The organism is Leucobacter ruminantium, from assembly GCF_017565705.1.
GTDB lineage: Bacteria > Actinomycetota > Actinomycetes > Actinomycetales > Microbacteriaceae > Leucobacter > Leucobacter ruminantium.
In genome coordinates this window covers 1-114,902 of record NZ_JAGDYL010000009.1, presented here as the reverse complement: position 1 = coordinate 114,902, position 114,902 = coordinate 1, and the positions used below count along the sequence as shown (strand labels likewise).

The following is a 114,902-nucleotide window of genomic DNA, read 5'->3' as shown; positions in this document are numbered from 1 at the left end:
GGGATCCGCGACCCAGGAGAGCGTCGCCTCGGGATCGGCGGCGATGCTTGCGGCGTGCACCTGGCCGATGCGGCCGGTGCCGATGAGACCGAAACGGATCGGGTTCTGCGTCATTGCGGGGGTCCTCTGGGTCGGGATCGGAGCGGGAGGCGTCGGGCCGCCGAGCTCCGGTCGGTGCGCGTCTTCAGCGCACTCAGTATAGGACTTGGACCGGTCCGAAACTGGCCGTGGACTGGACGTGCGGAGGTCCGTTTTGCGCTAGAGGAGCGGTTCGGCCCGGCTCGCGCGTGCACGGGGTTCGTCCGGCGTGTTCGCCCCCCTCAGCTGGTCAGTAGACGTTCCGTTCTTGCGATTCTCGAACATCTACTGACCAGCGCCGGGAGGGGAACGCAGTCAGCGCCCGCCGGCTAACGCCCGCTGACGAGCATGTCGGCGAAGCCCGCGGCCTTCAGCCGCAGCGTCTCGATGCGCCGCTCGCGCGCCGCCGCGACATCGAAGCCCTCATAGGCGGGCGGCGGGTCGTTGCGCACGTTGCGCGAGCACTGGAAGTCTTCGCAGAGGAGCACGCCCACGGTGGCCCCGCGACGCCCGGCGTCGCCCACCCGGCGAGCGCTGTAGAAGACCACGTCGTTCGGCAACCGTACATCCTGGCACCAGCCGCACATGGCCCGCGATCGGGGCGCCGCCTCCGCCCGTTTGAGCAGCACACCGGCGAGATCGCCGCCCGGCAGCGGCAGGATCGCGTAGGCGCGGCGGGCGAACTTCGGGTCGCGCCAACCGAAGTAGTCGAGCGCTTCCCAGTCGGTCGACTCGAGGCCGTCGGGGAGCACCATCTCCTTCACCTCCCTGCGGGAGGCGTTGACGAATGACGAGCGGATGAGGGAGTCGGTCAGGGGACGCATGATGAACCGTGCTTTCGGTCGATGCCCCGGCGGCCGCTGAGCGGCCAGAGCGCCGGAGGCGGGGTGATGATCGGCATGACTGAGTCGCCGCACTCACCTGGAGTGCGGCGGGGGCGGGGTCATCGCTCATCGGCGGCAGCGCCGCCGGGAACCTCCCAGCGCCCGGAACGGGCTGAGTCTCGATCGATCACGCCGACACTCTAGCACCGCGGCCTGTTCGGTACGGGCGAGGATCCGCGAACGCAGCGCCCGGCGGGGCGTCGTCGGCGCTCCGGTGCGCGCCGCTCAGCGGCCGGCGCGGGGGGGCGTTCAGCGGCCAGCGCGGGGCGCCGCGGTGGACCGGCGCACGACGAGGCGCGGTGCGAGGAGCTGGGCGGGCGAGGGATCCCTCTCCCCCTCGAGCAGCGCGAGCAGCGTGCGGCCGGCGGCCTCGCCGAGCTCGGCCGTGTCGCCGCTCACCGAGGTCAGCGAGACGAGCTCGTAGGCGGCGAGCGGAGAGTCGTCGTAGCCGACCACCGACACGTCGCGCGGTACCTCGAGGCCGCGCTCGCGCAGCGCGCCGATCACGCCCACGGCCATGGGGTCGTTCACGGCGAACACCGCGGTGAACGGGGGCTCTGCCGAGGCGAGGGATCCCTCGCGAACATCTCGGCCCGCGCCACCGAGTGCGCCGGCGAGCGCGCGCCGCGCCGCCGCCTCGCTCGTCTGATCGGCTCGGAGCACCACGGGCTCCAGCCCGCGGTCGGCCATCTCGGCACGGTAGCCCGCCTCGCGGGCGGCGGCGCTCGGGCCGGGCGCCGACACGCAGGCGATGCTGCGGTGCCCGAGCTCGGCGAGATGCGCCGCAGCCAGCCGCCCGCCCGCCGTCTCGTCGCTCGCGATGACGGGCACCGCGGGTTCCAGGGCGGAGCGGGTGCCGAGCACCACGGCGGGGACGGCGAGGCGCTGCGCGGCATCCGCCGAGGCCTCGCCGGCGAGCACGATGCCGTCGACGCGCAGCGAGCGGAAGACGTCGATCGGGTCGAGGCTGAGGTGGGAGTTGAGCGCGGTGTCAGCGACGCTCAGGCTGTAGCCGTCGTCGCCGAGCGCGCTGCGGAGGCCCGCGAGCGCCGTCGCGAACCAGAGGTTCTCGAACTCGTCGATGACCACCCCGACGCTGCGGGTGCGCGTGCCCGCGAGCCCGGCGGCGAGACGACTCGGTGTGTAGTCGAGCTCGGCGACGGCCGCGAGCACGGCCTCGCGCTTCTCGTCGCTCACCCTCGGCGAGCCGCGCAGCACGAGCGAGACGAGCGACTTGGAGACGCCGGCGCGCTCGGCCACGTCGTAGATGGTCGGCGTCTTGCGCATCGGAACCCTCCTCACGCTCGGAAACCCGCCGGTGTTTCGCGTTGACAACCGGTCGAAGTCAAGGTTAGCGTAATCGCATTGGAGCGCTCCAACATAGTGCTGAGGCGATGCTTCCGGCGCGCTCCAGCCCCGCTGCGACCCGCCAGCACTACCCCGACGAAAGGACCCCCAATGACCGCATCACTCGGTGTCGCCGTCATCGGCGCAGGCATGGCCGGCAAGGCCCACGCCGCCGCGTACCGCGCAGCCTCGACCCTCTACAAGCCGACGCTCCCCGAGATCCGTCTCATCTCCATCGCAGACATCAACGAGGAGCTCGGCAGCGAGGTCGCCGCGCGCTACGGGTTCGAACGCCACGACGCCGACTGGCGCGCCATCGCCGCGGATCCCTCGATCGACGTCGTGAGCGTGGTCGTCGCGAACTTCCTGCACCGCGAGATCGTCGAGACCCTGCTCACCGCGGGCAAGCACGTGCTCTGCGAGAAGCCGCTCAGCGACACGATCGACGACGCGCGGGCCATGGCCGACGCCGCCCGCGAGGCCGAGGACCGCGGCGTGATCGCGCGCATCGGCTACAGCTACCTGCGCGCGCCCGGTATCGCGTTCCTCCGATCCCTCATCGAAGACGGTCGCCTCGGCGAGGTCCTGCACTTCTCCGGCCGCTACTGGACCGACTACGGCTGCCGCCCCGACGCCCCCATGAGCTGGCGCTACCAGGGACCGGCCGGCTCCGGCGCGCTCGGCGACGTGGGAAGCCACCTCAGCTACATTGCCGAATACCTCTGCGGGGAAGTGCGCGAGGTCTCGGGCGGACGCTTCTCGACCGCGATCTCCGAGCGGCCCAAGCCGCTCGGCGCGGTTGTGGGCCACACCCGCGGCAACGTCAGCGACGAGCTCGTGCCCGTCGAGAACGACGACTACGCCACCTTCAACGCGCGCTTCGAGCGCTGCGTGGGCACCCTCGAGGTGTCGCGCGTCGCGGCCGGCCATCCCAACGACCTCGCCATCGAGGTCTTCGGTTCGAAGGGCGGCGCGCGCTGGTCGCAGACGAACCCGGGCCAGGTCGAGGTGATCCTGCACGACGAGCAGGACGACCTCGCCGGCTACCGCATCGTGCCCCTCGGCCCAGCGCACCCCGGCTACGCCGGCGGCTGGGCGATGGACGCGCCCGGCATCGGCATCGGGCAGAACGACCTCTTCGTGCACCAGGCCCGCGCGTTCCTCGAGGAGGTCACCGGCACCCCCGAGGCGGAGTCGCTGCCGCGCTGCAAGACCTTCGGCGACGGGGTGCACAACATGGAGTTCCTCGCGGCCGTGGCGGAGTCGGCGGCGCAGGGCGGATCCACTGTCGTCGTGAAGGAGCACTGACCATGAAACTCGGCGTCTACAACGCGATCCTGCACGACCGCAGCCTCCCCGAGGCCATCGAGGTCGTGGCGAGTCTCGGCCTCACCGGCATCGAGATCAACTCGGGCGGCTTCCTGCCCCCGGTGCACATCCCGAACCGCGAGGCGATCCTCGAGTCCGACACCGCCCGCGACGAGTTCCTCGGGCAGTTCGAGGGCACGGGCGTCTCGATCGCCGGCCTCAACTGCAACGGCAACCCGCTGCACCCGAAGCCGCTCATCGGCGACGTGCACGCCGCCGACGTGCGCCGCTCGATCGAGCTCGCCCAGCGCCTCGGCCTGGACCGCGTCGTCACCATGTCTGGCCTGCCCGGCGGGGAGCCCGGCTCGACGGTCGTCAACTGGGTCGTCAACGCCTGGAACTCGGCCGCGCTCGACGTGCTCGACTACCAGTGGGACATCGCCGCGAAGTTCTGGCGCGAGATCGACCGCTTCGCCGCCGACCGCGGCGTCAAGGTCGCGCTCGAGCTGCACCCGCAGAACCTCGTGTTCAACTCGGCCGACGTGCACAAGCTCGTCGAGCTCACCGGGGCGACCCACGTGGGCGTCGAGCTCGACGCCTCGCACCTGTTCTGGCAGCAGATGGACCCCGTGGCGGTCGTCCGGCACCTCGGCGAGCTCGTCTTCCACGCGGCGGCCAAGGATGTGCGCGTGAACCCCGAGTGGGCGTCGCTCAACGGCGTGCTCGATAACTCCTTCCGCCGTCTCTCGCCCGAGGAGCCGCGCACCAACCTCGGCGGCGAAGAGTGGGCCAACGAATGGCCGAAGCAGTCGGCGTGGGATTTCGTGGCACTCGGCAGGGGGCACGACACCGCGTTCTGGACCGAGTTCCTGCGCGCGCTGCGCGACGTCGACCCCGGGATGTGGGTCAACATCGAGCACGAGGACGTCTCGCTCGGCCGCATCGAGGGCCTCGAGGTCGCAGCGCAGGTGCTGCGCGAGGCCGACGCCGCGCGGTAGGCCGCCGTCCGTGAGAGAACACTCAGGGGGTGAGGGCATACGCGGGGAGTGGTCCCCCGCGTGTGCCCTCACCCCCTGAGTGTTCTCTCGGCGCCCCGTGCGCCCGAGCGGCCCCGCACTCGGAGTGGAGCGCGGGGCCGCTCGGGCGTACGAGGGCTGCTACTTGCCCGCGGGCACGCGGATGGCGCCCGTCGTGACGGCCTCGTCGAGCTCCTCGAGCGTGCGCCCTCGGGTCTCCGGGACGAACTTCCAGAAGAACAGGAAGGAGACGATGTTGACCACCGCGAAGACCGCGAACAGGCCCATGCTCACCGCGCCGACGATCGCCGGAACCGAGAGCGCGAGCACGCCGTTGGCCATCCACAGCACGAAGATCGCGACGCCGGTGCCGATCCCTCGCATGCGCAGCGGGAAGATCTCCGAGAGGTACACCCAGGTGCAGATGTTGAGGAAGGTCTGCATCGAGCCCACCATGACGATGACGAGTGCGAGGAACACCCAGCCGCGCGTGAGGCTCGGGTCCGGGAACACCCAGATCATGAAGATCGCGATGAGGATGTGGGAGATCGAGACGAGCCCGTAGCCGAGCAGGAAGTTGGTGCGGCGGTTGATGCGGTCCATCAGGCTGACGGCGATGACGCCTCCGACCACGGCGATGACACCGGGGGCGATGTTGACCCAGGCGATCATGTCCTCGGTGAAGCCCGACTCGAGCAGCATGCGCTGGCCGTAGTACATGATCGCGTTGATGCCGGTGAACTGCTGCGCGATGCCGATGCCGCAGGCGATGAGCAGGATGACGAGCAGGTGCTTGTTGGTCAGCACGGCCTTCAAGCCGACCTCGCGCTCGCCGATGGCGCGCTCCTCCTCGGCTACGCGCTCGATGTCCTCGAGCTCGGCGTCGGCGCGCTCCTTCGAGCGGATGGTGCGGAGCACGGCGCGCGCGTCACCCTCGCGGCCCTTCTCGAGCAGCCAGCGCGGCGACTCGGGCATGCGCAGCATGCCGAAGAACAGCACGATCGCGGGCAGGGCGCAGACCGCGAACATGTAGCGCCACACACCGTCATGGTGGCCGAACATGGCGGCGAGGATGGCGTTGACGACGAAGGCGGCGAGCTGGCCGACGACGATCATCAGCTCGTTGCGGCCCGCGAGCGAGCCGCGGATCTCGAAGGGAGCCATCTCGGCCAGGTAGACCGGCACGACCGACGAGGCGCCTCCGACCGCGAGGCCGAGCATGATGCGACCCGCGATCAGCACACCGTAGCCGAGCGGCGAGAACTCGCCGTACACGCCGCTGCCGGGCGAGAAGATGACGAACATCGTGCCGGTGAAGAACATCACGGCGAGGATGATGATCGTGGGGCGGCGGCCGATGCGGTCGGCGAGCCAGCCGCCGATCATGGCACCGAAGGCCGCGGCGAAGACGAGCGAGCTGATCACGAAGCCCAGCTGCAGGTCGTCGAGGCCGAGCTCGGCCTGCATGGGCCGCTCGGCGCCGTTGGCCACACCGGTGTCGTAGCCGAAGAGCAATCCGCCGAAAGTGGCGATGACTGCGACCAGCCCGAGCCGCTTCTTATGCGGGCCGTCGGTCAGTGGAGGGAGGGTCGATTTACTCGGGTCGATGGTTCCTGAACTCATGTGCGGACTCCTTCGTCTTATAGCGCATCCCCCGCCCTCTGCGGGAAACACTCAGGTGAGCTTAACAATGTTGTTACGTAAGGACAAACTTCCCGGCACCGAAGATCTGATGTTTACTCGGCACGGCAACCAGAACGCCAAAATGTCATTACATTTGAACAAGTGCGCCGGCGGGCGTAGGGTTGCCGAGTGACCGCAGCCCTGCCCGATCTCGCCCCGCTCGCCTGGGCGCTCCTCGCGATCGCAGCGCTCATCGTGGGCTTCTCGAAGACCGCGATCCCGGGCAGCAACACCTTCTCGATCGCGATCTTCGCGGCGGTGCTCCCCGCCCGCGCATCGACGGGAGCCCTCCTCCTGCTGCTCATCATCGGCGACGTCTTCGCGCTCATCTCCTACCGCCGCCACGCCGACTGGAAGACGCTGCTGAAACTCATCCCCGCTGTAGTCGTCGGCGTGGCGCTGGGAGCGGTCTTCCTCGCATTCGCGAACGACGCCTGGGTGCGCAGACTCATCGGTGCGATCCTGCTGCTCGTCATCGCCTTCACCCTGTGGCAGCGACGCAAACCCCCGGCGGAGGGCGGCCCCGGCTCGGCGCGCATCGCCCGCGCCGGCTACGGCTCGCTCGGCGGCTTCACGACGATGGTCGCGAACGCGGGCGGCCCCGTGATGTCGATGTACTTCCTCGCGGCCCGCTTCCCCGTGAAGGCCTTCCTCGGCACCGCGGCCTGGTTCTTCGCCGTCATCAATCTCGCGAAGGTCCCGGTGTCGGTCGGACTCGGCCTCATCACGCTCCAAAGCCTGCTCCTCGATCTGCTGCTCGTGCCGGGTGTCATCATCGGCGCCCTGCTCGGCCGCTGGGCGGCCTCCCGGATCCCTCAGCGAAGCTTCGACTGGGCCGTCATCGTCTTCACCACGATCGGTGCGGTGTATCTGCTCCTCTGACCCCGGTTGCGCCTGCGGCGGCGAGGGATCCCTCGCGGCAGCGCACAGACCCGGTGAGGGATACCTCGCAGCAGCACGCAGACCCGCCCCGAGCATCCGATGAAGCGGATTCTCGCGCCGCTCTGGCCGATCGGCCGAGTTCGCGGTTATATTTGACAGGACAATTCAACGGGCCCTCGGCCCGGCACCCCTGGAGGTATACGTGACCGCAGCCGACTCCTCGCCCACCACGGCTCCCCTGGCACGCGCAGCGGCAGAGACGCCCACCGCGCTGTGGAACGACTCCGCAGACCCGAACGAGCTGAAGGCTTCGATCGGTTTCGGCGCGGTCGGCGCCACCTGCAACCCCGTCATCGCATTCACCGCGATCAACAAGTACCCCGAGATCTGGGGCCCGCGCCTGCGCGAACTCGCCGCGGAGCACCCCACCTGGGGCGAGTCCGAGCTCGGCTGGGAGGCCGTGCGCGAGCTCTCGATCGACGCCGCGAAGCTGCTGCTGCCGATCTTCGAGGAGAGCGGCGGGCGCAACGGCCGCATCTCCATCCAGACCGACCCCCGTCTCTACCGCAGCACCGACGCGCTCGTGGAGCAGGCGGTCGAGTTCTCGCAGCTCGCGCCGAACATCATCGTGAAGATCCCCGCGACCGCGACCGGCATCGCCGCGATGGAGGAGGCGGCCTACCGCGGCGTCAGCATCAACGCGACCTGCAGCTTCACCGTGCCGCAGGCCATCGCCGTCGGCGAGGCGCTCGAGCGGGCCCTCGACCGTCGCGCGGCCGATGGCCTGCCCGAGCAGGAGTTCGGCCACGTCGTCACCATCATGGGCGGCCGCCTCGACGACTGGCTCAAGAAGTGGGCCGAGCAGGAGCGCATCCTCGTCACCCCGGGCGCGCTCGACTGGGCCGGCGTCGCCGCGCTCAAGCGCGCGCACGCGATCTTCACGGAGCGCGGCTTCCGCAGCCGCATCCTCTCGGCCGCCTTCCGCAGCTTCCTGCAGTGGTCCGAGCTCGTCGGCGGCGACCTCGTCGTGTCGCCGCCGTTCGACTGGCAGGCCCGCATCAACGAGAACGGCATTCCCGCCGAGAACCGCATCGACGTGCCCGTCGCACCCGAGGTCCTCGACGAGCTCATGCAGCTCAGCGAGTTCCGCCGCGCCTACGAGCCCGACGGCATGAGCGTAGACGAGTTCCTCGACTTCGGCGCGACCCGCAACACGCTGCGCCAGTTCCTCGACGCAGACGCGAAGCTCGACGCGCTCGTGCGCGACGCGATCCTGCCCGGCGCGTAGGCGCGAGCGCGGGCTCGTCCCCTGCCGCCCTCCCCCGTGGAAATCGGGGCGCTTGCGGCCGCTTTCCGAGTTTGGAAGCGACCGCAAGCGCCCCGATTCGCATGTGCGCGAGGTGCCCGCGGCCCGCGGGGCCGGCCAGGGATCAGGCCCCGGCGTTCTCGATCAGCTCCCGCAGCTTCGCGAGCTGGAACTTCGAGACCTCGTCGGCGCGCTCATCCTCGGCGAAGACGTTCGACACGATCAGTGCCTCGGGGTCGTCGAGGAAGCCGCTGCTCCGCAGGGTGCTGAAGAGCTCGCTCCAGTCCACGTCGCCGTCGCCGATCGCGAGGTGCTGGTGCACGCGCACGGCGTTGCCGGGAGGGTTGGTGATGTAGCGCAGCCCGTTCGATCGGTTGTGGTCGAAGGTGTCGGCCGTGTAGACGGCGCCGAGACGATCCCCGATCTCGGGGATGAGCGAGGTCGCGCGGTCGCCGTAGTGGAAGGTGTGCGAGGCGACGTACACGAAGCCGACCCGATCGCTGTTGAGGCCGCGGATGATGCGCCAGCCCTCGAGCCCGTCCTCGACGAAGTCGTCGGGGTGCGGGTCGATGTTCATCGTGACGCCCTCGCGCTCGAGCACGGGGATCAGCGCCTCCATCGCGTCGTAGAAGCAGTTCTCCGACTCCTCCTCGCGCTCGGGGCGGCCCGAGAACTCCGTGTTGAGGATCGGCGCCTCGAGCTCGGCCGCGATCTCGATGTAGCGCGTCGTGTTGCGGATCGCGGCCCGCACCTGGTGCGGCTCGGGGCCGCCGAGGCGCTGCACGGGCAACACCGAGGTGATCGTGACGCCCGCATCCTTCGCCCGCTTCTTCAGCTTCGCGATCATCTCGCTGTCCACCTTCGGGTGGTGGAAGTGACGGCCGAAGTCGGGGTTCGGCGTCAGCTGCAGGTACTCGTAGCCGAGCCGTGCGACGGTGTCGGGGAAGTCGAGCAGGTGGACCGTGCCGTTGTAGGGCGTGGGATCGAGTGCGATGCGTGCCATGGTGCTCCTTTGCTGGGTGGGGCGCTCGGTGCGGGTGAGGGATCCTGCCGCGCGTTTCGCCGCGGCGGGATCCCTCACCCGAGAGAATGATCAGGCGTAGAACGCGGGGCGCTCGGGCGCCTCGACGGGCACGATGCCGCCCTCGTTGAGGGCCTTCACGCCGGCCTCGCAGGACAGTGCGACGAGGTAGCCGTCCCAGGCGTTGGGGCCGTCGATGAGGTCGCCGCGCCGCACCGCGTCGACCCAGCGCTGGATCTGCGCGTCGTAGGCGGCCGCGAAGCGCGTCACGAAGCTCTCGTGATCCTTCACACGGAAGAAGCCGGCGTCCCAGCGCTGCAGGCCGGACGGCTGGCCGATGCGGGCGATGCCCTTCTCGAACACGGCCTCGGTCGCGACCTGGTAGCCGAACTGCACGCTGACGTTCATCTCCACGTCGACGAGCACGCCGTTCTCGAGCTCCATGATCACGAGGATCGGCTCCTTCAGGCGCTCGGGCGCGAGCGAGTTGCGGCGCGGATGCTTCACCTCGACGCTCTTCACGGGCGAACCGGCGAGCCACGGCACGACGTCGAACTCGTGCACCACCGAATCGGTGATGAGCATGTCGTTCGTGTAGCTCTCGGGCACCGAGGGGTTGCGGTGCAGGGCGCGCACCATGAGCAGCTCGCCGCTCTCGCCCGAGACGACGAGGTCGCGCAGCGCCTGGTACTCGGTGTCGAAGCGGCGCATGAAGCCGAGCTGGATGTGCGGGCGGTCCAGCTGCTGCTCGAGCTCGAGGATCTCGAGCGAGCTCTCCGAGTCCTGCGTGAGCGGCTTCTCGCACAGGATCGGCAGTCGGGCGTCGAGCGCGGGCTTCAGCACGGGCGCGTGGAACTGGCCGGGGGTGGCGATGAGCACGGCGTCCATGGCGCCTGCGGCGATCGCGTCCTCGATGCTCGTGAAGGCGAGGGATCCCGGGGCGTCGGCCGCCGCAGCCTCCGCACGGCCGGCATCCGGCTCGACGATCGCCGAGACACGGGCACCCGCGATGCGATGGGTGATGCGCTTGACGTGGTCGGCGCCCATCATGCCTGCGCCGACGACGGCGACGCGGAGTTCTTCGGTCATTGTCATGTCCTTCAGTTTCGTTTCAGATCCTGGGTTTCGACTCGCATCGCACCCGCTGATTGAGCGAGCGAAGCGAGTCGAAATCAAGGGACGGTCGGATTCAGCTGATTCTCGCCAGGTGCGTGCAGCCGAAGATGTGCTCGCGGGTGCGCTTGGCGATCGGGAAGGGCCGGTCGACGTCGCAGCCGTACATGTCCTGCTCGACGATCGCGAAGATGTCGGGGTCGATCTTCGCGACGGCCTCGATGACGGGCCCGAGCTCGGGGATGCCGTTCGGCGGCTCGATCATGATGCCGTCGGCGACCGCGTCGACGAACGAGGTGTCGTTCTTCAGCACGTCGAAGAGCAGCGTCGGGTCGACCTGCTTGAGGTGCAGGTAGCCGATGCGCTCGGGGCGATCCTCGATGAGCTTCACGTTGTCGCCGCCGTAGTAGGCGAAGTGGCCGGTGTCGAGGCAGAGGTTGGTGTAGCGGGGGTCGGTCTCGTCGAGGAAGCGCAGCACCTCGCGGGTGGTGCCGACGTGGCTGTCGGCGTGCGAGTGGAACTGCTGCTTCATGCCGAACTCCTCGAGCAAAGCCTTGCCGAGGCGGTCGTGGCCGGCAGCGAGCTTCGTCCACTGCTCGTCGGTGAGGGTGCGCGGTTCGAGGTTCTCGCCGGTCACGTCGCTGCGCCACAGATCGGGGATGACGACGAGGTGCTCGGCGCCGAGCTTCGAGGCGAGACCTGCGACGGCGAGGGCCTGGTCCCAGGCGCGCTGCCACTGCTCCTCGCCCTTGTGGAAGCCGGTGAACACCGTGCCGGCCGAGAGCTTGAGCCCGCGCTTGCCGAGTTCGTCCTCGAGCCGATGCGGGTCGGTGGGCAGGTAGCCGTAGGGACCGAGTTCGATCCACTCGTAACCGGCCTCCACCACCTCGTCGAGGAACCGCTCCCACGGCACCTGGACCGGGTCGTCGGCATGCCATACGCCCCACGAATCGGGGGCCGTGCCGATGCGGAGGCCGGGGTTGTCGATTGCTTCGTCGCTCATCTGCTCACGCACTTTCTCGCGATGACTCGGTACCTGATCATCCTACCCCCGAAACCCGAGTTTGATAGGACAATAAGCCAATCTGCGGACACGGATCGGAGCGCAAGGGTGCCCCTCCATACATATGGGATCTGCAGAAGATATGGCCGATCCCGAACGAAATCGCATATCTTCGGCAGATCCCATACGAATGGCAAGCGCCGCTCGGCCCGCGAAGGACCGGGATCGCTGATCAGCCGAGCAGCGGCTTCTGCGCCGCCTGCTGCTCCTCGTACTCGGCGCGGGCGCGCTGCGTCGACTCGAGCGTCGACACCTGCGGCACGGGCACGTCCCACCAACCGGCGCCGTCGGGGGCGTAGATCAGCGGATCGCTGTTGATGTGGATGAAGGTCGACCGATCCGAGGCCTTCGCTGCGGCGATCGCAGCGCCGAGGTCGTCGATCGCCGAGGCGCCGGGCTCGATCTCGATGACGTCCATGCCGTAGCTGCGGGCGTTCATCGCGAGGTCGACCGGCAGCACCTGGTCGCCCTGGAAGTTCTTCGCGTCCGCGTCGTACTCGCGGTACCAGGTGCCGAAGCGCTCCGAGCCGACCGTCTCGGAGAGGTGACCGATCGAGGCGTAGCCGTGATTCTGGATGAGGATCACGATGAGCTTGATGCCCTCGGCGACGGCGGTGACGAGCTCGGTGTTGAGCATGAGGTACGAGCCGTCGCCCACCATCACGATGACGTCGCGGTCGTCGCCCGCGGCGACGAGGCCGCGCTTGGCGCCGAGACCGCCGGCGATCTCGTAGCCCATGCACGAGTAGGCGTACTCGACGTGGTAGCCGAGGGCGTCTCGCACCCGCCACAGCTTGTGGAGATCCCCGGGAAGGGATCCCGCGGCCTGCACGATGACGTCTTCGGGCGCCGAGGCGCGCTGCACGGCTCCGATGATCTCGGGCTGTCCGGGCAGCGCGAGACCCGAGGGCGCGAAGGCCTCGTCCACCGTCGCGTCCCACTCCGCCTTCTCAGCGGCGATGCGCTTCGCGTAGTCGGCGTCGACTCGCAGCTCGGAGAGCGCATCGTGCAGTTCGAGGATCGCCTCGCGGGCGTCGGCGATCACGGGGATCTGCGTGCCGTGCTTGTAGGCGTCGAACGACGCGACGTTGATGTTCACGAACTTCACGTCGGGGTTCTGGAACGCCGTGCGCGAGGCGGTGGTGAAATCGCTGTAGCGCGTGCCGATGCCGATGATCACGTCGGCCTCGGCTGCGAGACGGTTCGCCGCGAGGGTGCCCGTGGCGCCGACGCCGCCGAGGTTCTGGGGGTGATCCCAGGCGAGCACTCCACCGCCGGCCTGCGAGGTGCCGACAGGGATCCCCGTCTCCTCGACGAGCTCGCGCAGCTGCTCCTCAGCGTCGGAGTAGAGCACGCCACCGCCTGCGACGATGAAGGGGCGCTTCGCGGCGCGGATCGCCTCGATCGCGAGGGAGATCGCGTCGCGATCGGGCCGCGGGCGTCGGATGCGCCACTCGCGCGGCTGCAGGAACTCGACCGGCACGTCCATGGCCTCGGCCTGCACGTCCTCGGGAAGCGCGATCGTGACGGCGCCGGTCTCGGCGGGGTCGGTGAGCACGCGCATCGCGGCGAGGGCGATCGAGAACAGCTGCTCGGGCCGCTGCACGCGGTCGAAGAACTTCGAGACGGGACGGAAGGCGTCGTTGACGGTGAGCCCGATGTCGTGCGGCTGCTCGAGCTGCTGCAGCACCGGATCCGCTACGCGCGTCGCGAAGGTGTCGCTCGGCAGCAGCAGCGCGGGCAGACGGTTGGTCGTGGCGAGCGCCGCGCCGGTGAGCATGTTGCTCGCGCCCGGGCCGACCGACGCGGCGGATGCGTAGCAGCCGCGTCGGCGATGCATGCGGGCGTAACCGACGGCCTGATGCACCATGGCCTGCTCGTTGCGCGCCTGGTAGTAGGGCATGAGGTCGGGGTTCTCGACGTTGAACTGCTTCAGCGCCTGGCCCACGCCCGCGACGTTGCCGTGCCCGAAGATGCCGAACATGCCCGGGATGGTGCGCTCGCGAATCTCAGTGCCGTCGGCGGCGCGGTCGACGGTCCACTGGTTCGCCAGGAACTCGACGAGCGCCTGGCTAACGGTCATGCGGCGTGTGGTCATCGGTATCTCCGTTCAAGATGTTGCAGTTCGTCGGTTCTTCCCTCGCTGAGCGAGGAGCTTGCGACGAGTCGGAACGCGGGGTCTCTCGGTTTCGACTCGCTCCGCTCGCTCAACCAGCGGAGGGACGTCCGCTCGCTCGGCCGACGGAGGCGAGCGGACGTCCCCGCCTACTCCGCGGTGAAGGGGAGGCGGGAGTCGAGCTGCTGCCCCTCCCAGGTATCGCGCACCCAGCCGTGAGCGGGGTCGTCGCTGATGAGCCAGGTACGCTCGGGGTCGGGGCCGGCCATCACATTGAGGTAGTACATGTCGTAACCGGGGGCCGCGACCGCGGGGCCGTGGTATCCGTAGGGCACGAGGGCGACGTCGCCGGTCTTGACCTGCGAGTCGATCTCGATCTGCCCCGCAGGCGACGAATAGGTGCTGAACATGCCGAAGGCGTGCTCCTCGCTGACGCCCTCGGGCGCGCCCTTCGTCGGGGCGACCTCGAAGTAGTAGATCTCCTCGAGCTCAGACTCGTGGCCCGGCAGGTTCTCGTCGTGCTTGTGCGGCGGATACGACGACCAGTTCTCTGCCGGCGTGATGACCTCGACCACGATGAAGCGGGCTGCGTCGAGCGCCTCCTTGCGGCCGAAGTTGTGCACCTGACGGCTCGAGGCGCCGGCACCGCGAAGCTCCACGGGCACCTCCTCGACCGGCATGTATCGGGTCGGGCGCACGACGTCGGTCGGCGAGGTCGCGACGAGGAAGCGGGTCTCGCCGGGCGAGACCGCCGTGACGGTGCCGGTGGCCGCAGCCGAGAGGTAGAGCACGTCGGTGGGGCCGTCGAAGACCGATGCGCGGCCGCGCAGCTCGGTCACCGTCTCGGATCCCTCCTCGACGTGCGAGACGGAGAACGCGCCGGAGAGGGGAACGACGAGTCGCTCGACTCCCGTGCCTTCGAGAGCGATCGACTCGCCCTGCTTCAGACGCGCCACACGGATTCCCGTGTGCTCCCAGCCCGGGGTGCGCTCGTCGACGACGCTCTCCCAGCCGCCCTCGGCGAGTTCACCGCGGCGATGGAACCAGCGTTCGGCCTGCTCGGTCATTTCTTGCCCTTCCACCGGTGCCACCGGTCGAGTCGGAGTGTGTCCGCCGGTCGAGCGGAGCTCGGCGAGTCGAGGGTTTCGATTCGCTTCGCCCGCTCGACCGGCGGATGTTCTCAGTCGTTCTGGGGGAAGCCCAGGTTGATACCGCCGTGCGTGGCGGGATCGAGCCAGCGGCTGGTGATCGCCTTCTCACGGGTGAAGAAGTCGAAGCCGTGCACGCCGTAGGCCTTGGCGTCGCCGAACAGCGAGGCCTTCCAGCCGCCGAAGGAGTGGTAGGCGACAGGCACCGGGATCGGCACGTTGATGCCGATCATGCCGACCTGGATCTCGTGCTGGAAGCGGCGCGCGGCCCCGCCGTCGTTCGTGAAGATCGCGGTGCCGTTGCCGAAGGCACCCGAGTTGATGAGGCGCACGCCCTCCTCGAAGGTCTTCACGCGCACGATCGAGAGCACCGGGCCGAAGATCTCCTCGGTGTAGGCGCGCGAGTCGAGCGGAATGTTGTCGATGAGCGTCGGGCCGAAGAAGAAGCCGTCCTCGTGGCCGTCGACCTTGAAGTTGCGGCCGTCGACGAGGATGTCGGCGCCGTCGGCCTCGGCGATGTCGACGTAGCCCGAGATCTTGTCGCGGTGCACACCCGAGATGACCGGACCCATGTCGGGCTCGGGGCTCAGCGCGCCGTTGCCGATGTTGAGCTTCGCGATGCGCTCCTTGATCTTCTCGATCAGTTCGTCGGCGACGGGCTCGACCGCGAGCACGACCGAGATGGCCATGCAGCGCTCGCCCGCGGCGCCGTAACCGGCGTTGATCGCCTGGTCGGCGACGAGGTCGAGATCGGCATCGGGCAGCACCAGCATGTGGTTCTTCGCACCGCCGAGCGCCTGCACGCGCTTGCCGTTCTTCGAGGCGGTCTCGTAGATGTACTGGGCGATCGGGGTCGAGCCCACGAACGAGATCGACTGCACCTCGGGGGCGTTCAGCAGGCCGTCGACGGCGAGCTTGTCGCCGTTGAGCACGGTGAAGACGCCGTCGGGCAGGCCCGCCTCCTTCCAGAGCTGCGCCATCCAGATCGAGGCCGAGGGATCCTTCTCGCTCGGCTTCACGATGACCGAGTTGCCCGCGGCGATGGCGATGGGGAAGAACCACATCGGCACCATGGCGGGGAAGTTGAAGGGCGAGATGATGCCGACCACGCCGAGGGGCTGCTTGATCGAATAGACGTCGATGCCGGTCGACGCGTTCTCGGAGAAGGCGCCCTTGATGAGATGCGGGAAGCCGGTCGCGAGCTCGACGACCTCCTGGCCGCGGAGGATCTCGCCCATCGCGTCGGAGAGCACCTTGCCGTGCTCGGAGGTGATGATCTTCGCGAGTTCGGGCTTGCGCTCGTTGAGCAGCTCGCGGAACTTGAAGATGACCGTCTGGCGCTTCGCCATGGAGAACTCGCTCCACACCTCGAAGCCCCGCTGCGCCGAGGCGATGGCCTCGTCGATCTCGGCCTGGTCGGCGAGCGCGACATTGGCCTGCACCTGGCCGGTGGCCGGGTTGTAGACGGGGGCGGTGCTGCCGCTCTTCGACTCGCGGATCGCGCCGTCGATCCAGTGGTTGATCACGGGGAGTTCAGTGCTCATGTGTGCTGCTTCCTTGACTGGCTGGGGTGGATTCTTCGATAGTGGGCGGGGCCACTGACATTCTCCAGGGGCCCGCGGGTTTCCGCTACCGGGCTTCGGCGCCCGGGGGGGTCCGCTACGCTGCGAGGTCCGTGTGGACGAGGCGCGCCGCGATGTCGACGGCCGCGGCGACGTCGCCGTCGTGCGGGTAGAGCAGGGTGCGCCCGACGGTCAGGCCGCGCACGCCGGGCAGCGCGAGCGCGCGCTCCCAGGAGGCGAAGGTCTCATCGGGATCTCCGCCGTTGTCGCCGCCGAGCAGCAGCGTGGGCATCGTCGTGGCCTCCATGACGCGCTCCATCCCGTCGACCACGGGCAGCTTCATCCAGGTGTAGGCGCTGGAATTGCCGAGCCCGGAGGCGATGGCTGTGGAGAGGATGACGGCTTCGGCGGTGAGATCGTTGACGACCTTCCCGTTCACGCGGCTGCTCATGAAGGGCTCGAGCATGATCGGCAGCTCGGCCGCCGCCGCCGCGTCCACGGCGCGCGCCGTCGCCTCGAGCGTCGGCAGCGTGCCCGCATCATCGAGATCCACGCGGATGAGGGTCTTCGCGAAATCGAGGCCCTGGCGCTTCATCGCCGCGATGTCGTAGGCGGTGTAGCGGTCGTCCATCTCGAAGGAGGCGCCGCGCAGACCGCCGCGGTTCATGGATCCCACGACGATCTTGTCGTCGAGCAGACCGAGCGCCGCGAGGTCGTCGATGATGTCGGGGGTGCCGAGCACGCCGTCGACACCGGGACGCGAGAGGGCGAGCGCCATGCGCTCGAGCAGCTCGTAGCGGTTGGCCATCGCGGTCGGGTTGTCGCCGACCGCGATCGCGCCGCGCGCGGGGTGGTCCGCGGCGACGATGAAGAGTCGGCCATCACCGGCGATGACGTCGCGGCGCCTGCGCTCGGCGAGCGCCCTGCCGATGGCGGCGGGGTTCGCGGCGCGCGTCTCGCGCAGCCGCTCGAAATCCAGTGCCATGTTCAGGCTCCCTTCGCGAGGATGGCTTCGACCTCTGCCGCGTCGGGCATGGCCGTCGAGCACTCGAGCCGGGTGGCGACGAGCGCACCCGCGACGTTGGCGAAGCGGAAGATGCGCTCCAGCCCCCACCCCTCGAGCAGGCCGTGGCAGAGGGCGCCGCCGAAGGCGTCGCCCGATCCGAGGCCGTTGACGACGTCGACGAAGTGGGGCGCGACCTCGACGCGCTCGTCGCGCGTCTTGGCGAGCACGCCCTTGGGCCCCTGCTTCACGATCGCGAGCTCGATCCCTCGCTCGAGCAGGGCGTCTGCCGCGCGGTCCGGCTCGACCTCTCCCACGGCCACCTCGCACTCCTCGCGGTTGCCGACGGCGACGGTGGAGTGCTCGAGACCGAACGCGGCCTGCGCGGTCGCCTCGGCCGGGTCGGCCCAGAACATGGGCCGGTAGTCGAGGTCGAAGACCGTATGCTGCTTGCGCGCGCGAGCCTCCAGCGCCGTGTGGTGGGTCGCGCGGCTCGGCTCCTCGCTGAGGCCGGTGAGCGTGAACCAGAAGATCCGGGCGTCGCGCACGGCGTCGAGGTCGAGGTCGGAGCTCTCGATCTGCAGGTCGGGCGCCTTCGGCTCTCGGTAGAAGTAGAGCGGGAAGTCGTCGGGCGGGAAGATCTCGCAGAAGGTGACCGGTGTCGGGTACCGCGGGTCGACCCTCACCTCGCGGGGGTCGACGCCGAGGCGGGCGAGCTCGCGCAGCAGATAGCGGCCGAAGGGATCGTCGCCGACCCGCGAGACGAGCGCGGTCGCGTGACCGTATCGCGCCGCGGCCACCGAGACGTTCGCCGCGCTGCCGCCGAGGAACTTGCCGAAGCTCGTGACGTCTTCGAGCGAGCCCATCTGGTGGGGATAGATATCGACCCCGAGCCGCCCCATCGCCAGCACGTCATCAGGACGCCGTTGCTCCGACATTCTCTCCGCCTTTCACTGCGATGCGGTCCGGCACCCCACGCGCCGATGCATTTGTCCTAACAATAGCACGAACTCCTCGAAATGAACCGGACCGTCTCACGAACATGTAACGTTGTTCTCACAAATGCGATCGGTGTCTGCGCGCATGGACATCGCCTCGAGGGAGAGCCCATGACCACCACACCCGTCTGGCCCGACGAGCTGTTCGCCAATCTCGACCGCACCGGCCCGGTGCCGCTCTATTTTCAGATCTCGACGCGCCTCGAGCGCGCGATCCGCGAGGGCGACCTCCCCGCGGGCACGCGCCTCGCCAACGAGATCTCGATCGCCGAGCGCCTCGGCCTGTCGCGTCCCACGGTGCGCCGCGCGATCCAGGAACTCGTCGACAAGGGCCTGCTCGTCAGGAGGCGAGGGATCGGCACCCAGGTCGTGCAGGCCCGCGTCAGCAGGCCCGTCGAGCTCACGAGCCTCCACGAGGACCTGAGCCGCACGGGCCACCACCCGACCACGCGCGTGCTGTCGGTGGAGCGGATCCCCGCAGACGAGGCGATCGCCGAGCAGCTGAGCGTCGAACCCGGCACCGAGGTGGCGCGCATCCGGCGGCTCCGGAGCGCCGATGGCACGCCGATGTCGATCCTCGTGAACTTCCTGCCCCCGCAGTTCCTCGACATCACCGAGGAGGATCTGGAGCACTACGGCCTCTACGAGCTGCTGCGGGGCCGCGGCGTGACGATCAAGATCGCGAACCAGACGATCGGCGCCCGCCGCGCGCACGGAGACGAGGGCGATCTGCTCGACGTGCCGAAGGGCAGCCCCCTGCTCACGATGGACCGCGTCGCGTTCGACCAGTCGGGTCGCGTCATCGAGGCGGGGCACCACTGCTACCGCCCCGACCTCTATTCGTTCGAGACGACGCTCGTCGCGCGGTAGGCCGCGCTACCCGGCGTCCTCGCCGTGGAGCGAGGTGCGGAGCAGCGCAGTCACCTCCTGGATGTGGGCGCCCATCATCTTCGACGCCGACTCGGCGTCGCCGTCGCGCAGGGCGTCGCGCACGCGGCGGTGCTGCTCCACGAGGCTCTCGTTGCCGCTGACGCGCTCGACCACGCGCACAACCCAGACGTTGAGCAACGATTCGATGCTCTTGAGGATCGAGGAGAGGGCCGGATTACGCGCGGCGCGAGCCACCACGAGGTGGAAGGCGGTATCGGCGTCCGCGAACGCCTGCGGGGTCCTCGCGCGCTCCATGCGGGAGATGAGTTCGTCGAGTTCGTCGATGTCGCCGTCGTCGCAGCGCCTCGCGGCCAGCTCGGCGAGTGCCACCTCGACGTAGTAGCGGGCCTCGATGAGTTCGGAGGCCTGTCGGGAGCCGAGCAACACGCCCCAGGAGATGACCTGGGGCAGGATGCTGTTCGGGGTGGCGGAGAGATACGTCCCGTCACCCGGTCTGATATCGATGAAACCGATGATGTCGAGGCATTTGAGCGCCTCGCGCAGCGGCGAGCGTCCTACGCCGAGCAGCTCGACGAGACGGCGCTCGGGCGGCAGTTTGTCCCCCGGCTGCATGCCGAGGCTGACCGTGCTCTGTACGACGTGCTGGACGATGTCGGCGACCGAGACCCTGCGCGTATCCTGCACCGCCGGGAAGTTCGGTTCAGACAGAGCGATCACCTTCTCTCGAGCCGCCGGGGCGGCTCGTCCCGCGGCGAAATGGCCTGTTCCAGCGATACTACAGGCCGCGACCCGGTCCGGTCGCGGCCTGCAGGGTCTCTCAGAACCAGCGGTGACCGACCGTGTCCTTACCCAGCGCCGATGCCATCGACTTCACCTGACGGATCATCAGCCCGATGTCGGAACCCAGGGAGACCATGCCGAAGCCCTGGTCGCGACGCTGGATCGCCTCGTCGGTGCTGCGGGCGACGATCCCGGAGGAGATCCCCCGCTCCTTCGCCCGCCGCAGGATATCGAGGTTGATCTCGGCGACGCCCGGTCCCTCCCACTCGCCCACCGCACCGCGGCTGGCCGACATGTCGCCGGGGCCGAGGAAGACGGCCTCGATGCCGCTGACGCCGAGAATCTCGTCGAGATTGTCGTACGACTTCTGGGTCTCGATCATCGGGATGAAGAGGAGCTCCTCATTGGCGGTCCGCACGTAGCTCTCGAGTTCCAGACCCCACCTCACCGAGCGCTCTCCGCCGATGCCGCGGCGTCCGATCGGCGGGTAGTAGAAATGCTCGTACGCCGCCAGCACCTCATCGGCGCTGTCTACGAGCGGCAGTACGATGCCGTGTGCGCCGACGTCGAGCGCCCGCTTGATCGGCTCGAGGTCCTGCGACGGCGGACGCACGAGTACCGTCATGTCGGTCCCTCGAGCCGCCTGGAGGTGGCCCTGGATGTCCTTGTAGTCCAGGTAGCCGTGCTCCATGTCGATGCAGATCCAGTCGATGCCGAGCATTCCGGCCACCTCGGTAACCGCCGACGCCTCCGAAGTGACCCAGAGGCCGAAGGCGGTCTCGCCTGCGGCGAACTTCTCGCGGAGCTTCTCGTTCAACTCAGTACCTTTCGTTCTGCGGGCGCGTCTGCCGCGTCCCGGCTGCTCCCGTCGTCCGCGTGACGACGGAGATTCCATGCGTCCTCGCCCTCGGGCGATGTACCTCGCCGGAGCTGCCAACGCGAGACCCAGGCGACGAGGAAGGGGACGAGAATGGCCGTGGTGATGACGGCGGCCGCGATCTGGGATGTGGCGACCGCCTGCACCGACTCGTAGCTCGGGTCGACGAGGGCGACCGCGGCGGGCGTGGCGATCGCGTTGCCAGCCGTCGTGGACTCGGCCGCCCCTGCGATGACGTTCCGTGCGGGCCTCGGACGTCCGCGGAGCACATGCACGAGGTAGAGCAGCCCCATGCTCGCGGCCGCGACGATCGTGAGGGAGAACAGCCCGAGCAGGACTCCCTGGAGCCCCGACTGCGGCAGCTCACCGAAGTCGATGCCCCGCCCCACGATGAATCCGAGGAACGGGATGAGCAGCGCCTCGCCGGGTCTCAGGAACTCGCGAGCGGTCGGGCTCACATTGCCCACGAGGAAGCCGATGACGAGCGGGAGGAGGATCCCCACGAGCATTTCAGCTGGGAAGGAGGCGAGTCCGGCTGCGCCGAGAGCGATGAGTGTGATGAAGGGCCCATCGTTGATGGACAGCACCGACACCGCCCCACGGTCGCTGAGGTTGCCGAACTGCTTCGTGAGCGCGACATAGAGGGTCGAGTTCGAGTTCGTGATCGCGGCGATGAGCGCGAGCGGGGTCAGACCCCAGAGCACGCCGCCGGGGACGAGGAAGGCGACGCCCAGACCGATCGCGACGCCGACGCCGACCTTGGCCGTGAGCACGACGACGCCCTTCTCGAGCGTCACCGCCCCCTGGCGGAAGTCGAGCTGCGCTCCCATGCAGAAGAAGAACAGTCCGAGCAGCGCGCCCACGCCGTCTCGGAAGAGCGCGGTGGTGAAGCTCCCGATGTCGAGCAGTCCGGGGAAGAAGGTATTGATGACGGCCCCGAGGAACAACGGGTAGATCATCAGCGCGCCCGGCACGCTGCCGATGATCCTCCCGAACCTCTTCCAGGGGCCTGTGGTGGTCGTTGCGGTCATGCTCACTCCCTTGTGAGGACTGGTGATGGAAGCCGGGTTCAGGCGTTCGCGGCGGATCGGGCATCGCGGGCCCGGGATTCGAGTTCTCGGCGCACCTCAACGGCGACGGTCTCCGCGGGCAGCGAGACGTCGTCCCACCCGACCGGGGTCCCCTTCGCGACGGGTCGGACGACGGTCGCGCCGTGAGCGAGGCCCATCGGCAGGCACCGCGCGTCGAGCGAGCGTTCGGCGCTCGTGAGCGCGCCCCGCACGGTGAACCCGCCCTCGCCGTCGAGCACGTCGCCGGGGACCAGATCGCGCTTGGCGATGCTGATGACGTCTCCGATAAAAGCGCGGGGTGCTCCCGTGGCTTCGCCGCGCAGCACCGCCGAGGCGATGCTCACCCCGAGCTCCATGCCGATCATGTGGTAGGGGCGGTACAGGGACGCGTACTCGCCGCTCGCATCGGTGATTACGCCGTACTCCGAAAAACAGGCGGCAGCGTATGCGGTGCGCGCCTTGAACGTGACGTAGACGCCCCAGCGCAGGTCGCGCTCGATCTGCCCGCCGTCGCGGTGGAGGCTCGACACGACCTCGACCGTCCCGCTCCGCGGCAGCTCACCGCCGAGCCGTTGCGGGATCAATCGGTGCGGCAGGTCGTCGACACCGACGGGTGGGAAGCGCAGACCGTCGGGATCGGGCACGAGCCCGGTCGCGTTCGCGACGGCGGCCATCTCGATCGCCGACTTGGTGCCGTCGATAAACGAGTTGAACATCTGCGGGTTCATGCCACCCGCGAGCGCCTGCTCCTCGGACAGCCCGTAGTACTGCCACACCGTCTCGGGCGTCGAGTCCTCGTACTCCGGCAAGTACTTGGTGCCCTTCCCAGCGGCCACTACGTCGTAGCCCACGGTGCGGCACCAGTCGACCATCTCCGCGATGAGCGCGGGCTGATCGCCGTAGGCCATGGAGTAGACGACTCCCGCGGCATCCGCCTTCTCCTTGAGGATCGGACCCACCATGCAGTCCGCCTCGACGTTCACCATGATGATGTGCTTGCCGTGCTCGATGGCGGAGAGCGCGTGCCGGGTGCCCGCGAGCGGGTTGCCCGTAACCTCCAGCACCACCTCGACGTGCGGACTCGCGATCAGGTCCGCCGAATCCGCGAGCACGGCCGTGCGCCCCGTGCGTCGTGCCTCGTCGAGCCCGATGCGCCCGAACCGAGCAGCGTCCCAGCCGGTGCGCTCGAGCGCGGCTTCGGCTCTCGCGGGATCGAGCTCGGCGACGCCCACGACGTGGAACTCCGGCTGGCCGGCCGCCTGAGTGAGGAACATCGAGGCGAACTTGCCCGCACCGATGACGCCGACGCGGATCGGGCCGCTCTCCGTCACCCTCCGCTGCATCAGATCGTAGAGGTTCATCGGTTCGCCCCGTCCGCCCCGTAGGTGAACGCGGTGAGGGGCTCCGTGGGCGCGACGGGAAGCTCTCGGATGGGCGAGAACGAGGTCGGCGTCATGATCGTGTTATCCCAGCGGATGATCATCGGCCGCACCACCGCGATGCAGGCCTGCCACTCGGGATCTGCCGCGAGCGCCGAGCGGCGCTCCTGGCGATCGTTGAGGTCTCGGAAGGCCCAGAGGTGCCTGACCTGGTTCTGCGTCCCGAACTCGGTCGTGAAGTACCCGAGGAACCCCTCGAGGATCCGCTTCTGCGCGGGCAGGCCCAGCTTCTCGTAGTGCTTCAGGAACTCGGCCATGGGGATGCCCGGGTTGATGTCGTAGGTGCGCATTTCGACGATCACGCCCGCCTCCTTCAGTCGGTGTATCGCGGAGGTGGTGCGGCGAGATCGATGGCGCCGCTGCCCGCGAGACCGGAAACATCGACCGGTCGATGTTTAAGTGTAGGGGCAGCCGTAAGGCCCGTCAACCATCCGGAGCGGAGGCCCAGTAAAGGGAGGCGGCCGGGCGGAGAGCGGCCGCTGCCCGAGGCATCACGCCCGGAGAGCGCGAGGGACCACGACCGCAAAGCGCACGGGAACACCCCTCAGGCCCGAGGGATGGGCGGCTGCCGCGCTCAGACGACGGCGCGAGCCCCGAGCACGTCGCGGTAGACCTCGAGCAACCGCGCTGCCGACGCCGCCCAGCTGCGGGTGAGCGCGTGTCGACGCGCCGCCTCGCGCATCGCGTCGGCGAGATCGGGGTCGCCGAGCACGCGCTCGACGGCCGACGCCCACTCGCGCGGGTCGTCGCCGGAGACGAGGACCCCTGTCGAGCCGTCGATGACGGCCTCGCGCAGACCGCCGGCCGCTCGCGCGACGACGGGCACGCCCGACGCGGCCGCCTCGAGCGCCACGAGCCCGAAGGTCTCGGAGTGCGATGGCACCAGCACCAGGGCGGCGCTGCGGATGCGCTCGGCGAGCTCGCTGCGTCGCAGCGCGCCGTCGAACGCGGTCGTGCACACCATGCCGTGCTCCGCGACCGCCTCGTGCAGGCCGCGCACGTAGCCGTCGTCGTCGGGCGGCGAAGCACCGACGATGCGCAGCACGGGTCGATGCTCGGCGGGAATCTCCGCGATGGCCTCGATCGCGAGGTCGAATCCCTTGAGGGGGTGCAGTCGGCCCACGACCACGACCTCGGGCCTGCCGCCGCGGGCGATCCAGTCGCGCTGCTCGTCGCAGTCGCGGGTGGCGCAGGGGTGGAACAGCTCGGTGTCGACCCCGAGCGGCACGACCACGATACGCGCGGGATCGCCGTCCAGGCGCTCGATCGCCGTGCGACGCTCGGCCTCGCTCACGGCGATGATGAGGTCGACCTCGTGCGCGAGCCGCCGTTCGCCCGCCAGCCGGCCGGGCGATTCGGGGCGCTCTCCCTCGGTGAGCGGGGAAGCCGGATCCGCCGCGATGGAGTGGTAGCTCTGCACCAGCGGAATGCCCGCGGCGCGAGCCACCGGCAGGGCGGCGATGCCCGAGAACCAGTGCTCGGCGTGCAGCAGGTCGACGGGATCCCTTTCGATCTCCGCGGCGAGCGCGCGCCCGAACTCCTCCATCACCTGCTCGTGGTCGCCCTTGGCGAGCAGCCGGTCGGGGCCCGCGGTGAGGTGGATGACGGTGAGACCGGGGATCAGCTCCACCCGGTCGGGCACGTCGGGTTCGCTGCGGCGGGTGTAGATGCGGACGCGCTGCCCCTCGCGCGCGAGCGCTTCGGCCTGTGCGCGCACCACGACGTTCATGCCCCCGGCGTCCTTGGTGCCCGGTACGTCGAGCGGGGACGTGTGCAGCATGACGAAGCCGATGGTGATGGGAGCTGTCGTCATAATCAACGAGCGTATCGGTTCCGGGCCGCGTGCGCAGTCGTTCGCCGACTCGGGAATAGCGGCGCGGATGCCTGCGTTGTAGACGATGCGATACCCCTTGGGGGTATCATTGGAATCGTCAACAGACCGAGAGGGATCATCATGAGCACGACCGAATACGCCGTCACCGGAATGAGCTGCGCGCACTGCGAGAACGCGATCCGCAGCGAGGTCGAGCAGATCCCCGGCGTCACCGGCGTCGAGGTCAGTGCGCAGTCGGGAAGGCTGGTGGTCTCCTCCGACGCCCAGATCGCAGACGAGGCCGTGATCGCGGCCGTCGACGAGGCGGGCTACGAGGCCGCCCCACGATGAGCGCCGGCACCGGACTCGAGCTCGAGATCGGGGGCATGACCTGCGCGTCGTGCGCCGCCCGCATCGAGAAGAAGCTCAACCGGCTCGACGGCGTGGAGGCCTCGGTCAACTACGCGACCGAGAAGGCGCGCGTGCGGGTGCCCGACGGCTACGATCCCTCGCTGCTCATCGCAGAGGTCGAGAAGACCGGGTACACCGCTTCCCTGCCCGAGCCCCCGACCGCTCCCGCCGCTTCGGGTGCGGCTTCTTCCGAAGGCCGCGATGCGGGCGAGGGATCGCGTCCTGCCGAGACCGGCGGAGACACCGACCGCGACGACCCGGAGCTGCGCACCCTGCGCCAGCGTCTCATCGGCTCGATCTGGCTCTCCGTGCCCGTCATCGTGCTCGCGATGGTACCCGCGCTGCAGTTCACCTACTGGCAGTGGGCGTCGCTCGCGCTCGCGGCGCCCGTCATCGTGTGGGGCGCCTGGCCCTTCCACCGCGCCGCGTGGACCAACCTCAAGCACGGCGCGGCGACCATGGACACGCTCGTGTCTGTCGGCACGGGCGCGGCCTTCCTGTGGTCGCTCTACGCCCTGTTCCTCGGCCACGCGGGCATGCCCGGCATGACCCACGGCTTCGAGTTCACCGTGCAGCCGAGCGACGGCGCGAGCAACATCTACCTCGAAGTCGCCGCCGGCGTCACCATGTTCATCCTCGCGGGTCGCTACTTCGAGAAGCGCTCCAAGCGGAGAGCGGGGGCGGCGCTGCGCGCACTCCTCGAACTCGGCGCGAAAGACGTCGCGATCCTCTCCGACGGTGTCGAGACGCGCGTGCCCGTCGCGCAGCTCGCCGTCGGCGACGAGTTCGTCGTGCGGCCGGGCGAGAAGATCGCCACCGACGGCGCGATCGTGAGCGGCCACAGCGCGATCGACGCGTCGCTGCTCACCGGCGAATCGGTGCCCGTCGAGGCGGGGCCCGGTGACGCTGTGACGGGCGGCACCGTCTCCACGAGCGGCCGCCTCGTCGTTCGCGCCACCCGCGTCGGGTCCGACACCCAGCTCGCCCGCATGGCGCAGATGGTCGAGGACGCGCAGTCGGGCAAGGCCGAGGTGCAGCGCCTCGCAGACCGCATCTCGGGCGTCTTCGTGCCGATCGTCATCGTCATCGCGCTCGGCACGCTCGTGGCGTGGCTGCTGCTCGGCGACTCGGTCGCCGCCGCGTTCACCGCGGCCGTCGCGGTGCTCATCATCGCCTGCCCGTGCGCGCTCGGCCTCGCCACCCCCACCGCGCTGCTCGTCGGCACCGGACGCGGCGCCCAGCTCGGCATCCTCATCAAGGGGCCCGAGATCCTCGAATCCACGCGCCGGGTCGACACCATCGTGCTCGACAAGACCGGCACCGTCACGAGCGGGCGGATGGAGCTCGTCGAGGTCGTACCCGCCGAGGGCCAGGACAGGGCTGAACTGCTGCGCATCGTCGGCGCAGTCGAGGGCGCATCGGAGCACCCGATCGCCCAGGCGATCGCGCGCGGTGCGGCAGATGAGCTGGGTATCGAGGCGAGGGATCTGCTCTCCGTCGACGGCTTCCGCAGCACCGCAGGCAAGGGCGTCGCCGGTACGGTGCACGGGACCGACGGCGCAGCCGACGTCACCGCGCTCATCGGCCGCCCATCGCTGCTCGAGGAGTGGTCGGTGCGGGTCGATCCCTCACTGATCGAGCAGAAGGACCGCCTCGAGAGCGAGGGCAGGACCGCCGTGATCGCCGCCTGGGACGGTGCGGCCCGCGGCGTCGTCGCGGTCGCCGACACCGTGAAGCCCACGAGCGCGGACGCCGTGCGCCGGCTGCGCGAGCTGGGCCTCGACCCGATCCTGCTCACCGGCGACAACCGCGCCGTGGCCGAGCAGGTCGCCGCCGCGGTGGGCATCGAACGGGTGCGGGCCGAAGTGCTGCCCGGCGACAAGGTCGACGTCGTCAAGCGGCTGCAGGCGGAGGGACGCGTCGTCGCGATGGTCGGCGACGGGGTGAACGACGCCCCGGCCCTCGCGCAGGCCGACCTCGGCATCGCGATGGGTACCGGCACCGACGCGGCGATCGAGGCGGCCGACATCACCCTCGTGCGCGGGGACCTCGTCAGCGCTGCCGACGCCATCCGACTCTCCCGCAAGACGCTCGGCACCATCAAGGGCAACCTGTTCTGGGCCTTCGCCTACAACGTCGCTGCGATCCCGCTCGCAGCCCTCGGGCTGCTCAACCCGATGATCGCGGGGGCCGCCATGGCGTTCTCGAGCGTCTTCGTCGTCGGCAACTCGCTGCGGCTGCGGCGCTTCACGGGCGCTGCGTCGTAGGAGTGTGCTCCCGCTGGTTGAGCGAGGCGCGTGGATCGCAGAGAAGAGATCGCTTCAGCGATTTCTCGCGATCCACGACGACGCCACCGCGTCGGAGTCGAAACCAAGGGACCGCTCCGGGTTTCGACTCGCTCCGCTCGCTCAACCGGCGGAGGGAGCGTCGCTCGCTGCCGGATCCGGCCGGCGAATCCTGAATACGGACCCTCCCCTCTCCTGCGCTGCACGCCAGGGAGCACAGCGCCACTCCTCGCCGCCGCTCCCCCGCCATCGACTTGACGCGTTCTGCTGCTTTGGCGCGTGATAACAGCAGAACGCGTCAAGTCGGCGGCATCTGATCTCACTCGGAATGTGTCGGCGTCAAGTCGGCGCATCTGATCTCACTCGAAGGGAATTGATATGGTCGGCGATATGAACGACGAGTGCGGCGTCGGGTTCAGCGACGCGCATCCCGGGCGCCCGAGCTCAGGCGCCTCGGCGGCCGGGCACGGGCACTCGCACGACCACGGGCTGCAGGGCGCCGCAACCGCGACCGGCAAGCACCGCAGGCGCCTCGTCCTCGTGCTCGCGATCACGCTCACCGTCTTCGCCGTGCAGGTCGTCGGAGCGGTCGTCTCGAACTCGCTCTCGCTGCTCGCCGACGCCGGCCATATGCTCACCGACGCGACCGGCGTCGCGATCGCGCTGATCGCGAGTCTCGTGGCCGCGCTCCCCGCCACGTCGAAGCGCACCTTCGGCTACCTGCGCGTCGAGGTGCTCGCGGCACTCGTCAACGGCATCGTGCTCGGCGTCATCGCCGTCGTCATCTTCGTGCAGGCCGTGCAGCGCTTCGGCGACCAGGTCGAGGTGCACTCCGGTCCCATGCTCGTGGCGGCCGTGATCGGTGCGCTCGCGAACCTCGTCTCCCTGCTCGTCCTGCGGTCGGGGCAGAAGGAGAGCCTCAACGTGCGCGGAGCCTACCTCGAGGTGCTGGGCGATCTGCTGGGATCCCTCGCGGTCATCATCGCGGGCACGATCATCCTGTTCACCGGGTGGAACTGGGTCGACCAGGTCGCCTCGCTGCTCATCGCCGTGCTCATCCTGCCCCGCGCGATCAGCCTGCTGCGCGAGGTGGTCGACGTGCTGCTCGAGGCCTCGCCCAGGCATCTCGACGTCGACGCGGCGCGCGACCACATGCTCGCCGTGCCCGGCGTGGTCGAGGTGCACGACGTGCACGCCTGGACGATCACCTCGGGCGTTCCCGCGTTCTCGGCGCACGTCACGGTCTCCGACGAGACCTGGAACCGTCTCGGCTACCACGCCGTGCTCGACGAGTTGCGCGCCTGCCTGCACGAGCACTTCGACACCGAGCACGCGACGCTGCAGCTCGAGCCGGAGAGCCACGGCGCCGGCACGGGCCGCGCCGCCGAGACCGGCGTGCACGGCTGACGGTCTCGGCGCCTGCGCACCGATCGCGCCGAGTGCGTCATCGGGCGGCCGTCGACTCAGGCGTCTTCCCTGGGCGGAGCCACTGATCCTTCCCCGCCCGAGCAGTTCAACTCCACCGGCAGGTGGTCGAGCGTCCGCACGCCCCGGTCCCCCGTCATCCTGACGACCAGGCGCTCGGCCGCCCGCTGCCCGAGCAGCTGCGCCGGTTGCCGCAGCATCGTCAGCGGAGGCGTGTAGACATCGGCCCACGGCGAATCGTCGAACCCGACGAGCGAGAGGTCTTCGGGAAGCCGCAGGCCCGACTCGCGCACCTCGGCGAGCACGGCGACAACCGCGTCGAGCTCAGTGGCGATGACCGCGGTGGGGGGCTCCGTCGCGAGCAGCGAGCGCATGAAGTCGCGCACTCCGGCACTCGTCTGCTCGCCCGTCATGACCAGCCCCGGGTCGAGAGGGATCCCGGCCGCTTCGAGCGCATCCGCGTAGCCGAGGAAGCGCTCGCCTACGCTCGAGAGCTCTGAGGTGCGTGCCCAGCGGAGCAGAGCCTCCGGTGTCACCCTGCGACGAGACGGTCTGGCCGGGCCCCAGGCGAGGGCGATGCGACGATGCCCGGCTGCGATGAGTCGCTCGGCCGCGGCACGGCCGGCATCGCGATTGTCCATCACCACGGCGTCGGCCTCGAAGTCGTTCAGAGTGCGGTCGACCTGGACGACGGGAGTGCCGCGATCGGCGGCCCAGCGCAGTGCCTCAGCCGAGGCATCCGCTCCCCCGGCCGGTGCGACGATGATTCCGTCGACGCGTTTGCCGACGAGCAGCCGCACCGCCTCATCCTCCAGCTCGACGTTCTCGTCGGAGTTGACGAGGAGCACACCGTAGCCGGCGCGCCGCGCCTCATCGGCGATGCCCCGAGACACCGCCGCGAAGAAAGGGTTGGCGATGTCTGCGAGAACGACCCCGATCGTCATCGTGACGCCCCTGCTCATGCTGCGCGCGAGTTCGTCGGTCTCGTAACCGAGCCTCTTCGCTGCCAGCAGCACACGACTGCGAGTGTGTTCGCTCACCGAGCCGTAGTTGCCGAGCACCCGCGCCGCCGAGGAACGGCCGACCCCGGCCTCTCGCGCGACCTCGGAGAGCGTCGGCCTCATGGGTTCCGCATTCGTCACGTCTCAAACCTAGCGGGCGCGAGGCCTCAGCTCGCGAACACCACGGCACCGCCCGCGATCACGAGGCGGACAGATGCCTCCGCGAGCGACGCGGGCTCTGCTTCGAAGAGGTCGCGGTCGAACACGGCGACGTCCGCCGCCGCACCGGGGACGAGAACGCCCCACCGCTCGACCGCACCCATTGCGACGGCACCGGCAGCCGTCCACATCTCGAGGACCGCGGCCCTGCTCACGGCGCGTTCGGGCCGCCACCGCTCGATCGGCACGCCCGCACCGAGGATCCGCTCCGATGCCGAGAGCATCGCCTCGGGCAGGGAAGGAGCGAACAGCGGGAAGTCGGTGCCCGCGCTCACGGTGACGCCGCGATGCAGCATTTCGGCCAGATTGCACAGGTGAGGAGCACGCGGTCCGAGCAGGCCGTCGAGGAATGCACCGCTGTAGCCTTCGAAGCGCAGCATCTGCGGGTACGTCTCTACCGCGAGACCGAGTTCGGCGATCGCCTCGGCCTCGGCGTTCGCGACCATGCTGACATCGGAGATGGACGAGCCCGCGGGGATGCGTTCCCGGCCTGCGAAGATCTCGACGCAGGCCCTCACTGCTCCGTCGCCGTCCGCGTTGAGCGCGAGCGCGAAGTCCGCGTCGAGTACGCGCGCGGCCTCTGCGCGCAGAGCGGCGTAGTCGACGTCGGGCCGTTGCCTGCGACGCCACTCATCGTCCGGAGGCAGCAGGTCGGCGGTCCCCTCGTCGAAGGATCCATCGGACATCAGTTTGAAGCCGTGGAATCTTGCCGGGTCGCATCGTCCGATCCCCGTGCGGCCCTCTGCGCGCCACTCCTCAGCAGCGCGCAGATCGGCCGGTGCCGCCACCGGCTGGGAGGCGAAAGCGTAGCGCACCGCCAGGGATCCCTCGCCCAGCATGCGGTCGACCTCGGCGAGCATCCCGAGGTGAGCGTCGAACGCGATGTCCTTCACCGAGGTCACGCCGCCGCGATGCATCGCGGCCGACGCCGCCGCGAAGGCCGCGCGCACGGTCGCGGGCTGAGCGGCGAGCTGCGCGTAGACCCCATGCAGCGCCTCGTTCGATGAGGGATCCGGCGCGCCGAGCCGTCGAGCCGCCGCAGGCGAGCACTCGAGCGCGGTCCGCCCGCGCGCCAGCACGATCGCGTCCACGCCGGGCGCGGCGACTTCGAGCCGCTCGATCAGTCGAGGCGCGCGCTCGGGGTCGACCCCTCGCAGGAAGAGCGGCTCCCCCGCGTCTCGCGCCGCCCGCCCGGCTGCCTCGAGCTCGTCCTCGCCGAGCGCCGCGGCGTCGAGGCCTCCGTGCTCCAGCAGCTGCGAGGTGAAGAACGTGTGGTTGTCGTGCAGGCCGGGCACGACCGTACCGACTCCCGCGTCCACGACCTCCGTGCGCGGTCCGATGAGATCGGATGGGGACCCGCCCTCGGTATCGACCGCGACGATGCGACCGCCGACCGTCGCGACGAAGCCGCGACCCGGCGCGGCCGCGACGGGGTGGATGCGTTCGCCGACGATCACCCGATCAGCGAACGCGCCCCGTGTGTCCGCGCCCCCTGCGGTCCGAGACACCCCGCTCACACTCCGACGCCGAGGAGACCGACGACCGCGAAACAGACGATCGCGAGGACCGCGGCGATCAGCTGGTAAGGCAGATTCGTGATCCAGTGGCGGTACAGCGGCACCCGCGTCGCGCTCGCCGTGAGCAGACCGACGTCGGAGGAGATCGCGGCGGAGACGCCGAAGGTACCCGCCGAGAGCAGCGCGGCCACGGTCGCGGGAGTGCTCGCCCCGATCTGCGTCGACAGCTGCACCAGCACCGGCGTGAGCAGGATGTACAGCGACCAGTTCAGCGTCACCAGCATCTCGGTCGCACCGAAAACCACGAAGATGATGAGCGGCAGCCACTGCGGCGCGATGACGCCCGAGACGTTGTCCACGACGAACTCGGTGAAGCCGAGCATGGATATCCCGTGCACGAGCACGAAGGCGAGCGCCATCAGGATGACGAGCGAGAAGATGTCCTTCATGCCGTCGACCACGGAGTCGACGTAGCCGGCGATCGTGGTGAATCGCTGCGCCACGAGCAGCACACCGGTGACCGCGATGGCCAGGATGAACCCGAGCTGGATCTGTCCGAGGAGCAGCGTCGCAAGAATCACCACGGCGACCGGCACGAGGAAGTTCAGGAAGTGAGGGAGCTTGCCGGTCTCGGCGGAGTCGGTCGAGACGGTCTCCGCACCGCGCTCGGCGCGGATGGCTCGCTCGGCTTCGAAGTCTCTCCGCATCGGTCCGAAAACGGGAATGATGCGCGCGCCCAGGAGCACGCCGATGACGACCGCGGCCATCGAGTAGAAGAGGAAGGGGAAGAATTCGAAGTAGACGCTCATCTCGCTTGCGCCGTAGCCGGCAGCCACCATGAGACCCGCGACCAGCGCCGAGGTGGAGCCGATCGGGTTCAGCGTCGTCGCCGTCTCCCCGGTCGAGCGGAGGATCGACGCGGTGAACGTACGCGGCAGACCGTAGCGCTGGTTCAACGGCGACATGCTGACGCCGACGCCCGATGCCGAGAGGTAGCTGTCGTTACTCAGCAGGATCGAGGAGATCGCGGTGATGAGCCCGGCAGCGCGCGGCCCCCGGGCGAGCTTGGAGGCCGCCTGCGCGAACGAGGCCGCCAGACCCATCTGCTCGAAGACGCCGATCAGACCGCCGATCGCCGTAAGCAGCACGAGCAGCGAGATATTGTCCGGATCGGTGAGCTGCCCGTAGAGGGCATCCATCCAGGCCGTCGCAAAGGATCCGCGGTAGACCATCAACGTGGCGAGAGCGCCGCTCCAGAGGAACCCCTCGAGCACGCGGTGGGTAGTGAGGATGAAGCCGAAGAGCGTCACTGCGGGGAGCAGGCTCCACCACCCGTACGCGGCGCCTTCCCCGGAAGGAGCCAGCAGACTCACGAGGAAGAGCACGAGCAGGCCCGTGTAACCGGCGATGGCGCGCTGCCCGGGTGAGAAGCGTCCTCCCGGCTCTCCCGCGACGGTCTCGGCCCCGGTCGTATCGGCGACCGCTGCGGTGCGATCGTCGGTGGTCTCGGCCCCCTTGGCGGGAGCTTCGGAGTGTTGCGTCATTGCACGAGTTCCTTTGCATATCCGAATGCTCCCTCGATGGAGCACTGATCGGCGGCGAACGCCGCCGCACGCGTGAGCGCCTCGCGGACGGTCTCCGCAGATGGCACGCGCCCTCGCGTCCACCCGCGCTCCAGCAGCGCGAGCACGAACGCTGTGATGAAGGCGTCGCCCGCCCCCATCGTGTCGAGGGCGTCGACACCGACGGCATCCGCGCGATGCGCGCGATCGCCGTCGAAGAGCATCGACCCCTCCATGCCCCGAGTCACGAGGCAGAGCCCGGCACCGCGAGCGTGGATCGCCCGCGCGAGATCCTCCGCCTCATCCCATTCGAGGTCGGCCGCCGAGAGGATCGCGAGATCGACGTGAGGCGCCACCGCATCCAGGTACGCCGGTTCGCGCTGCTCCGGATCGTCCGAGAGGTCGAACGAGATCAGAGCGCAGCGCTCGCGCAGACGCGGCAGGGATCCCTCGAGAGCCGCGTAGGGCCCGAGATGCACGAGGTCGAACGCCGAGAGATAGTCGAGATCGGCGTCGTCGGGCTCGAAGGGAGCGTCGAGGACGACACCGCCGGCCCACTCTCCGAAGACGCGATCGCCGTCGACGACGCGGACGTCGCACCACCCGGTCTCTCCCTCGCGCTCGACGCAGCGCTCGGTCGAGACGCCGAGCCCTGCCAGCGCCGAGCGGACATGCGCCGCGGCCTCATCGGAGCCGAAGACGCCGAGGTAGGCGGATTCGGCTCCGAGGCGCCTGGCGAAGACGGCGAAGTTCACGCAGTTGCCTCCGGGGTAGAGCACGCCCCGGTCCAGGAAGCGATCGACTACGTTATCGCCGAAGCCCGCCACTCGGAGAGCGGGCATCAGTACTCGACCTTGCGGTAGTAGCGACGGGTGGTGAGGTCGTGCCTGCGCGCGGCCTCGAGATGCTTGCTGAACCGGATCGTGATGGCGTCGACGACGATCGGCCCGACGAACTCGCGGAACTCCGGGGAGATGCCGTCGAGAGGGTAGTCGGCGGTGTCTACGACGGTGGTGTCATCGTTGTAGGTCTCGGCGAAGCGGAGCACCCGATCCATCAGCGGTCGGGTCTCGTCCTCGCCCACGAAGAGCAGCAGGCTCGTGTCGCGGTCGATCAGCTCGAGCGAGCCGTGGAAGAACTCCGCACCGTGCACGCGCGTGGTGCGCAGCCACTGCATCTCCTCGAGAATGCACATGGAGTAGTTGTAGGTGAAGCCCCAGAGCATGCCCGTCCCGACGAGGAAGTGGTAGTCGGTCTCGACGTGCTTCTTCGCGAACGCCTCGGCGATCGGGTCCGCCTGCTCCTGCACCCGGGTGAGCACCGATGTGAGATCGGCGAGCTCATTCGCGAGTCGCTCGTAGTCGTCGAACTCGCCGCGGCGGTGTAGCAGGGCGGTGGTGAGCAGCAGCAGCTGGATGTCGACCGACTCGCTCGCCGTCTCGTCGTCCGCCCAGTTGACCAGCACGTGATCCGCAACGGCGATCGGCGAGTCGGCGTACCCGGTGAGGGCGATGGTCGTGACCCCGCGCTCACGGCAGTACTCCAGGGCGGCCACCGTCTCCTTCGTGGTGCCCGACAGCGAGGAGAAGATCGCGATGGAGCGCTCGGTGAGACGCGGATCACCGGTGAGCACCAGCTCAGCGGCGATGGCCGATCGCACCGGCACGGTGGAGAGCCGGGTCATGAGGTGCTCGTACGGCCACATCGCGGCGTATGAGCCGCCCGAGCCGATGAGGAAGATCGAGTCGTATCCCGTTGCGGCGACCTCGTCGACGATCGCGTCGATCTGGGAGCGCAGCGCGCCGGCCCCTCCGATTACGCGCTGATAGAGGTCTGCATCGAACCCGAGCATGCTGCTCCTTTCATCGCGCCGCACCTCTCGGGTGGCGACGCTGCCTGTTCACAATGGTCGAACCAGTCTGGTACCGGTACCAAATTGGGATCGGTACCAATCATGGCACGCCATGCTCTCCGGCACAAGACGGGGCCGCTGCGCATCAATCTCCCCACCGCGGCCCCGAGTGTCGTACCCCTCGACTACTCTGACCCTATGAGCGAACCACGTCCGGTTGCCGAGGCGGCACATCACACCGAGCGCACGCATCGCGGCCGGGTCCTGGCCTGGTCGCTCTGGGATTGGGGCTCCGCCTCGTTCCAGGCGGTCGTCACCACCTTCGTCTTCACCGTCTACCTCACGAGCGCGCCCTTCGGCCCCGAGGCCGAGGTGTCGTCCAAGCTCGGCTCGGCACTGCTCGTCGCCGGCGTGATCGTCGCGCTCGTCGCCCCCGTGATCGGGCGCCTCTCCGACGCGGCGGGCCGTCGCAAGACGTGGCTCGGCATCAACACCGCCGTCACGGTCGCCAGCACGGCCCTGCTCGTGCTGGTCGCCCCCGACCAGCGCTACCTCACCCTCGGCCTCGTGCTGCTCGCGATCGGCAACGTCGCCTTCGAGTTCGCGAGCGTCAGCTACAACGCGATGCTCGGCCAGATCGCGAACAACGGCAACGTCGGCAGGATCTCGGGCTTCGGCTGGGGCATGGGCTATCTCGGCGGGATCGTGCTGCTCGCGCTGCTGCTCGTCGGGTTCATCTTCCCCGAGGTCGGCTGGTTCGGCGTGACCAGCGAGGGCGGCTGGAACGTGCGTGTTGCGATGGTCGTCGCCGCGCTCTGGTTCGCGGTGTTCGCGATCCCCGTCTTCTTCGCCGTCCCCGAGATCCCCGCAGATCCGGAGGCGCCGGGCACCGCCCGCGGCCTTCTCACCGCCTACCGGGATCTCTTCCGCACGGTCGCCGACCTGTGGCGCAACGCGAGGCAGACGCTCTTCTTCCTCTTCGCGAGCGCGGTGTTCCGCGACGGCCTCGCCGGGGTCTTCACCTTCGCCGGCGTCATCGCGGCCCTCGGTTTCGGCTTCGAGAGCACCACGGTCATCGTCTTCGCGATCGCCGCGAACGTGGTCGCCGGCCTCGCGACCATCGTGCTCGGCTATCTCGAGGACCGCATCGGCGCGAAGACCGTGATGATCTTCTCCATCCTGTTGATGGTGGTGTGCGGCATGCTCATCTTCCTGCTCAACCCGCTGGGCGCTTGGGTGTTCTGGACGTTCGGCCTCACCCTCTCGGTCTTCGTGGGGCCGGTGCAGTCGGCGTCGCGCTCGTTCCTCGCACGGCTCATCCCGCCCGGCCGCGAGGGCGAGATCTTCGGCCTCTACGCGACGACCGGGCGCGCGGTGTCGTTCCTCGCGCCCGCGGCGTTCACCGCCGCGGTGGCGCTGGGCGGCTCCACGATCTACGGCATCCTCGGAATCGCACTCGTGCTGCTCATCGGGCTGCTGCTCCTGCTGCCGGTGCGGGCGGAACGGACGAGCGGTGCGTAGCGGCGGCAGGGCCGCAGCCGCCCTCGCGGTCGCGGCATTCGCGCTGACCGCGGGGCTGGCCGGCTGCTCCCCTTCCGACACGACGGAATCCGAGCCGGGGTCGGGCGGCCTCGTGCTGCACCCGACGGGCGACGAGGGCCGCTGGTTCGACGATGCATACGGCGAGGGATCCGTGCAGCTCTACGCCACCTCGAACGATTTCTGCGGCATCGCGGGCACGCTCGCGGTAGAGCAGCAGGTCAAACCCGACCGCACGACGCGGGTGCAGGCCCGAGATCTGCGCAGCGGCGACGTGGTGTGGGAGCTCGAAGACGTCGGCTGCGCGGCGGGGTCGGTGAGCGGCGAGGGATCCCTGCTCCTCTTGCCCGGCGACCCGCTCGGCGGCACGTGGTCGTTCGCCGACCCGGAGACCGGCGAGACGGTGCAGCGATTCGAGTTGGAGGCCTCGCCGCTCGGCGGTCGCATCGTGTCCGAATTCGACGGCATCCGCGTCATCGAAGCCACGGGCGGGGTTCTCGTCGGCATCGGGGCATCGGGTGTCTTGTGGGAGCGGGGCGTCGTGAACGGCGACGTGACCCCGCTCGCCGACGGGATGATCGGCGTGGAGTACGGACTCGAGGACCGCATCGAGGTGATCGACGGGCGCACCGGCGAGCGGCGCCACAAGCTCACGGGCATCGAGGCTCACGAGGTGCAGTGGGCGAGCGACGGCTACGTGCTGCAGATCAACCAGTCGGATCCCGAGTACGCGTACTTCGATCTCGACGGCCAGGAGGTCGCCCGCACGAAGGAGCACTCGGTCTACGGCTTCGTCCCGAAGCCGCGGAACGGCGTCACCTTCAGCGTCGAAGATTTCGCCGCCGCCGACAAGGTCACCGCCGTGGGGCTCGACGGCAGGCCGGCTCTCTTCGACACCGGCTACGAGGACTACGCCACGCAGCGCGGCCCGATCGAGGAGCTGCCGAGTTCCATATTGGATGTGCAGGCCGTGAGCGCTGACGGATCGCTGCTGCTGTTCCCCGACGACGAGACCGACAGCCTCGTGATGATCGACGACGCGGGCGAGGAGGTGCTGCGCTGGACGACCCCGGAGTCGACGGATGTGCGCGTGCAAGCTGGATTCATCGTGCTGCAGCAGGCCGGCACGACGACGGTGCTGCTGCCCGCTGCCTGACCCCCCACCCCCGCTGGTTGAGCGACTGACGAAGGAGGGAGTCGAAACCGTCGGGCACCGCCACACCCGCCCTGGCGGTACCCTTGACGGGTGCCCCGCCCCGATCTCTCCGCCGAGCAGCTCGCCGTCTACGAGCGCATCGAGCACACGCGCGAGCACATCTTCGTGACGGGCCGCGCGGGCACGGGCAAGTCGACGATCCTGAACCACCTCGCCTGGAACACCTCGAAGATCATCGCGGTCTGCGCGCCGACCGGTGTCGCGGCGCTCAATGTCGGCGGGCAGACCATCCACTCGCTGCTGCGCCTGCCCACAGGCATCATCGCCGACCACGACCTCGACCAGCCGTCCGAGCTCAAGAAGATGCTCGCCTCGATCGACACCCTCGTGATCGACGAGATCTCGATGGTGTCGGCCGACCTCATGGACGCGATCGACCGCTCGCTGCGCCTCGCGCGCGGCAAGAAGCACGATCCCTTCGGGGGCGCGCAGATCATCATGTTCGGCGATCCCTTCCAGCTGCCTCCGGTGCCGCCGCGCGACCCGCACGAGCGGGCCTACTTCGCCGACACCTACCGGTCCCTGTGGTTCTTCGATGCGAGGGTGTGGCAGACGACACCGCTCTCGGTGATCGAGCTGACCGAGGTGCACCGGCAGCGCGACGACCGCTTCAAGCAGATCCTCGGCGCCGTGCGGTTCGGCGTCGTCACGGAGGATCAGGCGGAGGAGCTCAACGGTGCGGGAGCCCGCCCCGCACCGCGCGACGTCATCACGCTCGCGACGACCAACGCGACCGTGAACCGCATCAACTCCGAGCGGCTCGCCGAGATCGGCGGCTCTGCGCTCAAGGCGGTGGCCGAGATCAACGGCGAGTTCCGCGAGAACAGCTACCCGGCCGACGAGATCCTCGAGCTGAAGCCTGGGGCGCAGGTGATGTTCCTGCGCAACGACCCCGACGGCCGCTGGGTGAACGGCACGATCGGCACGGTCTCGCGCATCGACGGCACGGTGTGGGTCGAGGTCGACCGGCCTGGCGACGACCCCGAGGAGTTCGAGGTGGAGCCGACCACCTGGGAGCGCTTCCGCTACCGCTACGACCCCGAGACCAAGAAGCTCGAGAAGGAGGTCGTGGCCGAGTTCGAGCAGTTCCCGCTGCGCCTCGCCTGGGCCGTGACCATCCACAAATCGCAGGGGCACACCTACGATGCGGCGGCCATCGACCTCGGGCCGCGCGCCTTCTCGGCCGGGCAGACGTACGTCGCCCTGAGCCGCGTGCGATCCCTCGACGGTCTCTACCTGAAGCGCCCGCTGCAGCCCCGCGATGTGATCGTCGACCCGAACGTGGTGCGCTTCATCCGCGAGCGCAGCGCGAAGGAGCGGCCCGCGGGCTGAGCGGCGGCCGACCGACTCCGCTCTACGCGTTCGCCTTGGCCCGACCGAGGTCGACGAAGACGGCGGTGTTGAAGGCGTAGGCCGCGCGCACCTCGTCGAGCATGCGCGCCTGCTCCTCGGCGCTCAGCGAGGCGCCGAGGCGGTCGAGCTCGGCGCGGTAGCCGTCCTTGAACTCGGTGAGGGATCCCAGCTCCGAGAAGTCGTAGAAGGCGATGCCCTCGTGCTGCAGCTCGTGCTGGCGCGCCACGCGCTTCGCGATGAACTGGCCGCCGGACAGGTCGCCGAGGTAGCGCGTGTAGTGGTGCGCGACGACGCCGGCGACCCACCCCTCGTCGCCGACCTCGCGCATGCGGGCGGCGTAGGCCTCGGTCGCGGGCACGGCCGAGATGCGCTCGCGCCAGTCGGGGCCGATGAGGTGGGCGAGGTCGGCTTCGAGCGCCGGCAGGCGCACGAGCGCCTCCGAGTGGAAGCCCGTGAACGCCGGGTCGTCGGCGACCTTCGCAGCGGCCTCCTCGAGCGCCTCGTACATGAAGTAGTGCTGGGCGACGAGGTCGACGTAGTCCGCGAGGGATCCGCGGCCGCGCATGATGTCCTCCATGAACGTCGCGCCCTCGCTGTCGGAGTGATCCGACCAGGATCCCTCGCGGAGCACGCGCGAGAACGGCTTCTGGCCGGAGCCATCGGACGGCGCTGATCCCTCGTCGCCCGCCGCGTGGCGGCCGTGACCGGCACGGGGCCCTGCCTCACTGTGCGCTGCCTCTCCGTGGGCGACCTCTCCATGGGCGTGCACCGCCGGGGCCGAGCCGTGCTCCTGACGCGGCTCGACGCCCAGGCGCTCGCACGCCGCACGGTAGAGGGCGACGACCTCTCGCCTGATCTGGGGGCGCTCGGAGATCGAGCCGCCGGGCCACGGGACCGAGAGCTCGTGCTCGCCGGCATCGTCCGAGACGCGCCAGACACCGGCCTCGCCGTTCACGCCGATCATCTCGCTCGACATCGCGCCCGGGTACCCGAAAGCGCGTGCGATCAGGAGATTGTCCTCCGAATGATCGCCGTTCATATGCCCGGTCACGCCGGCGACCACGTCCGCACCAAAGTTCATCACCGTTCCAGTCTAGTAAGGATAGCCTTACCGCGCTCTACCGGCCGCGTTCCGGCTGTGTTCGGGCTGCTCCGGGACTCCTCGGCGAATATCCCAGAACGACGCAGTAGACTCAGCATGTTTTGACCCTGCGGAGATTGGCGGTTCAGTGATACCGAGGCTCGCACATCGCGCCCGTCTCGCGGCCATCGGCACCCTCGCCGTCGCCGCGCTCGGATTGACCGCCTGCACCGGCGGTGACGTGTTCGCCCCATCGGGAGACGTGAACACCGTCGACGAGGGATTCTCGGGCAGCATCGACGCCGCGGTCGAGTCGGCGATGCAGCTGAGCGGTTCATCGGAGGCCATCGTCGGCGTCTGGGGCGAGAACGGCGAATACGTGCGCGGCTACGGCGAGGACGGGGTCGACGGCGGCACCCGTTTCCGCGGCGCGCAGGCCACCCAGCCGGTCATCTGCGCACTGCTGCTCGACTTCGTCGAGTCGGGCGAGGTGAAGCTCGACGACAAGGTCAAGAAGGATCTGCCGCGGCAGAGCGGGCTCGAGGACATCACCTACCAGCAGCTCTGCGACATGCGCTCCGGGCTGGCCGATTACAAGGGCGCGTACAGCCAGATCTTCGTCGACAACCCCACGCGCCCCTGGCCCGAGCAGGAGCTCATCGCCGAGGGGCTCGCGCACTCACCGCTGTCATGGCCCGGCCTCGACTTCCACCAGTCCGACACGAACGCCGTGCTGCTCGGCCGCGCGCTGCGCGTGAAGAGCGCGGAAGAGCTGCCCGCGCTGCTCTCCGACCGCGTCTACGACCGAGCGGGCATGAGCTCCAGCTACTACCCGCCGCAGAACAGCAACACGGTCTCGGGCACCACGATGAAGGCACTCGCCTATCCGGTGGCCGGCGGCCAGGCGGTCTGCGACGCCGGTCCGACCGAGCTGGAAGAGGTCTCACCGACCATGCTCGCCGGGGCCGGCGCCACGGTGACCACGGTGACCGATCTCAAGAACTTCTACGAGCACTACCTCGACGGCGGCTTCGGCGGCAAGGCAGGCAAGAAGCTCGTCACCGAGGCGAACCCGACGAAGAACCCCGAGCGCGACGCCGAGGGCAACCCGACCACCGAGGTCGACGCGTCGGATCCGCAGTGGAGCTTCGGCATGGAGAAGATGGGGCCGCTCTACGGTCGCAGCGGCGCCATCACCGGCACCATCACCGCCGCCTACCACGACCCCACCTCGGGATACACCGTGGTCGTGACGCTGAACAACTCGACCGCCGGTGCCGGCTTCGCACGTGCGCTCGCGCTGCAGATCGCAGCCATCTCGGGCGGATCGGGCGGCGGCGTCGAGGTGCCGTGGAGCGCAGAGGACCAGGCCACCGCGCTCGCGGGTGCCGCCGTCTGCCAGCCGGCTCCCGCCGAGGAGGCGCCCGAGGGGTAAGCGTTCGGCGCCGCGCCGGCTCGCACTCGGTAGCGGTGCGGTGTGCCAAGTCGCACCCCGCGGTTCTGCTAGGGTAGACGAGTCGAGGCGACGCCTCGACAGCGCCCTCTTCGGGGCCGTCGTCTAATGGTAAGACATCAGCTTCCCAAGCTGAGAACGCGGGTTCGATTCCCGTCGGCCCCTCCACTTCCCCATCCTGTGCACCGCAGGGCTCTCCCGCTTCCAGCAACCCGTCGGGCCTCCGGGCTCATCCTGAACCCGGAACCGGTGCCGCAAGCGGCACCGGCGGCGTGCGCGCGCGAAGCTCCGCTTCGCTCCCAGCGCGCGGCCGGGGTTCGATTCCCGTCGACCCCTTCAGTTCCCCGCCCCGTGCACCGCAGGGCTTACCGCTTTCCTACGCTCCCGGTGTCCCTTCTCTCTGCCGCAATAACGCAGTAGATGGGGTGAGAACGCGCTGCCGACCCCCACTACTGCAACATTGCGCGCGAGTACGCGCGGGAAGGAGCAGGCGGGGCGACACCAGCCGTCAGTCGTCGCTGGCCACGAGCAGCGCGACCTCGCTCCCGTCAGCCGAGATGGAGGCGATCTCGATGTATCCGAGAGCCCCGACGACCCATCCCCAGTCGTGCTCGGCGATCTCGCGCAGATCATCCAAGCGGTACAGGCGGCGGGAGTCGTCGAGTATCCACTCGAGGATCGGCGGGACGTCGGGGCTGAGATGTACGACGTCATCCGTGGTGATCGGCTGCGACGTCGCGATCATCTCCGCGAGCACCCGATTATCCGGAGTGGGCGTAGGCGGCGCGTCGGCGGGACTCAGTGCGTCGGGGTCGAAGATCCAATCGTGAAGCTCTTCACGCGCGGCGGCGCTGTCGATGCGCCGGTAGTGGGATTCGCGGATGTGGGTGCGCCGGTACGGGCCGTGGATGTCCTCGCTCTCCTCGCGGGTCGGGTTCAGGCGCGGCCGGGCATAGGAGTGAGCGTATCCGGGGGTTGCGATGAGTGCGCGGAGGATCTCGCGATCGTCTCCCCCGCGTGCGATCGAATAGCGGAGCACGTCGATCCACCTGCAGTCGCCCGGGTCGAGGTTCACCGCGGTCAGCGAGGAACTCCTGAACGAGAGCCCGACCGGCTGCACGGTCTCCTTCCTCCGCTTGAAGATCACCCGCCCATTATCCACCGCCCCCGAAATCGTGGGCACCAACGGTCGATTCAGCGCCGAATAGCGACCGCAAGCGCCCCCGATTCGCAGGCGTTCGGCGTCGGCCCCGGAGCCCGGGCTCGGGCCCGGACTCGGCCCCGGGGCCGACCCCCGGGCCCAGTCCCGAGGAGACGAACCGCCGGGGATCGGGGAGAATGAGACCATGACTGTGCGGCACGGCCGATTCAGGAGCGCGCTCGGCGAGCTCCTCATCGTCGCAGAAGGCGACGCCCTGACGGGTCTCTACTTCGAGAACCACAAGTATCCGCCGGCGGCAGACGGCATCGGCGAGGACATCGGCGCCGAGCTGGGCGGCGATGCGACTACGACCGGAGCCGAACCCGCAACCGCCGACCCCGTGCTCGGCGCAGCGGCCCGGCAGCTCCGCGAGTACCTCGCCGGCGAGCGCACGCGCTTCGACATCCCGCTCGCCCCGCAGGGCGACGCCTTCTCGCAGCGCGTGTGGGAGATCCTCTGCGAGATCCCTTCCGGCGAGACCACCACCTACGGCGCCATCGCGCAGCGCGTCGGCGGGCGCGGCCTGGCCCAGCGCGTCGGCCAGGCCGTCGGGCACAACCCGGTGAGCATCATCATCCCGTGCCACCGCGTGCTCGGAGCTGATGGATCCCTCACCGGTTACGCCGGAGGGCTCGACCGGAAGCGCGCCCTGCTCGCCCTCGAAGAACCACCCGCCGAAGACGCCGGACGCCTCTTCTGAGGGGCCGCCGCTCGGATACAGTGAGACGATGAGCGCGTCCCAACCCGAACCCGCCGCGCCCACACCGGGGCAACCCGCGCGCGCAACCGCGGCCGCGCCCGCAACGGCGGCCGCGCCCGCAACGGCGGCCGCGCCCGCAGCCGCGCCAACAACCGATCCCGTACCCGCGCAGAGCCCGACATCGGCCCTGCGAGTGCTGCTGGGCCTGGCCGCCGCGGTCATCGCGCTCGTGGGCATGTCGCTCGGCCGCGAGCTCATCGGGCCGCTCGCCGTCGCCGCGGTCATCGTGATCATCTGCCACCCCGTGCGGCACCCGCTCGAGCGTCGCGGCTGGCCCCGCTGGCTCGCGACCACCGCGGTGATCGTCGTCGCCTACGCGGTGCTGCTCATCATGGCGCTCATGCTCGCATACGCCGCGGCGGAGTTCACCGAGCTCGTGCTCGACTACCACGGCGAGCTGCGCAGCACGCTCGACCAGGCGATCGCGCTGCTCGCGTCGCTCGGCCTCGACTCGCAGCTGTCGTCCGCCGTAGGATCCGTGCTCACACCCTCGACGGTCGTGGGCTTCGCCACTTCGCTCGGCTCGAGCGTGCTCGGGGTGCTGACTGCGCTCTTCTTCATCTTCGCCTACGTGCTGTTCATGGCCGCCGACGGCGCCCGGTACGGCCGCGCGACGCGCGACTTCGGCCCCTCGGCGAGGCCCGCGATGGCGCGCTTCGCCGCGTTCAACAGCGGGGTGCGGCGCTACTACGTGGTCAACGCCGCGTTCGGGCTCATCGTCGCGATCATCGACGGACTCGCGCTCTGGGCGATGGGCGTGCCCGCTCCCGTCGTGTGGGCGATCCTCGCGTTCGTCACGAACTTCGTGCCCAACATCGGCTTCGTGCTGGGGCTCGTGCCGCCGATGCTGCTGGCGCTCGTCGTCGGAGGCGTGCCGCTCATGCTCGCCGTTGCGGCCGTGTACTGCGTCGTCAACGTTGTGCTGCAGGTGCTCGTGCAGCCGAAGTTCGTGAGCGACGCCGTCAACCTCAGCCTCACCCTGAGCTTCTTCTCGGTGCTGTTCTGGACCTTCGTGATCGGCCCGCTCGGCGCGATCCTGTCGATCCCGCTGACGCTGCTGGTCCGCGCGCTCGTGCTCGAGGGCGATCCGCGCATGCGATGGCTGCGGTGGTTGTCGGGCGACACTACGGCGGGCGAGGGATCGACCAGCGAGCGCAGCGAGGGATCCTCGGGCGAGGACGGCGAGGGATCCTCGATCGCCGCCGTCCCGGGCGAGGGGTCGGCGAACCCGGCCCGCTGAGCCGTGCCGACGGCTCGGCCCGGGACTACCTGGGTCGCAGCGCGCTGTGCTGCTGCACCCAGCTGTACATCGCGACCGCGGCGGCGGCCGAGGCGTTGATGGATCGCGTCGAGCCGTACTGCGTGATCTCGACCACCGCCTCGGCCTCCGCGATCGCCTCGGCCGTCAGCCCCGGACCCTCCTGACCGAAGAGCATCACGCAGCGCTCGGGCCAGTCGAAGGTCTCCATCGGCACGCAGCCGGGCACGTTGTCGATCGCGATGATGGGGATGCCCCGATCCCTCGCCCACTCGGCGAGCGCCGAGATGTTCTCCCGATGCTCGACGTGCTGGTAGCGGTCGGTGACCATGGCGCCGCGCTTGTTCCAGCGGCGGCGGCCGACGATGTGCACCGTGTCGGCGGCGAAGGCGTTGGCGCTGCGCACGATCGAGCCGATGTTCATGTCGTGCTGCCAGTTCTCGATGGCCACGTGGAACGGGTGCCGCTTCTCGTCGAGGTCTGCGACGATCGCTTCCATGCGCCAGTAGCGGTAGCGGTCGATCACGTTGCGGGTGTCGCCGTGCTCGAGCAGTTCGGGGTCGTAGCGCTCGGCGTCCTCACCGGTCGGCCACGCCTCGCGGCCGCCCGGCCAGGGGCCGACGCCCGCCGTCGTGCGCTCGGGGTGTGCGGCGTGGGTCTCGGGCGTCTCGTTCACCGCCCCATTCTCCCATCGGGCGAGGGATCGCGTAGTCGGGTGACTGGGTGCCGCCCCGCCGTCAGCGGCTCGCGCGCTCCAGCAGTTCGAGCACGTGCGTGTAGGGGCGCCCCACGGCGCGGGTCATGCCGATCTCGCACGTGCGGTTGCACGAGGCGTGCGCGTCGGCGCCCCACTCCCGCACCTCGGCCGCCTCGGACCCGGTCGCCGACGCCGTGAGTTCGGGGTGCAGCATGCCCCGGTCACCGGCGAAGGCGCAGCAGCGCCAGTCATCCGGCACCCGTGCCTCGTCGGCGACGGCGCGCGCGATCGCGAGCAGGGCGTCGTCGATGCCGAGCTGACGCGACGAGCATGTGGGGTGCACCGCGAGCACGCCGAAGCTCGGGGAGACCGAGAGTCGCGGCAGGATCTCGCGCGCGGTGAACGCGACCGCGTCCTCCACGCGCAGCCCCGCGAGGAGCTTCTCGAAGCCCTCGGTGCAGCTGGAGGCGTCGCTCACGACGGGCAGGGATCCCTCGGGGTCCGCCGCGCGCACCGCCGCGGCGACGCGCTCGGACATGACGCGGTGCCCCCGGGCGTGGCCCTTCGACGACCACGGAGTTCCGCAGCACAGCGACTCGATCCCCTCGGGCACGATCGCCCGGATTCCCGCGCGTTCGAGCAGCCGCACGAAGGCGGCCGTCGCACCGATGCCGGACTCGGCGCTCCCCGCGACCCCGGCACCGCGCCCGGCACCACGCCCGAGGCCATCCTCCGCCCGCTCCGGCCCGAACATGCTGCCGACGCACGCCGGCAGGAACACCAGTGAGGGCGCTCCCTCACCCGTACCCACGACTCCGGTCAGCGGTGCGCGGGCGGGCCCGCCCGGAGGCAGGCTCCCGTCGTAGAGCGGCACGGCATCGTCGCCCGCGACGGCGCGGGCGGCGCGGGTCGCAGCGCGCGGCAGCGCGGGCGGCACGGCGTGCGCGGCGGAGAGCGAGAGGGATCCGACGCGCGTTGCGGCTCCCCAGCCCCGGGCCGCGCCCGCCCAGGCGGCCTCGGAGCCGGCACCGTACTGCTCCCCGCGCAGGCGCTTCACGAGCTGCCCGGTGTCGATGCCGACGGGGCAGACGGTGCGGCACATGCCGTCCGCGGCGCAGGTCTGCAGGCCGGAGTAGTCGTAGTCGCGGCGCAGCTCGGCCGCGAGCCGCTCTTCCCCGGCGGCGAGCGCCGTCTCCTCGGCTCTGCGCACGGCGATGCGCTGCCTGGGCGTGAGTGTGAGGTCGGCGCTCGGGCACACGGGCTCGCAGTAGCCGCACTCGACGCAGCGATCGGCCTCCGACTCGATGGTCACGGGCAGCTTGAACTGCTCGTGCGACGCCGCGGCGGATCCCTCGCCCTCCTCGACCAGCACCCCCGGGTTCATGACGCCCGCCGGGTCGACGATGCGCTTGAGTTCGCGCATCACCTCTGTGAGCTCGTCACCGTACTGCCTGCGCACGTAGGGTGCCATCGCGCGGCCCGTGCCGTGCTCGGCCTTCAGGTTGCCGCCCGCGTCGAGCACGAGGTCGACCATGTCCTCGGTGAAGCGGTCGAGGCGCGCGAGGCCCCCGCTCTCGCCGAAGCGGTCGGTGAGCATGAAGTGCAGATTGCCGTCCTTGGCGTGCCCGAAGACGACGCTGTCGCGGTAGTCGTGCCGCGCGAAGAGCGCCTGCAGCCCGGCGCAGGTGTCGGCGAGGCGGTCCACCGGCACGACGACGTCTTCGAGCAGTGCCGTCGTGCCTGCGGGCCTCGCCCCGGCGACCGAGGCGTAGAGACCCTTGCGCAGCGCCCACGCGACGGAGCGGGGCGCTGCATCGCTCGAGAACCGGGCGGCGCCGCACAGCTCCTCGTCGCCGAGGGCCGACTCGCCTCCCGCGACGAGCCGCCGCAGCCGCGCATCGTCGTCGGCGCCGTACTCGATGAGCAGCGCCGTGTGATCGCGCAGTTCGAAGCCGGTGATGGCGTCGGGCACGGTGGCCAGCCCGCGGCCGACGCGGATGGACGTCGAGTCCATGAGCTCGAGGGTGGCCGCCCCGGTCTCGACGAGGGCGGGGAGGGCGCGGGTCGCGGCGTTCAGGGTCGGGAAGACGGCGACCGCCGTGGCGACCCGCGGCCGCACCCGTACCGTGCGGAGCACGGCCTCGGCGACGAAGCCGAGCGTGCCCTCCGAGCCGATGAGCAGGTGGGCGAGCAGCTGCGCGGGGGTGTCGTAGTCGAGGAAGGAGTTGAGGCCGTAGCCCATCGTGTTCTTCATCGCGAAGCGCTGCTCGATGGTCCGCACGCTCTCGGGGTTCGACACCACCCGGGCGCGCAGGCGCATGAGGGCGTCGACGAGCCGCGGCTCGCGGGCGGCGAGCTCGGCGTCGGCGTCGGGGCTCGCGGTGTCGATCGAGGTGCCGCTCGGCAGCACGAAGGTCATCGATTCGAGGGTGCGGTAGGTGTTCTCGACGGTGCCGCACGCCATACCGCTCGAGTTGTTCGCGATGACGCCGCCGATGGTGCAGGCCGCCTCGCTCGCCGGGTCGGGACCGAGGCGTGTACCGTGGCGGGCGAGGCGGGCGTTGACCTGACGCACCGTGAGCCCTGGCTGCACGCGCACGCGGGCGCCGTCGTCGAGCACCTCGATGCTTCGGAAGCCGCGGCGCACGTCGACGAGCAGGCCGTCGCCGGACGCCTGCCCAGAGAGACTCGTGCCGCCGGAGCGGAACGTGATCGGCGTGCGCGCCTCCGTCGCCGCGCGCATGAGCGCGCCCACCTCGCGCGCGTCGGACGCGACGATGACGGCGGACGGGGTGAGGAGGTAGTGGGAGGCGTCGACCGCGGCTGCGGCGCGGTCGATGGCGCGGGTGCGGATCCGCGAGGGATCGGCGACCGCCGCCCGCACGGTCCGCGGCAGCTCGGCGCTCATGACGCCCCGACGGTCCCGGCGGCTTCGGTGAGAGGGATGCCTGGGTCGGGGTCGATCAGCACCTCGGCCTCGGGCGCCCCCTCGAGTCCGGGGAGCAGGGTCGATGTCTGCGCGACGGCGTGGGCGCCGAAGGAGGCGGCCCTCGCCGCCGCCGCCGCGAGGGATCCGAGGTCGTCCGTCACCGGTCCGGCGAGGAGGCCCGCGAGCGAGGCGTCGCCGGCGCCCGCCGTATTCGCGACCCTGGCCGCGCGGGCGCGGGCGAGCACGGCGCCCGCGCCCGAGACGAGCAGCGAGCCGTCGGCTCCGAGGCTGACGTAGACGGCCTCGAGGCCCGCGGCTGCGCCGCGTTCGAGCAGTTCTCTCGCCGCTGCGAGCGCGTCGCCGACGGAGGCGATGCCGCGCCCCGCCAGCTCCGCGAGCTCCTCGGCGTTGGGGGCGAGCAGCGCCGCGCCGAACGGCTCATGAGCGGCGCGGCGCAGCGCGGCTCCGCTCGTGTCGAGCGCGACCCGCGCGCCGAGTTCGCGGGCGCGAATGGTGAGCGGGCCGAGATCGAGGTGGCCGTCTCCAACGCCGGTGCCGTCGCCGCTGCCGGCGCACTCGCCGTCGAGCGGCGGTAGCGCGCCCGAGACGACGAGCCACCCGGCCCCCCGCCTGCCGATCTCATCGATGGCCGCGTCCTGCGCCGCGGCCCAGGCGTCGGGTGAGAGCCGGCCGGCCGAGGCGTTCACCTTGGTGGTCGCGCCGCCTGAATCGATGATCGAAGTGTTCACGCGGGTGGCGCCCGGGCGCAGCACGGGGCGCAGCGTGTCGGCCGCGAAGACCTCGGCCAGCGGCAGGTCCTCCTCGCCCATCACCACGACGGCCGACGACGGGATGCCCGCACGCAGCAGTGCGACGGTCACGTTGACGCCCTTGCCGCTGAGCTCGCGCTCGTACGATTCGGCGCGGGCGAAGGCCCCGCGCACGAGCTCGCCGCCGAGCCGGTAGGTGGCGTCCACGGCACCGGCCGGCGTCAGCGTGACGACCGGACGCGCGGCGCTCACCGCTCCCCCAGCGAGATCAGGCGCAGCAGACGACTCACCTCGTCGGCCGTGGCCTCGCGGGCCGGTGCGACGCACTTGCGCGGGTCGACGAGCTCCGGGTCGGCGATCAACCGCTCGCGCATGGTCCGGGTGAAGACGGCTCCGATGTGCGTGCCGATGTTGATCTTGCGCATCCCCGCCAGCACGGCGCCGTCGAGACCGGCGTCGGGCACACCGCTCGACCCGTGCAGCACGAGCGGCACCGGTGCGCTCTCCGCGATGCGGCGGATCAGTCCCTCGTCGAGCGCGGCCTCGCGGGTACGCATGGCGTGCGAGCTGCCCACGGCGACGGCGAGCGCGTCCACCCCCGTCGCCGCGACGAAACGGGCGGCCTCCTCCGGGTCCGTGCGCACGCCTGGCGCATGCGCGCCGTCCTTGCCCCCGACCTCGCCGAGCTCCGCCTCCACCCACACGCCCGCCTCATGGGCGCGGACGGCGACGGCCGCGGTGCGCGCCACGTTCTCCTCGTCGGGAAGGTGGGCGCCGTCGTACATCACGGACGGCACGCCGAGCGCGATCGCCTCGTCGATGAGCGCCTCATCGGTCGCGTGGTCGAGATGCACCACGATCGGCACCGCCGCCCGCTCGGCGACGGCGAGCGCGGCCAGTGCCAGCGGGGTGAGCGCACCGTGGAAGCGGACGGCGTTCTGCGAGATCTGCAGGATCGCCGGGCACCCCGCCTGCTCGGCGCCCGCCACGATGGCCTCGGCCATCTCGAGCTGCACGAGGTTGAAGGCGCCGACGGCGCGCACGCGTCCGATCGCCTCGCTCATCGTCGTCAGTGTCATACCGTCGCCTCCTGCTCTCGCGCCGCACCGCTTCGGGCCGCCTCGGCCGCCCGAGCGGCACCGCCGCCGGCTCCGGCCGCGCGGAACACCAGGTCGGCGCGCGATGCGGTGGCGCGCACCGTCTCGGCGTTGCGCTCGTCCGTGCCGAGCGCCCAGGCGCGGGCCGCCTCGGGATCCCTCCCGTACCGCTCATGCCGTGCGATGAGCCACGCCCGCCGTTGCTCCTCGTCGGGCTGCACGAACCACGTCTCGTCGAGCTCGGGCCGCACCCGCTCCCACCCGTCGCGGTCGAGCAGCAGGTAGTTGCCCTCGGTGATGACGAGCGGCACCGAGGGGTCGATGCGCACGGAGCCCGCGATCGCGGCCTCCAGGGATCGGTCGAAGACGGGGGCGTAGACGGGCCGGTCGGCCGCGCGAACGCGCCTCAGAGTCGACACGTAGCCGTCGACGTCGAAGGTGTCGGGTGCGCCCTTGCGGTCGGCCCGCCCCAGACGGGCGAGCTCGGCGTCGGCGAGGTGGAAGGCGTCCATGCCGAGCAGCACGGCCCGCTCGCCGAGCGCGTCGAGGAGCGCGTCGGAGAGCACGCTCTTCCCCGCGCCCGGTGCTCCCGCGATACCGAGGACGGTGCGCGCGCCTCGCTCCGCGAGAGCACGGGCGCGGGCTACGAGCTCGTCGAGCCCCGAGACGGTTCGCACCCCTGCGCCCATCAGATCGGCTGCCCGGTCGGCAGGATCACGAGGTCGCGGATCGCGACGTGCGGTGGCCGCGTCAGCATGAAGACGACCGCATCGGCGACGTCGGAGGAGCGGATGCCCGAGCGCTGCTCGATCTCGCGCGCCTCCTCGGGCGAACCGTGCGTGAAGCCCCAGAGCGGGTTGAGCACGATACCCGGGGCGATCGCTCCGATGCGCACGCCGGTCTCCACCGTCTGCCTCCGCACCGTGTGCACGAACGAGAGCACGGCGTGCTTCGAAGCCGAGTAGACGGGCTCCCAGTGGATGTCCTGATGACCCGATACCGAGCTCGTCACGATCACATCGCCCGATCCCTGCGCCACGAGGTGCGGCAGAGCGGCCCGCATGAGGGTCATCACCCCGGTGACGTTGGTGTCGATGAGCCGGGCGATGTCCTCGGGGTCGGCGTCGACGAGATCGCCGCCGAGATACACGCCGGCGTTGGGCAGCACGATGTCGATGCTGCCGAAACGGTCGACGGCCGCCCGCACCGCGGCCTCGGCCGAGGCGACGGTGCCGACATCGGCGGCGAACGCGAGCACCCGATCGGGCGCGCGCGCCTCGAGTGCGGCGAGCCGGTCCGCCGAGCGCGCGACGGCCACGACGTTGCAGCCCTCCGCGATGAGCGCTTCGGCGATGGCGAGGCCGATACCGGAGCTGGCTCCCGTGAGCACAGCGGTCCTGCCTGCGAGCGAGACGGTCATGGTCCCTCCTCAGATGGCGGTGTATCCGCCGTCGACCACGACGGTCTGGCCGGTCAGGTAACGGGAGGCGTCGGACGCGAGCAGCAGCACGACGCCGTGCAGATCCTCGGGATCGCCCATGCGGCCCGCGGGGATCGCGTCGACCCACTGCGCGGCGAGCTCCGGCTCCTGCTCGGTGAACTGCCTGGTCATGTCGGAGAGGATGTAGCCGGGCGCGATCGCGTTGACGCGCAGGCTCGGCGCCCACTCCACCGCGAGCGACTTCGCGAGCTGGTCGACCGCGGCCTTCGAGGCGTTGTAGGAGGCCTGGTGCTGCGGCACGTTGACGACGCGACCCGACATCGACGAGATGAGGATCGCGGATCCCTGTCGCCCCTGTTCGAGCAGCGGCCTCGCGAACGCCTGCGTGCTGTAGAAGGTGCCGCTCAGATTGACGTCGATGACGCGGCCCCAGGTCTCGCGGTCGACGTGCTCGGCGTCACCCCAGATCGTGATGCCGGCGGCGGTCACGAGGATGTCGGGGGTGCCGATCGCCTCGCCCACGCTCGCGAAGGCCGCGCTCACCGACCCCGGGTCGGTGACGTCGACGACCGCGTGAGCGGCCGGGACGCCGTGGTCGGCGGCGAGGCGCTCGGCCGACGTCTCCACGTCGGGCAGCCGGTCGAGCAGGCCGACGGCGCAGCCCTGCGAGGCGAGCGCTTCGGCGAGCGAGTAGCCGATGCCGCGAGCGCCGCCGGTGACGACGGCGACCCTGCCGTTCAGATCATCGAACTTCACTGTTGCTTCCTTTACGTGTGTCGTGGGGAGGTGGGGCTCCCTTCGCCGGTTGAGCGAGCGGAGCGAGTCGAAACCCGGGAGCGGTTCCTCGGTTTCGACTCGCTGGCGCTCGCTCAACCGGCGGAAGTGGCGGGGACGCGATCAGCCGCAGGACGACTGGTAGGCGGCCGCCTTGCCCTCATCGGTGTCGATGTTGTCCTGCGTGAGGATCGTGAAACCGGTCTGGATCTTCTCCTCGGTCTTCTCGCCCTCGAGCGCGGCGATCGCCTGCTCGACGCCGTCCTTGCCGATCGTGCCCGGCTGCTGCGCGACGAGCGCCTGCACCACGCCGTCCTCCAACTGCTTGACCTGGTCGGGGCCGGCGTCGAAGCCGACGATGGTGATCCCTTCCTTGCCCGCCTGCTTCACGCCGGTGGCCGTGCCCTCGGCCGCGAACAGGTTCGCGGCGAAAATACCGACGATATCGGGATCCTTCTGCAGCGCAGCGGTCACGATCTGAGCGGCGGTGGCCGGCTGGTTGTGGCTGTACTGCACTCCGAGGAACTCGAACTTCGAATCGGCCTCCGCCGCCTCCTGGAAGCCCTCCGCGCGAGCATCGGTGGTCGAGATGCCGGGGTCGACCGAGACGACGAGCACCTTGCCGCCCTCGGGGTGAGCCTCCTGGATCGCCTCGAAGGCCGCGGCTCCACCGCCCTTGTTGTCGCTGGAGATCTGCGAGACGGCCGCCGAGGGGTCGTCGAGCGTGGTGTCGACGAGCACGACCTTGATGCCGGCGTCCGCCGCCGCCTTGATCGGGGCCTGCATGGCCTTCACATCGGTCGGCGCGACGAGCAGCGCGTCCGGCTTCGAGGCGACGACGGAGTCGACGATGGGCTTCTGGAGCGAGGGATCGAACTTCTGCGGGCCCTGCTCCTCGACCGTGGCGCCGGCGGCCTTCGCGGCCTCCTGGATGCCGCAGCCCATGGTGACGTAGAACTCGTCACCGGCGACGCCGGGCACGAAGGCGATCTTGTAGCCCTTGTCGCCGCCCGAGTCTCCGTCTCCGCCGGAGCCGGAGTCGCCGCCCGACGAACAGCCGACCAGGGTGAGCGAGAACGCGGCGCCCAGGGCGGCCGCCGTGACTGCTGTCTTCTTCCACTGCATGATGTACATCCGTTTCTTCATTGATTGGGTGTGTGTTGGGTGTGGTGTTGGGGTTCGACGCGGCACGGCCGCGTCAACTTCGTTCTCGTGAGAGCCCGAAGAGCTTCTTCCAGACGCCCTCCTGCTTACCGCGCGCGGCGGAGGCGCGGCGCACCTGGTCGACGTAGACCGCGACGATCAGCACGGCGCCGACGGCGACCTGCTGCCAGAAGGGCTGCACGCCGATGATCACGAAGCCGTTCTGCAGCACCGCCGGGATGAACAGACCGACCACGGTGCCGAAGATCGTGCCGGAGCCGCCGAACAGCGAGGTGCCGCCGATGACGACCGCCGCGATCACGTTCAGGTTGGTCTGCGACTGGCCGGCGATGGCCGTCGTGCTGAACTGCGCGAGCGACAGGATGCCCGCGAGGCCCGCGAGGCCGCCCGACATCGTGTAGATGCTGATGAGCTTGCGATCGACTTTGACGCCCACGCGTCGGGCCGCGAGCTCGCTCGATCCCACCGCGTAGGTGTGGAGGCCGTAGCGGGTCTTGTGCAGCACGACCGCCCCGACGATCACGACGACGAGGGCGATGACCGAGATGACGGGGATGCTGCCGAAGATGTTGCCGTAGCCGATGGTGTCGGTGAGCACCGCGGGGACGGTGCGGATGTCGACGCCTCCGGTGAGGATCTGGGCGAAGCCCAGCGCCATCCCGAAGGTGCCGAGGGTCACGATCAACGGCGGCACCTTCGCCTTCGCGATGAGGAACCCGTTGAGAAAGCCCCAGGCGAGGCCGCACAGGATCGAGACGACGATGCCCAGGGTGGCGACGCCCCAGCCGTCGCCGCCGATCCCTCGCATCACCATGGCCGAGACGACGCCCGAGAACACGAGCACCGAGCCGATCGACAGGTCGATGCCGGCGGTGATGATGATGAAGGTCATTCCGACGCCGAGCACGGCGAGGATGGAGGCGTTCTGCACGACGAGGCGGAAGTTGCCCGCCGTCGCGAAGTTGCCCGGGGCGAGTGCCGCGAACACGAGCACGATCGCGATGAGCACCAGGAAGATCTGGAACGACTGCGCCTTGAGCAGGCGCTTGATCATGCTCTCGTGGTGGTCGTCGATCGCGCCGATGGCGACGGTCTCGGTGGTCGGCCCGCTCATGATCGGCCCCCTTCGCTGTGGCTCACGGCTCCGGTCATGTAGCCCACCAACTCCTCCATCGACGTCTGCTTCGCGTCGAGCTTCGCGACACGGCTTCCGAGCCGCAGCACCTGCACGCTGTCGGCGACCTCCATGACGTGGGGCATCGAGTGGCTGATGAGCACGACGGCGATGCCCTTGTCGCGCACCCTGCGGATCGTGTCGAGCACGTTCTGCGTCTGGCGCACGCCGAGAGCCGCCGTCGGCTCGTCGAGGAACACCATTCGGCTCGCCCAGTGCACGGCGCGCGCGATCGCGATCGCCTGCCGCTGGCCGCCCGACATCTCGCCGACGGGGGAGGTGAGCGAGCGCACCGTTGCGCCCAGCTCCTGGAAGGCGTCGCGGGAGCGATCCCTCATCTCCTTCGTCTTCATGAAGCCGAAGAAGCCTCCGATGCCCGGCTGCTTCACCTCGCGGCCGAGATACATGTTCTGCACGGGGTCGAGGTGCGGCGCCAGGGCGAGATCCTGGTACACCGTCTCGATGCCGAGCGCGCTGGCCTGGCTGGGCTGACTGAGCTCGACCGGTCGCCCGTCGAACTTGATGGTGCCGCTGTCGATGGCGAGGTTGCCCGAGAGTGCTTTGACGAGGGTCGACTTGCCGGCGCCGTTGTCGCCGATCAGCGCCGTCACTTCGCCGGGGTAGACCTCAAAGTCCGCACCGTTGAGGGCTTTGACGTTACCGAACTGCCGAGACAGGCCGCGCGCCTCCAGTATTGGCGTGGGCATGATCAGCTCCTTTCATTCCAGGGTCGAGCGCGGCCGGCGATCGCCGACACGCACGTCTCCAAGCGCCGACGGCCCTCGTCGGCGAGGTAGGCGCGGCGATCCGCGCGGGGCATGCCGACGGTCTCGCGCCAGATGGCGCGGCCGGCGATGAAGCCCGATGCCCCGCCTTCGTCGCACGCGACGCGCAGCACCTCGGTGAACTCGTCGAAGGCGACGCCCGCCGAGAGCACCGCCCAGGGCACGTCGATCGCGTCGGCGAGCCTGCGGCAGGCCTCGGGGCTGCCCGGGTACTCGAGCTTCAGCAGGTCGGGCTTCGCCTCGGCGAGCAGCCGGGCGGCCTCGATGATCTCGTCGGCGCGCTGCTCGGGGGTGAGCGGCTCTTCGCCGGGGACGGCGTAGATGAGGTTCTCCATGACGCTCGGCACGCCGGTGGCGCGGCAGTCGTCGACGACGCGGCGGTTGAGCTCGATCCACTCGGCGGCGAGGTCGGGGGTGCCCGCCGGCTGCGGGCGGGTCACGCGCATCTGCACGAAGAACTTGAGGGCGTCGGCCCCCTGGTCTACGACCCACTGCGCATTCTGCGAAGGATCGTAGGTCGCGCGCGGCTCTCCGTTCCAGGTGTCTCGGGAGGCGGGCTCGGCGGCCAGCAGCACGCCGGGGCGGCGCTCGACCTGCTCGAGCGCCGGGATGCCGTAGGTGGGGTCGAGCAGGAAGGCGCTCGCGAGGTCGCCGATGCCCGAGATCGTGTCGGCCTTGATGTCGACGAGCTCCTGCTCGCTCGGCTCGGGCGCGCCGACGGCGCCGTACATGCGCTTGAGCGTGTTGCGCTGATCCATCGCCACGATGGCGAAGGTGCCTTCGGACGTCGCGATGCCGTCGAGGGTGCGGGTGGTCTGAGTCACAGTCGGGCTCCGATCGGGTTGGTGGCTGGGAGCTGGGCGTCGCCTGCGGAGAGGAAGCCGTCGGCGAAGTCGGAGAATTCGAGGGGCGAGGGATCGGCCTCGCGAGCCACGGCGTAGGCGGCGAAGAGCGCGGCGCCGTATGCGGTGCCCTCGTCGCGGTTCATGACGTCGATGGGCGGGAAGATCAGCGAGCGGGCGCGCACGACGCTCGCCATCTTGGACCAGCCGCCGGTGAGCAGGGCCGCCGTGGGGGGCGGCACCTCGCGGTCCATGACCCGCATGAGCTCGGTGCACATATCGTTGCCGTGCAGCAGCGATGCGATGAAGAACTCCTCGGGCGAGAGGCCGTCGCTGTTCGCGACGACCTTCAGCACCCCGTCGTCGTTGCGCGCGCCGTCGACGGTCAGGGCTCCGGCGACGAGTTCGCCGCGCACGGGCAGCGCCATGACGCGCTCGTCGAGCGCCTGTCGGCCCGCGGCGTCGGTGACTCCGAGCAGTTGCAGCACGCGCCGCATGAGCAGGCCCGACTTGGTGCCGGCGAGCAGCACGTAGGCTCCGGGCAGCACGTGGCGCACGGTGTTGATACCGGCGAGGGCGAGGCGTTCTCGGGCGTCGAACGGCAACTGCTCGTCGAGCACGCGCACGAGCGCTTCGGCGGTGCCCATGGAGTCGTAGAGGTCGCCGCGGTGGGTGGCGCCGGCCGCGACCGAGGACACGAGGTGGTCGTGCCCCGCGACCGTGAGCACCGCGCCCTGGAAGGCGTCGGGGAGACGGGGGTCGGAGAGCGTGCCGGCCGGCTCGCCCGCTCCGATGCGCTCGGCGATGATCTGCTCGTCGACGCCGAGCACGTCGAGAGCGGCCTGCCACGGACCGCCCGTGTCCTGGTCGATGAGACCGGTGCGGGAGACGAGGGAGTACTCGGCCACCCGGCGCCCGCCGAGCGACCGCACGACGAACTCGGGCACGTTGAGAAAGGTGCGGCCGCGCAGCTCGAGGCCCGACTCGCGCAGGTGCAGCAGCTTGGCGATGGAGGCAAGCGGACCGACGGGCAGGCCGGTGCGGCCCAGGAACTCGTCGCGGAACTCCTGCGGGGTCGCCGCGATCTCCCGTTCGCCCCTCGGATCGAACCAGGCCATGATGGGCGCAGCTATGACATCGTTGTCATCAAGCACGGCACCCGCCTCCGCCATGCCGGATACCCCCAAGCCGAGCACGCGATACCCGCCCCCGGCCGCGAGCCCCGCGTCGACCTCGGCTGCGAGTTCGACCACGATCTCGAGCACGCGGTCGCCGGTCATCTCGGCCCCGCCCCCGTCGAGGCTCGTCCACGGAGAGCGACGGCTCGCCACGAGCACCTCGGCCCCGCGCGGCTCGGCCACGAGCATCTTGATGCTCGTGCTGCCCATGTCGACGCCGACGACGAACTCCCTCATCGCAGCCGCCCCTCGTGCAGGCTCTGCGGCCAACCCTCTCCGGGCAGGCAGGCGAGCACCTCGAGGTCGCCCTCCGAGCGCCAGGCGCCGAAGGCGTGCGGCACGGCGAGCGCCTCGCCCCTCGAGAGCTCGACCGAGCCATGCTCCGACACGAGCCTGCCCGCGCCGCCCGTCGCGAGCACCACCGCGAAGCTCTGCGGGAAGACGCCGCTGCCGCTGGGCCCGCCCCCGCGCAGCACGCGGAAGTAGGAATCGGCCGGGGCGGGCAGCAGCGACTGCGGTTCGCGCGTCACCGCGTCGCAGCCGACGGTCGACACGAGCGCCGTGAGATCGTCGGCCGTCGTCGCGGCTGTGGAGACCGCGGGCATCACGGCGTCGAAGCCCAGGTCGAGGTGCGACTCCTCGCGGGTCGAGGTGGTCACCGACCACTCGAGGAGGATGGAGAAGTCGGTCGGCTCCTGCACCTCGGCGACGAAGACGCCCTCACCGATCGCGTGCGCGGTGCCCGCGGGGCAGAGCACGCCCATGCCCTCCGCGACGGGGATGCGGTTGAGGTGCGCGAGCATCCACTCGCTGTCCTGCGCATCGCGGCGCCGGTCGAGCTCGTCGCGGTCGACACCCTCTTTCCACCCGACGTAGACGGCGCTGCCCGGCTCGGCATCGAGCACCACCCAGGCCTCGGTCTTGCCGTAAGGGCAGTCGAGGTGGGCGGCGGAGAAGCCGCGCGTCGGGTGCACGTGCACGGGGAGGCGCTGCCTGGCGTCGAGCAGCTTCACGAGCAGGCCGGTGTCGGCCTCGTCGCTCCCGATACCGCCGAACCAGGCGTCGGGATCCTCGCGCACGATGTCGCGCAGCACACCCTCCGGCGTCACGGCGAGCCCGGTCGTCTCCTCGCCGAAGCGGGTCACCGTGGCGCCCAGCCACTCCTCGGGCTGGTGGTCGGTCTCGGCGACGATGCCGCGCAGCGCGGCGATCCGATCGCCGCCGCGGTAGAAGTGCTGAACGGGATTCGGCACGAGCAGCAGCGGCTTCACAGCGTCCCTCCTTCGGCCGCGGCGACCGCGGCGGTGCGATTCTCGGGGGCCTCGGGCCCGGGCAGCTCGCCCGAGCCGCGGGCCACATAGGCCGTATCGAGCACGGTCGTCGTGGGCTCGGCCGAGGGGTCGGCGATGAGCTCGGTGAGCCGCTCCAGCGCGGCCCTTCCGATGCGACGAGGATCGTGGTCGATGCAGCTGATCCCCGGCGTGAAGAGGTGCGCCAGGTCGAAGTTGCCGAACGAGATCAGCGCGACCTGGGGGAAGCCGCCCTCGCGTACGACGTCGAGACAGACCGTGGCGGCCCTGGCCGACGCGGTGAAGAGCGCGGTGGGCGGCTCGGAGTGCCGCAGCAGGGCGTCGACCTCCGCGAAGACGCCGTCGCTCGTGGGGCCCGCCCGCGCGACGAGCGACGGGTCGTAGGCGATGCCCGCGTCGTCGAGGGCCTGGCGATACCCCGCGAGACGGCGCCCGCTCGTCTCCTGGTGCCGGTCGTCGGCGCCCACGAAGCCGATGCGTCGATGGCCCCGCTCGATGAGTCCGGCCACGGCCGTCTGCGCCGCACCGAAGTCGTCGACGACGATCGAGTCGAGCCCCTCGCGGTAGCGGTCGACGCAGACGACGGGCATGCGCGAGCGCAGCCTGCGCAGCAGCTCGGATCCCTCGCCGACCGGGGTCGCGATGAGGCCGCGGAGCTGCTGGCCCGCGAGCCGCAGCAGCTGCTCCGATTCGCGCGCCGCGTCGGTCTCGGTGCTCGCGATGATGACGCTGAGCCCGGCCCGCACCGCCTGCTGCTCGACGGCGCTCACGAGGGTCGCGAAGAACGGGTCGGAGATCGCGTCGATCACGACGCCGATGACGTCTTGGCCGCCGGTCTTGAGGGATCGGGCCATGCTGTTGGGCACAAAGCCGAGCGTGCGGATCGCCTCTTCCACCCGGTCCCGGGTGTCGGGGAGCACGCCCGCCTCCTCGTTGATGACGCGGGAGACGGTCTTGATGCTCACCCCGGCCTCGGCCGCGACGTCGGCCAGGCGCGCGGGGGCCTTCCGCCCCGTTCGCCTCACCTGCTCAGGCATATCAGCCATTCCTGCCCCCGACATCGTTGTCATCCGCATCATTCAGCGGATTGTGAAACCCGCAGGGCTATACTCATCCGTGAGCGACAACGTTGTCAAGTCGCCTACATCACAGTTGTGTGTCGATCATGATTCGGAAGGCGGACCCATGCGGGTACTCGTGATCGCCGGTGCCGCCGGCACCGGCAAGACCACTCTCGGCCGCGCACTCGCCCGCGAGCTCGCGATCCCCCTCCTCGACCTCGACACGCTGACCGAGCCGCTGCTCGACGGTCTCGCCGCATGGCTGCCCGACGGGGAGCACTGGAACGCGCCCCGGCATCGCGGCGCCGTGCGCCCCGCCAGATACGCCGCTCTGCTGGCCACCCTCTCCGATCAGGTCGCCGCAGGCATCGGAGCCGTCGCCGTCGCCCCGTTCACCGCGGAGCTCGCGGGCGGAGCCGAGTGGGACGCGCTCGTCGCAGCCGCGGGAGGCGAGCCCACCGTGATCCGCCTCGTCGCGACGCCGGAACTGCTCGCCGAACGACGCGCCGGCCGCGCGGTCGCCCGCGACGCGCACGCCATGCCGGCCGCGCCCGAGATCCCGGTCGTCGCTACGCTCGACCTCGACGCCCACCTCTCGACCGAGCAGCAGCTCACCCGCGTGCGCCGCGCACTCGGCCTTCACGAGCCGCTGCCCGAGCGCTCGCCCGTGTTCGAACGCGAGTTCCTGGCGGGCCTCTCCGACCTCGACGGCACGCTCATCGACTCCACCCCGGCGGTGCTGCGCTCCTGGAGCCGGCTCGCGGCCGAGCTGGGATACGACGGCGACATGCTCAGCGAGGGCCACGGCAGACCCGCCAGGCAGATCCTCGAGATGCTGCTCCCGCCCGATCTCGTGGAGTCGGCCTTCCTGCGCATCGCCGAACTCGAGGTCGCCGAGGTCTCCGACGTGCACGCGATCCCCGGATCCCTCGACTTCTTCGCCGCCATTCCGGCCCGCGCCATCGTCACGAGCGGCACGCAGGCCATCGCATCGAGCCGCATCGCCGCGGCCGGAGTGCCGCGACCGGAGTCGGTCGTCACCTTCGACGACGTGGCCGAGGGCAAGCCGCACCCCGAGCCCTTCCTGCGGGCGGCCGAACTGCTCGGCGTCCCCGGCGAGGCGTGCCTCGCGCTCGAGGACGCCCCGGCCGGCATCGCCTCGGCCCACGCCGCCGGCTGCACCGTCATCGCGATCACGGGCACCCACAGCCGCGACGAGCTCGCAGAGGCCGAGCTGATCGTCGACCGGCTCGACCAGCTCGAGGTCGTCGCGGGCGAGCGCGGCTTCCGTGTGCGCCCGCGACGCTGAGTTCGCGCCCGCTGCGCGATCCCTCGCCCGCTTCCCAGCGTGCCGCTGGCGAGGGATCGGGCCTCAGCGCGCCGAGTAGCCGCCGTCGATCGGCAGCGAGACGCCCGTGATCATGGCAGCCTCATCGCTCAGCAGGAAGACGATGGGGCCTGCGATGTCGTCCTCGGTCGCCCACCGGTGCAGGGGCATCTGCTCGAGGAACGGGCCCTCGATCTCGGGGCGGCCCCAGTACCAGGCCGACATCGGGGTCATCACGACGGTGGGATTCACGCTGTTCACGCGGATGCCGTGCTCGCCGAGCTCGAGCGCCGAGACGCGGGTGATGTTGTCGAGCGCGGCCTTCGAGGATCCGTAGGAGATGTGGCCGGTGAGCGCGACGAGGCTCGCCTGGCTCGACACGTTGACGATCGCCCCGCCCTTGCCCACGCGGATCATCTCGCGCGTCGCGTATTTCGTGACGAGCAGTGCACCCCTGGCATTCACGGTCATGACGCGGTCGAACACCGAGATGTCGGTGTCCTGCGGAGTCGCGATCTCGCCGCCGAAGCCGGCGCAGTTCACGACGCCCCACAGCTCGCGGCCCTCGATCGCCGCTCGGATCTCATCCTCGCTGCCGAGGTCGAAACCGACCGGCCTGGCGCCGGTCTCCGCGCAGATCTCGGCCACCTGCTCCTCGGTGCGGCCGGCCGCGATCACATCGGCTCCTCGGCGCGCGAGGTGACGCACGGTCGCTCCGCCGATACCGCCGGCCGCGCCGGTCACCAGGATGGTCCGTCCTTCGAAGTCGCCCATGACTCCCTCATACTTTGTGGGGCGCGCGCCGGGGCTGCGCGGCGCGCCGCAAGCGCGGCGCGGCTCCCGATCACGTCACGGCTGAACAGCTGCACACACCGTGTCATAGACTCGCGCTCATGACCGGACTTCACAGCTCGTCTCTGAGCGAAGCGCACGACAACGTTGTCATCCCATTCTACAGCCGCGAGGGGGTGGCGCCGGGCATCGTGCACCTCGGACTCGGGGGGTTCGCACGCGCGCACCTCGCGATGTACCTGGACGCACTCCTCGCCGCCGGCGGGGATCCGGCGTGGTCGCTCAGCGGCGTGGGCCTCATGCCGGGCGACGCGGCCATGCGCGATGCGCTCGCGGCGCAGGACCGGCTCTACACCCTCGTGACGAGGGCCACGGCCGACGACGCCGAGGCCCGGATCATCGGATCGATCGCCGAATACCTCTTCGCACCGGACGACCCCGAAGCGGTCGTCGAGCGCCTCGCCGCACCGACCACGCACCTCGTCACGCTCACCGTCACCGAGGCCGGCTACGGGCGCGGCGAGCACGGATTCGACCTCGACCGCGCGGGAGCGCGCGCGGACGCGCAGCCGGGAGCCACGCCGACGACGGCCTGGGGATTCCTCGCCGCGGCCCTGCGTCGGCGGCGCGAGCGCGGACTTCCCGCCTTCACCGTGCTCTCCTGCGACAACATGCCGGGCAACGGCGAGATCGCGCGCGAGGCGCTGCTCGGCTTCGCCTCATCCGCCGACCCCGGGCTCGCCGAGTGGATCGCCGCCGAGGTCGCCTTCCCATCGTGCATGGTTGACCGCATCACCCCTGCCACGACCGACCGCGACCGCGAGGAGACCGCCGTGCTGACGGGCCTCGACGATCGCTGGCCCGTCTGCTCCGAGCGGTTCGCGCAGTGGGTGATCGAGGATCGCTTCTCGGGACCGAGGCCGCCCGTCGAGCGCGTCGGAGCTCAGCTCGTCGCCGATGTCGCCCCCTACGAGTCCATGAAGCTGCGCCTGCTCAACGCCTCTCACCAGGTCATGTCGTACCTCGGGCTGCTCGCGGGCTTCGCAGAGGTGCACGAGGTCTGCGACGACCCGGACTTCGCCCGCTTCCTGGCCGACTACATGGCCGAGGAGGCGACACCGACCCTCGATGAGGTGCCGGGCATCGACCTCGCCGAATACCGCGCGCAACTGCTCCGGCGATTCCGCAACCGGGCGATCCGCGACACGCTCGCCAGGCAGGTCGTCGACGGCTCGAGCCGCATCCCGGTGTTCCTGCTGCCGGTCATCGCCGACCTCGCGACGGCCGGGCGCCCCTTCCCCCGTTCGGCGCTCGTGCTGGCGGCCTGGCACGCCTGCCTCGCCGGGGGCGCAGCGGATCCCTCCTCGCGCCTCATCACGGCCGACGCACGCCTCGGCGAGCTCGAGGCCGCAGCCGCTGCCGATCCCGGCGGCGCCGACGGCTTCCTCGACGCCGTATACGGGGCCGCGGTTCCCGGCGCCGTGCGCGATGCGGTGCGCGCGGCCGCGACCGCGCTGCGCGAACTCGGCCCGCGCGAGGCTGTGCGATCCCTCGCCGACTGAGGCGAGGCGGGGGCGATCCCTCACCGGATGTGACGGCGGCGCGCTCAGGGGTGCGCGAACGCCACCTCGACCGCGTAGCGGCGGCTCTCGCCAGGCGCGAGCGGTCGGAGCAGGCCGCGCGCCCTCGCGTCGGCGCGGCCCAGGATGGTCGGCGCGCTCGCCGGTTCGATGCCGAGCACGGCGCATCCCGGCTCGGCCACCCGCCACTGCACGAGACCCGGCAGTGTCGCGGTGTCGAAGCGCACCGTCGCGCCGAAGCCGCCGGGTCGCGCGATGCGCACCTCCGCGGGACCTTCCGGCAGCTCGTGCAGAAAGACCTGCTCAGGGTAGGGATCCGCGAGGGCTGGGAAGAGGTTCCAGGCGCCGGCGCGCGCCGCGTCGTCGCGCGGCACGACCTTCGCGGCACCCGTCTCGAGGCGCGTGCCCTCGTCGACGAGCGGCCAGCCGAAGTTGAGGTGGTAGAGCACCATCGGCGCGACCGGCCGCGCTCCCAAGTTCGTCACGACGTCCTCCACGCGGATCGACGCGGAGCCGAGCGGCACCTCGATGCGGCGGCGCGAGCGGAGGTGCGCGCCGAAGAGCTCCGCCTCGACGACCTCGGCCTCGACCGCGGCGCCCCTCTCGTCGGCCTCCACCCGTCGCACGGTCGCGGCGAGCGTGCTGTAGCGGCCGTGCATCGGGTGCGCCTCACCCTCGTCGAGCGCCGCGGGGCCGTAGTTGCGCAGTCCGCAGGTCGTCAGCAGCCCTCCGCCGAAGGTGCGCCCGAAGTCGTCTCCCGATGCGCGCCTCGGCAGGCCCGTCGGCGAGATCCAGGCGACCGGGGTCCCGGCGAAGCGCACGGCGCCGATGTCGAGCCCCCGATCGGGCAGCAGTTCGACGTCGAGTTCGCCGACCGTCAGGCGGATGCGTCGCGACGCGGCGGCGGGCCCGTCGCTCAGCACGTACGACTCGCAGGCGACGAGCTGAGCGAGCGAGCCGATGCGCGGCAGCACCTCGTCGAGCGGACGTCCGGTGGGATGCGTGCCCATGTGCTGCTCCTTCGCGTGCGGGCGAGGGATCGGCGCGGTGCGCGGGCGATCCCTCTCGATGCCCTCTCATCGTCGCACCGATCACCCCACTTGACAACGTTGTCATCATCTCCGCATACTGAGTCGCAGGGCCCCTCGCCCGCGCATTCCGGTCGCGCGACCCGCGCGCCGCCGCTCTCGGAGAATGGACTCCCATGACGCAGTACCGCCTCAACCGATTGTTCGATGCGCGCTCGGGGCGCGCGCTCGACGTGGCCGTGGACCACGGGGCCTTCCACGAGCACGGCTTCCTCGCCGGTATCGAGGACATGCCGCGCACCGTCGAGACGCTCGTCGACGCCGGCCCCGACGCGATCCAGTTGACGCTCGGCCAGGCGCCCCTGCTGCAGCGCATCCGCGGCAAGCGCAAGCCCGCGCTCGTCATGCGCACCGACATCGCCAACGTCTACAACTCCCCGCTCGAATCACCGCTCCACAGCGTGCACGTGCCCGACGCGATCGAGGAGGCCGTGCGCCTCGACGCGGTGGCCGTCTGCGTCAACCTGCTCGACCTGCCCGGCCACCCCGAGATCCGCGAGCAGTGCATCCGCTCGATCCTCGCCCTGCGCAGCGACGCCCACCGCTTCGGCATGCCCCTCATGATCGAGCCCCTCGTCATGCGCATCGGAGACGGCGCCGAGGGCTACTCCGTCGACGGAGACACCGAGAAGATCATCACCCTCGTGCGGCAGGCGCGCGAGCTCGGCGCCGACCTCATCAAGGCCGACCCCACCGACGACATCTCCGACTACCACCGGGTGGTGCAGGCCGCCGCCGACACCCCGGTGCTCGTGCGCGGCGGAGGGAGGGTCGACGACCGCACGCTGCTCGAGCGCACCGAGGCCGTGCTGGCCCAGGGGGCGCGCGGCATCGTCTACGGGCGCAACGTCATCCAGCACGCCGACCCTGCGGGCATCACGGCCGCGCTCATGGCGGTGGTGCACCGTGACGCACCGGTCGACGAGGCGCTCGCCCTGATCGGGGGCGCACGATGAGCGCCTTGGGCGGCGGCGCTCCGAAGCGCGTGGGCGTCGGCATCGTCGGCGGCGGGCTCATGGGGCGCGAGATCGCCGCGGCCCTGCGTCGCTGGCCCGCGCTCATCGACCACCCCGTCGCCCCCGAACTCGTCGCCGTCTGCGACATCAACCCCGACGCGCTCGCCTGGTTCGAGCGGATCGACACCGTGACGCAGCTCACCGCGTCATCCGACGAGCTCTTCGCGAACCCCGACGTCGACGTCGTCTACATCGCCGTGCGTCACGACCTCCACGAGCGGCTCTACGTCGACGCGATCCGCGCGGGCAAGTCCCTGCTCGCAGAGAAGCCGTTCGGCATCGACGCCCCAGCCGCCGAGAGCGTGCTGCGTGCGATCGACGAGACGCCTGGCGCGTTCGTGCGGGTATCGAGCGAGATGCCGTTCTTCCCCGGCCCGCAGTGGGCGATCGACTACGTGCGCAGCGGCGCCGTCGGTCGCGTGATCGAGGCGCGCTGCGCCTTCCTGCACGCGAGCGACCTCGACACGGCAAAGCCCATCAACTGGAAGCGGCAGGCGCGCTTCTGCGGCGAGGCCGGCGTGATGAACGACCTCGGCATGCACGCCTGGCACGTGCCGCTGCGCCTCGGCTGGCGCCCCGAGCGCGTCTTCGGCGTGCTCAGCGACATCGTGCGCGAGCGACCCGCGCCGGGAGGCGACGGCGCGACCGAGCGCTGCGACACCTGGGACAACGCCGTGCTGCACTGCCGCGTCGACGACCCGGCCGGGCCGTTCCCCTTCGCAGCCGAGACGAAGCGGATCGCCCTCGGCGAGAAGAACACCTGGGAGTTCGAGGTGCACGGCATGGAAGGCGGTGTGCGGTTCAGCACGAAGCGGCCGAAGACCGTCGAGGTGTTCGCGTGGGTCGACGTTCCCGGCGTGGGCCGGGAGCAGAGCTGGCAGCAGATCGACGCGGGCAGCCAGTCGGTGTGGCCGACCGTCACGGGGCCGAACTTCGAGACCGGCTTCTCGGACGCGATCCTGCAGATGTGGGCGGCGTTCCTCGCCGAGCGGGAGGGATCCCTCGGAGACCGCTTCGGCTGCGTGCGCCCCGAGGAGGCCGCGCTCACCCACCGCATCTTCGCCGCGGCAGCGCGCTCGCACGAGAGCGGCGGAGCCGTCGCGCCGTAGAACCCGCGCTCGCTTCACCGGTCTCGCCGCGGTTCTCGCCGGAAGCTCGGCAGCAGATGTCGCCGCGATCGAGATTCGGAACGTCTACTGACCAGCTGTGAGGGGACGGGCGGAAGGGGCGGCTGCGCTCGATCGGCGGGAGGCGAGGGATCGGCGGGCGAACGGCGGCGGCGAGGGATCGAGCCAGGCTGCGCGAGAATGGAGGCATGACGCGGCCCTCCGATCCCTCACCCCAGTGGGGCGACGACGCACGCGCCGCGGCGATCCTCGGGATGCTGCGCGCGGTGCGGGCGTTCGGCGACGCGCACGACCGCATGGCGGGCGACCTCAAGCACGGCATGCATATGAACGCGAGCGACGTCGCAGCGCTGCGGCTGCTCATCATCCGCGAGGAGCAGGGGCGCACGGTGAGCCCGCACGAGATCGCACGGCACCTGCGCATCTCGACGGCGTCGACGACCAAGCTGCTCGACCGCCTCACCGAGTCCGGGCACGTGCGCCGCGTGCCGCACCCGCAGGACCGGAGGGCGCGGGTGGTCGCCCTCACCGAGGCTGCGCGCGTCGACTTCTTCCGCCTCTACGGGCCGAAGCTCGCAGCGATCCGCGAAGCGCTCGCGCCGTTCGACGATGCCGAGCTCGACGCGGCGATGCGGGTGATGAACGCGGTCGGCTCCGCCCTCGACCCGGGCGACGTCGGCTGAGGCTCCACCCGGCTCACTCCGCGAGCGCGGCTGCGATCGCCTCCGCGGGCGTGCGGTGCCTGAACTCGAAACCCGACTCCTCGAGCGCCCGCGGCTCCACTCGCGCGTCGGCGAGCAGCAGCGAGTCGGCCGCGTCCCGGCCGAGGCCGAGGCGCAGCGCCCACGCCGGCGCGGGCAGCACGAACGGTCGGTGCATCGCACGGGCGAGCTCGCGACCGATGTCTTTCGCAGACGCGGCAACAGGGCCGGTGAGGTTGACCGGTCCCTCGACGTCGGAGTCGACGAGATGGCGGATCGCGCGCACCTCGTCTTCGAGTGAGATCCACGGCCACAGCTGTCGTCCGGAGCCGAGCGGGCCGCCGAGCCCCAGCCGCGTCAGAGCGATGAGCGGTTTCAGCACGCCGCGCCTGTGGATCACGGGTGCCGTGCGCAGCAGGACCACCCGCACGGCTGGGCCTGCGGCGAGCGCTTCGGCCTCCCACTCCCGGCAGAGTTCGGCGAGGAAGGTGCCGCCTGCCCCGCTCGTCTCGGTGAGCCGCTCCCCCGGACGGTCGCCGTAGAAGCCGACGGCCGAGCCCGAGATGAATCGCGGCGCCTCGTCCCCGAGCTGCCGCAGCGCAGCGGCGAGGGTGCGGGTCGAGTCGATGCGCGAGCGGCGCAGGGTGTCGCGGTAGGCGGGCGTCCAGGGCAGGCGGCCGATGCTCGCCCCGTTCAGTCCCACGACCGCGGCGGCGCCCGCGAGCGCGTCGGGCGGCAGCGGCTCGCCGGAGCGCAGCCACTCGATCTCGTCGGGCCCGTGCGCCTCGCGCCGCACGAGCCGCACCACGCGAAAGCCGTCGACGCGCAGCGCGTGCACGAGCGCCCCGCCGATCAGTCCCGAGGCTCCCGCCACCACGATTCGTCGCTCGCCCATGCGATGCTCCCCTCACCTGCGACATCCGTTCTGCTGCTGCGCCGCCCGGGCCCCGCCGCTCTCCCGGTTCGCTCCAGTCTGCCCCTTCCGGGTGCGTGCGCTCTCAGCCGCGGCGACTCAGGGCCGCTCCCACGCCTCGATCTCACCGGGCACCACCCGCAGCGCCGGGTGCGCGGTCGGCGTTGCAGCCTCCCAGCGCGCCGCGTCCTCCGGGCTGCGCTCGCGCAGCTTGCGGCCGAGGTGCTCCCACTCGTAGCCGAGCTGCCGCTCGGTCACCGGAATGCGTGCTTCGGGGGCGAGGGATCCATGACGCAGGATGCGCGTCGAGTCGAAGCGGTAGCCTCTGCGACCGGCCTCCTCGGCGATGCCGCCGAGGTAGGCGCCGACGGCAGCGAGCGGATCGGGCTGGGCCCGGAAGCGCTCGAGCTGCGGGTGGTTGCGGTAGCCGCGCGTGCGCTCGGCGAGCACCGCCTGCGCGAGCAGGGTCTCGCGCCAGCAGGCGACGAGGCCCATGCGGTCGAGGTGCTCGGGGTGCAGCGACCAGATCCTCATCGCGCGCCCCTCCCCAGCTCGGACGGCCACCAGATCGCGCGCCCGATGTCTGTCGCGAGGGCCGGCACGAGCAGGGAGCGCACGATGAAGGTATCGAGCAGCACCCCGAACGCCACGATGAACGCGATCTGCACGAGGAACAGGATCGGGATCACCGAGAGCGCCGCGAACGTCGCCGCGAGCACGAGTCCCGCCGAGGTGATGACGCCGCCCGTGATCGTGAGCCCGCGCAGGATCCCTTCGCGCGTGCCGTGCCGCACCGCCTCCTCGCGCACCCGGGTCATGAGGAAGATGTTGTAGTCGATGCCGAGCGCGACGAGGAAGACGAAGCCGTAGAGCGGCACCGCGGGGTCGGCGCCCGGGAAGCGGAAGACGCCGTTGAACACGAGCGCCGCCACGCCGAGCGCCGTGCCGAAGGACAGCACGGTGGTGAGGATCAGCAGGATCGGGGCGAGAACCGAGCGCAGCAGCAGCATCAGGATGACGAGGATCACGGCGAGCACGAGGGGAATGATGAGGTTGCGGTCGTGGATCGACGCCTGGTTCGTGTCGACGGCTGTGGCGGTGACGCCGCCGACGAGGGGCGTGCGGCCGGTGCCGGCCGCGGTGCCGGTGCTGTCGTCGGTCGCCTCGGTGAGGGATCCCTCGCCGTGCAGCTGCTCGCGCAGGCTCGTGACGGTCTTCGCCGCGGCGTCGGAGTCGGCCGCGTCGGCGAGCGTCGCCTGCAGCAGCACGCTCCCGTCGCGGACGGTGGGTTCGGGGGCAGGGGTGCCAGGCGGGCCGTAGGCCTCGATGCCGCTCTCGGTGACTGGCGCGGTGCCGCTCGGCGAGTCGCCGCTCGTGACGGCGACGCCGTCGACGCCCGGGTGCGCGAGCAGCACGTCGGCGGTGCGCTGCAGCTCGCTCTCGGGGGTCAGCACGTAGGCCGGGCTGCCCGATCCGCCGGGGAAGTGCTCGCCGAGCACGGCCTGGCCGTCGCGGGCCTCCGACTGACCGAGCACGAGATCGGACTGCGGCACGCCCTGCGCGTTCAGCTGGGTGACGCCGGCCGCGCCGAGCGCGAGCACGATCGCGGTGACGATCCAGATGGGACGCGGCCGCCTGCGGATGGACTCCGCCAGCCGCCGCCAGACGCCGCGGGCGGGCAGGCCGTGCTCCTCGCGCACCGCCTCGGGCTCGTACTTCGGGCGGCGCGGCCAGTAGGCGGCGCGCCCGAACACGAAGAGCAGTGCCGGCAGCAGGGTGAGCGCCGAGAGCATCGCGAACACGATGCCGATCGACGCGACCGGGCCGAGCGTGCTGTTCGACTTGAGGTCGCTGAGCAGCAAGCACAGAAGGCCCGCGATCACGGTGCCGCCCGAGGCCGCGATGGGCTCGAGGGATCCGCGCACGGCGGCCAGCACGGCCGCGCCGCGGTCGCGCGTGGTGCGCAGTTCCTCGCGGAAGCGGGCCACGAGCAGCAGCGAGTAGTCGGTCGCGGCGCCGATCACGAGGATGAAGAGGATGCCCTGCGTCTGTCCGCTGAGCAGGAGCACACCGGCGTCGGCGAGATGCCACACCACGAGCAGCGCCGTGCAGAGCGCGAACAGGCTCGTGCTGAGCACCACGATCGGCAGCAGCAGCGAGCGGTAGACGATGACGAGGATCACGAGCACTGCGAGCAGGGCGACGAGCAGCAGGATGCCGTCGATGCCCGCGAAACCCGCGACGAGATCGGCCGTGAAGCCCGCCGGTCCGGTGACGTGCACGGCGACGCCGTCGGGCGCCGCCTCGCGCAGTTGCTCGCCGAGATGCGTCACCACGTCGGAGATGTCGGCGTCGGCGTCGATCGGCACGAAGGCCTGCGCCGCGAGCTCGTCGTCGGACGGGATGATCGGCGAGGCGCCGCTCTCGATACCGTCGACGCCCTCCGCGTCGGTCAGCGCATCGCCGAGGCGCTCGAGCGCGGCCGCGTCGATCGGACTGTCGGAGGAGAATACGACGACCGCCGGGATCACGTCGTCGCCCAGGAAATCGGGCAGCGCGCGCTGCACCTCCGTCGCCTCCGCCGACTCGGGAAGATACGCCGTCTGGTCGTTCGACGACACCTCGTCGACCTTGCCGAACAGCGGACCTCCCATGCCCGCGGCGCCGACCCACGCCACGATCAGCAGCGCTGGAAGCAGCACTCGCAGCCAGCGCGAGGCGATCCCTCGCTTCTTCGATGTCTCCGTAACCACCGCGCTGCCTCCCCCATTTAGCTAGATAAGCTAGCTAAATTGTAGCGGCAGGTGGCTCGAGGGGCGACCCTCAGGGCGCATCTCTCGACTTCAGCCCCGTTTCTCGCCCGTCGGTTCAGGGCTCGACGACCTCGAAGATCTCGGGGCGGTGGGCGAGGGCCTTCCGAGTGCGACGGATGTGCGCCGCTATCGCGTCGCCCGCGTCGAGATCGTCACCGCGGCGCAGCGCCTCGATGATCAGCAGGTGCTCGGAGTTGGTCAGCGCACGCGCCCCGGCATCCTGGTGCTTGACGAACTCCCGCCGGTACGCCTGCGTGACGTTCCAGAGACGGCGCACCGTGCTGAGGAGGAAGCTCGGCTCCGCCGCCGAGTAGGTGAGCCAGTGGAACTCCCAGTCGAGCCGCATGAACGTATCCGGATCGTCGGCCGCGCTGAGCATCTGATCGTTGAGCTCCTCGAGCCTGTCGCAGACCGAGGGATCCAATGCATGCATACTGTGGCTCAGCAGCAGCGGCTCGATGCGCTCCCTGATCTCGTAGATCTCCGTGCACTCCCGCTGCGTCAGCGCGGTGACCCACGCCCCCGTGTTCTGCACGAGCGTCACGAGGCCCTCGCGCTCCAGCATGTGCAGCGCCTCGCGCACGGGAACACGGCTCACACCGTATTCGGCGGCGAGCGCCTCCTGGCGGATGCGCTGACCCGGCAACAACTCGCCATCGAGGATCGCCCGGATCAGCTGATCCCTGATCCTGCGGCTTGCGACACTACTCATTGCTCAGCCCTTTCTGAATCGCGTCCGTACGGGATCCCGTATGGACCGGATAACCCGCCCAGCGCTGAACCGCCACGAATGTCAATCCTACCCATTGGATACAGCGAGGGCTGCGTTCCCTCCCGGAAACGCAGCCCTCGAAGCAGACGGATCTCTCAGCCGGCCATGAAGAGACCGCCGTTGATGTGGATCACCTCACCGTGGACGAAGCTCGCGGCATCGCTGAGCAGGAAGGCGATGACGGATGCGGTCTCCTCCGGCTCCCCGTTGCGACCGAGCGGGGTCTGAGCGAGCAGCGCATCGCCCTTCTCCGCGCGGATGCCCTCGGTCATGGTCGTCAGGATGATGCCGGGCGAGACCGCGTTGGCGCGGATGCCTCGGGCTCCGAACTCGAGCGCGAGGTTGCGGGTCAGCGCGATGATGCCCGCCTTCGCGACCGAGTAGTGGGCGTGGCCCAGACTGCCGCGGTGGCCCGCCACCGATGCAAGGTTGACGATCGCGCCGCCCTCGCCCATGAGCGGGAGGAGGCGCTGCGTCAGCAGGAAGATCCCGTCGAGGTTGATCGACATCACCCTGCGCCAGTCCTCGAACGGCATGTCGGCGATCATCGCCTCGGGGTAGATCCCCGCGGCCGGGACGAGGAAGTCGAGCCTGCCGAACTCCGAGCGCACCCGCTCGACGAGAGCATCGATGCTCTCGGGGTCGGAGGAGTTCACCTCGACGGCCAGGGTGCGGCTCGAGCCGCTCAGTTCGGCGGCCTTCGCCTCGACCCCGGCGAGATTGATGTCGGCGAGCACCAGATCGGCGCCCGAATCGTGCAGGAGGTCGGCGAGTACGCCGCCGATGCCTCCCGCGGCACCCGTGATCAGGGCGACTTTTCCGGAGAAGTCGAACTTGGCGTTTCCCATGGGCGTTGTCCTTTCGGGGATTCAGTACCAGTTGCCGTCGATGGTGAGCCCGCCGTCGACGACCAGCGAGTGCCCGTTCACGTAGGAGGCGTCGCCGGAGAGCAGGAAGACGACCACCGCGGCGATCTCCTTCGGCTCGGCGAAGCGGGCGAGCGGGGTGCGGGCCACGATCGGCGCGTCGTCGAGCTTGCCCTCGGCGATCAGCGCATCCGTGAGAGCGGTGCGCACATAGCCCGGGGCCACGGCATTGACACGGATCCCGTCGGGAGCCCACTCGACCGCGGTGGTGCGGGTGAAGCCCTCGATCGCGGACTTCGCCGAGCAGTAGCTCGCGCGCTGCGGCATGCCGTTCTTCGCGGCCACCGACGAGATGTTCACGATCGAACCGTGCGAAGCCTTGAGCAACGGGTGCGCGGCACGCGAGGCGCGGAGCACGCCGCCCAGGTGGATGCTCATGAGGAAGTCGAAGTCGGCGTCGGAGGTCTCGGCGGTCGGTGAGGGCCGTCCGATGCCGGCGCCGTTCATGAGTCCGTCGAGGCGCCCCTCGCGCTCTGCGATCGAGGCGAAGGCGGCGTCGACGCTCTCGGCGCTCGTGACATCGGTGCGGATGCCGCGGGCGTTCTCCTCGCCCAGCAGGGCGATGGCCTTCGCGATGTTGTCCTCGCTCAGGTCGAGCAGCACCGCGTAGCCGCCGTCCGCGACCCACCGTTCGGCGACCGCGAGCCCGATGCCCGCCGCACCGCCGGTGATGGCGATGACTCGACGTTCTGAAGCAGTCATGGTTACATTGCCCTTTCTTTGCGCAGGTAGCGGGTGGCTGCGACCGCGAGCACCAGGACGACGCCGGTGAACACGTACTCGACGAAGAACGGCAGCCCCAGGAGGTTCAGGCCGTAGATGCCGGTGGCGATCACGAACACGGCGAAGATGGTGCCGAGGATGTTGAAGGTGCCGGGCCTGAACGCCGTGGCGCCGAGGAAGGCCGCGGCGAAGCCGGGGAGCAGGAATGAGCCGCCGACGGTCGGGTTGCCCGAGCCGAGCTTGGCGGAGAGCAGCACACCCGCGAGGCCCGAGAGCAGACCCGCGATGACGAAGGCCAGGATCGTCAGCCGCCCCACGTTGAGGCCGGAGAGGCGCGCCGCCTCCTTCGAGCCGCCCACGGCGTAGAGCTTGCGGCCGAACGGAGTCTGGTCGAGCACGTACCACATGATGAGCACGACGACGACGAGGAAGATCACGGGCAGCGGGATGCCGAGCACCGAGCCGTTGCCGAGCGCCACCAGCCCTGCGGGCACGCCCTGGTAGATCACGTTGCCGCCGGTGTACCAGAGCACCGCGCCGGTCAGTGCCGACTGCACGCCGAGCGTGGTGACGAAGGCGTTGACGCCCACCTTCGACACGAGCAGGCCGTTCAGCAGACCGACACCGCCGGATACCGCGACGCTGAGGATGATGGCGAGCCAGACCGGCACGCCGTTGAACGCGGTGAGACCGACGACCATGATCGCTCCGAGACCGAGGTTCGCGCCGACGGACAGGTCGAACTCGCCGATGACGAGCGGCAGCACGACGCCGATGGCGAGGATGCCGGCGACCGACTGGTTGATCGCGATGGTCTGGAGCGTATCCAGCGTCAGGAAGGTCTGCGGACGCAGGATGCCGAAGATGATGATCTCGATGACGAGGATGACCGGAAGACCGTACTTCGCGATCATGATCCCGACGGGGGTCTTCTTCTTGCCGACGGGCGAGGCGATGCTCACGGTCCCGCTGCTCAGGTTCTTGTCACTCACGGTTGATGTTCCTTCGATGCTCAGTAGGTCAGCTCGCTGATGCGCGCGCGGTTCTTGTCGGCGCCGGTGAGTTCCGCGACGACGCGGCCCTCGCGCATCACGAGGATGCGGTGGCAGAGACGGGCGATGTCGTCGAGTTCGGTGCTCACGATCATCACCGCTGCGCCGTCGGCCGCGGTGCGCCCGATCACGTTGTAGACCTCGGTCTTCGCGCCGATGTCGATGCCCTGCACGGGTTCGTCGAAGATGACGAAGCTCGGGTCGAGGTTCAGCCACTTCGCGAGCACGACCTTCTGCGCGTTGCCGCCGGAGAGGCTGTAGATGGGACGGTCGGGGTCATTGGGCCTGACGTTCAGCTTCTGGAAGAGATCCCTCGCGTACTCGGTCTCCGGCTTCCGACGGCGCCAGCCTCCGCGGAAGAAGCGGCGCAGATCGGTGAGCATCGCGTTGTCGGTGAGCGACAGCGGCCGGAAGATGCCCTCGCGCTGACGATCGCCCGGCACGTAGGAGATGCCGCGGTCCATCGCATGCCCGGGGCTCTTCAGCGGCGTGCTGTCGCCGCCGATCGAGAGCGAGCCCCCGCGCTTCTGGATCGCGCCGAAGAGGAGCTTGCCGAGGTCGTCGGAGCCCGAGCCGAGCAGGCCGGTGACCCCCACGATCTCGCCCGCGCGGATCTCGCCCGAGGCCTTCTGGACGAGACCGCCCGAGAGGCCGTCGAACTTCACGACGACCTCGTCGCGCACGGTTCCGGGATCGCAGGGATCGAACGGGATGAGAGAGTCGCCGACGATGAGTTCGACGAGGGAGTCGTAGTCGAGGTCGGCCACGTCGTGCGTGCCGACGTTGCGGCCGTCGCGGATCGCCGTGACCCGGTCGCAGAGCTGGAAGATCTCCTCCAGCCGGTGCGAGACGTAGATGACGCCCACGCCGCTCGCCGCGATGTCGCGCACGGAGGCGAGCAGTCGCTCGACCTCGGCGTGCGGCATCGACGCGGTCGGTTCATCGAGCACGATCACGTGGGCCTCGTCGTCGTCCGCGAGCGCGCGGGCGACCGCGATGATCGTCTGGGTGGCGAGCGGCAGATTGCCCAACCGCTCGTCCGGATCGATCTCGCCGTGCCCGAAGCGTTCGAGCAGCTTACGTGCGTCCTGGCGCTCCGCCCGCCAGTTGATGCCTCCGATGGCGTTCGTGTGGAACCCGCGCGGGAGCGCGAGGTTCTCGGCGACGGTGAGATCGGCGACGAGGCCGAGATCCTGGTGGATGAAGGCGATGCCGTGCTTGCGCGCGACCGGAGGGGCATAGGGGACCGCGAGCTTCACACCGCTGACCACGATCTCCGCGCCGGGATCCGGCTCGTGGTAGCCCGACAGGCTCTTGATGAAGGTGGACTTGCCCGACCCGTTCTCACCGACGAGCGCGTGGATCTGCCCCCGCTCGACCTCGATGTGGAAGTCCTGTAGCGCTCGCTGACCCGGGAAGGTCTTCGAGAGGTTGCGGATGGAAAGCGCGGTCCCCTGCGCCATGGGTTAGCTCACCCCCCAGATGGACTTGTAGCCGGCCTCGACGTCGACATCGCCGTCCCAGGCCCCGCCGTCCGCGGGCAGGTTGTCGGCCATGAGCAGTTTGAACTTCATGCCCTGGTCGATGACCTCCTCGCCGGCCCAGACGCGGTTGAAGTTGTCGATGATGCCGAAGCCGATCCACGCCATCGCGGAACCCGCGGTCGCCACCTGCCCGCGGTCGTCTGCGATGCGCTGCAGGTTGGCGACGTTCGCGTCGAAACCGTAGGTGTCGATCGTGAGCTTGGCCTCCTCGAGGCCCTGGATACCGAAGTTGGCACCGGCGTCGTAGCCGAACCACAGCGCGTTGGCGTCGGGATGCGAGCGGACCATGGCCGCGGTCTGGCCGGGAAGGCTCGTGACGAGATCGGTCACGAGGAAGTTCTCCTCGGCCACGACCTCGCAGCCGCCGCCCGCCGCCTTGCAGTCGTCGATGAACGCCTTGGTGCCCGCGAGGCGCTCGCGGATCGAACCGAACTCCGTGCCGGTGAGCATCGCGACCTTCATGTCCTTGCCCTGGTCGAGGAACATCTTCGCGCCCATGGCGTAGCCGGCGTTGAAGAAGTCCTCGGGGAACAGCGGGACGTTGGTGGTCAGCAGGGCCGGCTCGGCATCGGAGGCGGCGAAGTTGCCGACGAGCACATCGGCGTCGATGGCCTTCTGCACCGAGGCCTGCACCGACTGGACGTCGATCGCGGTGAGCACGATGCCGTCGTAGCCCGTGGCCACGGCCTGGTCGATCAGCGAGGCCATCTTCGACGGGTCTCCGCCCGGATCGAGGATGTCGGCTGTCCACCCGGCCACCTCGGCCGCGTGCACCGCGCCGTTCGCGGGGCGGGCGCAGCCCTCGGCCGCCATGGAGCAGGGGATCACGGCGATCTTCTTGCCCTCGACGATCTCGGGGCCCTCGGTCGGAGCCGTGTTCGTCTGCTCGGCCGAGGCCTCCGCGACGATCTCCTCCGCGTACGCGGTGAAGTCCTCGATGTTGGTGGGGGCGTCGCGATCGGAGCCGCTCTTCCCCGCCCCACCGCCGTCGGTCGCCGTCGTGGGGCCCGCGCAGGCCGAGAGCGTCAGAGCGGCAGCGGCCGCGAGCCCCAGGAAGGCGAGCGCCTTCTTGCTCGGAGCAAGAGTCATGGGAGTCTCCTCAATCTTCATTGACAGGGGTGGGCTGACAGGTGAACAACCCTCGATGAGTCTATTGGATACAATACTTCAAAAATCAGCGTTGTATCCAATTTGTTACCAGAGCGCGGGAACACGCCCTAGGCGGACAGCCAGCCCCCATCCACGCGGAGCACCTCGCCCGTCACGAACGACGAATCGCCTCCGAGCAGGAACGAGACCGCAGCGGCCACCTCGCGGGGCTGCCCCAGCCTTCCGAGCGGGGTGCGGCCCAGGATCCGTTCGCGCTGGTCGGACGAGCTCAGCAGATCCGCCGTGAGATCGGTCCGCACGTAGCCTGGGGCTACGGCATTGGCGCGGATGCCGTGGGGCGCGAGCTCGACGGCGAGCGATCTGACGACGCCCATGACCCCGCTCTTCGCCGCGGTGTAAGGGGATGCGTTGGGAATCGCGATACTGCTTCCGAGCGACGCGATGAACACGTGGCTGCCACCGCGTCCGCCCGCGATCTGGGATCGGGCGACGGCGGTGCTGAGCAGATACGGGACCACCAGATGGATCCTGAGGAGCCTGATGAGCTCTTCCTCGCCGACCTCGATCGCGGGCTTGCGCAACTGGGTTCCCGCAGCGTGCACCACGCCGTCGAGCCGCTGTCCCGGCTCCTCCACCGCCGCAACGAGATCGTCGAAGTCCTGCGATCGCGAGAGATCGATCTGCACCATGCGACAGCGGGCCTCAGATACACCGACCCGAGCACGAAACTCTGACATTGAATCCGAACTTCGGGCCGCAAGCGTCACGGAGGCCCCGTCGTGCAGCAAACGCTCGGCGATCGCCAGCCCGATCCCTCGGCTCGCCCCCGTCACGAGGACATGAGGAGCACTCATACCGCCCGCACCGCCGCGGTCTTCACCCGGCGGTAGAAACCGAGCGCCTCGACGCCCTGCTCCTTGTACCCGGAACCGGAGAACTTGAAGCCGCCGAAGGGGTGGTGGATATCCCAGCCGGAGGTCGGGAGGTTCACCGACACCTGCCCCGTATCCGCCTCCGCGATGAAGCGCTCGGCCGCGGCGAGCGAACGGGTGAACACCGCCGCAGAAAGACCGTAGCTCGAATCGTTCACCTGACGGAGCGCGTCGTCGAGGTCCGCGCACTCGCGCACAGCGATGACCGGGCCGAAGATCTCCTCGCGCCAGGCCGAGGAGTCCTCCGCGAGGTTCGCCACGACCGTCGGGCGCACGAAGCATCCGGCCGCGAGTTCTCCGCCGGGGGCATCGCCGCCGACGAGCACCTCGCCGCCGGCGCGACGCGCATCCTCGATGGCCTCCATCACCCTGTCGCGGTGCCCGGGGTTGATGAGCGCGCCCACCTGCACGCCCTCGCTCAGGCCGTTGCCGACCACGAGCGCCCCGACGCGGCGGTTCAGCTCGGCGAGGAACTCCTCGCGGACCGAGCTCTCCACGATCACACGGCTCGTCGCGGTGCAGCGCTGGCCGGCCCCGCCGAAGGCGGCCGCGACGACCGTGTCGGCTGCGAGCACGAGGTCCGCGTCCGCCAGCACGACCGAGGCGTTCTTGCCGCCCATCTCGGTCTGCACGCGCACGTTACTGCCCGCGAGCGAGCGCTGGATCCGGAGGCCCACCTCGGTGCTGCCCGTGAAGCTGACGCCGGCGACGCGGCTGTCGGCGAGCAGCGCGTCGACGACGGTGCCGCCGCGCCCGGTCACGACCTGGATCACCTCGCTCGGCATGCCCGCCTCGACGAGCGCCTTGGCGAGCTCGATCGCGATGAGCGGGGTGTCCGAGGCCGGCTTGATGACGACCGCGTTCCCGGCGATGAACGCGGGGGCGAGCTTGCGGCACGGCGTCAGCAGCGCGTCGTTCCACGGTGTGATGGCGAGCACGACGCCGATGGGCTCGTAGACTGCGCGCGCGCTCGTGTCGGGACGGGCGTCGGCGATGAGGTAACCGAGCTGATCGCGGCCCATGCCGGCGTAGTACTCCAGGAACTCCGCCGACTTCGTGACCTCTCCCCTGGCCTCGGCGAGGGTCTTGCCGTTCTCCTGCACGATGATGCGGGCGAGCTCGTCGAGGCGGCCGCGCATGATGCGGGCCGCGCCGAACAGGATCTCCATCCTCTTCAGCGGGGAGGTCCGGCGCCAGATGCCGGCGCCGCGCGCCGCCGTCTCGTAGACGTCGCCCGCGACCTCGGGCCCGAGGGACGGAACGCTGCCGATGCGCTCGCCCGTCGCCGGGTTCAGAACCTCGATGCGCTCCTCGCCTCCGACCCAGGAGCCGCCGATCAGTGCTTCGTATTCGTATGCCATGCGTCTTACGCCTCCTCGCTGTTCATCGCGGCCCAGGCGGCCGCGACGTCTCCGGTCTGCATGTGCTCGAGCAGCCGGGTCAGCCGCTCCTCGGTGATCTCCACCGGGTTGTTCGGACGGGGGAAGCTCTCGATGACCTCGTGCACGAGTTCGGGGATGCGCGAGGCGTCGAGCCCGGTCTCCCCCGTGCTCGTGGGCAGCGAGACCTCGCGCGTGAGCTCTGCGATGTCGAGCGCGAGCTGCTGGAGATCCGCATCGGGGTCGCCGGTCACGAGTTCCGCGATCTTCCGGTTGAGCTCCGGATCCACCGCGTGGTTGTAGGCGATCGTGTAGGGCAGCGCGAGGGCGCAGCCGGCGCCGTGCGAGAGTCCCTGCCGCGACGCGACGACGTAGCTCAGCGAGTGGCCCAGGACCACGCCCGCGTTGAGAGCGACACCCGCGAGGTAGGAGGCGTAGAGCAGCTCGCCCTTGGCCTCCGCGTCGTTCTCGAGCACCGCGGCGCGCAGGCGGCGGAAGATGATGCGGGCGGCCTCGCCGCCCACCAGCATCGTGAAGGCGTTGCGGTTCTTGGACTGCATCGACTCGATCGCGTGCGAGAGCGCGTCGAGCGCCGTCGGCGCTACGACGAACGGGGGCAGTTGCGCGACCAGATCGGTGTCGAGCGCCGCCACGATCGGCAGGAACTGGCGGCACACGACCGCCCGCTTCATGCCCTGCACGGAGAACATCGCGACGCGCGTGGCCTCCGAGCCCGTGCCGACGGTGGTGGGGACGAGCGCCATCGGGAGGAAGCCGTCGAGCGATGGGATGGGGCCCGCGATCTCGGAGAGCGCCCTGCCCGAGACGGTGAGATAGTTGACGAGCTTGGCGGAGTCGAGGGCGCTGCCGCCGCCGACGCCGACGATCACCTGCGGCCCGTAGGCGCGCGCGGCGGCCGTGGCGCGCTCGACGATGTCGTCGTTCGGCTCACCGGCGATCTCGGCGAACACCTCGACCTCGAAGCCCTGCTCGGCGAAGCCGCGCTTCAGTGCTTCGAGCCCGCCGAGGTCGCCCACGATCTTGTCGGCCACGACGAAGACGCGGCCGGGCTCGACGCCCCAGTCGCGCAGCGCCGAGGCGACGCCGCCGCTCGCCCCGGCTCGGTACATGAGCTGCCGTGCGGCGAAGAAGTCATCGAATTCGGGGTACATGATGTGTTCCTTTCTCGGAGTCTGTCGGGTGGGCTAGGGCCGACCGGCGGCGCCCAGGTTCCTCTCGAAGCGGTCGACGAGTTCGCGCGCCAGTGCGAAGGCGCTCGTCGCGGCGGGTGACGGGGCGTTGCGCACGTGCGTCGCGCCGGGCACCTCGGAGATGACGAAGTCGTCGACGAGCGTTCCGTCGCGATCCACCGCCTGCGCGCGGACGCCCGCTGCTCCGTGCGCGGCGAGGGCGCGGCGCCGGATCTCGGGGACGAACTCCGCGGCGGCGCTGCGCATCGCGCGACGACTCAGCAGGAAGCGGATCTCGGTGAAGGCGGTGCGCCAGAACTTCCTCGCCACGCGCCACGTGCCGGGCCAGGAGGCGAGGGACCACAGGTCGCGCGCGCTGATGCGGGTGATCCGGTACGCGTCCTTCGCTCCCGCGACGAACGCGGTCGGGCCGATCGAGATCTCGCCGCCGATGTGGCGGGTGATGTGCACCCCGAGGAAGGGCAGGTCGGGGTCGGGAACGGGGTAGACCATGCCGCGCACGACCGGCTCGGCGTCGGAGGGTGCAAGGTGCAGATAGGCCCCCCTGAACGGCACGATGCGCGGGTTGTCTTCGGCACCGGAACGCCTCGACAGTTCGTCGGACCACAGTCCCGCGCAGGTGACGACCCATCCCGCGTTCACCTCGCCGCGATCGGTGCGGACGATCGAGCGATCGCCGGAGCGGTCGATGCGCTCCACCCGCGTGCCGAGCAGCACCGTCGCGCCGGATTCCCGCAGTTCGCGTTCGAGCCTGCGGCACACCTCCGCGTAGTCGACGATGCCGGTGTTCGGGGAGTGCAGGGCGGCGAGGCCCACGCACATGGGTTCGACCTCGGGGATCTCGTGCGACTCCAACCATCTCAGACCCGGCACGCCGTTCGCGATGCCCCGCTCATGCAGCACCCGGAGCCCTTCGACCTCGCGCTTCGTGCGCGCGACGATGAGCTTCCCCGCACGCTCGTGCGGGATCCCCCGCTGCTCGCAGTACTCGTACATCAGTGCGGCCCCCTCCACGCACAGCCGCGCTTTCAGCGAACCCGGCGTGTAGTAGATGCCGCTGTGGATGACGCCGGAGTTGTGACCGGTCTGATGCGCCGCCACCTCCGGTTCCCTCTCGAGCAGAACGATTCTGGCGCCGGGCCGGCGCCTCAGGATCTCCCCGGCGACGGCGAGTCCGACGATCCCCGCTCCGACGACCGCGATGTCGAAGCCGTTCTCGGGCGGCCGCTGCTTCTCGCTCACGTTTCCCCTCTCCACCGGCGCGGCCGGTGCTCCTCGTTTCGGATCCCCGTCCGCCCGGTTCACGGTTCCAGCACCACGCGCACCGGGCGCACGTCGCCGCCGACGAAGGCCTCGAAGGCGCGCTGGGCCTCGGCCAGCGGGAGCTTCAGGCTCACGGAATCGGCGAGTTCGAGCCGGCCCGCTACGAGCAGCTCGATCACGTTCGCGATGTCCTTCGAGGAATAGGTGTAGATGCCGCGCACCTGCAGCGAGCGGCGCACGAAGATCGCCGGGTCGGGGAGGCGCACGCCCGCGGCTCCGATACCGATGATCGAACAGCTGCCCCTGGGCCGGAGCAGGCAGAGCGCAAGGTTCACCGTTTCCTCGAACCCGACGCAATCGACCGCGTGCGCGAAACCGAAGGGCGAGCCCATCTCCTCGGCGAGTGCGATGTAGCCGCCGTCCTCGGTGGCCGGCATCAGATCTTCGGGCGAGTAGGCCCGCTCGGCGCCGGCGGCCAGCGCACGCTCGCGCGCCGCCGCGTTCGGATCCACCGACACCACCCGCAACCCGAGCGCCGTCGCGATGCGGACGGTCTGCAGCCCCAGGCCCCCCGCACCGATCACGACGACCGCGTCGCCCGGCTCGGCGTCGAGCACGCGGATGGCGTGATAGGCCGTTCCCGCGGATTCGACCATGGCGATCTCAGCGTGCGAGATCCGATCGGGTACGGCCGTGAGGTTCCGCACGGGCGCGACGACGTACTCCGCCATCGCGCCCTCGAAGTGAATGCCGAGCAGGCCGCGGTCGGGGCAGAAGTTGCTCTCCTCGGTCGCGCAGTACCGGCAGCGCCCGCAGCCGATGATGGGATTGATGAAGACTCTGTCGCCGACGTCCACCCCCTGGCCGACCGCGCCCTCGCCCAGTTCCACGACGTCGCCCGAGATCTCGTGGCCGAGGGTGATCGGCGTGAAGCCGACCGGAGTGTGCCCCTCGAGGATGTGGACGTCCGAGCCGCAGATGGCGACCGCGCGAACGCGCACGAGCGCCCAGCCGGGCTCCGGCCGGGGGACCGGAAGCGTCGTCCGGAGCAGGGGGGCTCCGACGTCGGTGAATCGTACGGCCTGCATCGTCGCTGATTGGTCGCTCATCTTCGGGCTGCTCTCGGTCGATCGTCTGCGGGGTTCGGGCGTCGGCCCGGTTCAGGAGAAGGGACGGAGATCGGGATAGCCCGTGATCTCCCAGCCGCCGTCGACGACGAGGCTCGTGCCCGTGATGTAAGACGCCTCGGAGCCCGCGAGGAAGAGCGCCGCCTGCGCGACCTCTTCCGGCAGTCCCGGGCGGTGCAGCGGAATGCGGGTGAGCCAGTGCTCCATGAGCGGTCCATTCGTCAGCCTGCGCTGCGTGAGCGGCGTGTCGATGAGCCCTGGAAGGATCGCATTGAGACGGATCCCGTCGTCGGCGAGCTCGAGAGCGGCGTTCTTCGTGAACATCTCCACACCGGCCTTGGCCGAGGCGTACGCGGCGCCGGTGTGCATGGGCACATGGGCGTTGAGCGACGACATGTTGACGATCGCGCCGCCGCCGTTCTCGCGCATGATCCGCGCCTCGTGCTTCACGCTCAAGAAGACACCGCGCAGCACGACGTTGACGTTGAAGTCCCACTGTTCGACGGGGAGGTCGACGATCATCGCCCCCTTCGAGACGCCCGCGATGTTGAATGCGCGGTCGAGCCTGCCGAAACGGTCGACGCCGGCGGCGAGACCCGCTTCGATCGACCCCTCGTCGGAGACGTCCACCCGCACAGGGAACACGCGGTCGCCGTAACGATCGACGTGGAATGCCAACCCCTTCTCCGAGAGGTCCGAGGCGATCACCGCGGCGCCGCGTTCGAGCAGCATCGTGGTCACCGCCGCTCCGATCCCGGATGCGGCTCCGGTGACGAACGCCACCGCGCTCCGATAGTCCTCGGTCATGCCCGGATCCTTCCTCGGTGTCCGCGTGCGAACCCCTGATGCGCTCTTGGCCCACGTGGGAACAGTCGGGAAGGGGGAGTCCTCCTCGACTCGATCCCAAGTTTTGCACTATTCGGAATACATCGCAATCGTATTATTTTGAACGCATTTCACATATAGTAATTCCTTGAAATTCTGGCGCCTTCTCCTCGACTGAGGCAGGATGAGAAGGCGGGAGAAACACCGATGATGTTGATTTCATTGAGGAGTTGAGCCATTTGCGCGCCTTCAGATACCACGGACCCGATCACGAAGCCCGTCTCGATGAGGTGGACCGGCCGAGGCCCCGCGAGGGTGAGGCACTCCTCAGAATCCACACGGTCGGGGTATGCGGATCCGACCTCCATATATTGGAAGGCCATACCTCCGTCGCGTTCACCCCCATCACCCTCGGTCACGAGATCGCCGCGGATGTCGTGGAGCTCGGCGAGGGATCGGCAGACCGGGGCGTGGCCGTGGGCGACCGCGTCTTCGTGAACCCCATCGTCGGGTGCGGGACGTGCGAGCACTGCGCAGGATCGGAGACGAATCTCTGCCCCGACAAGGAGATCATCGGTATTCATCGGGAGGGGTGCCTCGCCGAGTTCGGCGTCGCACCCGTCGTGAACCTCACTGTGATGCCGGGCGACCTCGACCCGGCGGAGATCGCGATGATCGAGTCGGCGGGAACGGCCAACCACGCGCTGCGCGAACTCGGCCTCGACGGGCACGGCGGTCCCACCATCGCGCTCATCGGGGCGGGCGGCCTCGGCAGCCAGGTCCTGCAGCTGGCGCTCTGGCGGGGGATGCGGGTGATCGTGCTCGACGCGAGCGACCTCGCGCTGGAACGGGCCGGACGAGCAGGCGCAGCCGCGACCCTGAACTCGGTGCGGCACCCGGCCCCTCTCGCTGCACTCCTCGAGCTCGCGGGCTCGCACCTCGACGGCGTCGTCGACTGCGTCGGCTTTCCCGACACCGTCGAGCTCGGTCTCTCCGCACTGAAACCCGGCCGCACTCTCTCGGTCCTGGGGATCGGCGACGAGCGTCTGCGCACGACAGCACCCGCGCATTTCATCCGTCGTTCGCTGCGCATCGCAGCCGTCTACGCCTACACCGCGCAGGACGTCGCCGATGTCTGTCGCGCGGTCTCCGAGCGCGCTGTCGTCCTCGGAGACCCCGGCAACCGCCGCTTCGCGCTCTCCGACATCGATGAGGCGCTCGCCCTCTTCGCCGACAAGCGGCGCGCCCCGGCCCGCGTCCTCATCGAGATGCCGCGAGAGTAGACCGCGGTCATCGAGCCCCGGTCATCGAGCCCCGGTCATCGAGCCCTTCGGCAAGGGCCCCGAGCTTGCCGAAGGACTCAGGAACCACCTGTCGAGATGCGGGATGCCTAGGTGCGGCCGAGGATGCGGCTCGCCTCCTTCGCGCTGTCCAGCGTCGCCTGGAGGATGATCTTCTCGTTGCTCTGCCAGCGCTCCTTCGGCGCCCACACCCCGACGGCGCCCATGCAGCTGCCGTCGCGGGAGAAGTAGGGGGCCGCGACGCCGACGATCCCGTTCTCGTACCCCTCGTCGTCGAGCGCCCAGCCGCGGGCCTCGATCTCGCGCAGATCCTCCTCGAGCCGCGAGATCAGCACGGGACGCTGCGCCGGCGGGACCGCGCTCAGCGAGCGGTTGATCATGCGCTGCCGATCCTCGGGCCCGAGGAACGCGAGCACGGCCTTACCCGTCGCCCGCACGTGCTCGAGCCCGCTCAGCCCCACGAACAGTCCGCCCGCCTTGACGGGATGTGGGCCCTCGGTGAACGCGGTCAGAATCACCGAGTCGTTCACACGCAGGGAGATGAACGCCGTCTCCTGCGAGGCCTCGCTCATGCGGCGCACGATCGCGAGCATCTCGTCCTGGTTGGAGAAGCCGCGACGGTAGCCCTCGTAGAGCGACGCCACGTTGTTGCCGAGACGGATCGTGCCGTTCGTGTTCCGTTCGATGTAGTCGCGCGCGAGCAGCGTGTTGTAGAGGTGATAGCAGGTGGTGACGTTGATGCCGAGCTCATCGGCGATGTCTCGCACGGTGACCCCGTCCGGCCTCTCGGCGACGATCTCCAGAAAGTTGAGCGCGCGGTCGACCGTCTGCAGCGTCGGTCGTTTGCGGTCGTTGGCAGAGATGAAGGGCATGCATACACCGTAGCCTGGTTGGCTGCGGTTCGAGGGCGCAGCCGGCCTGCGATGCGGGAAGCCCCGGACCTCGTGCCGCTGAGCGCCGGTTTCGATCGGACGGCGGATCAGACGCGGGTCGCTCCGGGCCTGATAGCGGGCACGGGAGCGATGACCCTGTCGCCTGCGCCGTCCCAGGCCGCCACGGGGGGGAAGGCGTTCGGCTCCACCACGACGTCGATGAGCGTGATGCGCTCGGAGGCCAGTGCAGCCGCGATGGCCCCGTCGAGCTGATCGGCGCGCTCGACGCGGATCGCCTCGGCTCCGCAGGCTCGTGCGACCGCGCAGTGGTCGACCTCGGCGAACTCGACGGCGCTCGATGTGCGCCCCCACACGAACATGTCGTAGTTGGCCTGGAAGCCGAGGCGCGAGTTGTTGAGCAGGATGACCGTCACCGGGAGGTCCTCGCGGATCGCCGTCTCCATCTCGCTCCAGCAGTGGGCGAAGCCGCCGTCGCCGACGACCGCGACGACGCGGCTGCCCGGGCGGGCGATCTTCGCGCCGAGTGCGTAGGGCAATCCCCAGCCGAGCCCGGCCATGCCGCGCGGCAGGATGAAGCGCTGGCCCGCCCGCTTCGCGGTCAGGAAGCCCGACACCCAGATGGAGGAGTAGCTCGCGTCCGCGACGACGATGTCGTCACCCGACAGCTGAGCGTCGAGCGCAGCGAGCATCCGCTCGGGGCGCAGCGGCCGCTCGTCGCCGGTCATGCGCTCGCGATTGCGCTCGAGGAATCTCCTCCGGCCGGCCGCGATCCGGTCGGCCAGTCGCGTGCGCGCTGCGCTCCGCTTGCCGAGGTCGAGCTCGCGGAGCTCGGCGACGAGTTCGTCCACGGTTGCGCGGATGTCGCCGACGAGGCGGAGCGCCTCGTAGGTGCGGCCCGGCTCATCGGGACTGATGTCGATCTGAATGATCTTCGCTCCGACCGGATACTGGCTCCAGCCGTTCGTGCCGTTCTCGTTGGTCCTGCTTCCGATGAGCACGATGAGATCCGCCTCCGTGATCAGATCGATCGTGCCGTTGACCGGACCGTACTCACCGGCGATGTTCCCCGCGACGCCGAGCGACAGCTCATGCAGTTCGGAGACCGACCCCTTGCCCATGTTGGTCGTGGCCACGGGGAGGGACGCGGCATCCTGCAGGTCGACCACCGACTCGACGGCATCGGACAGGTGCACACCGCCACCGGCGATGACGACCGGACGCTCGGCTCCGGCGATGAGCGCGGCCGCTTCGGCGACGGCGCCGCGCTCGGGACGCAGCCGATCGAGCGGGAAGTGCCCGAGCTCCTGCGTCCGCGGGAACGGCAGGGGTGCGGCGGGCACCGCCATGATGTCGCGAGGGATCAGCAGGACGACCGGGCCGGGCCGGCCGCTCGTGGCCTCCGCCACCGCCATGTCGACGTAGTCTATGGCGCGCTCGGGGCTCTCGATCCTGCGGATCCATTTCGCGACGCCCGAGAAGAGCGCGAAGTGGTCGAGCTCCTGGAACGCGTTGCGATCGCGGTCCTTCTCAGGCACGTCCTGCACCAGCGCGAGTACCGGAACGGAGGCCTTGAAGGCCTCGGCGAGGGGGGCGACGAGCAACGTGGCGGCCGGGCCGTTCTGCGCGGCGACCACCCCGATCCGGTTGCGCAGGCGCGCGGCGGCGTCCGCCATGGCGCCGGCGGCGTTCTCGGTGCGGTAGAAGACCTGGCGAATCCCCAGGTCTTCGGCCGCCTGCAGCACCGGAGCGGGGATGCTCTGTCCGAAGATCTCGGTCGCACCGTGACGTTGCAGCGCCTGGGCGATCGCCTCGGCCACGGTCTTCCGGGTGTCGTGAGTCATGCGATTCTCCACTTCATCGTGCGGTATTTCACTATGTTGCATTTATATCAGTATTTGATATCTAATAAAAAGATGGAGTCGATTTAGCGAATCAAGAGTCAGATTCCCCATAAATCCGGTCTGGCCTCGACTCTGAATAGTGTGATTGAATACGTAATTGAGTTTTGGTGATCGTGAGGAAGCCACCGCGGAGCCTGCGCGAAGGCATTCCGGATCGATCGCCCGACCGTGATTCGATCAAAGGAGACAACAGCATGGCCGAACAGCTGCACATCAGCGAACTCTTGAAGGACGCCCCCAAGAACTGGGGCAAGTGGGGCGAGGACGACGAGGTCGGCGGTCTGAACTACCTCACCCCGGAGGTCATCAAGGAGGGCGCATCCTCGATCCGCTCGGGCAAGGTCTTCACCCTCGGGGTGCCGATCGGCATGCCCGGCGGCGACCCCATCTGGCCCGGTCGCCCGCTCGCCCAGCGCTTCCAGGTGCGCGACCGCAGCGACTTCCTCAACGGCAACGGCATCGATTACGCCGGAGGCATGGAGGACTCCGACGACCACATCTCCATGCCGCTCCAGGGCAGCACCCAGTACGACGCGCTCGGACACGTCTGGTACGGCGATCACATCTGGAACGGCTTCGCCGCCGAGACCACCACGGGAGGACTGAAGAAGGCCAGCATCCTCCCGATCGCCGAGAAGGGCATCGCGGGCCGCGCCGTGCTCATCGACATGGCTCGCTTCCGCGGCAAGCAGGTGCTCGGCCGCGGCGAGACCTTCACGCACGAGGATCTGCTGGCCGCAGCCGAAGCGCAGGGCGTGACCATTCAGAAGCGCGACATCCTCATCATCCGCACCGGGTGGATCGGCTCCTTCTACTACACGCCGTCCGAGGAGTTCTACCGCGACTTCCTCGAGCCGGGCCTCACCTACACTCCCGAGCTCGTCCAGTGGTTCCAGGACATGGAGATTCCGAATCTCTGCACGGACACCATCGCCAACGAGGTCACGGTCGAGCCCGAGAGCGGCGTCGTGCTGCCGCTGCACAGCGCGCTCATGCGCAACCTCGGCGTGACTCTCGCCGAGATCCTGCTGCTCGACAAGCTCGCCGACGACTGCGCGGCCGACGGTCAGTGGGACTTCTTCTACGCCGCCGGTCCGCTGAAGGTCTACCGCGGCACCGGCGCGCCGGTGAACCCGGTGGTCATCAAGTAGCACGCGCTCCCCTGCATGGGCCCGGACCCCTCTGGGGTCCGGGCCCACCTGTTTCCGCTCACGATCAGAAAGCACCCCATGCCCCTCCCCGCTCTCCGTGGCACCGACCACATCGGCTTCACCGTCCCAGACCTCGACGAGGCTCACGACTTCTTCACCAGGATCATCGGCTGCGATCTCGTCTACTCGCTCGGCCCGTTCCGGTCCGACGACGACTGGATGCTCGAGCACCTGAACGTCCACCCGCGCACCGTCATGCGCCGACTCAACTTCTACCGCTGCAAGAACGGCTCGAATTTCGAAGTGTTCGAGTACGAACCCCACGATCCCCCGCAACCGCAGCCCCGCAACAGCGACATCGGCGGCCATCACCTGGGCTTCTACGTCGACGACCTCGACGAGGCGATCGAATACCTCCGCTCCGAAGGCATCCGCGTGCTCGGCGAGGCGACCGAGAGTTCGTCGTACTCGACGGGGCAGCGCTGGGTCTACTTCCTCTCGCCCTGGGGCATGCAGTTCGAACTCGTGAGCTTCCCGAACGGCAAGCGCTACGAGAGGGAGCACCCCCCGGTGAAGCTATGGGATCCACGCGACCCCGCCGAGTAGGAATGGATCGGGGCAATTCCAGGAGGCCGCCCCACAGGATCTTTCAAATTGGATACAATATCTGTGTCTGATGGAGGCGATGCCGTTCGCACGCGCAGACGCAGGTCTCATCGCCGAGACCGCCCGCACCGAGACGACGCACACCGTTAAGGAACGAATATGACCAAGAAGATCCGCCTGTCACCCGCAGAGGGATGGGTCGAGCTGCAGACGACGGCAGCCGACTGGAAGAACGCCGACCCGAAACTCCTGGGCACCATGCTCAGCCAGTTGCACCTCATCCGCGCCTTCGAGGAGCAGGTGCTGGAACTCGCGGGCGAGGGGCTCGTCCACGGCCCCGCGCACTCGAGCATCGGCCAGGAGGGCGGCGCCGTCGGCTCGATCGTCGGCATGCGCGCGGCCGACGCCATCAACGGATCGCACCGCGGCCACCACCAGTTCCTCGCGAAGGCGCTCGGCTACGTCGCGCCCGACGGCATCGCCCCGACCGACGAGGTCTCGGCCCGGGTCCAGGAGGTTCTCGACCGCACCCTCGCCGAGATCCTCGGCCTCGCCCCCGGCTACTGCAAGGGGCGCGGCGGCTCGATGCACCTGCAGTGGTGGGAGGCCGGCGCGCTCGGCACGAACGCGATCGTCGGCGGCGGCGTGCCCATGGCTGCGGGCAACGCCTGGGCGCAGCTGCAGCGCGGCGACGGCGACCTCACCGCGACCTACTTCGGCGACGGGGCCGTGAACATCGGCTCCGTGCTCGAGACCATGAACCTCGCGGCTGCGTGGAAGCTGCCCCTCGTGTTCTTCATCGAGAACAACCGCTACGCCGTCTCGACGAACGTGGAGGAGGCCACCGCCGAGACCCGCCTCAGCGCCAGAGGCCTCGGCTTCGCGATCCCCTCGTGGAAGGTCGACGGCATGAACCCGCTGGCCGTCCACCTCGCGATGCAGGAGGCCGAGGAGTATCTCCGCACCGGCCGCGGCCCCGTCGTGATCGAGGCCGACGTCTACCGCTACTTCCACCAGAACGGCCCCTACCCCGGCAGCGCCTTCGGTTACCGGAGCAAGGAGGAGGAGGCCGAGTGGCGCGAAAGGGATCCGATCGCCCGCGTCGAAAGCGAGATGATCAAGCTCGGGCACCTCACCCGCGAGGAGGTGGACGCATTGCGCGAGCGATCCCTCGCCGCAGTGCGCAAGGCCGCTGAGACCGTTACCGTGCCCCTGCCCGACGGCAAGCGCAAGATCAAGGACGAGCTCTGGCCGGATCCCGGCTTCGTGGACGTGGGCATCCGCGGCGACGCCTCGGAACTGGCGGGCGCGCGCCTCGAGGAGGAGGCGACCTTCGGCGGCGAGCTCAAGGAGGTCAAGTTCATCGACGTCGTCTCGGGTGTCATCGGCAACCGCATGGAGAAGCAGGGCGATGTCGTCGTCATGGGCGAGGACATCCACCGTCTCAACGGCGGCACCAACGGAGCCACCAAGGGCCTGAAGGCGCGCTTCCCGGATCGTATCCTGGGCACGCCGATCAGCGAGAACGCGTTCACCGGACTCGGGCTCGGCGTCGCGCTCGAGGGGCGGTACCGCCCCATCGTCGAGTTCATGTACGCCGATTTCATGTGGGTCGCCGCCGATCAGCTCTTCAACCAGGTCGGCAAGGTGCGTCATATGTTCGGCGGCACGAACCGGGTGCCGTTCGTACTCCGTTCGAAACTCGCCCAGGGATCGGGCTACGGCTCGCAGCACACGATGGACCCGGCGGGCGTCTTCGCCACCAACCCGGGCTTCCGGATCGTCGCCCCTTCGACCCCCTTCGACTACATCGGACTCATGAACGCGGCCCTCGAACTCGAGGATCCCGTGGTCGTGATGGAACACGTCGACCTCTACGCCTCGACGGGCAAGGCGCCCGTCGATGATCTCGACTACCAGATCGAACTCGGCAAGGCGGCGGTCCGGCGCACCGGAGACGACTTGACGGTCATCAGCTACCTCAACATGGTCGCGATCGCCGCCGAGGCCCTCGACCGAACCGGTATCAGCGCAGACCTCATCGACCTGCGCTGGCTCGACCGGGCGAGCCTCGACTGGGACGCCATCGGCGAGAGCGTCCGCAAGACCGGCAACGTGCTGATCGTCGAGCAGGGCGCCGTCGGCACATCGTACGGCGGCTGGCTCTCCGACGAGATCCAGCGCCGCTTCTTCGACTACCTCGACCAGCCCGTCGAGCGGGTGCACGGCCGCGAGGCCTCTCCGAGCATCTCGAAGGTGCTCGAGGCCGCGGCGAACGCCGACGTCGACGACGTCGTGGAGGGCCTGACCCGCACAGCCCGAAATGTCGGCATCGAGATCCGGGAGGCATGACCATGGCAACCGTCGTCTACATGCCGGAGGTTCTGGCGAACGTGACCGAAGCCGCCATCTCGACGTGGTCGGTGCAGGAGGGCGACTCCGTCGCCGCGGGTGACACCCTCGCCGAGGTCGAGACCGAGAAGGCCGTCGTCGACTTCGCCTCGGAGCACACGGGCGTGGTCGCGAAGCTGCTCGTAGCGGCCGGCGACAACGTCGCCGTCGGCGCGCCCATCGCCGTGCTGCGCGGTGACGGCGAGAGCGACGCCGACGTGGCGAGCGCGGTCTCGGCGCTCGGCGACGGGAGCGCGACCGCGGTGCCGGCTGCCGAGCCGGCGCCTGCGGAACCCGCACCGGCACCCTCCACGCCCCCCGCTCCCGCCCCCGTCGCGGTTCCGGCCCAGGCTGCGCCTGCCCCGGCCGCTCCCACCTACGCCGCAGCGGACGGCGAGCGCCGCTTCGCGAGCCCGCTCGCCCGGCGCCTCGCCCGAGAGCACGGCCTGGACACCGCAGGTATCGTCGGCAGCGGCCCCTCCGGCCGGATCGTCCGCCGCGACATCGAGCGTGCACTCGCCGAGCGCGCAACGACGCAGGCGCCCGCCCCGGCGTCGGAGCCGACCCCCGCAGCGCCGGCCGGATCCCTCGCGGCGCCCTCCGGGCTCCCCGCCCGCACCTCGGCCGCTCACACCCGCATGCGCAAGACGATCGCGCGTCGCCTCACCGAGAGCAAGACCACGGTCCCGCACTACTACGTGAGCGCGGACTGCCGGGTCGACGCCCTGCTCGCTTTGCGCGCCGAGATCAACGCCGGCCGCGAGACCAGGATCTCGGTCAACGATCTCGTGCTCAAGGCCATCGCGAAGGCGCTCGTCGCCGTCCCCGAGGCCAACGTGATGTGGACCGACGAGGAGATGCTGAGTTTCGAGGACGTCAACCTCGCGGTCGCGATCGCGACGGAGAGCGGCCTCGTGACCCCCGTGATCAGGGGCGCGGCCTCGCTCAGCCTCGACGCCGTGTCGCGCGAGGCGCGCGGCTTCGCCGAGGCGGCCCGCGAGAACCGGATCCGCCCGGAGATGCTCGAGGGGGGCACCTTCACGGTGAGCAACCTCGGTATGTTCGGCGTGCCGGAGTTCTCGGCGATCCTCAACCCGCCGCAGGCGGGGATCCTCGCGGTGGGCGCCGCGATCCGGCAGCCCGTCGCGCAGGGAGACGAGATCGCGATCGCCTCCGTCATGCGGGTGACGCTCTCCGCCGACCATCGCGCGATCGACGGGGCGGTCGCCGCCCGCCTGGTGAAGAAGTTCCAGGAGCTCATCGAGCAGCCGCTCAGCATCCTCGTCTGACGACGAGGACGAGGAGAGGCCCCCGCGGATTCCCGCGGGGGCCTCTCCCGTTCCCCGTCAGGGATTGTGGCGATCGAAGAAGTCGAGGATCACCGGGTACACCTCGTCCGGCACCTCGAGCGTCGGGCTGTGACCCACGCCCTCCATCACGATCAGCTCGGAATCGGGGATCCCGTCGGCCACCTGCTTGGCCCACGCCGGCGGGCGCGCCGTGTCCTCCGTGCCCGAGAGGACGAGCGACGGACAGGTGATCCGCGGCAGCAGGGGCACGGCGTTCTCGCGCAGAATCACGCCCCGCATCGCCGGGTAGAGGTTGCGGTGCACCGCGCCGATCCGGTCCTCCCAGAGCGCGACGGCCGCCTTGCGCTTCGGGTCGGTCGTGTTGCGGCTGGTGGGACCGAACATGATCGCCATGGTCTCTTCGAGGCTGTCGTTGATGAAGCCCTGCTCACCGGCACGGCCGATCCACCCGAGAAACTCCTCGCGCTGCTCGTCGGGCTCGTTGCACGCGGAGGAGCCCGCCATCACGAGCGAGCGGAAGAGTTCGGGCCTGCGCGCGGCGAGCCGCACCGCGACGTCGCCGCCCATGGACTGGGCGATCATGTTGATGTCCCGGAGCCCCAGGTGCTCGATGAGCGCGAACATGTCGTCGGCGTCCTGATCCATCGTGATCGCCTCGACCGTGTCGCGGTCGGTGCGCCCCTGCCCGCGGAACTCGGGCCGCACGACCCGGTACCTCCCTTTCGCCACCTCGACGAAGCCGTCGAACATCCGGGAGTCGAGGAAGAGCGAGTGGAGGCAGAGCACGACCGGCAGGTCCTGCTCGCCCGTGTCGGCCACGTACATCTTGATCCCATTGATCGGGATGAGACTCGTCGTCATGGTGTTCTCCTTCCTGCCGAGCCCTTGCCCGCTCAGAATCCGACCTTCTTGAGGAAGGTGCGCACGGTCTCGTTGTACTCGTACGGGTTCTCGCTCATCGGGTAGTGACCGGTGCCCGCGAGCACCGCGATCTCCGAACCGGGGACGCGGCTCCGGGTGGCCTCGACCTGCGCCTGCGACACCAGCCAGTCGGCGTCGCCGCGGAGCAGGAGCACGGGGTCCGTGATATTGCCCATGATGTCGCGCTGGTCGAAGTTGCCGTAGCCGGTGAGGTCGGCGCACATCACCTCCGGGGGATTGCGGCGGATCTGCCACAGCACCTCGTCGGCCCGGTCTTGCGGCGTGCGATCGCCCGTGAGCGACTCCGCCCAGCCCTCCACGACCTGATGCCCGTCGACCTCGATGACGTCGAGGAACATCTGGGACACGGTCGGGGTGTAATCGGCGCCCTCAGATGAGACGATCGCGGCGTAGGCTCCGGGGCGACGGGCCGCGAGCTCCAGCACCTGGTTGCCGGCGAAGGAGCAGCCGATGATCGCGGGGCGAACGAGGCCGAGCGCCTCCATGAACTTCTCGTTGAACTCGGCGTGCTGCGTGATGCTCGTGAAATGACCGCCGGGATGCGGCAGAGACTTCGCGTGACCGGGCGCGTCGACTGCGATCACGCGGTACTCGTCGGAGAGCCCGTCGAGCACGTGGCGGTACATGAGCGTGTCCTGGCTCGCGGCGTGGAAGCATACGATGACCTTGTCGCCGTCGCCGGCCTCCTCGTAGTAGGTGCGCACGCCGTCGACCATGATGTAGCGGCCCACGGTCTCCTTGCCGGAGGGGCGGGGGCCGGGCGACGGCGCCGGGCGCTGGGCCTCGCCGCGCGTGATCCGCGCCATGGCTTGGGTGAGCACGAGCATCGAGACGAGGTTGCGGAGCACGAGCAGCGCGTCGCCCGTGTAGCGCAGCCGGCCGATCGGCTCGGGCGACTGCGCGAGGTAGAAGTCCTTCTCCCCGCTCGCGATCGCCTCCCACTCGTCGCGGGGCGCGGTGAAGTAGACGGTGGATCCGTGCGGGTGGGCGCCCTCGCCCACCGCGACGATGCGACCGTTGTCGACGTCGAGGGTCGCGATCCCGTCGCCGAAATCGAACTCGAAGCGGGCCTCGATCCAGCGCGCGTTCTTCAGCCATCGCGCGTCCGAATTGAGCTCCTCGGCGAGGGCCTTCCACCACTGGGTGCTGAGCGCTGCGGTCATCGATCCAACCTTCCCTTCGGCCGTCCCTCTCGTGCGGGGACGGGTCTGCGACCGCGCCCGTTCGCCGGTGCGCCGATGCACCGGGGCGTGATCGTCGTATACACCGCGGAAGTCCGGGGCGCACTGCGCGCAGCGCGTCATCGCTCCCTTCTCAACGCTGAGAAGCGACGCCGGTCCGTCACACGGTCTATCGGCAGTCTGCCCCGCTCGCACCTTCAAAGTCAAGAAATTGGATTCATTTACGGCTTTCTATACGGATTCACCCCAGTATTTCGAGTCGCGAGGGCGCACATAGGAGACAATTCTTCTAATTGGCTACTTCTGATTGATCCGACGTCGACGCCTTCTCATCATCGCTGCGCGACGAAGGGGCCCTACTGGTTCGAGAAGGCCGCGTCGAACGAGGCCTCCGGCCGCTTCCACAGCAGGGCGCGGATGCGCTCGACCGCCTCGGCAGCGCCGTGCAGGCGGTCCATGCCCGCGTCCTCCCACTCGATCGAGATGGGGCCGGTGTAGCCGATCGAGTTCAGCGCCCGGAAACCGTCCTCCCAGTGAGTGTCGCCGTGTCCGGTCGACACGAAATCCCAGCCGCGGCGCGGGTCGCCCCACGGCAGGTGCGAGCCCAGGATGCCCGCGCGCCCGGTGGAGGGCCGCAGCCTGGTGTCCTTGCAGTCGACGTGGCAGATGCGGTCGGCGAAGTCGACGATGAATCCGATCGGGTCGATCCCCTGCCACACGAGGTGGCTCGGATCCCAGTTGAGGCCGAAGGCGTGCCGGTGATCGACGGCCTCGAGCGCGCGCACGGTCGTCCAGTAGTCGTACGCGATCTCGGAAGGATGCACCTCGTGGGCGTAGCGCACACCCTCGGCGTCGAACACGTCGAGGATCGGGTTCCACCGCCGCGCGAAGTCCTCGTAGCCGTCGTCGATGACCGACTGCGGCACGGGCGGGAACATCGCGACGTAGGGCCAGATCTTCGAGCCGGTGAAGCCGGTCACGACGTCGGCGCCGAGCTTGCGGGCGACGCGGGCCGCGCGCTGCATGTCCTCGGCCGCGCGCCGACGCACGCCCTCGGGCTCCCCGTCGCCCCACACGTAGGGACGCACGATGGCCTGATGCCGGAAGTCGATGGGATCGTCGCAGACCGCCTGCCCCGCCAGGTGGTTCGAGATCGCCCAGACCCGCAGCCCGTGGCGCTCGAGGATCTCGAGGCGCGAGCGCAGGTAGGCGTCGTCCTCGTCGGCGCGAGCGAGGTCGAGGTGGTCGCCCGACGCCGCGATCTCGAGGCCGTCGTAGCCCCACTCGGCGGCGAGCCGCGCCACCTCCTCGAACGGCAGATCGGCCCACTGGCCGGTGAACAGGGTGACGGGATGGGATGCCTCGTGGGTCATGGTCGGCGGCTCCTTCGCTGCTGCAGATCGGTGAGGAAGTCGTGGGTGATGCGGGCCAGCTCGTCCTGACTCTCGGACAGGGGCCGCCAGATCGATGCGGCGGTCGCGATCGTGTCGTTGTCCCCGGTGAAGCTCTCGAGGGTGAGCGGGCCGGCGTAGCCCGCGTCGTCGAGCGCGTCGAGGATGCCGGGCCAGTCGGTGTGGTCGGGCCCTGCGGGGCCGCGGTCGTTGCCGCACACCTGCATCACGGCGATGCGGGAGCCCGCGGCTCGGATGGCTGCGGCGGGGCAGCGCTCCTCGATGTTGAGATGGTAGCTGTCGAGCGCGAGGCCGAGGCCCGGGCCCAGCAGGGGGTCGAGGGCGTCGAGTGCCTGCTCCACGGTGTTGATGAGGCTCGTCTCGTAGCGGTTGAGGGGCTCGATGGCGAGCGTCACGCCGCGCTCGGCGGCATAGTCCGAGAGAGGGGCGAGGGATCCGCGCAGTGCCCGCACGGCGTCCGCGCGCTCCGCGGCCGTCATGCGCCACACCCGCCCGGTGCGGGCCGTGAACGGACCTGCGACGGTGGGCGATCCGACCGCCACTGCAACGTCGACGCAGTGCCGCAGGTAGGCCTGCGTGCCGGCGCGGGTCGAGGGATCGAGGAGGTCGCGCCCCTCCCCCATCGCACCGACCACCCGGGCGCCCATGCCGAGTTCGGCGAGCCGCTCGGCGGCGAGCGCGGGCGTCCAGTCGCCCGGCGTCTCGACGGGCAGCTCGAGCAGCGAGTATCCGATGCGCCGCGCCCGCTCCGCGATCGCGAGCAGGCCCGCGTCGTCGAGCGGCGACGCCCACACCCACGTGTTCACTCCGAGCTCTCGCTGCATGCTGCCCCCTCACCGGGTTCATCGCTCATTCGTCGTGCCCGCGGGAGCGAAGCTCTCGGAGACGCATCAAGGTTCGCGTGCACGTCGCGTGAAACGAAACGCGCCAGCGTTTCGTAGCGACGTGAACCGCGGCACACGGCCGCGTGAACAAACACGCGGGGATCCCTTGCCCTAGTCTCCGAGAGATTCGTTCCCGCGGGAACCCCGGCGCTTGCGACGCGCCGGGGTTCCCTGCCCAAGTCTCCGCGGCCTCCGCCCCACCGGGCAGACCTACTACGGGATGACCCGATCCTGCCAGAGCTTCGGGTAGCCCGGAAGGTCCTCGCCGCCGAACTTGGCGTAGTGGCCGTCGGGCATGCCCTCGTTCGCCTCGAGGTAGCCGTCGAGCTCCTCGGCGGTGATGGGGCTCTGCGGGAGCACCCACTCCTGCGGCACCTGCTCGCCGGCGAAGATCTTCTGCATCGCGAGCAGCGGCGTGCGCCACTGGAAGTTCGAGTAGACGGGGGCGAGGCCGGTGAGGCCCGTGTCCTTCCACTTGCGCAGGAAGCTCATCTCGTCCTCACCGGTCATGACCGGGTAGTCCTTGTCAGCGTCCTCGAAGGCCTCGATCGCTGCGACGGCACCGTCGCCGGCGTCCATCCAGACGCCCTGCACATCGCCCTTCGCGAGCTCGTCGGAGATGATCTTCTTGATCTCGGCGGGGTCGGCGCCGGTGAAGTAGTCGACCGCCTCGATGCCGTTCTCCTCGAAGATCTTCTCGGCGGCGGCCCAGCGCTGCTCGAGCACGTCGACGCCGGGCAGGATGCGCAGCGCGACGACCTTGTCGCCTTCCTTCAGGTTGTCGCTGAGGAACTCTGCGGTGTCGATGCCCCAGGCGAAGCCGCCGATGGGGTGGATGAAGGTGACGGCGCAGTCGGTCTGCACGCCGCGGTCGAAGACGACGACGGGCTTCCCGGTCTCGCAGGCGCGCTCGACGGCCGGGGTGAGCGCGGCGGTCGAGTTCGGCGAGATGATGAAGCCGTCGCAGTCGCCCTCGGAGATGAAGTAGTCGATGTCGGCGATTTGGGTGTCGTCGCTGTCCTTCGCGTCGCGGGTCTCCATCTCGGAGAAGACGCCCGCCTCCTGCAGCACCTTGAACTGCTCGTTCATGGTGATCCAGCCGGTCTGGCGCCAGGGGTTCGAGATCGAGGCGTTGGCGAAGCAGAGCTTCTTCGGGCCGGACGAGGCGAACTCGGCGGTGTCGCGCAGCTCGGCGTTGATGGTCTGCAGGTAGGGCTGCTCCTCGGGGCCCTCGGGCACGACGGAGCGCTCGGCGTCCTGCTTGTCGTAGAGCTCCTGATCGAACCAGTCGGTCGCGGTCTCCTCCGCGCCGTCCTTCGGGGCCTCGACCGACGGATCGGTCGTGCACCCCGCCAGCAGGATCAGCGACGCCGCGCCGACGAGGCCCGCCGTGACTCTCAGCGATCGTTTCATGATCGATTCTCCTTCGTATCGTCGCCCCGCGCGGCGGCGATGCCGGCGGGATCGGGTGACGGGGTGCTCCCCGTCGCTGATGACCCGGGGGATCCGGGTGGTGCGGTGACCGCTGCGGGGGCGCGCCGGCGGCTGCGGAAGACGGCGCCGGAGTAGGCGACCGCGGCGATGATGATGGCGCCCTGGATCGCGTCGCGCATCGTCGACGGGATCGAGGTGAAGTTGAGCAGGGTGAACAGGGTCTCGAGCGCGAAGGCGCCCGCGAGCGCGCCCCACACCGTGCCGCGGCCGCCACCGAGCACCACTCCGCCGAGCACGACCGCCGTGATGGCGATGAACTCGTAGCCCCTCCCGACCGAGGGGTGCACGCCCGCGTAGCCGACGAGCAGCACGCCTGCGGTGGTCGCGCTGAGCGAGGAGATCACGAAGGCGGTCGTCTTGGTGCTCCACACCGAGGCGCCGGCGAAGGCGCCCGCCGCGGGGTTGTCGCCGATCGCGATGAGGCTGCGGCCGAAGGGCCTGCGGGTGAGCCACACGGCCAGCGCGACGACCGCGGCGAGCACGAGCACGCTCCACGGCAGCAGGCCGATGACCGGCAGCCCCGTGATGCCCCCGCGGCCGATCTGCCGGAACGAGTCGGCGGGGTTGCCCGTGGCGGCGCCTCCCGTGAGCCACATGACGCCGCCGTAGAGCACGAGCATCATGCCGAGCGTCACGATGAACGACGGCACGCGGAGCAGGGTCGTGACGAGGCCGTTCACGATGCCGACGACGACGCCGATGCCGATGCCGATGAGGAGCAGCAGCACCGGCAGGGTCTTCGCGTCGTCCTGCCCGATGAGGGTGCCGGCGAGCACGACCTGAGTGGTGACGAGGGACCCCTGCGAGAGGTCGAACTCGCCGCTCACGATGACGAAGTACTGCCCGATCGCGACGATCGCGATCGGCGCGACCCGTTGGATGTAGCGGACGAGCTGACCCGGTTCCGCGAAGGAGGGGTTGAGCACGGCGACGGCGACGAGGAGCACCACCAGCAGCAGGTAGACCGCTCCGCGCGGGCTGACGAGGCGGCGGCCGAGGCTCGCGAGGCGCCCGGCCCCGGCGGTCGTCGATGCGGCGCTCATCGGATGCTCCCTTCGCTCGCGGTCGGCGCGGTGACGGCGGCTCCGCTCGGCGCCGCGTCCCCCGTTCGGGTGAAGCGCTCGCGGCGCGCCACCGTGCGCCGGCGCGAGTAGACGGCGACCGCGATGATGATCACCACGCCGCGCACCACGTCCTTGAGGAACGGGTTGACCTGGGCGACGCTCATCAGGTTGTCGAGCACCGCGAAGATCGCGACGCCCCCGATGGTGCCCCAGATCGAGCCGCGGCCGCCGGCGAGCAGCGTCCCGCCGAGCACCACGGCGGCGATCGACAGCAGGTCGTAGCCGCCCTGCGAGCCGACGGTGGGGCTGCCGAGCCCGAGACGGCTCGCGAGGAGCAGACCCGCGAGGCCCGCGAACACCGAGCAGAGCACGTGCGCGACGATGAGCGGCCGCCGCGTGCGCACGCCGGAGAGGCGCGCCACCTCGGCATTGCCGCCGACGGCGAACAGGTGGTGGCCGAAGCTGCTGCGGGCGAGCAGCAGGGCGACGATCCCGGCGCAGGCGAGCATCACGATGGTCGAGATCGGCACGGGACCGATGCCCGTGGCGCCGAACAACTGGAACGCCCACGGCGCCTCTCCGGCCGTGCCCTGGTAGTTCGTGTCGAGGTAGCCCTTGAGCATGAGCCCCACGCCGAGCGTCGTGACGAAGCCGTGCACGCGGAGGTAGGTGACGATCAGGCCGTTCGCGAGGCCGACGAGCGCCGCGACGGCGAGGGCGAGCAGCACGCCGGGCACGATCATCCCGGTGCTGCCGTTCATGGTCTGAGCGGCGACGAGGCTCGTGAGGCTGACGACGTAGGGCACGGAGAGGTCGAGGGATCCGCCGAGCACCACGAGCGTCTGGCCGATGGCGACGAAGCCCAGAACGCTCATGCCGGTGAGGATGTCGCGGATGCTGCCCGGGCTGAACAGGTTGCGGCCGAGCGTGGCGACGAGCACCGCGCTCACGACGAGCACCGCGACGAGCGCGATGGCGACGATCGCGGTCGTGTCGAGGCGTCGCAGGCGCGCCGAGAGCGAGTTCATCGCGCGCCTCCGTTCCGGTCCGCGGCGGGTCGGACGGTCGGCGCCGATCCCTCGCCCTCCTCCGCTCCGGTCGCGAGGGCCAGCACGGCCTCCTCGCTCGCTCCCGCGGACAGTTCGCCCGCGAGCCGACCGTCGCGCATCACGAGAATCCGGTCGGCCATGCCGATCACCTCCGGGAGTTCGCTCGACACCAGCAGGATCGCCACGCCCTGCGCGGCGAGGGATCGGATCAGGCGGTAGACCGCGATCTTCGCGCCCACGTCGATGCCGCGCGTCGGCTCGTCGAGGAGCACGACCCGCGGCCCGGTCGCGAGCCACTTCGCGAGCACCACCTTCTGCTGGTTGCCGCCGGACAGCGCCTGCACTTCCTGCCCGAGGCCCTGGCTCACGAGTTCGAGTGAGGTGAAGACGCCGGGGATCTCGGCGCGCTTGGCCCTCGTACGCCCGGGGAATACGCTGCGGATGGCGAGCAGCGCGTTGTCGAGGATCGACTGGTTCAGGGCGAGGCCCGTGCGCTTGCGATCCTCGGTGACGAGGGCGATCCCCCGCCGCACCGCCTGCCGCGGCCGCGCGATGCGCACTGCGGAGCCGCCGACGCGCAGCTCGCCGCGGGTGAAGGGCGCGGCGCCGAAGATGGCTTCGACGAGTTCCGTGCGGCCCGATCCCTGGAGGCCCGAGAGCCCCACCACCTCGCCGGCGCGCAGCTCGAGGTCGATCCCGTCGAGCTGCGTGTTGCCGCCGCCGCGCACCTCGACGAGCGCTGCGCCGCGTTCGGTGCCGGGCTCGGGATCGGGGAAGAACGCGCTGATCGGGCGCCCCACCATACGACGCACGAGCGTGGCCTGGTCGAGCTCCGCAGCCGGACCGGTCGAAACGAGGGAGCCGTCCTTCATGACGGTGATCGTGTCGCAGAGGTCGAAGATCTCCTTCAGGCGGTGGGAGACGTAGAGGATAGCGACGCCCCGGTCGCGCAGGCGGCGGATCACGCGGTACAGGATCGAGACCTCGTGGTCGGCGAGGGCGGCCGTGGGCTCGTCCATCGAGATCACCCGGGCGTCGACGGAGAGGGCCTTCACGATCTCGACGATCTGCTGCTCGGCGACCGTCAGGCCGCCCACGGCGGCGTCGGGCGAGATGCCCGCGATGCCGAGGTCGTCGAGCAGGGCAGCCGTGTCGCGGCGCATCGCGGCGACGTCGACGAAGCCGCGGCGGCGCGGCTCGCGGCCGAGGAACACGTTCTGGGCGACCGTGCGGTCCGGCAGCAGGTTGAACTCCTGGAACACGGTCGCGACACCCGCGGCCGCCGCCTCGACCGGGTGGCCGAAGTCGACGCTCGCGCCGTCGAACCGCACGTCGCCGCCGTCGCGCCGGTGCACGCCCGCGATGATCTTCATGAGCGTCGACTTGCCCGCACCGTTCTCGCCGACGAGGCCGTGCACCGTGCCGGGAACGAGCTCGAGCGAGACGCCGTGCAGCACCTCGACGCCGAAGAACTGCTTGCGCACATCGGAGACGGAGAGTACCGGCGCCGCGGTCGCGACGGCGGTCGAAGCCTTCGGTGTCGGCGGGAGATCCGGGGCGATCGCGCTCATTCCGCGCTCACCTCCACCCAGGTGCCGGCGCTGGCAGATGCGAGCACGGCGTCGGTGATGACGGCCGCGCGGGCCCCGTCGGCGAAGGTCGGCAGTCCGGCGGGCGTCTCGCCGGCCGCGGCGGCGTAGGCGTCGGCGACGAAGGCGTTGAACGCGTCCTGGTAGCCCTGCGGATGCCCGGCGGGCAGCGGTGACAGCCGCGCAGCGTCGGCACCGAGCGTGTCCGGATCGCGACGCAGCAGGAGCGAGTGGCCCCGCCTGCCGACCCAGAGCCGTTCCGGGTCCTCCTGCTCGAAGCGCAGGCTCTCGCGCGAGCCCGCGATCTCGAGGGTCAGGCCGTTCTTCCGGCCCGGGGCGACCTGCGAGACGAGGAGGGTGCCGATGCCGCCGCCCGCGAGCTCGACGGCGAGCGCCGCCGTGTCCTCCGTCGTGACCGCCCGGCCCCCGCGCTCGGGGTGCACCGTGCGGGTGACGGCCGCGAGCCGCGCGATCCGATCGCCGCTCACGAACTCGAGCAGATCGACGAGGTGGGAGCCGATGTCGGCGAAGGCGCGGGACGGTCCGCCGCTCTCGGAGCTCACGCGCCAGTCGTCGTCGCCCGGGTCGAGCAACCAGTCCTGGAGGTAGTGGCCCGAGATCGTGAGAACGGCTCCCGCCTCCCCCTCGGCGATGCGGGCGCGGGCCTCGCGGACCATCGGATGGTAGCGGTAGACGAACGGCACGGCGCCGGGACGGCCGGCCCGCTCCGCCTCGGCGGCCAGCTCCCGCGCCTCGGCGGCGCTCGTGGCGAGCGGCTTCTCGCAGATCACGTGCGCGCCGGCTCGCAGTGCCGCCCGCGCGTAGTCGACGTGGGTGGGGTTCGGCGTGCAGACGTGCACGACGTCGAGCCCCGAGGCGATGAGCTCATCGGCGGTCGTCGCGCTCGCGTAGCCGAGCTCGGCCGCGGCCCGGGAGGCCGTCTCCGGCGACGAGGAGGCGAGGGCGGCGAGATCGGCTCGGGCGACTCGCGCCGCGGCCGTATGCGTGCGCGCCATGAAACCGGCGCCGAGCATGCCGATGCGCGGCGACCTGGGTGACAGCACTGTCGGTGTGGGCATATGCCCATCATGCAACTTCGAGAACTACTTTTGTCAAGCATCTTTCATAAGTAACCAAACCGTTATCGACTTGAGGCTGTGCTTAACTGAAAGCGTGTTGCCGATCCCCCCACAGACCGGGCCCCTCGTCTCGACCGCGGGCGGCCTGCTACAACTGCTGCGCGACGGTCGGCCGCGCACGCGCGCCGAACTCGCCCAGCTCACGGGCCTCTCGCGCCCCACGATCACGCAGCGCATCGACCAGCTGCTCGAACTCGGTCTCGTCGCACCGGTGCACGACGCGGCCTCGACGGGAGGTCGCCCCTCCTCGCAGATCGCGTTCCACCCCCGAGCCGGCGTCGTGCTGGCGGCCGACCTCGGCGCGCTGCACGCCCGCGTCGCCGTCACCGACCTCGACGGAGAACTGCTCGCCGAGGCATCGGAGCCGCGCGAGATCGCCGAAGGCCCCGAGGCCGCCATCGCCTGGCTGCTCCGCTCCGCGGCGGAGCTGCTGCCGAGCATCGGCTACACGGCGCAGCAGGTCACCGGCGTCGGTATCGGCGTGCCCGGACCGGTCGAGTTCTCGACGGGCCGCCCGATCAACCCGCCCATCATGCCAGGGTGGGATCGCTTCGACATCCCGGCCGCGATCAGGGCCGAGATCGACGCCCCCGTGCTCGTGGACAACGACGTGAACATCATGGCCCTCGGCGAGCAGAGCAGCGCTTGGCCCGGCGTGACCGACCTCATCTTCGTGAAGGTCGCGAGCGGCATCGGTGCAGGCGTGATCTCGGGGGGATCCCTGCGCCGCGGAGCCAACGGCGCAGCCGGCGACATCGGCCACGTCGCGCTCGCGCGAGCCGCCGACGTCCCCTGCCCCTGCGGCAACCGCGGCTGCCTCGAGGCCGCCGCATCGGGACGCGCCCTCGCCCGCGCGCTCAGCGTGCCCGAGCGCCCGCTCGCCCGCCCGAGCGACGTCGTCGCGCTCGCGAAGAGCGGCGACGTCGCCGCTATCCAGGCCATCCGGCAGGCCGGCCGCGACATCGGCGAGGTGCTGACCGCGTGCGTCAGCCTCATGAACCCGTCCACCATCGTCATCGGAGGCACGATGGCGCAGGCAGCCGAGCACCTCGTCGCCGGCGTGCGCGAGGTCGTCTACGCCCGCTCGATCCCGCTCTCGACCGAGCACCTCACCATCGCGCCGTCTCGGGCCGCCGGCAACGCCGCGATCTTCGGCGCCGCGCAGTTGGCGATCGACGCCGCGCTCTCGCCCGACCGCATCGCCGCGGCGCTGGGCGGCTGAGGGCTCGGGCGCGGCGAGCCCTCGACCTACGCGGAGGCCGCGCTGAGGCGCTCGAGCTCCTCGGCTGTCAGCTCGAGCTCGAGCGATGCCAGGAGTGCCGGGAGCTGCTCGAGGTTGCGGGCGCTCGCAATGGGGGCGGCGACCGTCGGCTGGGAACGCAGCCACGCCAGCGACACGGTCGCGAGTTCGGCGCCGTGCGCGGCGGCGACCTCGTCGAGCGCGGCGAGCACCGCGCGACCGCGGTCGTTCAGGTACTCGGCGGCCTGGCCGGCCCGCGGGCTCGCGCCCTCCGCCGAAACGTCGCCCGCGTCGCGGTACTTGCCCGCGAGGAAACCCTTGGCGAGCGAGAAGTACGGGAAGACCGCGAGCCCGGCCCCCTCGGCCGCGTCGCGGAGGCCGTTGGTCTCGAAGTCGCGCTCGACGAGGTTGTAGTGCGGCTGCAGGGCGACAGGCAGGTGGTAGCCGCCCTCGCGGGAGATGCGCAGCCACTCCTCGACGCGCTCGGCCGTGTAATTCGAGACGCCGATGGCGCGCACCTTGCCGGCGTCCACGAGACCCGAGAAGGCGGCGACGGTCTCCTCGAGAGGGGTCTCGGGGTCGTCGAAGTGCGCGTAGTAGAGGTCGATGCGGTCGGTCTGCAGTCGCTGCAGCGAGGCATCGGCTGCGGCACGCACGTTGTCGCCCGCGAGCCCGGAGAACTGCGGGTGCGTCGACACCTTCGTCGCCAGCACGACGTCGTCGCGGTTGCCGCGCGCGGCGAACCACTCGCCGATCACGGTCTCCGACTCGCCGCCTCCGTTGCCCGGCACCCAGTGCGAGTAGCCGTCGGCCGTGTCGACGAAGTCGCCTCCGCCCGCGAGGAAGGCGTCGAGCACCTCGAACGAGGCGTCGCGGTCGGCGGTCCAGCCGAACACATTGCCTCCGAGGGCGAGCGGTGCGATCTCGAGATCCGAGCTTCCGATGGTGGTGCGCGCGATAGTCATGCCTTCGACGCTATCAACATCGGGCCCCGCGGTTCCAGGCCCCCGCAACCAGGCGCAACGCGCGAGCTCATGCGCGAGCTGACCCCGTATGCACGAGCTGACACCTTTATGCACGTGAATACGGGGTCAGCTCGTGCACACGGGGTCAGGTCGCGGGGAGGTCGGGCCGCGCGACCGGAATGAGAGGAAGACGGGAGAAGGAAAGGTGCGACCAGGCGGGGATCCCTCGCCTCACCTCAGCCGAGCAGTTCGCGCCCCCGCGCCACGTAGCCCTCCATCTCGTCGTCGGGCACCATGCTGCCGCCCGTCACCCACGCGATGTGCGTCGCGCGGGCGAAGCGCTCGGCAGTGATCCCTCGCCGCTCCAGATACTCGGAATACGCCGCCACCCGCTCCGGGCCGACCACGCCCGCCATCGCCGACGGTTCGGCGCGCAGCCCCTCGGTCGCGTCGAGCAGCGCGAGGAGCCGGTACAGGGTGTCGTCGTCGACCGTGACGTATCCGTCGATGAGGCGCTGCATCGCCTTGCCGACGAAGCCCGAGGGACGGCCGACGGCGAGCCCGTCGGCCGCGGTCACGTTGTCGATGCCGAAATCGTTCACCGCGACGCCGTCGTGCAGGCCCGTGGCGACGCCGAGCAGCATGCTCGGGCTGTGGGTGGGCTCGGCGAAGATCGGGTGCACGTGGTCGCCGAACTCGGTGCGCAGGCCGAATGCGACGCCCCCGGGCCCGCCGCCCACGCCGCACGGCAGGTGCACGAAGAGCGGGTGCTCCTCGTCGACCGCCACGTCGAAGGCGCGCAGCTGCCCCGTGAGGCGGCGCGCGGCGACGGCGTACCCGAGGAAGAGGCTGGTCGAGTTCTCGTCGTCGACGAAGTAGCAGTCGGGGTCGGCGTCCGCGAGTTCGCGGCCCTGCCGCACCGCCTCCGAGAAGTCGGAGTCGTACTCGACGACCGTGACGCCGTGCGAGCGCAGCAGGTCCTTCTTCCACGCGCGCGCGTCGGCAGACATGTGCACCGTCACCCGGAAGCCGAGCCTCGCGCTGATGATGCCGATCGAGAGCCCGAGGTTGCCCGTCGAGCCGACCGCGATGGCGTGACGGCTGAAGAACTCGGTGAACTCCGGGCCGGCGATCCTCGCATAGTCGTCGTCGAGGCTCAGCATGCCCGCCTCGATCGCGAGCCGCTCGGCGTGCTGCAGCACCTCGTAGATGCCGCCGCGGGCCTTGATCGAACCGGAGATCGGCAGCTCGCTGTCGAGCTTCAGCCAGAGGGATCCCGGCAGTTCGCGGCCCGCCCGCTCAGCGAGTGCGGCGTGCAGCTTCGGCGCTCCCACGAGCGGCGACTCGAGGATGCCCTGCGTCGCCCCCGTCTCGGGGAACACCTCCCGGAAGTAGGAGGCGAAGCGCCGCAGCCGCGCGGCCGCGTCGTCGATGTCGGCGCGGGTCAGTCCGACATCCGCGATCGCTTCGGCGGTGGGGGCCGTGTGCGGCGAGAACCACTCGGTCTCCCGCAGACCGACCAGGTCCGAGATCACGGGGAGCCGGCGCTCCCACTCCTCGAGGGTCGCGCCGTGAATCGTTGCGGTACTCATGCCTCCACCGTAACGCGGACGCACGTACCCCACGAGGGCGCGGTTCGGCCGACCGATGAGGGGGAGGGATCCCTCACCGCCGCGCGGCTCAACCGGCGGGAGGGCGGCGATGCACGAAGCGCGGCACCCAGCGCAGCATGCCGAGCGCGCCGATCAGACCGATCGCGCCGATCGCGCCGGTCGCCACGCCCAGCGTCGAGACCGCGGCGATACCCGAGAAGATGACGGGCGCGGCGGCTCCCCCGGCGTCGGTCAGCGTGCGCCACGACCCGAGGAACGCCGCGGGATCGCCCTTCGGCGCTACGTCGGCGCCGAAGGTGAGCAGGATGCCGCTCGACAGCCCGTTGCCCACGCCGATCACGGCGGCGAACATGGCGAACCACATCGCGGCCTCCGGCGCATCGTGCGTGAACGCGAGCGCGATGAAGCCTGAGCTCATCAGCAGCATCGCCGGGAGCACGGCCCAGAGCCTGCCGAAACGGTCCATCACCTGGCCGCCCGCGTAGAACAGCGCGAAGTCGATGGCGCCCGAGATGCCCACCACCAGGGAGATGGTCTGCGCATCGAGCCCGAGGGAGACGCCCCAGATCGGCAGCACGACGAGCCTGGCCGAGCGCACGGCCGACAGCGAGGCCGCCGCGAGGCCGAGACGCGCCAGAACCCCGCGGTGCTCGACCATCGTACGGAAGACCCCCGGTCGCCGCCCCGCGCCGGGCACCGCGATTCCGCTCGTCACCGGCTCACCGGTGTCGGCGGCGCCATCGGCCCGCTCCGCCCGGTTCGCGGGGTGGGCGGATCCCTCGCGGAAGCCCGCGGATCCCTCGCCCGAGCCGGCCTGCAGCCGCGCCTCCGGGTCGGGACCGAAGCCGACGAGCAGCACGCACGCGACCAGACACGCCGCGAAGCACCACGCCGCCGAGGCCTCCACGCCGGTGAGCCCGAGCAGCAGGGCCCCGAGGAACGGGCCGGCGAAGAGACCGAACCTGAACGATCCGCCGAGCAGCGAGAGCGCTCGGGCGCGGTAGAAGAGCGGCACGCGCGTGGTCATGAAGGCGTGGCGGGCGAGAGCGAACGCGGCCGCGCAGAGCCCGACCACGAAGACCGCGACGGAGAGCACCCCCACGCTCGGCGCGAAGGCGATGCCCGCAGCGCCGAGCATCGCGATGATGCCGGCCGCGACCATGGTGACGCGCTCCCCCAGCCGCGCCACGAGGTAGCCGGCGGGAATGTTGCCGCACAGCTGGCCGATGACGAGCGTCGACGCGACGAGCCCGGAGAGCGCGAGGTCGGCGCCGAGCTTCGCCGCCATGATCGGGATGAGAGGGATCACGGCACCCTCGCCGAGCGCGAAGAACGTGGTCGGCCCGTAGATCATCGGAGCGAAGCGCAGCAGTACGCTTCTCGCCGAGTCTGTCATGGAACCTCCGACTCCACTGTACTGCGGAGCCGAGGGCCGGGGTTCAGGGCCGGGGGTCGGGGCGGGCCGCGGGCCGCGGTTCTGGTCTGGACCGCGGCTCAGGCCGGGGTTCGCAACTCGGGCGCACGTTCTGGCGGGATTCTCCCCACCTGAGCCGTGATCCCGCTCCTGAGCTGCGATGGCCTCATGCCCGCCCTTCCGAGCGCCGATAATGGGAACCAGCCGGAAGGGGAGCGAGATGGTCGCACGGGAACAGCAGGAGTACTGGTTCGAGACCGACCCGCTCGAGGGCGCCGGGCGCAGCCGCAACCCCCTCGCGAAACTGGGCTCGGTGCTGCCGGGGCGGCAGCTGACGGGCGCGCAGCACGACGCGCTCGCCGAGTTCGCGAAGGCGAACGGGCTCCTCTACTCCTCGTGGTCCGAAGTGCGCAACCGGATCGTGCCCATGCCGAGCCTCGTGCTCGACGGGACCTGCGAGACGATCGTCATGGACGGCGACCCCGACACCGACCCCGCGGCGGGCGCGCCGCACATCGAGGTCGGCAACCACGGCTGGCGCTACTGGAAGGCGGAGGGGGACGGTTCGCCGTCGCGTCGCGGCTACATCGCGATCCGTCACTGCCTCGACCTGCCCCGCATGTACCTCGCCGCGCGCGGCCCCGGCGCCGCGACGGTGCTGGCGGCGGCCTCGACCGTCGTGAACGTGGCCGGATTCTTCGACTTCGAGCGTTCGGAACCGGATGTCACCCCGGTCGACAGTTTCCGCAAGCGCGCCACCCGGCTGGAACTGCCGCCGTCGCTCGGCTTCACCGCCTACGTCGATGCGAAATGGTCGACGACCAGCAGGGCGAAGGCGGATCTGAAAGCGGAGTTCGGGCGCAAGGCCGGGGCCGAGGCCAAGCGCAGAGCGAAGCTCGAACCCGAGCTCGATGCGGCGCGCGCGGCCACGGCCGAGGCGCTCATCGACGGCCCCGCCGCGTCCCTGCTCTCCGAGCTCGCAGAATCCTTCGACATCGAGGTCGAGCGCGACTGGATCTACGCCTACAGCTCCTTCGGCGAGCTGTCGACGCTCGACCCCGAGATCTGGGCGTGGGCGTTCGGATCGGCGTCGCGCCTCATCGACGTGCTCGCCGCGTGGGGCCTCGACGCATCCGGAACCCGGGATCGCGCCTGGTACACCTCCGAGAGCATCGAACGCCCCAGCAAAGTAGACGGCGAGCTGCGCGCGCTCATGCCGAAGCAGGGCGGCGCGGTCAGGAAGTTCCTGTTCGGCGGCGAGGGCGGCTGAACCCGTCGGGTCCCTCTCCCTGAACTCGCCGGCGCCCTGCCACATGTGCGGGTTGCCGCGTCCCTGCGCTCACCCGCGGTCGTCCCCTCACTGCTCCGGTGATTCGCGGGTCAAGGAGATATCCGAGACCTGTCCGTCGACGTACTCGAAGCGCACGAACACCCGGTTCGGGGCGTCCTCCGCGGTCCAGAACCGATCAGCGTGGGCGTTCGACCACTCGGGAGTCCCGAAGCGCTCGAGGATCTGCTCCCGCGTCGTATCGGGGCCGACGCCGTCGATGAGGCCTTCCGGCCGCGCGTACGCCCCGCGCTCATCGCTGCCCCTGACCCAGATCCTGACGTCTTCGAGGACACCGTCCTCGAAGATCAGCTCCGCGTGCTTCCGCTCGGCGACGTAATAGGTCCGGGTGACCGCGCCGACCGGGTACTGGCTGCGCTCGAACGGCGGCCCGAAGAGCGCGAGGGCCGCCTGCGCCTCGGCGTCGTCGGCGCCGTGCCCGAGCGCCGCGATCAGTGTCGGCAGTTCGCCCGTCACGACCGCCTCCGCCCGCGGCGCCATCGCGCTGCGCCGCGCCCGCTCCTCTGCCGCGGCTTCGGCGGCCTCGATCCCGGCGGTCCGCGCGCGCTCTTCGAGCCGCTTCTTGAACTCGTAGCGATAGGTGCTGGGGCCATCGGTTTGCGGCTCCGGGAAGTCGTCGTACGCGTCGGCCGCCACCTCGAATCCGAGCGCCCGGCACTCCCGCGCGAGCGGCGCGATCAGCTCGTCCTCGTACTCGCCGAACGCGAGGCACATGGCATCGGTCAGCGTGCGCCCCCGCACGGCGTCGAACCACTCCGAGGGCTCGAGCAGGGCGAGCGGCGCCGCATCGGTCGGAGTGCCCTCTGGGCCGTGCCAGTAGCCGAGCGCCACGCCATCGTCGCTCTCCAGCACCCAGGTCGCCAGTTCGGTGGTGGCCCGGGTCGCTTCGGCCTCGATCCGATCCCGCTCGACGCCCGACTCGGCCGCGCGGGCTTCGGATCTCACCACCTCGCTCGGCAGCTCGGCCTCGGCGAGGAAGCGCACGCCGAAGCGATCCCACGGGGCGGTCTCGCCGGCCGCCGCGCGTGCTCTCCACCGCAGCAGGTCCTCCGGGAGTTCGGAGGGGGCGGGAGGCGCGGTGGGGGCGGGAACGGGATCCGGCGCGGGATCGGGCTCCTCGGCGCCTTCGCCGGAATCCTCTTGACGCAGGGCGGCGTATCGGGCGTCCCGATACCTGCCCGGCCCCTCGATCGCGGGGTTCCGCAGCTCGGCGATCGCCTCCCCTGTGACCAGGGACGCCGCGAGCCCGGCGTCCGTCTCCGCCGCGAGTCCGCGGGCGCGCGCGACCAGAGCTGCGAAGTTTCCGTCCTCGTACTCGGCGGCCTCCGCGCACAGCGCCTCGGTGAGCGTGCGTCCCGCCAGCATCATGTACTGGCCCTCGGTGTCGAGCGATACGAGCGCCGGCCCGGATGCGGCTCCGCCGTCGGCTTGCTCCTCGGCGGCGGCGGACGGATCCGCCGGGCCGTTCCAGTAGCCGTACGCCCTCTCCCCATCTTCCTCGGCGACCCACGCGATGAGGGCGTTCGTCTCGGCCATCGCGCGCACGTTGGCACGGATGCCGGGTTCCGCGAGGTCGTCCTCGGTGAGATACGAGTCGTCGAGCAGCTCCGGCACTTCGTCGTCCTCGAGGAGGCGGATCCCGGCATCCTCCCACGGCGTCGGCAGGCCCGCGCGCTGCCGCTCGCGCCACAGTCGCAGATCTTCGGGTTCGGGCATCGTCGCACTCATGCCTGTCAGCGTAGTCGCCGTGTTCCGGAACCGTGCCTCCGCATCCCCGCCGCGACCGGCGGGGCGGGCGGCCTACGGCACGAGATACCCCGCCGCGCGCACGAGTTCGTACCACTCCGCGCGGCTCAACCGCACCTCGGACCCCTGTGCGGCAGCGGAGACGCGCTGCGGCGTCGTCGTTCCGAGCACGACCTGCATGCGCGCGGGGTGCCGGGTGATCCACGCGACGGCGATCGCTTCGGCCGACACGTCGTACCGCGCGGCGAGGCGATCGATGGCGGCGTTCAGCTCGGGGAATCGGCTGGAACCGAGGAAGGGTCCGTCGAAGAAGCCCGACTGGAACGGCGACCACGCCTGCACGGTGATGTCGTGCAGGCGGCAGTAGTCGAGGACCCCGTCGTCTCGCGCCACCGACTGCTCGAGGCCCTGCATGTTCGCCGCGAGACCCTGCGCGATCATCGGCGCGTGCGTGATCGACAGCTGCAGCTGGTTCGCGACGAGCGGCTGCTCGACGTATCGGCGCAGCAGCTCGATCTGGTGGGACGTATGGTTCGAGACGCCGAACGCGCGCACCTTGCCTGCCGCGGCGAGATCGTCGAACGCGCGGGCGACCTCCTCGGGCTCGACCAGGGCGTCGGGGCGATGCAGCAGCAGGATGTCGAGGTAGTCGGTGCCGAGGGCTTCGAGCGAGCCGTGCACGGACTCGACGATGTGCTCGTACGAGAAGTCGAAATAGGGGCCCTGCTTCACGATCCCGGTCTTCGACTGGATCACCCACCGTTCCCGCTCGGCGGGGGTGAGCCGCACAGCCTCGCCGAAGCGGCGCTCGCAACCGTGCACGCCGTCGCCGTAGATGTCGGCGTGGTCGAGGAAGTTGATCCCGGCGTCGCGAGCGGAGCTCACGAGCGCGCGCACCTCCTCGTCGGTCTTGTCCTGGATCCGCATGAGCCCGAGCACGACGTCGGACACGGTCAGCTCGGTTCCCGGCAGGGTGAAGGTGCGCATGGCATCACGCTACCGCGATCCCTCGCGATCTCCGACAGTGCGACGCTGCAGGGACGCCCCGGCACCCCGGGGCGCCCACCCGCACGACCTAGGTGTACCCGGTCAGGAGGTTGGTAGCAGCGACGGGCTTGTGAAACAGGAGAACCTCCGGGCTTAGTGGAGATGTCTAACGTCTTCACCTATTCCCGGAGGTTCTCGTGACCCACCGTAACGCCCGTCTGACTCCTGCTGGTAGGCGATTGATCATTCAACGTCATCAGCAGGGCTGGAAACAATCCCATATCGCTGCCGCGATGGGTATCTCGCGC

General features: G+C 70.1%; 98 protein-coding genes, 1 tRNA gene and 1 pseudogene (1 of these 100 running past the window's edge). 28 read left to right on the top strand and 72 right to left on the bottom strand.

Going from position 1 to position 114,902, the window contains the following annotated elements; genetic code table 11:
- From iolG to J4H91_RS07455, 3 genes are all read right to left on the bottom strand, one after another.
- Positions 1-114, bottom strand: partial view of an inositol 2-dehydrogenase gene (gene iolG, locus J4H91_RS07465; protein WP_208045635.1) — the start only. Its footprint begins 894 nt before the window's first position; the window shows 114 of its 1,008 coding nt (coding positions 1-114); the start codon lies at positions 112-114; the stop codon falls past the left edge of the window.
- 293 nt (positions 115-407) lie between these two features.
- A complete protein-coding gene (locus tag J4H91_RS07460) occupies positions 408-902 on the bottom strand; it encodes an FBP domain-containing protein (RefSeq protein ID WP_208045634.1) in 495 nt (164 codons plus the stop codon).
- A gap of 309 nt (positions 903-1,211) precedes the next feature.
- Positions 1,212-2,249 carry a LacI family DNA-binding transcriptional regulator gene (locus tag J4H91_RS07455; RefSeq protein WP_208045633.1) on the bottom strand — a complete coding sequence of 346 codons (1,038 nt, stop codon included), beginning with the start codon at positions 2,247-2,249 and terminating at the stop codon, positions 1,212-1,214.
- Between the two features lie 171 nt (positions 2,250-2,420).
- Between J4H91_RS07455 and J4H91_RS07450 the strand changes: the two genes are divergently transcribed.
- Both J4H91_RS07450 and J4H91_RS07445 read left to right on the top strand, forming a co-directional pair.
- Positions 2,421-3,617 carry a Gfo/Idh/MocA family protein gene (locus J4H91_RS07450; RefSeq protein ID WP_208045632.1) on the top strand — a complete coding sequence of 399 codons (1,197 nt, stop codon included), beginning with the start codon at positions 2,421-2,423 and terminating at the stop codon, positions 3,615-3,617.
- Positions 3,618-3,619: 2 nt separating this feature from the next.
- On the top strand, positions 3,620-4,615 hold the full coding sequence (locus J4H91_RS07445) for a sugar phosphate isomerase/epimerase family protein (RefSeq protein ID WP_208045631.1): 996 nt from the start codon (positions 3,620-3,622) through the stop codon (positions 4,613-4,615).
- A gap of 159 nt (positions 4,616-4,774) precedes the next feature.
- On the opposite strand, the gene J4H91_RS07440 is transcribed toward J4H91_RS07445, so the two are convergent.
- Positions 4,775-6,256, bottom strand: coding sequence for a sugar porter family MFS transporter (locus tag J4H91_RS07440; RefSeq protein ID WP_208045630.1), 1,482 nt, complete (start codon positions 6,254-6,256; stop codon positions 4,775-4,777).
- Positions 6,257-6,445: 189 nt separating this feature from the next.
- Here J4H91_RS07440 and J4H91_RS07435 point away from each other — a divergent pair, with 189 nt between their 5' ends.
- Both J4H91_RS07435 and J4H91_RS07430 read left to right on the top strand, forming a co-directional pair.
- Complete coding sequence (locus J4H91_RS07435) at positions 6,446-7,198, top strand: TSUP family transporter (RefSeq protein ID WP_208045629.1); 753 nt, start codon at positions 6,446-6,448, stop codon at positions 7,196-7,198.
- Between the two features lie 202 nt (positions 7,199-7,400).
- Positions 7,401-8,486, top strand: a complete 1,086-nt coding sequence (locus J4H91_RS07430; protein WP_208045628.1) for a transaldolase family protein — start codon at positions 7,401-7,403, stop codon at positions 8,484-8,486.
- A gap of 142 nt (positions 8,487-8,628) precedes the next feature.
- Here J4H91_RS07430 and J4H91_RS07425 read toward each other — a convergent pair whose 3' ends face one another.
- The 8 genes from J4H91_RS07425 to iolC all read right to left on the bottom strand — a co-directional run bounded on the left by J4H91_RS07425 (position 8,629) and on the right by iolC (position 18,468).
- A complete protein-coding gene (locus J4H91_RS07425; protein ID WP_208045627.1) occupies positions 8,629-9,507 on the bottom strand; it encodes a sugar phosphate isomerase/epimerase family protein in 879 nt (292 codons plus the stop codon).
- A gap of 90 nt (positions 9,508-9,597) precedes the next feature.
- Positions 9,598-10,614 carry a Gfo/Idh/MocA family protein gene (locus J4H91_RS07420; protein WP_208045626.1) on the bottom strand — a complete coding sequence of 339 codons (1,017 nt, stop codon included), beginning with the start codon at positions 10,612-10,614 and terminating at the stop codon, positions 9,598-9,600.
- Between the two features lie 100 nt (positions 10,615-10,714).
- Positions 10,715-11,641 carry a sugar phosphate isomerase/epimerase family protein gene (locus J4H91_RS07415; RefSeq protein WP_208045625.1) on the bottom strand — a complete coding sequence of 309 codons (927 nt, stop codon included), beginning with the start codon at positions 11,639-11,641 and terminating at the stop codon, positions 10,715-10,717.
- 232 nt (positions 11,642-11,873) lie between these two features.
- On the bottom strand, positions 11,874-13,799 hold the full coding sequence (gene iolD / locus J4H91_RS07410; protein ID WP_208045624.1) for a 3D-(3,5/4)-trihydroxycyclohexane-1,2-dione acylhydrolase (decyclizing): 1,926 nt from the start codon (positions 13,797-13,799) through the stop codon (positions 11,874-11,876).
- Positions 13,800-13,966: 167 nt separating this feature from the next.
- Positions 13,967-14,884, bottom strand: a complete 918-nt coding sequence (gene iolB, locus J4H91_RS07405; RefSeq protein WP_208045623.1) for a 5-deoxy-glucuronate isomerase — start codon at positions 14,882-14,884, stop codon at positions 13,967-13,969.
- A 113-nt stretch (positions 14,885-14,997) separates the two neighbouring features.
- Positions 14,998-16,509 (bottom strand): CoA-acylating methylmalonate-semialdehyde dehydrogenase, encoded by a 1,512-nt coding sequence (locus tag J4H91_RS07400; RefSeq protein WP_208045622.1) that lies wholly within the window; start codon positions 16,507-16,509, stop codon positions 14,998-15,000.
- Between the two features lie 115 nt (positions 16,510-16,624).
- Positions 16,625-17,512, bottom strand: coding sequence for a class I fructose-bisphosphate aldolase (locus tag J4H91_RS07395; RefSeq protein ID WP_208045621.1), 888 nt, complete (start codon positions 17,510-17,512; stop codon positions 16,625-16,627).
- 2 nt (positions 17,513-17,514) lie between these two features.
- Positions 17,515-18,468, bottom strand: a complete 954-nt coding sequence (gene iolC / locus J4H91_RS07390) for a 5-dehydro-2-deoxygluconokinase (protein ID WP_208045620.1) — start codon at positions 18,466-18,468, stop codon at positions 17,515-17,517.
- Between the two features lie 171 nt (positions 18,469-18,639).
- Here iolC and J4H91_RS07385 point away from each other — a divergent pair, with 171 nt between their 5' ends.
- Positions 18,640-19,398: a GntR family transcriptional regulator gene (locus J4H91_RS07385; protein ID WP_208045619.1), complete on the top strand. Its 759-nt coding sequence runs from the start codon at positions 18,640-18,642 to the stop codon at positions 19,396-19,398.
- Positions 19,399-19,404: 6 nt separating this feature from the next.
- On the opposite strand, the gene J4H91_RS07380 is transcribed toward J4H91_RS07385, so the two are convergent.
- From J4H91_RS07380 to J4H91_RS07355, 6 genes are all read right to left on the bottom strand, one after another.
- Positions 19,405-20,136: an FCD domain-containing protein gene (locus J4H91_RS07380; RefSeq protein ID WP_208045618.1), complete on the bottom strand. Its 732-nt coding sequence runs from the start codon at positions 20,134-20,136 to the stop codon at positions 19,405-19,407.
- Positions 20,137-20,236: 100 nt separating this feature from the next.
- Entirely contained in the window at positions 20,237-21,016 is a 780-nt protein-coding gene (locus J4H91_RS07375; RefSeq protein ID WP_208045617.1) for an HpcH/HpaI aldolase family protein, read from the bottom strand.
- Positions 21,013-22,107: a 2-keto-3-deoxygluconate permease gene (locus J4H91_RS07370; protein ID WP_208045616.1), complete on the bottom strand. Its 1,095-nt coding sequence runs from the start codon at positions 22,105-22,107 to the stop codon at positions 21,013-21,015. The genes J4H91_RS07375 and J4H91_RS07370 overlap by 4 nt, the downstream gene beginning before the upstream one ends.
- 38 nt (positions 22,108-22,145) lie before the next feature.
- Positions 22,146-23,507, bottom strand: a complete 1,362-nt coding sequence (locus J4H91_RS07365) for an NAD(P)H-dependent oxidoreductase (RefSeq protein WP_208045615.1) — start codon at positions 23,505-23,507, stop codon at positions 22,146-22,148.
- A complete protein-coding gene (locus tag J4H91_RS07360) occupies positions 23,504-23,887 on the bottom strand; it encodes an NIPSNAP family protein (protein WP_208045614.1) in 384 nt (127 codons plus the stop codon). The genes J4H91_RS07365 and J4H91_RS07360 overlap by 4 nt, the downstream gene beginning before the upstream one ends.
- Before the next feature lie 272 nt (positions 23,888-24,159).
- A complete protein-coding gene (locus tag J4H91_RS07355) occupies positions 24,160-25,398 on the bottom strand; it encodes a glycosyltransferase (RefSeq protein ID WP_208045613.1) in 1,239 nt (412 codons plus the stop codon).
- Positions 25,399-25,539: 141 nt separating this feature from the next.
- Between J4H91_RS07355 and J4H91_RS07350 the strand changes: the two genes are divergently transcribed.
- The 3 genes from J4H91_RS07350 (at position 25,540) to J4H91_RS07340 (ending at position 29,501) form a co-directional block, all read left to right on the top strand.
- Positions 25,540-25,749 (top strand): heavy-metal-associated domain-containing protein, encoded by a 210-nt coding sequence (locus tag J4H91_RS07350; protein WP_208045612.1) that lies wholly within the window; start codon positions 25,540-25,542, stop codon positions 25,747-25,749.
- The gene (locus J4H91_RS07345) at positions 25,746-28,076 is read left to right on the top strand and encodes a heavy metal translocating P-type ATPase (protein WP_208045611.1); all 2,331 of its coding nucleotides are present in this window, start codon (positions 25,746-25,748) and stop codon (positions 28,074-28,076) included. The genes J4H91_RS07350 and J4H91_RS07345 overlap by 4 nt, the downstream gene beginning before the upstream one ends.
- Before the next feature lie 396 nt (positions 28,077-28,472).
- Positions 28,473-29,501, top strand: coding sequence for a cation diffusion facilitator family transporter (locus J4H91_RS07340; protein ID WP_243752745.1), 1,029 nt, complete (start codon positions 28,473-28,475; stop codon positions 29,499-29,501).
- A 56-nt stretch (positions 29,502-29,557) separates the two neighbouring features.
- Here the strand turns inward: J4H91_RS07340 and J4H91_RS07335 are convergent, their stop codons facing one another.
- From J4H91_RS07335 to J4H91_RS07315, 5 genes are read right to left on the bottom strand one after another with little or no spacing between them, the layout of a single operon-like run.
- Entirely contained in the window at positions 29,558-30,661 is a 1,104-nt protein-coding gene (locus tag J4H91_RS07335) for a substrate-binding domain-containing protein (RefSeq protein ID WP_208045610.1), read from the bottom strand.
- Positions 30,662-30,687: 26 nt separating this feature from the next.
- A complete protein-coding gene (locus J4H91_RS07330) occupies positions 30,688-32,196 on the bottom strand; it encodes an amidohydrolase family protein (protein ID WP_208045609.1) in 1,509 nt (502 codons plus the stop codon).
- A 56-nt stretch (positions 32,197-32,252) separates the two neighbouring features.
- The gene (locus J4H91_RS07325; RefSeq protein ID WP_208045608.1) at positions 32,253-33,800 is read right to left on the bottom strand and encodes a Na+/H+ antiporter NhaC family protein; all 1,548 of its coding nucleotides are present in this window, start codon (positions 33,798-33,800) and stop codon (positions 32,253-32,255) included.
- The gene (locus tag J4H91_RS07320; RefSeq protein ID WP_208045607.1) at positions 33,797-34,660 is read right to left on the bottom strand and encodes a PfkB family carbohydrate kinase; all 864 of its coding nucleotides are present in this window, start codon (positions 34,658-34,660) and stop codon (positions 33,797-33,799) included. The genes J4H91_RS07325 and J4H91_RS07320 overlap by 4 nt, the downstream gene beginning before the upstream one ends.
- Positions 34,660-35,670, bottom strand: coding sequence for an SIS domain-containing protein (locus tag J4H91_RS07315; RefSeq protein ID WP_208045606.1), 1,011 nt, complete (start codon positions 35,668-35,670; stop codon positions 34,660-34,662). Before J4H91_RS07315 ends, J4H91_RS07320 begins: the two co-directional genes overlap by 1 nt.
- Before the next feature lie 198 nt (positions 35,671-35,868).
- Here J4H91_RS07315 and J4H91_RS07310 point away from each other — a divergent pair, with 198 nt between their 5' ends.
- The 3 genes from J4H91_RS07310 (at position 35,869) to J4H91_RS07300 (ending at position 39,757) form a co-directional block, all read left to right on the top strand.
- Complete coding sequence (locus tag J4H91_RS07310) at positions 35,869-37,191, top strand: MFS transporter (protein WP_208045605.1); 1,323 nt, start codon at positions 35,869-35,871, stop codon at positions 37,189-37,191.
- Entirely contained in the window at positions 37,184-38,365 is a 1,182-nt protein-coding gene (locus J4H91_RS07305; RefSeq protein WP_208045604.1) for a hypothetical protein, read from the top strand. Before J4H91_RS07310 ends, J4H91_RS07305 begins: the two co-directional genes overlap by 8 nt.
- Before the next feature lie 90 nt (positions 38,366-38,455).
- Positions 38,456-39,757, top strand: coding sequence for an AAA family ATPase (locus J4H91_RS07300; protein ID WP_208045603.1), 1,302 nt, complete (start codon positions 38,456-38,458; stop codon positions 39,755-39,757).
- A gap of 22 nt (positions 39,758-39,779) precedes the next feature.
- Here J4H91_RS07300 and J4H91_RS07295 read toward each other — a convergent pair whose 3' ends face one another.
- Complete coding sequence (locus J4H91_RS07295; protein ID WP_208045642.1) at positions 39,780-40,859, bottom strand: biliverdin-producing heme oxygenase; 1,080 nt, start codon at positions 40,857-40,859, stop codon at positions 39,780-39,782.
- Between the two features lie 148 nt (positions 40,860-41,007).
- Between J4H91_RS07295 and J4H91_RS07290 the strand changes: the two genes are divergently transcribed.
- Positions 41,008-42,294: a serine hydrolase gene (locus tag J4H91_RS07290; protein WP_208045602.1), complete on the top strand. Its 1,287-nt coding sequence runs from the start codon at positions 41,008-41,010 to the stop codon at positions 42,292-42,294.
- Positions 42,295-42,406: 112 nt separating this feature from the next.
- Positions 42,407-42,480 (top strand) — tRNA-Gly (locus tag J4H91_RS07285).
- Between the two features lie 340 nt (positions 42,481-42,820).
- Here the strand turns inward: J4H91_RS07285 and J4H91_RS07280 are convergent.
- On the bottom strand, positions 42,821-43,459 hold the full coding sequence (locus J4H91_RS07280; protein ID WP_208045601.1) for a hypothetical protein: 639 nt from the start codon (positions 43,457-43,459) through the stop codon (positions 42,821-42,823).
- A gap of 199 nt (positions 43,460-43,658) precedes the next feature.
- Between J4H91_RS07280 and J4H91_RS07275 the strand changes: the two genes are divergently transcribed.
- Both J4H91_RS07275 and J4H91_RS07270 read left to right on the top strand, forming a co-directional pair.
- Positions 43,659-44,213, top strand: a complete 555-nt coding sequence (locus tag J4H91_RS07275; RefSeq protein ID WP_208045600.1) for a methylated-DNA--[protein]-cysteine S-methyltransferase — start codon at positions 43,659-43,661, stop codon at positions 44,211-44,213.
- A gap of 28 nt (positions 44,214-44,241) precedes the next feature.
- Complete coding sequence (locus tag J4H91_RS07270; protein WP_208045599.1) at positions 44,242-45,513, top strand: AI-2E family transporter; 1,272 nt, start codon at positions 44,242-44,244, stop codon at positions 45,511-45,513.
- 25 nt (positions 45,514-45,538) lie between these two features.
- Here J4H91_RS07270 and J4H91_RS07265 read toward each other — a convergent pair whose 3' ends face one another.
- The 14 genes from J4H91_RS07265 to J4H91_RS07200 form a co-directional block, all read right to left on the bottom strand.
- Positions 45,539-46,207: a TrmH family RNA methyltransferase gene (locus J4H91_RS07265; protein ID WP_208045598.1), complete on the bottom strand. Its 669-nt coding sequence runs from the start codon at positions 46,205-46,207 to the stop codon at positions 45,539-45,541.
- Positions 46,208-46,268: 61 nt separating this feature from the next.
- Positions 46,269-49,136, bottom strand: coding sequence for an FAD-binding and (Fe-S)-binding domain-containing protein (locus tag J4H91_RS07260; protein ID WP_208045597.1), 2,868 nt, complete (start codon positions 49,134-49,136; stop codon positions 46,269-46,271).
- Positions 49,133-50,179 (bottom strand): PfkB family carbohydrate kinase, encoded by a 1,047-nt coding sequence (locus J4H91_RS07255; RefSeq protein ID WP_208045596.1) that lies wholly within the window; start codon positions 50,177-50,179, stop codon positions 49,133-49,135. The genes J4H91_RS07260 and J4H91_RS07255 overlap by 4 nt, the downstream gene beginning before the upstream one ends.
- Positions 50,176-51,006 (bottom strand): class II fructose-bisphosphate aldolase, encoded by an 831-nt coding sequence (locus tag J4H91_RS07250; RefSeq protein WP_208045595.1) that lies wholly within the window; start codon positions 51,004-51,006, stop codon positions 50,176-50,178. Before J4H91_RS07250 ends, J4H91_RS07255 begins: the two co-directional genes overlap by 4 nt.
- The gene (locus J4H91_RS07245) at positions 51,003-51,701 is read right to left on the bottom strand and encodes a nucleoside/nucleotide kinase family protein (protein ID WP_341783470.1); all 699 of its coding nucleotides are present in this window, start codon (positions 51,699-51,701) and stop codon (positions 51,003-51,005) included. Before J4H91_RS07245 ends, J4H91_RS07250 begins: the two co-directional genes overlap by 4 nt.
- Positions 51,702-51,712: 11 nt before the next feature.
- Entirely contained in the window at positions 51,713-52,444 is a 732-nt protein-coding gene (locus J4H91_RS07240) for an SDR family oxidoreductase (RefSeq protein WP_208045593.1), read from the bottom strand.
- 9 nt (positions 52,445-52,453) lie between these two features.
- Complete coding sequence (locus J4H91_RS07235) at positions 52,454-53,221, bottom strand: SDR family oxidoreductase (RefSeq protein WP_208045592.1); 768 nt, start codon at positions 53,219-53,221, stop codon at positions 52,454-52,456.
- A gap of 141 nt (positions 53,222-53,362) precedes the next feature.
- Complete coding sequence (locus J4H91_RS07230) at positions 53,363-54,385, bottom strand: ABC transporter substrate-binding protein (RefSeq protein WP_208045591.1); 1,023 nt, start codon at positions 54,383-54,385, stop codon at positions 53,363-53,365.
- A 52-nt stretch (positions 54,386-54,437) separates the two neighbouring features.
- Complete coding sequence (locus tag J4H91_RS07225; RefSeq protein WP_208045590.1) at positions 54,438-55,517, bottom strand: ABC transporter permease; 1,080 nt, start codon at positions 55,515-55,517, stop codon at positions 54,438-54,440.
- Positions 55,514-56,284 (bottom strand): ATP-binding cassette domain-containing protein, encoded by a 771-nt coding sequence (locus J4H91_RS07220; protein ID WP_208045589.1) that lies wholly within the window; start codon positions 56,282-56,284, stop codon positions 55,514-55,516. Before J4H91_RS07220 ends, J4H91_RS07225 begins: the two co-directional genes overlap by 4 nt.
- A 2-nt stretch (positions 56,285-56,286) precedes the next feature.
- Positions 56,287-57,186, bottom strand: coding sequence for a hypothetical protein (locus J4H91_RS07215; protein WP_208045588.1), 900 nt, complete (start codon positions 57,184-57,186; stop codon positions 56,287-56,289).
- Positions 57,183-58,619 carry an FGGY-family carbohydrate kinase gene (locus tag J4H91_RS07210; protein ID WP_208045587.1) on the bottom strand — a complete coding sequence of 479 codons (1,437 nt, stop codon included), beginning with the start codon at positions 58,617-58,619 and terminating at the stop codon, positions 57,183-57,185. The genes J4H91_RS07215 and J4H91_RS07210 overlap by 4 nt, the downstream gene beginning before the upstream one ends.
- The gene (locus tag J4H91_RS07205) at positions 58,616-59,653 is read right to left on the bottom strand and encodes a class I mannose-6-phosphate isomerase (RefSeq protein WP_208045586.1); all 1,038 of its coding nucleotides are present in this window, start codon (positions 59,651-59,653) and stop codon (positions 58,616-58,618) included. The genes J4H91_RS07210 and J4H91_RS07205 overlap by 4 nt, the downstream gene beginning before the upstream one ends.
- Positions 59,650-60,729, bottom strand: coding sequence for a LacI family DNA-binding transcriptional regulator (locus J4H91_RS07200; protein ID WP_208045585.1), 1,080 nt, complete (start codon positions 60,727-60,729; stop codon positions 59,650-59,652). The genes J4H91_RS07205 and J4H91_RS07200 overlap by 4 nt, the downstream gene beginning before the upstream one ends.
- A gap of 148 nt (positions 60,730-60,877) precedes the next feature.
- On the opposite strand from J4H91_RS07200, the gene J4H91_RS07195 reads away from it, so the two are divergent.
- Positions 60,878-62,062, top strand: a complete 1,185-nt coding sequence (locus J4H91_RS07195) for an HAD-IA family hydrolase (protein ID WP_208045584.1) — start codon at positions 60,878-60,880, stop codon at positions 62,060-62,062.
- A gap of 63 nt (positions 62,063-62,125) precedes the next feature.
- On the opposite strand, the gene J4H91_RS07190 is transcribed toward J4H91_RS07195, so the two are convergent.
- Complete coding sequence (locus tag J4H91_RS07190; protein ID WP_208045583.1) at positions 62,126-62,854, bottom strand: SDR family oxidoreductase; 729 nt, start codon at positions 62,852-62,854, stop codon at positions 62,126-62,128.
- A gap of 119 nt (positions 62,855-62,973) precedes the next feature.
- Between J4H91_RS07190 and J4H91_RS07185 the strand changes: the two genes are divergently transcribed.
- Positions 62,974-64,434, top strand: coding sequence for a mannitol dehydrogenase family protein (locus J4H91_RS07185; RefSeq protein WP_208045582.1), 1,461 nt, complete (start codon positions 62,974-62,976; stop codon positions 64,432-64,434).
- Between the two features lie 44 nt (positions 64,435-64,478).
- Here J4H91_RS07185 and J4H91_RS07180 read toward each other — a convergent pair whose 3' ends face one another.
- Positions 64,479-65,462 carry an aldose 1-epimerase family protein gene (locus J4H91_RS07180; protein ID WP_208045581.1) on the bottom strand — a complete coding sequence of 328 codons (984 nt, stop codon included), beginning with the start codon at positions 65,460-65,462 and terminating at the stop codon, positions 64,479-64,481.
- A gap of 194 nt (positions 65,463-65,656) precedes the next feature.
- On the opposite strand from J4H91_RS07180, the gene J4H91_RS07175 reads away from it, so the two are divergent.
- From J4H91_RS07175 to J4H91_RS07165, 3 genes are all read left to right on the top strand, one after another.
- A complete protein-coding gene (locus J4H91_RS07175) occupies positions 65,657-66,496 on the top strand; it encodes a class I fructose-bisphosphate aldolase (protein WP_208045580.1) in 840 nt (279 codons plus the stop codon).
- Positions 66,493-67,665 (top strand): Gfo/Idh/MocA family protein, encoded by a 1,173-nt coding sequence (locus J4H91_RS07170; RefSeq protein ID WP_208045579.1) that lies wholly within the window; start codon positions 66,493-66,495, stop codon positions 67,663-67,665. Before J4H91_RS07175 ends, J4H91_RS07170 begins: the two co-directional genes overlap by 4 nt.
- A gap of 206 nt (positions 67,666-67,871) precedes the next feature.
- Positions 67,872-68,366, top strand: coding sequence for a MarR family transcriptional regulator (locus J4H91_RS07165; protein WP_208045578.1), 495 nt, complete (start codon positions 67,872-67,874; stop codon positions 68,364-68,366).
- Between the two features lie 13 nt (positions 68,367-68,379).
- On the opposite strand, the gene J4H91_RS07160 is transcribed toward J4H91_RS07165, so the two are convergent.
- The 15 genes from J4H91_RS07160 to J4H91_RS07090 all read right to left on the bottom strand — a co-directional run bounded on the left by J4H91_RS07160 (position 68,380) and on the right by J4H91_RS07090 (position 84,956).
- A complete protein-coding gene (locus J4H91_RS07160) occupies positions 68,380-69,279 on the bottom strand; it encodes a TIGR01777 family oxidoreductase (protein ID WP_208045577.1) in 900 nt (299 codons plus the stop codon).
- A gap of 117 nt (positions 69,280-69,396) precedes the next feature.
- A complete protein-coding gene (locus tag J4H91_RS07155) occupies positions 69,397-69,831 on the bottom strand; it encodes a pyrimidine dimer DNA glycosylase/endonuclease V (RefSeq protein WP_208045576.1) in 435 nt (144 codons plus the stop codon).
- A complete protein-coding gene (locus J4H91_RS07150; protein ID WP_208045641.1) occupies positions 69,828-71,951 on the bottom strand; it encodes an MMPL family transporter in 2,124 nt (707 codons plus the stop codon). Before J4H91_RS07150 ends, J4H91_RS07155 begins: the two co-directional genes overlap by 4 nt.
- A 214-nt stretch (positions 71,952-72,165) precedes the next feature.
- Complete coding sequence (locus tag J4H91_RS07145) at positions 72,166-72,822, bottom strand: GntR family transcriptional regulator (protein WP_208045575.1); 657 nt, start codon at positions 72,820-72,822, stop codon at positions 72,166-72,168.
- 155 nt (positions 72,823-72,977) lie between these two features.
- The gene (locus J4H91_RS07140) at positions 72,978-73,730 is read right to left on the bottom strand and encodes an SDR family oxidoreductase (RefSeq protein WP_208045574.1); all 753 of its coding nucleotides are present in this window, start codon (positions 73,728-73,730) and stop codon (positions 72,978-72,980) included.
- A gap of 21 nt (positions 73,731-73,751) precedes the next feature.
- Complete coding sequence (locus tag J4H91_RS07135; protein ID WP_208045573.1) at positions 73,752-74,510, bottom strand: SDR family NAD(P)-dependent oxidoreductase; 759 nt, start codon at positions 74,508-74,510, stop codon at positions 73,752-73,754.
- Positions 74,511-74,512: 2 nt separating this feature from the next.
- The gene (locus J4H91_RS07130) at positions 74,513-75,523 is read right to left on the bottom strand and encodes an ABC transporter permease subunit (protein ID WP_208045572.1); all 1,011 of its coding nucleotides are present in this window, start codon (positions 75,521-75,523) and stop codon (positions 74,513-74,515) included.
- A gap of 20 nt (positions 75,524-75,543) precedes the next feature.
- Positions 75,544-77,046, bottom strand: a complete 1,503-nt coding sequence (locus tag J4H91_RS07125; protein ID WP_208045571.1) for a sugar ABC transporter ATP-binding protein — start codon at positions 77,044-77,046, stop codon at positions 75,544-75,546.
- Positions 77,047-77,049: 3 nt separating this feature from the next.
- A complete protein-coding gene (locus tag J4H91_RS07120) occupies positions 77,050-78,216 on the bottom strand; it encodes a sugar ABC transporter substrate-binding protein (RefSeq protein ID WP_208045570.1) in 1,167 nt (388 codons plus the stop codon).
- A gap of 128 nt (positions 78,217-78,344) precedes the next feature.
- Positions 78,345-79,091 (bottom strand): SDR family NAD(P)-dependent oxidoreductase, encoded by a 747-nt coding sequence (locus J4H91_RS07115; RefSeq protein ID WP_208045569.1) that lies wholly within the window; start codon positions 79,089-79,091, stop codon positions 78,345-78,347.
- The gene (locus J4H91_RS07110; protein ID WP_208045568.1) at positions 79,088-80,530 is read right to left on the bottom strand and encodes an aldehyde dehydrogenase family protein; all 1,443 of its coding nucleotides are present in this window, start codon (positions 80,528-80,530) and stop codon (positions 79,088-79,090) included. Before J4H91_RS07110 ends, J4H91_RS07115 begins: the two co-directional genes overlap by 4 nt.
- Positions 80,531-80,535: 5 nt before the next feature.
- A complete protein-coding gene (locus J4H91_RS07105) occupies positions 80,536-81,720 on the bottom strand; it encodes an iron-containing alcohol dehydrogenase family protein (RefSeq protein WP_208045567.1) in 1,185 nt (394 codons plus the stop codon).
- 33 nt (positions 81,721-81,753) lie between these two features.
- The gene (lhgO, locus tag J4H91_RS07100) at positions 81,754-83,001 is read right to left on the bottom strand and encodes an L-2-hydroxyglutarate oxidase (protein WP_208045566.1); all 1,248 of its coding nucleotides are present in this window, start codon (positions 82,999-83,001) and stop codon (positions 81,754-81,756) included.
- Between the two features lie 59 nt (positions 83,002-83,060).
- Positions 83,061-84,131, bottom strand: a complete 1,071-nt coding sequence (locus J4H91_RS07095; protein WP_208045565.1) for a zinc-dependent alcohol dehydrogenase — start codon at positions 84,129-84,131, stop codon at positions 83,061-83,063.
- Between the two features lie 51 nt (positions 84,132-84,182).
- A complete protein-coding gene (locus J4H91_RS07090) occupies positions 84,183-84,956 on the bottom strand; it encodes an SDR family NAD(P)-dependent oxidoreductase (protein WP_208045564.1) in 774 nt (257 codons plus the stop codon).
- Positions 84,957-85,264: 308 nt separating this feature from the next.
- Here J4H91_RS07090 and J4H91_RS07085 point away from each other — a divergent pair, with 308 nt between their 5' ends.
- Entirely contained in the window at positions 85,265-86,257 is a 993-nt protein-coding gene (locus J4H91_RS07085) for an alcohol dehydrogenase catalytic domain-containing protein (protein WP_341783471.1), read from the top strand.
- A gap of 107 nt (positions 86,258-86,364) precedes the next feature.
- Here the strand turns inward: J4H91_RS07085 and J4H91_RS07080 are convergent, their stop codons facing one another.
- The gene (locus J4H91_RS07080; protein ID WP_208045562.1) at positions 86,365-87,147 is read right to left on the bottom strand and encodes an IclR family transcriptional regulator; all 783 of its coding nucleotides are present in this window, start codon (positions 87,145-87,147) and stop codon (positions 86,365-86,367) included.
- Between the two features lie 107 nt (positions 87,148-87,254).
- The gene (locus J4H91_RS07075; protein ID WP_208045561.1) at positions 87,255-89,009 is read right to left on the bottom strand and encodes an acetolactate synthase catalytic subunit; all 1,755 of its coding nucleotides are present in this window, start codon (positions 89,007-89,009) and stop codon (positions 87,255-87,257) included.
- A 254-nt stretch (positions 89,010-89,263) separates the two neighbouring features.
- Between J4H91_RS07075 and J4H91_RS07070 the strand changes: the two genes are divergently transcribed.
- From J4H91_RS07070 to J4H91_RS07055, 4 genes are all read left to right on the top strand, one after another.
- Positions 89,264-90,220 carry a cyclase family protein gene (locus tag J4H91_RS07070; RefSeq protein WP_208045560.1) on the top strand — a complete coding sequence of 319 codons (957 nt, stop codon included), beginning with the start codon at positions 89,264-89,266 and terminating at the stop codon, positions 90,218-90,220.
- 78 nt (positions 90,221-90,298) lie between these two features.
- A complete protein-coding gene (locus J4H91_RS07065; protein WP_208045559.1) occupies positions 90,299-90,826 on the top strand; it encodes a VOC family protein in 528 nt (175 codons plus the stop codon).
- 159 nt (positions 90,827-90,985) lie between these two features.
- Entirely contained in the window at positions 90,986-93,178 is a 2,193-nt protein-coding gene (locus tag J4H91_RS07060) for an alpha-ketoacid dehydrogenase subunit alpha/beta (RefSeq protein WP_208045558.1), read from the top strand.
- Positions 93,175-94,506, top strand: coding sequence for a dihydrolipoamide acetyltransferase family protein (locus tag J4H91_RS07055; RefSeq protein ID WP_243752743.1), 1,332 nt, complete (start codon positions 93,175-93,177; stop codon positions 94,504-94,506). Before J4H91_RS07060 ends, J4H91_RS07055 begins: the two co-directional genes overlap by 4 nt.
- A 57-nt stretch (positions 94,507-94,563) precedes the next feature.
- Here J4H91_RS07055 and J4H91_RS07050 read toward each other — a convergent pair whose 3' ends face one another.
- The 9 genes from J4H91_RS07050 to J4H91_RS07010 form a co-directional block, all read right to left on the bottom strand.
- Complete coding sequence (locus J4H91_RS07050; protein WP_208045557.1) at positions 94,564-95,388, bottom strand: alpha/beta fold hydrolase; 825 nt, start codon at positions 95,386-95,388, stop codon at positions 94,564-94,566.
- 32 nt (positions 95,389-95,420) lie between these two features.
- Entirely contained in the window at positions 95,421-96,632 is a 1,212-nt protein-coding gene (locus J4H91_RS07045; protein WP_208045556.1) for an alpha/beta fold hydrolase, read from the bottom strand.
- 374 nt (positions 96,633-97,006) lie between these two features.
- Complete coding sequence (locus J4H91_RS07040) at positions 97,007-98,023, bottom strand: sugar phosphate isomerase/epimerase family protein (protein WP_208045555.1); 1,017 nt, start codon at positions 98,021-98,023, stop codon at positions 97,007-97,009.
- A complete protein-coding gene (locus J4H91_RS07035) occupies positions 98,020-98,886 on the bottom strand; it encodes a sugar phosphate isomerase/epimerase family protein (RefSeq protein WP_208045554.1) in 867 nt (288 codons plus the stop codon). The genes J4H91_RS07040 and J4H91_RS07035 overlap by 4 nt, the downstream gene beginning before the upstream one ends.
- Positions 98,887-99,159: 273 nt before the next feature.
- Positions 99,160-100,359, bottom strand: a complete 1,200-nt coding sequence (locus tag J4H91_RS07030) for a substrate-binding domain-containing protein (RefSeq protein ID WP_208045553.1) — start codon at positions 100,357-100,359, stop codon at positions 99,160-99,162.
- Complete coding sequence (locus J4H91_RS07025) at positions 100,356-101,483, bottom strand: ABC transporter permease (protein ID WP_208045552.1); 1,128 nt, start codon at positions 101,481-101,483, stop codon at positions 100,356-100,358. The genes J4H91_RS07030 and J4H91_RS07025 overlap by 4 nt, the downstream gene beginning before the upstream one ends.
- Complete coding sequence (locus tag J4H91_RS07020) at positions 101,480-102,532, bottom strand: ABC transporter permease (RefSeq protein ID WP_208045551.1); 1,053 nt, start codon at positions 102,530-102,532, stop codon at positions 101,480-101,482. Before J4H91_RS07020 ends, J4H91_RS07025 begins: the two co-directional genes overlap by 4 nt.
- Positions 102,529-104,124 (bottom strand): sugar ABC transporter ATP-binding protein, encoded by a 1,596-nt coding sequence (locus tag J4H91_RS07015; protein ID WP_208045550.1) that lies wholly within the window; start codon positions 104,122-104,124, stop codon positions 102,529-102,531. Before J4H91_RS07015 ends, J4H91_RS07020 begins: the two co-directional genes overlap by 4 nt.
- Positions 104,121-105,221, bottom strand: a complete 1,101-nt coding sequence (locus J4H91_RS07010; RefSeq protein WP_243752742.1) for a Gfo/Idh/MocA family protein — start codon at positions 105,219-105,221, stop codon at positions 104,121-104,123. The genes J4H91_RS07015 and J4H91_RS07010 overlap by 4 nt, the downstream gene beginning before the upstream one ends.
- Before the next feature lie 103 nt (positions 105,222-105,324).
- Between J4H91_RS07010 and J4H91_RS07005 the strand changes: the two genes are divergently transcribed.
- On the top strand, positions 105,325-106,503 hold the full coding sequence (locus J4H91_RS07005; protein ID WP_424960831.1) for an ROK family transcriptional regulator: 1,179 nt from the start codon (positions 105,325-105,327) through the stop codon (positions 106,501-106,503).
- 26 nt (positions 106,504-106,529) lie between these two features.
- Here the strand turns inward: J4H91_RS07005 and J4H91_RS07000 are convergent, their stop codons facing one another.
- The 3 genes from J4H91_RS07000 to J4H91_RS06990 form a co-directional block, all read right to left on the bottom strand.
- Positions 106,530-107,486 (bottom strand): aldo/keto reductase, encoded by a 957-nt coding sequence (locus tag J4H91_RS07000; protein WP_208045548.1) that lies wholly within the window; start codon positions 107,484-107,486, stop codon positions 106,530-106,532.
- A gap of 236 nt (positions 107,487-107,722) precedes the next feature.
- A complete protein-coding gene (locus J4H91_RS06995) occupies positions 107,723-109,078 on the bottom strand; it encodes a D-serine ammonia-lyase (RefSeq protein ID WP_208045547.1) in 1,356 nt (451 codons plus the stop codon).
- Positions 109,079-109,166: 88 nt separating this feature from the next.
- Positions 109,167-110,495: an MFS transporter gene (locus J4H91_RS06990; protein ID WP_208045546.1), complete on the bottom strand. Its 1,329-nt coding sequence runs from the start codon at positions 110,493-110,495 to the stop codon at positions 109,167-109,169.
- A 238-nt stretch (positions 110,496-110,733) separates the two neighbouring features.
- Here J4H91_RS06990 and J4H91_RS06985 point away from each other — a divergent pair, with 238 nt between their 5' ends.
- On the top strand, positions 110,734-111,783 hold the full coding sequence (locus J4H91_RS06985) for a hypothetical protein (RefSeq protein ID WP_208045545.1): 1,050 nt from the start codon (positions 110,734-110,736) through the stop codon (positions 111,781-111,783).
- Between the two features lie 87 nt (positions 111,784-111,870).
- On the opposite strand, the gene J4H91_RS06980 is transcribed toward J4H91_RS06985, so the two are convergent.
- Together J4H91_RS06980 and J4H91_RS06975 are read right to left on the bottom strand one after the other, a co-directional pair.
- On the bottom strand, positions 111,871-113,589 hold the full coding sequence (locus J4H91_RS06980) for a hypothetical protein (RefSeq protein WP_208045544.1): 1,719 nt from the start codon (positions 113,587-113,589) through the stop codon (positions 111,871-111,873).
- Positions 113,590-113,661: 72 nt separating this feature from the next.
- Positions 113,662-114,594, bottom strand: a complete 933-nt coding sequence (locus tag J4H91_RS06975; protein WP_208045543.1) for an aldo/keto reductase — start codon at positions 114,592-114,594, stop codon at positions 113,662-113,664.
- 197 nt (positions 114,595-114,791) lie between these two features.
- On the opposite strand from J4H91_RS06975, the pseudogene J4H91_RS15520 reads away from it, so the two are divergent.
- Positions 114,792-114,902 (top strand): annotated as a pseudogene (locus tag J4H91_RS15520) (leucine zipper domain-containing protein); the annotation flags it as partial.

Bases quoted from the DNA above. Each gene is read 5' to 3' on its own strand.
- J4H91_RS07365 (WP_208045615.1), bottom strand. From the start codon at position 23,507: ATGAACCTCTACGATCTGATGCAGCGGAGGGTGACGGAGAGCGGCCCG.
- J4H91_RS07250 (WP_208045595.1), bottom strand. From the start codon at position 51,006: ATGACACTGACGACGATGAGCGAGGCGATCGGACGCGTGCGCGCCGTC.
- J4H91_RS07180 (WP_208045581.1), bottom strand. From the start codon at position 65,462: ATGGGCACGCATCCCACCGGACGTCCGCTCGACGAGGTGCTGCCGCGC.
- J4H91_RS07060 (WP_208045558.1), top strand. From the start codon at position 90,986: ATGACCAAGAAGATCCGCCTGTCACCCGCAGAGGGATGGGTCGAGCTG.
- J4H91_RS07080 (WP_208045562.1), bottom strand. From the start codon at position 87,147: ATGCCCTTCATCTCTGCCAACGACCGCAAACGACCGACGCTGCAGACG.
- J4H91_RS07340 (WP_243752745.1), top strand. From the start codon at position 28,473: ATGGTCGGCGATATGAACGACGAGTGCGGCGTCGGGTTCAGCGACGCG.
- J4H91_RS07225 (WP_208045590.1), bottom strand. From the start codon at position 55,517: ATGAGCGGGCCGACCACCGAGACCGTCGCCATCGGCGCGATCGACGAC.
- J4H91_RS07315 (WP_208045606.1), bottom strand. From the start codon at position 35,670: ATGCTCGGGTTCGATGCAGACCTCTATCAGCGCGTAATCGGAGGGGCC.
- J4H91_RS07035 (WP_208045554.1), bottom strand. From the start codon at position 98,886: ATGCAGCGAGAGCTCGGAGTGAACACGTGGGTGTGGGCGTCGCCGCTC.
- J4H91_RS07045 (WP_208045556.1), bottom strand. From the start codon at position 96,632: ATGACCGCAGCGCTCAGCACCCAGTGGTGGAAGGCCCTCGCCGAGGAG.
- J4H91_RS07025 (WP_208045552.1), bottom strand. From the start codon at position 101,483: ATGAGCGCCGCATCGACGACCGCCGGGGCCGGGCGCCTCGCGAGCCTC.
- J4H91_RS07055 (WP_243752743.1), top strand. From the start codon at position 93,175: ATGACCATGGCAACCGTCGTCTACATGCCGGAGGTTCTGGCGAACGTG.
- J4H91_RS07195 (WP_208045584.1), top strand. From the start codon at position 60,878: ATGCGGGTACTCGTGATCGCCGGTGCCGCCGGCACCGGCAAGACCACT.
- J4H91_RS07185 (WP_208045582.1), top strand. From the start codon at position 62,974: ATGACCGGACTTCACAGCTCGTCTCTGAGCGAAGCGCACGACAACGTT.
- J4H91_RS07105 (WP_208045567.1), bottom strand. From the start codon at position 81,720: ATGTACCCCGAATTCGATGACTTCTTCGCCGCACGGCAGCTCATGTAC.
- J4H91_RS07155 (WP_208045576.1), bottom strand. From the start codon at position 69,831: ATGAGGATCTGGTCGCTGCACCCCGAGCACCTCGACCGCATGGGCCTC.
- J4H91_RS07400 (WP_208045622.1), bottom strand. From the start codon at position 16,509: ATGAGCACTGAACTCCCCGTGATCAACCACTGGATCGACGGCGCGATC.
- J4H91_RS07345 (WP_208045611.1), top strand. From the start codon at position 25,746: ATGAGCGCCGGCACCGGACTCGAGCTCGAGATCGGGGGCATGACCTGC.
- J4H91_RS07095 (WP_208045565.1), bottom strand. From the start codon at position 84,131: ATGAGCGACCAATCAGCGACGATGCAGGCCGTACGATTCACCGACGTC.
- J4H91_RS07350 (WP_208045612.1), top strand. From the start codon at position 25,540: ATGAGCACGACCGAATACGCCGTCACCGGAATGAGCTGCGCGCACTGC.
- J4H91_RS07385 (WP_208045619.1), top strand. From the start codon at position 18,640: ATGACCACCACACCCGTCTGGCCCGACGAGCTGTTCGCCAATCTCGAC.
- J4H91_RS07065 (WP_208045559.1), top strand. From the start codon at position 90,299: ATGCCCCTCCCCGCTCTCCGTGGCACCGACCACATCGGCTTCACCGTC.
- J4H91_RS07190 (WP_208045583.1), bottom strand. From the start codon at position 62,854: ATGGGCGACTTCGAAGGACGGACCATCCTGGTGACCGGCGCGGCCGGC.
- J4H91_RS07000 (WP_208045548.1), bottom strand. From the start codon at position 107,486: ATGACTATCGCGCGCACCACCATCGGAAGCTCGGATCTCGAGATCGCA.
- iolD (WP_208045624.1), bottom strand. From the start codon at position 13,799: ATGACCACACGCCGCATGACCGTTAGCCAGGCGCTCGTCGAGTTCCTG.
- J4H91_RS07210 (WP_208045587.1), bottom strand. From the start codon at position 58,619: ATGAGGGAGTTCGTCGTCGGCGTCGACATGGGCAGCACGAGCATCAAG.
- J4H91_RS07325 (WP_208045608.1), bottom strand. From the start codon at position 33,800: ATGACGCAACACTCCGAAGCTCCCGCCAAGGGGGCCGAGACCACCGAC.
- iolC (WP_208045620.1), bottom strand. From the start codon at position 18,468: ATGTCGGAGCAACGGCGTCCTGATGACGTGCTGGCGATGGGGCGGCTC.
- J4H91_RS07425 (WP_208045627.1), bottom strand. From the start codon at position 9,507: ATGGCACGCATCGCACTCGATCCCACGCCCTACAACGGCACGGTCCAC.
- J4H91_RS07260 (WP_208045597.1), bottom strand. From the start codon at position 49,136: ATGAGCGCCGAGCTGCCGCGGACCGTGCGGGCGGCGGTCGCCGATCCC.
- J4H91_RS07460 (WP_208045634.1), bottom strand. From the start codon at position 902: ATGCGTCCCCTGACCGACTCCCTCATCCGCTCGTCATTCGTCAACGCC.
- J4H91_RS07070 (WP_208045560.1), top strand. From the start codon at position 89,264: ATGGCCGAACAGCTGCACATCAGCGAACTCTTGAAGGACGCCCCCAAG.
- J4H91_RS07445 (WP_208045631.1), top strand. From the start codon at position 3,620: ATGAAACTCGGCGTCTACAACGCGATCCTGCACGACCGCAGCCTCCCC.
- J4H91_RS07040 (WP_208045555.1), bottom strand. From the start codon at position 98,023: ATGACCCACGAGGCATCCCATCCCGTCACCCTGTTCACCGGCCAGTGG.
- J4H91_RS07415 (WP_208045625.1), bottom strand. From the start codon at position 11,641: ATGAGCGACGAAGCAATCGACAACCCCGGCCTCCGCATCGGCACGGCC.
- J4H91_RS07200 (WP_208045585.1), bottom strand. From the start codon at position 60,729: ATGCCTGAGCAGGTGAGGCGAACGGGGCGGAAGGCCCCCGCGCGCCTG.
- J4H91_RS07440 (WP_208045630.1), bottom strand. From the start codon at position 6,256: ATGAGTTCAGGAACCATCGACCCGAGTAAATCGACCCTCCCTCCACTG.
- J4H91_RS07010 (WP_243752742.1), bottom strand. From the start codon at position 105,221: ATGCCCACACCGACAGTGCTGTCACCCAGGTCGCCGCGCATCGGCATG.
- J4H91_RS07355 (WP_208045613.1), bottom strand. From the start codon at position 25,398: ATGACGACAGCTCCCATCACCATCGGCTTCGTCATGCTGCACACGTCC.
- J4H91_RS07295 (WP_208045642.1), bottom strand. From the start codon at position 40,859: ATGAACTTTGGTGCGGACGTGGTCGCCGGCGTGACCGGGCATATGAAC.
- J4H91_RS07165 (WP_208045578.1), top strand. From the start codon at position 67,872: ATGACGCGGCCCTCCGATCCCTCACCCCAGTGGGGCGACGACGCACGC.
- J4H91_RS07420 (WP_208045626.1), bottom strand. From the start codon at position 10,614: ATGACCGAAGAACTCCGCGTCGCCGTCGTCGGCGCAGGCATGATGGGC.
- J4H91_RS07310 (WP_208045605.1), top strand. From the start codon at position 35,869: ATGAGCGAACCACGTCCGGTTGCCGAGGCGGCACATCACACCGAGCGC.
- J4H91_RS07275 (WP_208045600.1), top strand. From the start codon at position 43,659: ATGACTGTGCGGCACGGCCGATTCAGGAGCGCGCTCGGCGAGCTCCTC.
- J4H91_RS07050 (WP_208045557.1), bottom strand. From the start codon at position 95,388: ATGACGACGAGTCTCATCCCGATCAATGGGATCAAGATGTACGTGGCC.
- J4H91_RS07075 (WP_208045561.1), bottom strand. From the start codon at position 89,009: ATGACTCACGACACCCGGAAGACCGTGGCCGAGGCGATCGCCCAGGCG.
- J4H91_RS07175 (WP_208045580.1), top strand. From the start codon at position 65,657: ATGACGCAGTACCGCCTCAACCGATTGTTCGATGCGCGCTCGGGGCGC.
- J4H91_RS07240 (WP_208045593.1), bottom strand. From the start codon at position 52,444: ATGACCGTCTCGCTCGCAGGCAGGACCGCTGTGCTCACGGGAGCCAGC.
- J4H91_RS07450 (WP_208045632.1), top strand. From the start codon at position 2,421: ATGACCGCATCACTCGGTGTCGCCGTCATCGGCGCAGGCATGGCCGGC.
- J4H91_RS07220 (WP_208045589.1), bottom strand. From the start codon at position 56,284: ATGCCCACGCCAATACTGGAGGCGCGCGGCCTGTCTCGGCAGTTCGGT.
- J4H91_RS07140 (WP_208045574.1), bottom strand. From the start codon at position 73,730: ATGGGAAACGCCAAGTTCGACTTCTCCGGAAAAGTCGCCCTGATCACG.
- J4H91_RS07015 (WP_208045550.1), bottom strand. From the start codon at position 104,124: ATGAGCGCGATCGCCCCGGATCTCCCGCCGACACCGAAGGCTTCGACC.
- J4H91_RS06985 (WP_208045545.1), top strand. From the start codon at position 110,734: ATGGTCGCACGGGAACAGCAGGAGTACTGGTTCGAGACCGACCCGCTC.
- J4H91_RS07145 (WP_208045575.1), bottom strand. From the start codon at position 72,822: ATGAGTAGTGTCGCAAGCCGCAGGATCAGGGATCAGCTGATCCGGGCG.
- J4H91_RS07030 (WP_208045553.1), bottom strand. From the start codon at position 100,359: ATGAAACGATCGCTGAGAGTCACGGCGGGCCTCGTCGGCGCGGCGTCG.
- J4H91_RS07020 (WP_208045551.1), bottom strand. From the start codon at position 102,532: ATGAACTCGCTCTCGGCGCGCCTGCGACGCCTCGACACGACCGCGATC.
- J4H91_RS07120 (WP_208045570.1), bottom strand. From the start codon at position 78,216: ATGACTCTTGCTCCGAGCAAGAAGGCGCTCGCCTTCCTGGGGCTCGCG.
- J4H91_RS07125 (WP_208045571.1), bottom strand. From the start codon at position 77,046: ATGGCGCAGGGGACCGCGCTTTCCATCCGCAACCTCTCGAAGACCTTC.
- J4H91_RS07270 (WP_208045599.1), top strand. From the start codon at position 44,242: ATGAGCGCGTCCCAACCCGAACCCGCCGCGCCCACACCGGGGCAACCC.
- J4H91_RS07455 (WP_208045633.1), bottom strand. From the start codon at position 2,249: ATGCGCAAGACGCCGACCATCTACGACGTGGCCGAGCGCGCCGGCGTC.
- J4H91_RS06995 (WP_208045547.1), bottom strand. From the start codon at position 109,078: ATGAGTACCGCAACGATTCACGGCGCGACCCTCGAGGAGTGGGAGCGC.
- J4H91_RS06975 (WP_208045543.1), bottom strand. From the start codon at position 114,594: ATGCGCACCTTCACCCTGCCGGGAACCGAGCTGACCGTGTCCGACGTC.
- J4H91_RS06980 (WP_208045544.1), bottom strand. From the start codon at position 113,589: ATGAGTGCGACGATGCCCGAACCCGAAGATCTGCGACTGTGGCGCGAG.
- J4H91_RS06990 (WP_208045546.1), bottom strand. From the start codon at position 110,495: ATGACAGACTCGGCGAGAAGCGTACTGCTGCGCTTCGCTCCGATGATC.
- J4H91_RS07395 (WP_208045621.1), bottom strand. From the start codon at position 17,512: ATGGCACTGGATTTCGAGCGGCTGCGCGAGACGCGCGCCGCGAACCCC.
- J4H91_RS07090 (WP_208045564.1), bottom strand. From the start codon at position 84,956: ATGACCGAGGACTATCGGAGCGCGGTGGCGTTCGTCACCGGAGCCGCA.
- J4H91_RS07230 (WP_208045591.1), bottom strand. From the start codon at position 54,385: ATGAAGAAACGGATGTACATCATGCAGTGGAAGAAGACAGCAGTCACG.
- J4H91_RS07135 (WP_208045573.1), bottom strand. From the start codon at position 74,510: ATGACTGCTTCAGAACGTCGAGTCATCGCCATCACCGGCGGTGCGGCG.
- J4H91_RS07150 (WP_208045641.1), bottom strand. From the start codon at position 71,951: ATGGGAGGTCCGCTGTTCGGCAAGGTCGACGAGGTGTCGTCGAACGAC.
- J4H91_RS07110 (WP_208045568.1), bottom strand. From the start codon at position 80,530: ATGGCATACGAATACGAAGCACTGATCGGCGGCTCCTGGGTCGGAGGC.
- J4H91_RS07320 (WP_208045607.1), bottom strand. From the start codon at position 34,660: ATGCCCGCTCTCCGAGTGGCGGGCTTCGGCGATAACGTAGTCGATCGC.
- J4H91_RS07160 (WP_208045577.1), bottom strand. From the start codon at position 69,279: ATGGGCGAGCGACGAATCGTGGTGGCGGGAGCCTCGGGACTGATCGGC.
- iolB (WP_208045623.1), bottom strand. From the start codon at position 14,884: ATGACCGAGCAGGCCGAACGCTGGTTCCATCGCCGCGGTGAACTCGCC.
- J4H91_RS07115 (WP_208045569.1), bottom strand. From the start codon at position 79,091: ATGAGTGCTCCTCATGTCCTCGTGACGGGGGCGAGCCGAGGGATCGGG.
- J4H91_RS07370 (WP_208045616.1), bottom strand. From the start codon at position 22,107: ATGACCGCAACGACCACCACAGGCCCCTGGAAGAGGTTCGGGAGGATC.
- J4H91_RS07170 (WP_208045579.1), top strand. From the start codon at position 66,493: ATGAGCGCCTTGGGCGGCGGCGCTCCGAAGCGCGTGGGCGTCGGCATC.